This is a genomic window from Secundilactobacillus muriivasis, from assembly GCF_054785195.1.
In genome coordinates, this window is sequence record NZ_BAABMI010000009.1 from 1 (window position 1) to 85,740 (window position 85,740).

The following is an 85,740-nucleotide window of genomic DNA, read 5'->3' on the forward strand; positions in this document are numbered from 1 at the left end:
TTACCGGAATCGACAGTTTACGCAAGTCACCGCACTTCACAAACTAAACCACAATATGCTTACGTTGGACACAAACGTAACCTCGTAAATTCACGAAAACTTACGGAAGTTTTCAAAGGCATGCTAAGTTTGCGACGAACTATGCTAAAATGAACATACGATTAACCAGAGGGGAGCACCGCACATGTTAAAAGTTTTTAATACGCTGACGCGGCAAAAAGAAGTGTTTACGCCGATTACATCGGGGATGGTAAACATGTATGTCTGCGGACCGACAGTTTATAACTATATTCATATCGGCAATGCGCGGAGTGCGATTGCATTTGATACGATTCGTCGTTACTTCGAATATAAGGGTTACCACGTGAACTACGTGTCTAACTTTACCGATGTTGATGATAAGATGATTAAGGCTGCTAAGGAAGCGAACACGACCGTTCCAGAAATTGCCGATCGCTTTATTGCGGCATTTATGGAAGATACCACAGCTTTAAACATTGAACCCGCAACGAAACACCCACGGGCAACTGAAAACATTAAAGAGATCATTAGCTTTATTCAGGCATTAGTGGCTAAAGGTTACGCCTACGAAGCCGATGGTGACGTTTATTACCGGGCTCGGAAGTTTGAAGGTTATGGTAAACTATCTCACCAAAACATTGATGAACTTGAAGTTGGGGCCAGTCAACACGTTGACCCAACCGAAGTTGACCGGAAGGAAGATCCAATTGATTTTGCCTTATGGAAGGGTGCCAAGGGGGATGAGATCTCTTGGGAATCACCTTGGGGTAAAGGCCGGCCAGGGTGGCACATTGAATGCTCCGTTATGTCGACGAAGTATCTGGGTGACACGTTTGATATTCATGGTGGCGGCCAAGATTTAGCCTTTCCACACCATGAAAACGAAATTGCACAAAGCGAAGCCAAAACGGGCAAGACGTTTGCCAATTATTGGTTGCATAACGGCTTTGTGACGGTTGGCGATGAAAACGAAAAGATGAGTAAATCACTGGGGAACTTTGTGACGGTGCATGATATTTTGAAGACCGTGGATCCCCAAGTATTGCGCTTCTTTATGGCAACCACCCAGTATCGCAAGCCAATCCAATATACCGCTGGCAATTTGGAAGATGCCCAAAACAACTTGAAGCACCTGCAAACGGCCTACCACAACTTACAGTACCGTTTAAAGGATGCTGAAGCTGGGAGTGACCCTAAGATTGATCAAGAGATTCGCCAAATTGAAGCGGACTTTGTTGATATGATGGACGATGATTTTAACGTTCAAAATGGGATCGCTCAAGTGTATGAACTGGCTAAGTTGGGGAACGTTTACGCAGAGCAACCCGTTGTGTTGCAAGATAGCGTAAACTTTATCCTGAAGACCCTTAAAGAACTCGTCAATGTGTTTGGCATCGTCTTTAAGGATGAAGCGCTAAATGATGACGGCATTCAAGCCTTGATCGACGAACGCTTGGCGGCTCGTCAAGCACGCGACTTTGCTCGCAGCGATGAAATTCGTGAACAGCTTAAAGTCCAAGGCATTATTTTGGAAGACACCCCTCAAGGGACCCGTTGGCACCGCGAGGATTAGAAAGGAACACTATGAGCGAAGAGCAAGCAGATTATCAACAACTTAACGGTATTGCGTTAGCCTACATGGGCGATGCCGCGTACGAAGTGTTTATTCGACAACACTTGATCGAACAGGGACTCACGAAGCCGACTAAACTGCACCATAAGGCGACGATGTACGTTTCGGCTAAGGCGCAAGCGGCGTTGATCGACTTAATGACGCAAGATGGCCTGTTAAGCGAAACGGAACAAGATTACTTCCGTCGTGGCCGCAATGCCAAGAGTTACACCCACGCTAAAAACACCAGTGTGATGACTTACCGGATCTCAACTGGATTTGAAGCACTGTTTGGGTACTTACACTTGAGTCACCAAACGGAACGGCTGGCTGAACTTGCACACTGGTGCATTGAGCAAGTGGAAGCTGGGAGGCTAACGAATGAAAAATAAGACACATCAAAACGATGACCATAAAAAAGACGCCCGTAAGAACGACGCCCAAGAGGAAGAACAATCCGAATTTATTATTGGCCGTCATCCCGCTATTTCGGCACTTAAAAGTGACCAAGAAATCAACAAGGTGTTTATTCAAGATGGCTTGAAGAATGAATTGATCGGCGAAATTATTAAACTGGCTAAAAAGCGGTCACTGGTGATTCAAACAGTGCCGAAGTCTAAACTGGAACGACTGGTTCCCCGCGAGAACCACCAAGGGGTTGTTTTAGCCGTTGCAGCGTACGATTACGCAACGATTGATGATTTGTTTGATAAGGCTGCGGCTAAGGAAGAACCACCGTTTTTCCTGATTTTGGATAACATCAATGATCCCCATAACTTGGGGTCGATCATGCGGACGGCGGATGCTGTTGGCGCACATGGGATTATTATTCCAAAACGGCGCTCAGTGGGCTTGACCTCTGTGGTTGCGAAGACTTCGACTGGCGCAATTGAACACGTGCCAGTTGCCCGGGTCACCAACCTAGTCAACACGGTTAAAGAGTTGAAGGATCGCGGTCTCTGGGTATTTGGTACCGACATGAACGGAACGGACTACCGGCGCTTTGACGCCAAGGGACCGGTTGGCATCATCATTGGTAACGAAGGCAAGGGGATTTCACCACTGTTGAAGAAGACGGTGGACGAAATGCTGACCATCCCAATGATTGGCCACGTTCAAAGCTTGAATGCCAGTGTTGCGGCAAGCTTATTGATGTACCAAGCGTTCCAATCACGACACCCATTAAATTAATTCAGACAGCCTGATTGCGATCACCGGAAATTTGCAGTAGTATGCCGGCGTTGAATCGTTGATCAGGGCGATTAAAAATCCGAATGGTCATGCTGGCCAATCGGATTTTTAAGCTTTTAGAAGGGAGGTTCACCAATGAAACAGGATATCTTAATCGTAGATGCCTACAACATGATCGGCAATTGGCCGGACTTGAACCGGTTAAAGTTAACGGGCCGGATGGAAGAAGCCCGAGATCAACTATTAGCCATGTTGTCCGAGTACCGTAAGTACCTCAAGACAACAATCATCGTGGTGTTTGATGCGATGTTTGTGCCCGGCATGTCTAAAAAATACGATCATTACGGTCTGGAGGTTATCTGGACGGGTCAGGATCAAACGGCTGATTCATATATTGAGTCACTGGCCAAGGAAAAACAGACCCGGTTCACCCAAGTAACGGTAGCGACGAGTGATCAAGCGGAGCAGTGGATGGTATTTTCAGCGGGCGCACTTCGGATACCAGCAGGGGAGCTTTTGTCTGATATCAAACGAACGCGGCGCGAAGTTCACACCCAAGCCGTTAAGATTGCGGATCAAGGCAAGGTGCGCCGTTCGCCTTGGAGTCAGGGGCAATTGCTGAAGTTAGAAAAATTACGGGACAATTTAGGCGATGACCCAAAACAAAAAAAGCGCTGATAATTATTTAACAATCAAGTGAGAAAATAAAATTGGTATAGTTCAATTAACGTCGATTTTACCCGAACACATTCAAGTTGATATTGAATTGGTCGCTCGGGACGGTTGACGTTTTTTGTGCTACGTTTGCTTGGCCACTTAAAATTGGTCTGTTAAAGTGAAAGCATCAATTTTGGAGGAGAGAATGATGACTGTTTATAACGAACCAGATTGGGAATTGGCTCAACAGGCAAAAGCAGGTAACGAAGATGCATTATGTGAGTTGATGCGACGATACGAACCCTTAGTGGTCAGTATTCAGCTAAACTATTACCTGAAATGTTATGATATGCGAGACTGGATTCAAGAGGCTTACATTGTGCTTTGGCGAATTGTCCATCGCTTTGACGTTGAACGGACTCGGGCGTTTGGCATGTATTTTAAACAGGCACTTTTGAATCGGCGACGTGACATTCACCGTGGGATGTCGACACAAAAGCGGCGCTTAGTCGTAAGCGTGACATCGTTGAAAGTTCCGGACGGTTGGCTTGAGATGTTCGTCAATCAGGAGTGGCGGTCGCCTGATGATGTTGTGATCGTCAGACAACACGTGATGAAAGTACTGAAAAAAGAACTTTCTCAGCTAGAGCGAGGTGTTATATTAGCGTTAGTCGGGGGACAAACGCGAGAGGAAATTATGGCGACCTTTAAATTAGATAAACGACAACTGCATAATGCAACGGAACGCATTAAACGTAAGATTCGCCAAGAATTCTTTGGCCACGCTAATCGCCGGGATAACATCGCCGAGTGATCAAGCGACCTCCTGAATGGCCGGCGCGCTTGACGCCCCAACGGATCAATGCTAAAATCAAGTTTGCTGTAATGAAGAGGAGGTGTTCAGCGTGGCTCAAAGAAAAGTTGCGTTAGCATGTTCTGTTTGCGGCTCGCGGAATTATACGGTTCCAGCAAGCCCCAATCGAAAAATTCGACTTGAAGTTAATAAATATTGTAAGTATTGTGGTCGCCACACGTTGCATCGCGAAACTAAGTAAAGCACGTGCACGACCGGTTTTAGGAGGGGCATATGCGCTTTTTTAGATTTTTACGTCAAGTAAAAGATGAGATGAAACAGGTGTCTTGGCCAAACGCAAAGCAAACGCGTAAAGATACCACAAGCGTTGTAACGATGGCGCTTGCGATGGCAATTTTCTTAGGCGTTGTCGATTATTTGGTCCAAGCGGGCTTAAAATTATTCGTCTAGCTTCACGAAAGCAAATTTTATGCTATAATGTTTGTGGTTGAAAACTTCGCGCTGTCGGAGTTTTTTTATTTTGGCAACAATTGGTCAGGTTACCGTTTTTTAGAAAGGATGAATCAAAGATGGTTGAATCAGCAGAGAAGCAGTGGTACGTATTACATACCTACTCTGGTTACGAAAATAAAGTGAAGATGAACCTTGAATCCCGGGCACAGTCCATGGGCATGCAAGATTTTATTTTCCGAGTAGTTGTTCCCGAAGAAGAGGAACGCGAGGTTAAGAACGGTAAGGAAAAGATCAAGATGGACAAAACCTTCCCGGGCTATGTTTTGGTTGAAATGGTAATGACTGACCAAGCGTGGTATATCGTCCGTAACACCCCAGGCGTAACCGGGTTTATCGGGTCTCACGGCCAAGGTTCAAAGCCAACGCCATTGTTGCCAGACGAAGTTGAGTTGATCTTGAAACGACTTGGGATGAGTACCCGTCATGAAGATCTCGACGTTGACGTTGATGACACGGTTAAAATTGTTGACGGCGCCTTCTCTGGTTTGGAAGGTAAGATTACCGAAGTTGATCACGAAAAGGCGAAGTTAAAGGTTAACATTGACATGTTTGGTCGTGAAACTAGCGCCGAATTAAACTTTGACCAAGTTGATCCAGTCATTTAAACTGAGTGAACAATCCGGCTTTTAGCTGAAAGTCGTTAAAAAACTATTGGCATTTACGTGAAACTGTGGTAGCCTATATGAGTATGTTTTTGCATACAAATGTGGGAGGAGAAATCAGCTCTCCACTTACCACAACACGGACTCAAGGAGGTATGTCTCGTGGCTAAAAAAGTAGCTAACATTGTTAAATTGCAAATTCCTGCGGGTAAAGCAACACCAGCCCCTCCAGTTGGACCAGCATTGGGCCAAGCCGGAATTAATATCATGGGCTTTACGAAGGATTTCAACGCTCGTACTGCCGATCAAGCTGGGATGATTATTCCAGTTGTGATCACGGTTTATGAAGATCGTTCATTCGATTTCATCACCAAGACACCACCAGCAGCCGTTCTTTTGAAGAAGGCCGCCGGTGTTGAACATGGTTCAGGCGAACCTAACACGAACAAGGTTGCATCTGTAACCAAGGCTCAAGTTAAGGAAATTGCTGAAACCAAAATGCAAGACCTAAACGCCGCTGACGTTGAAGCAGCTATGCGTATGGTTGAAGGTACTGCTCGTAGCATGGGCTTCACTGTAGAAGGTTAATCCCAGCTACTAACACTACGGATACTTTGTGAAAGCGAATGTATCAAGTGGGAGGCCAAGCCGTTATAACCACATTTGCAAGGAGGAAAACACAAAATGGCTCATAAAAGAGGTAAAAAGTATCAAGACGCGTTCAAGCAAGTAGACCAAGATAAGTTCTACGCCCTTGAAGAAGCGGTTGATCTTGTTAAGAAAATTGATTTTGCTAAGTTTGATGCAACCATCGAAATTGCATTCAAGCTTAACGTAGATACGAAGCAAGCTGATCAACAACTCCGTGGCGCAGTTGTACTGCCAAACGGGACTGGTAAAGATCAAACTGTTGTTGTATTTGCTAAGGGTGACAAGGCTAAAGAAGCTCAAGAAGCCGGTGCTGACTTTGTTGGCGACGACGACTTAGTTGCTAAGATCCAAGACGGCTGGTTAGATTTCGACGTTGCCATCGCAACGCCTGATATGATGGCCCAAGTTGGTCGTTTAGGTCGGGTCCTTGGTCCTAAGGGCTTGATGCCTAACCCTAAGACGGGTACTGTTACCATGGACGTTGCAAAGGCTGTTAACGAATCAAAAGCTGGTAAGGTGACTTACCGGACTGACCGTGACGGTAACGTTGCTGTTCCTGTTGGTAAAGTATCATTTGATGCTGACAAGTTAGTTGAAAACTTGAAGACCATCTCAAACGTTGTTATTACTGCACGTCCTGCTGCTGTTAAGGGGACTTACGTACAACACGTTTCGATTGCTTCAACCTTTGGCCCAAGTGTCAACGTTGATGTAACGACGCTTTAATAATTTAAAAAATCCTGTATTGACTTTCATCTAAGAATCGAGTATTCTTAGAAGGTTGATATTGTTCTGCCCAAGACTCAGGTGGCTCCGGCCTTAATTTACCTGCCGAGGAAGATGTGAAGTTAAACTTACATTTCTCTCTATGTCATGGCGGACATAGGGATTTTTTATTCCTATTATTTTGCAGGAGGTGAAACTAATGAGTGAACAAGCTATTGCTGTTAAAGCACAACATGTTGAAGAAGTTGTTAAGCGTTTCGAAGCCGCTCAAGCAGCTATTGTAGTTGACTACCGTGGCTTGACGGTTGCTGAAGTAACTGACTTACGTAAGCAATTACGTGATGCCGGTGTTTCAATGAGCGTTATCAAGAACAAGGTTTTGACCCGTGCCGCAGAAAAAGCTGGCTACGCCGATTTAAACGACGTCTTTGCTGGCCCTACTGCCGTTGCATTCTCTAACGAAGATGCAATTGCACCCGCTAAGATCTTGAAGAAGTTTGCTGACAGTCACGCTGCCCTTGAATTAAAGGGTGGGATGGTTGAAGGTAAAGTTGCTACGCTTGATCAAATCAACGAATACGCTACGATGCCAAGTCGTGAAGACTTGTTGTCAATGCTTGCTAGTGCCTTGTCTGATCCTATGCGTAAAATTGCGCGTGCGGTTAAGGCTGTCGCTGACAAGGGTGAAGGCGAAGCTGCCTAACCCACCACTACTACTAATAATCCCACAATAAATGGAGGAAACAAAAATGGCTTTTGATAAAGATGCTATCATCGCTTCATTAAAAGAAGCGTCAATCTCAGATTTAAACGACCTTGTTAAGGCAATCGAAGAAGAATTCGATGTCTCAGCTGCTGCTCCAGTTGCAGTTGCTGCTGCTGGTGCCGATGGCGGTGCTGCTAAGGATTCATACGATGTTGAATTGACTGAATCAGGCGACCAAAAGGTTAAGGCTATCAAGGCTGTCCGCGAAATCACTGGTCTTGGTTTGAAGGACGCTAAGGGTCTTGTTGACAACGTACCTTCAGTTATCAAGGAAGGCGTTTCAGAAGACGAAGCCAACGAACTTAAAGCTAAGCTTGAAGAAGTTGGTGGCGTGGTTACCCTTAAGTAATTTAAGGATCCCGCTCAAAAAACGGTTTGCGATTTTATCGCAGACCGTTTTTTATTTTGTTCTCAATAACGTTGATTTGTTGATTTAATGAAGTAACTCAACGTTAGCTTTAGTTTGTGAAGTGCGGTGATATGCGTAAACTGGCGATTCCGGTAGCCGGCCAGGTTAGCTGCGCTGGCCGGCCTGAGCCAAAGGGCGGTCTCAGTCCTCGAATTTCAGCCTCGCCAAAACCCATGCGAGTCTGAAATTCGTCCCCGATAATTGGCGATTGTTGGAAAATCGCCAACAACCACCAATTATCGCGACACAGCATACACCTGGCCGGCTCTCACGTTGGCGCAATTCGGCACTATCGTAGAACATCTCAAAATACGGTTAACGGCAACGTGGCATATCTGATTAGCGCAAGCGCAACGCACAACTAAGCACAACTAATACGTTCCACATCGTACAATGGTTGACCCATTGCAGTTACTGAACATTGACCGCAAGTGCGTCTGCAGTTGTCGAGTGCTTTAGTCATACGCGGGTCCGGAGAGATCCGGCATGGGCGTTTTTTGCCCATTCCTAGCTCGTAGGCCCGCGACCCAGCGAAGCTTGGAAGCCTATCTGGCCACTGCGTTCCAGCCTCGCATAGCGCCGGAACCTCCCGCGGCATCTTCCCACTACAAAAAAACAGAATTACCGAATTTCACAATCTAAACATGCTTACACTGGACACAAGCGACAGCAAAAAACAGCTACCAACTCACGGTGAGTTAGTAGCTGTTTTTAAATATCATAATCACTATCAAGCATTGGTTCAAGGTTCCCCAACAGGTAGCCGTTGCCCGTTTGCGAGAAGAAGTCGTGGTTGGCCGTTGAGGTCGAGATACCGGCCATGACGTCGGTATTGACATCGTCAGCGGTATCTGGGAATAGCGGATCTTGACCGAGGTTCATGAGGGCTTTATTGGCGTTGTAGCGGATAAAGGTCAGGACGTCAGAGGTCCAGCCGACTTGATCGTACACCAGATGACTATACTGTTCTTCATTTTCGTATAGTTCATACAAAAACGTGTACATCCAATCCTTTAACGATTGACGTTCAATATCAGTCAGTTGGTTAAACGCAACTTGGAATTTGTAACCGATGTAAGTGCCGTGAACCGATTCGTCCCGGAGAATCAGCTTGACCATTTCGCCAACGTGGGTCAGTTTGTTGTGACCAAGGTAGTATAGTGGTGTGTAGAAGCCCGAATAGAAAAGGAAAGTTTCCAAAAAAACGTTGGCAATCTTTTTCTTGAGGGGCGCATCGTCATCGTGATAGAGGTCGCGAATTCTAATCGCTTTAGTTTGGAGTAGGTTTTCTGAATCACTCCAATCAAAGATGGCCTGAGTTTCTTCCGGGGAATTTAAAGTTGAAAAAATCGTGGAATAGCTTTTTGCGTGAATGGACTCCATAAACTGAATGTTGTTGAGTACCGCAATTTCGTGTGGCGTTTTGGCGTCTTGACGAATTGCGGCCATGCCATCTTGAGACTGTAGCGTATCAAGCAGATTGAGCCCACCAAAAATGTGGCTGATGACCCAACGGTGAGTATCGTCCAGTGTTCGCCAATCATCAAGGTCCTTGTCGACGGGAATCTGGGTGTCTAGCCAAAATTGCTCGGTTAACTTTTCCCAGGCAGCGCGATCGATGACATCGTCAACCTTTGTCCAATTAATTGCTTTATAAGTGTCTGTCATTGGTTCTTAAGCTCCTTTGAGACGAATCCAACGTCGATCCCGTTAATGCTCATCAGGGACCATAAGGCAACTGGTACATTGATTAGCGCCAAATTCACCATCGGTTTCGGTTAAAATTTGGACCCCGTAAAGGGACTTGAGGCCGGCTTTGTGGGCGTAGTGTCGTAAAATACTGAGGTCACGAGTTGAGAGCTGGTCGGAATGACCACGTTTCCAGTCGTAAAGCTCAGGCGAACAGGTTGCGCGAAGTCGAAGTGGCAGTGCCAGACCTTGATCAACGTGGGCCTGCGCGGCAGCATAGATTTGAATCACTTGACGCATGTCCGTGTCATAAGCGGCAACGTAGTAGGGCAACGTATCGTTAGATAGCCCTGGTGCCGGATAGTACAGCTTGCCAACGACGGGGAGCTGATAGGCCGTGACCCGGTTAGCAATTGGTGATAGCGCAATCGTCGTATCATTGATGATGGTCGTAGTTGTATCAGCCGTGACGGCTAATCGATTTTGATGGTAGAGGCCGTCTTGCATGACGCGTTGTTGAAGGGCTTGCCAATCTGCAATGGTCGGTAGCGAGATGTGCTTAAACAGCCGTTTAACGGTGTCAGATTGCGGCTGGCAGGGGGCTTTTGGATCGAGATAGCGTTCAAAGTAAACACCGGAAGCGTAGTCGCTGTTCTCAAACCCGGCGAAAGTTTGGTGACGGTCGTGAGCCAGCTGAGTAGAAGCCATGAGCGTCCAATAGTTCAGGAGCATAAAGTAAAGATTCGTAAATTCAAGGGTCTCAGGTGCGCCATATTGGAGGTGTTGACTAGCAAAGTAACTGTGAAGCCCCATTGCGCTAAGTCCAAGGGTGTGCGTCGCTTGATTACCCGCAGCCACAGTGGGAATGGCAGCTAATGCGGCTTGATCGCTAACGTTAGTCATTGCCCGAACCATGGTTTCAACAGAATGGCCAAAGTCGGGGCTCGCCATTAGGGCGCCAACGTTGGTGGCTGCCCGGCTTGTTGCGTTGTCCCGACCGAGATTGAGGTAATCTTGGGTAGCGGTTAATTCAGGAGTTGCCTGAATTTGAAAACTACTAGTTCCGAGATCGCTCAGTAGGATTTGACCGTCAATGGGATTGGCTTTATTTGCTGTATCGATATTAACGATGTAGGGCATTCCAGACTCTTGTTGGCACTGGCTGATTTTACTTTCCAAATCTCGCGATTGAAGTGGCCATTTTTGAATCCGTGGATTCTGAACCAGTGCATCATACTCGTCAGAAAGGTTAACCTCTGAGAATGGCATACCGTACTCGCGAGCGACGTCTGCCGGACTAAAGCAGTACATTGTCATGTCAGCGCGACACAGTTCATAGAACAGGTCGGGGACGATGATGCCAATTGCGAGTGATTTTAGCCGGGCCTGTGTATCGGTGGTATCCTGTTTAGTTGCCAGAAATGTTAAAATATCGGGATGAAAAACGTTTAAGTAGGCGACGCCGGCAGTGTCGCCCGTTGGTCTTGGGTAGTTCAGACTACCTTCAATCAATTGCATGATGCCAACGATGCCGCCAGAGGTACTGGTTGCTTCTTTTGAGGAACTGATATTGGTCAGGTTAAAGCTGACATCGCCCCCAAGTTCTGAGAGTTGTAAAGTGGTATTCAGTGCACGCCCGATACTGTTGAGGTCGTTGGCAATCTGAAGGGTAAAGCCGCTTAACAGGGTGCCCTTATCGTGACGACCGGCGTTTTTAAACGGCGTTGCCGCTGGCTGGAATCGACGGTGCAAGAGCTCATCCGCACAGTCCATGGCAAGGTGTTCATCACCATTTGCCCCGGCTAACGCAACTAAGGCCAGATGGTCAATGGGCGTTTCCAAATACTGCTGGCCATCACGCGTCTTTAACGCAAAGTTCGTGTAAAAGGTGTAGGCGGCCATAAAACTTTGAAAGTGATACGATTGAGAATTGAGGTAATCATAGAGTGAAGTGATAAACGTAAAATCGTATTGATTGATGCAGTCAGCATCGAGATAGTCGTTGTCAATTAAATAATCAAACCGGTTGCGCAACGATGCAAAAGTCATCGTATTAGGGGCAACGTTTTGCTCAAGAAACGCGTTTAGCGCGTCTCGATCGGTTGGTAAATTGATCTGATCGTCTAACGGAATGTTTAAATCGCGGTTGAGATCAAAATACGTGGTGTTTTTAAGATCCAGTAAGGTCATGTGAACGCACTCTTTTCTATTGATTGGGAGGGGCGTCGAAAAAAGTGGCGCATTCGCTAAACGAGTTGTCACCACTTCCTTGTTGTTATCAATTAACTGGGAGCATGGTTTAGTCGTTGCGCAACCAACCACGTGCCGTTCAATCAGCAGGAAGTCACCAAGTTAAATACTTGTATTAATACATAAATTTTACACCCATGGGGGTAAATTTCAACCGGTGGTGCCGGTTTTTTATGCTAAACTAAAGCCTTGAGATTAATTATAACGGATTTGACTAAATAGGGCACACTTTGGATGGTTAACGGGCAATTTAAGTGAGTGACATAAGGAGTGACACACAGTAATGGATGAACAAACGAAGTTTATGCGCGAAGCACTCGTAGAAGCGAAAAAAGCGGCGTTGATCGGTGAAGTGCCGATTGGGGCGGTGGTGGTTCACGATGGCAAAATCATTGGTCGTGGGCATAATTTGCGAGAACATAGTCAAGAAGCGGCATTGCACGCAGAATTGCTGGCAATCGAAGAAGCCAATCAGTATTTAAAAAGCTGGCGCTTGACCGGGTGTGACCTGTACGTGACCCTCGAGCCTTGCGTGATGTGCAGTGGGGCAATCATCAACGCACGGGTGGATCGGGTCATTTACGGTGCACGAGACCCGAAAGCCGGTGGCGTTGCGAGTTTATACGAACTTTTAAATGATCAGCGGTTGAACCACCAAGTCGATGTGACGGAGGGCGTTTGCGCTGATGAGGCCGGTACATTATTGAAGACGTTCTTTAAGGCTGCCCGGAAACGGAACAAGGAACGTAAACGGCAGCGCAAGGCGTTGGCCAATGGTAACCAAGCTTAGAATCGAAATCATGGCCTGCTAAGTATTGTGGAACGAATGTCTCGAGCGTCGTTAGTTGTTGGCAATCAGTAAGAATCTAGAATTTAGCCTAGCTATTCATTGATGGACGTGATAAACTAGTAGTTGCCGCAAGGCCTTGAAGCAAGGGTAGCCTTACGAATCGTGTCAGGTCCGGAAGGAAGCAGCACTAAGTTTGCGTTGCTTTGTGCTTCAAGTTGATATGATGATGAACGGGAATGTGATTCCCGATTAAAAGTGGAAACGAATGTTCAGTTATTGGACGTTCGTTTTTTGTTTTGTTGGGCGAAATGTGGTGCTGTGGGTCGCTAAAGCTTGCTGGGATCAGTGGGGCACGGAGACCAAGCGATATTCATCATTTGACTGTGCGTTCACAGTGGTATTTAAACTCAAAAGACTATATAATGATAGGTTGTATATAGATCGTAAAATTGGCATAAAGAATAGAGGAATGTGTGATGAGTTACCAAGCCCTGTACCGGGTATGGCGGCCTCAACGGTTTGATGAAATGATCGGTCAATCGCTGATTACGCAAACCCTGAAGAACGCCATTAAAACGAAGCAAATCAGCCATGCGTATTTGTTTGCGGGACCACGAGGCACCGGGAAAACGTCCGCTGCGAAGGTGTTTGCAAAAGCGGTCAACTGTCAGTTTCAAAAAGACGGGGAACCCTGCAACGAGTGTGAGACCTGTAAGGCAATCACGAAAGGCACGTTAAATGATGTGATCGAGATCGATGCCGCTTCGAACAACGGGGTCGAAGAGATTCGCGATATTCGTGATAAGGTCAAATACGCGCCAACCGAGGCGGAATATAAAGTCTACATTATTGACGAAGTCCACATGCTGTCGACCGGCGCCTTCAACGCACTGTTAAAAACGTTGGAGGAACCACCAGCAAACGTGATCTTCATTCTCGCGACAACGGAACCCCATAAGATTCCGGCAACGATCATTTCTCGGACCCAACGCTTTGATTTTAAGCAGATTCAGGCCAAGGATAGTTTGTCACGGATGACCTACATCCTCAATGAAAAGCAGGTTGATTACGATGAAGAAGCCCTTAAAGTCATTGCGAAGGCTTCTGAAGGTGGGATGCGGGATGCGTTGAGCATCTTGGATCAAGTCATTTCGTTTGGTGATGACTCGGTCACTTTGGAAAACGCGTTACTGGTTACCGGCGCCGTACGTAAGCAATTACTCGTGGATTATTTAACTGCAGTGATGCATAACGAGACGCAACAGGCGTTGGTGACGGTTCAAGAGATATTAGCGGATGGTAAGGATCCGGAACGGTTTACCGAGGATCTCGTGAATCTCACTCGTGATCTGCTACTGTATCAGCAGTCACCAGAGTTGGTGGCGCAAATTGAACTCGATCAAGTTGATGATCAGTTTAAAGCGTTAGCAGAAGCAATCACGCCCCAGCAACTGTACGCGATTATCGATGCGTTAAACGATATCCAACAGCAAATGCGGTTTACGACCCACGAAGACGTTTATCTAGAAGTGTTGACGGTTAAATTGGCGGGCTTGCAACAAACGGCTGCACCGGCAACAACGTTAGCGGCACCGGCTAATTCAGCGGAGCTTGATCAGCTGAAAGCGGAAGTTCAGACGCTGAAACAGACGGTGGATCAACTTCAAACGGCGGGGGTTCAGGCCGCACCAACAGCGGCGAAACCAGTAGCGCCTAAACCAGCAACTAAGATCAATCGGAAGGTTAATCTAGGACAGGTTTATCCAGTGCTTGAAACGGCAACGCGCCAAGATCTTTCGGCGTTACAAGAGGTTTGGCCAGAGTTAATGAGCTTCTTAACGGTGGCACAACGGGCCGTGATGCACGCGTCAAAACCGGTTGCAGCGAGTCAGGAAGGCGCCATTATCGCCTTTGACTTTGATTTTCTGTTGCAACATACCGACCGTGAGTTAACGGATGCGCTTGAAAATGGGTTGGATCGACTGACGCATAAATCACCTAAGTTGGTCTTTGTGCCGATCGATGAGTGGCCTCAGATTCGTAAGACCTTCATTCAGCAGCATAAGCTGACCGGGCAATCAACGGGTGAAACGCCTGAAACGGATCAACAGTTATCAGGGGATGCGCCAACTGATACGCAAGCACCAGCCAATGAGTCACAACCAGCACCGGTTGTCGAACAGGCGAAAGCGTTGTTTGGTGACGTTGTTGAAGTTAAACAAGATTAATCAAATAATTAAAGGTGGTTATTAATATGATGCGTGGTATGGGTAATATGGGTAACATGATGAAACAAATGAAGAAAATGGAAAAGCAAATGGCTGAAGAACAAAAGGTCATGGAAGCCAAGTCATTTGATGGTGTTTCGCCTGATGAACTGGTCAAGGTGACTTTTTCAGGCAAACGGCAGATGACGGACATGACTATTGATCCGCAAGCTATCGATCCTGATGATCCAGATATGTTAAGCGACTTAGTGTTAGCGGCTGTTAACGATGCCCTCACTAAGATCGATGAAGAAGGTCAACAAACGTTGGGTAAGTACACCAACAAGTTATCTGGGATGTAGACAAAGCGAGGTTACCTATGCAGTATCCGGAACCAATTGCACAATTAATTGATAGTTACATGAAATTGCCGGGAATCGGCCAGAAGACCGCAACCCGGTTGGCCTTTTACACCATTGATATGAACAACGATGATGTGACCCGGTTTGCTAAGTCACTGATTTCGGCAAAGCGGGACCTGCATTTTTGCTCGATCTGTGGTAATTTAACGGAGGGCGATCCCTGCGATATTTGTCGGGATAAGACCCGTGACCAAAGTCAGATTCTGGTGGTCGAACAAGCCAAAGACATCATGATCATGGAAAAAATGAAGGAGTACCACGGGTTATACCACGTGTTAAATGGCGTGCTCTCTCCAATCGAAGGCAAGGGGCCAGAAGACCTCAACATTGCCAGTTTGCTGAAGCGACTTCAAAGTAATGAGGCCGTGAAGGAAATTATCGTTGCCACGAACGCAACGCCAGAAGGTGAAGCAACCGCGATGTATTTATCACGATTGATCAAACCGGCTGGCATCAAAGTGACGCGGTTGGCGCACGGGTTATCCGTAGGTACCGATATTGAGTATGCAGATGAAATGACGTTGTTTAAAGCCGTTGAAGGCCGAACTGAAATGTAGTCAGGAAGTGATCGCGTGTTTGGCGCAAAGCAACAAAAATTACGACGAGAATATGATGACCGGCTGTTAGAAACCATCGAGCGGGTCAAAGAAGAGTGGGACCATGCGAAGCAAACCGAATTGGCGGTGGCTGATGTGGACGAAGAGATCACATCGCAAACCAAGTTGGCGCGGCAAAAATACCTGTTTTTATACCGAGAAGCCCGGTTACGACAGGTCCATGGCCACCACATCCAAGCGTCAGTGTTTGACTTCTAATTAAGACGGATTCGGTTCCTTGACCCAAAGTTTTAATGGTCAGGAACCGGCGACGGCTTCTAGACGATTTTGGGCCTGGTCAACTGGTTCAAAATCGTTTTTTTATGATAAACTAACAAAAATTAACTTATTAAGTAAGGGTGGGTCAGCATCGTGGCAGGTTTATTGATTACCTTTGAAGGACCAGATGGTGCCGGGAAAACAACCGTTTTATCGGCAATTGTAAAACAGTTAACGCAAGACTACGGTTCACGGCTGGTCGTGACTCGTGAACCGGGTGGTAATCAGATTTCTGAGGCCATCCGCCACATTATCTTGGATCCTAAGAATACTGAAATGGACGTCCGGACAGAGGCGTTGCTTTACGCAGCAGCAAGACGTCAGCACATTAACGAAACGATTGCACCAGCGTTGGCTGCTAATCAGGTGGTGTTGTGTGACCGGTTTGTTGATAGTTCAGTGGCCTATCAGGGCGCTGGTCGAGAAATCGGGGAAGATGCCGTTTATGAGATGAACCAGTTTGCAACGGATGGGCTGACGCCTGATTTAACCTTGTATTTTGACGTGCCTTCTGAAGTTGGTTTGGCGCGGACTCGGACTCGAGAAAAAGCGGTTGACCGGTTAGATGCAGAGGCGTTAAGTTTTCACCAGCGCGTTCGGGCATCGTACTTAAGATTAGCGCAGGCCAATCCAGAACGAATTATGACCATTGATGCAACACAGCCATTAGCGACGGTGATTGCGGAAGCTGATCAGCTTGTCCGCCGGGCAATCACTCAGGCATAGAGGGGGAATAACGGATGAAAATGATCATCGCAATTGTTCAAGATAAGGATGCTAACCGGTTACGGACCGCTTTCATCAAAGCCGAGATTCAGGTGACCCGGTTGTCAACAACCGGTGGTTTCTTAAAGTCCGGTAATACCACGTATATGATTGGAATCGAAGATGAACGGGTACAAGAAGTCCTGGATTTGATCCACGAAACATCGCGCACCCGTCAGCAATTTATGACGCCACCCGTGAATTTGGATGCTCAGATGGATAGCACCTCTGGTTACCCGGTTGAAGTTCAGGTTGGTGGAGCAACGGTGTTCGTACTCCCAATCGAACAGTTTCATCAATTTTAGTAGGAGGCCCTTGTGACGGTGGAAGTAGACAGCCAGTTAAATACGGTACAAGAAGCAACGCAAAAACAACCCGTGTTGGCAGCGCACTTTATGCGGCTTGTGGCCACTCAGCGGTTGAGTCATGCGTACCTGCTAGCGGGGCAAACGGGCTGCGGTAAACGGGCCGTTGCGCAGATGGTCGCCATGCGGCTTTTTTGTGAACACCCGACTGAAACGGGTGAACCATGTGGGACGTGTGCGGAGTGTCACCGAATTCTATCAGGTGACCATCCCGACGTCGTGATGGTGCAACCCGATGGGCAACGCATTAAGGTCGATCAGGTCCGCTATATCAAAGATGAGTTTGCCAAAAGCCCGGTTGAAGGCGCAATGAAGGTGTTCATTATCGAAGGCACCGAAACGTTGACGACGAGTGCAGCAAACGGCTTGCTAAAATTCATTGAGGAACCCGTTGATAACCGAGTCATCTTTTTACTGACCACTAACAAGAGTTTGATCTTACCAACGATTCAATCTCGTGCGCAGGTTGTGGAGTTTTCAGCGATTCCAACGCCGGTTTTTGCCCAAACGCTGCGGCAACAACAGGTTTCCGAAAACCAAATTGGGCTCGTGAGTGCGTTGACCAATAGTGAAACGGATGCGATGGCGTTGGTAGCGGATAACTGGGTGGGGGATTTACAGCATGAACTCGCTCGGTGGTATGGTCAACTGGCTAAACAGGATCCCATGGCATTTGTGACGGTTCAAACGGGCTTAGTTCCGTTGGCAACGGATCGCAACCGGCAGTCGGTGGTCTTGGATGCCCTGATCGTCCTTTGGCAAACCACGTTGCGGCTCAAGTACCAAACGGCAACTGAAACACCAGCGTTTCCAGAGTTGATCGCGACCATGACCACGGTGGCCCAATCGCTAACTCAAAAGAACTTACTCGCCATTTTGACGGCGGCGTTGGCAACCAAAAAGGCTTTAGCCGGGAACCTCAATTTCCAGACGATTTTGGAAACGTTGACGCTAAATAGCTTGAATTTGTTGGCGAAATCGTAGCGGTTTCTTGTCGGACCTCGCACTTAGGGGTATACGACTTTGGTAAACGTGGTTACAATGAAAGTAATTAGAAATAAAACAGTTATCCAGAGATGGACTGATCAGTGACAACGGCAAGCCGACGTCACGTACATAATCGGTTGCCATTTTCAAAAAGAGGGGTGCGCACGTGAAAAAACCAGACGTTTATGAAGATCTAAAGGCACTTCAACTGAACATGGCTCAGCTGATCACTCAGTTTGAGCAGGTTCAAGAAGAAGTGACGGCAACGTTGGAGCAAAATGCAGAGTTAACCATTGAAAATCAGCATTTGCGTGAACTAGTCAAGCGTGAACATGATCAGGCAATTACGCCGGGAAACCAAGAACCCCAGTTATCAAAGGGGTTGCAGAACTTGGTAATGCTGTATGATCAAGGGTTTCACATCTGTAATGATTTTTATGGCGAACGTCGTAAAGATGAAGAAGAATGTGCGTTTTGTCTCAGTGTCCTCTATGGCAAACGGTAGTAGATAAAGGAGTTTTAGTGTGCAATCACAATTAAGTTTTTCACCGCAACAAACAACCGGGACCTTGTATCTGGTGCCGACCCCAATTGGCAACTTGGGTGATATGACGTATCGAAGTGTCGAAACGTTAAAAGAGGTTGACGTTATTGCGGCCGAAGATACCCGTAACACGCAGAAGTTACTGAATCACTTTGAAATTGAGACCCCTCAAATTAGTTTCCATGAACATAATACGCAGGAACGAATTCCGCAACTGGTTGCCCGGTTGACAGCTGGTGAAAGCGTGGCTCAGGTGAGCGACGCTGGGATGCCATCGATCAGTGATCCAGGCCATGAATTAGTGGTGGCTTGTATCGCAGCTGACATTCCGGTGGTGCCATTACCTGGTGCTAACGCTGCGTTAACGGCGCTGATTGCTTCAGGTGTTTCGCCACAGCCATTCTACTTCTTTGGTTTCTTAGATCGAAAACCAAAGTTGCAACGTGAAACGTTAGCCAAACTGGTCAATCGGCCAGAGAGTTTGATTTTCTACGAAGCACCACACCGGTTGGCTAAAACGTTGACCGGGTTAGTTGATGGTCTCGGTGGATCACGGCAGGCGTCACTTTGTCGTGAATTAACAAAGCGTCACGAAGAGTTTATTCGTGGCAGTTTAGATGAACTCTTAGCGTGGGCCAAATCATCTGACCAGGTTCGCGGTGAATTTGTGATCATCGTGAGTGGCAATGCTAATCCGGGCGTGGATGAAGAAACGCCAGACTTTAGTCAACTTAGCATTGAAGAACACGTCGATCAATTAATTGATCAGGGTCAAAAAACAAACGAAGCCATTAAAAACGTTGCCCATTTGCGGCAACTGAAGAAACAAGAAGTTTATCAAATTTATCACCATATCGAAAAGAATTAGAGGAAGACGGATGGGCGCGAACACGTTTAACGAAACACACCAAATTACCTTTTACGAAACGGATGTTACCAACACGGTAACGCCATCAATGCTGATCAACATGATTATTTTAGCGTCAGAGGATCAAACCACCTCACTTGGCGTCGGCAGTGACGTCGTCAGCCAACTTGGCATCGGCTGGGTTGTGACGCAGTATAAAATCGACATTACAAGAATGCCGCAAGTTAATGAAACCATTACGTTGACAACGCGCGCAACTTGTTATAATCGCTACTTTGCTTTCCGTGAATTTTGGGTGCATGACGAGGCCGGTAACGAATGCGTGCACGTCGAAAGTATCTGGGTCACGATGAACTACGAAACCCGTAAAATTGTGACGATTCCGGAAGCCATCATTAAACCATTTGAATCAGAACAGGTTAAAATGATTCCCCGTTTGGGTCGACCAAAACGGTTAACGGATGCGGATCAAGTGATGACGAAGCAGTATGGTGTTCGGTATTTTGACATCGACGGTAACGGTCACGTGAACAACTCACGCTACTTTGACTGGTTACTCGATGCATTGCCAATGAGCTTTTTAACCCGGCACGACTTGGTGTCACTCAATATTCGGTTTGAAAACGAAGTTCAGTATCACCATACCGTAACGAGTGAGGCGGCTTTAGTAACCGATGTGACCTCGTCGATCACGACGAAGCACCGTATCACGATGGCTGATGGTGAAGTTGCGACTGAAGCAGAGTGTCGTTGGGTACCGAAACAAACGGCAACTGAACCTCAGACTGATTAAAAAGGACCACTCAGCTGACATTGAGTGGTCAAAACAGGCGAATGAACGAAGGGGACTATCGAGAAATGAATGTACTGGCATTAGACACGTCAAATCGGCCGTTAAGTGTGGCGGTCATGGCGGATGATCAGGTTTTGGCCACCACGACGGTAACGGTGAATCAAAAACACGCGGCGCAGTTACTACCGATCATTGAAGAATTGATGCACACGGCAAAACTGACACCACGGGATTTGACACGGGTCGTTGTCGCCGATGGTCCTGGGTCTTACACGGGGCTTCGGATTGGTGTCACAACCGCGAAAACGTTAGCTTCAACCTTAAATATCGAATTAGTTGGGGTCTCAAGTTTGGCCGCGATTGCCGCCAACGTCACAACGAATCAGCAATTAGTGACGGTTTTGTTTGATGGTCGTAACGACAACGTTTTTGCGGGTGTTTATCGCATCGTTGATCAACAGCCCGTTGCGGTCATCGCTGATCAACACATCGCGTTTGAAGACTTGCTGAAAAAATTAGTGGCGTTGGATGAAAAAGTGGTTGTTTTAGGCGATCTTGATAACTTCCAAGACCGATTGGGACAACAGTTGGGTGACCATTTCGTTGCGTTGCCTGCCGTTTGGAGCTTACCCAGCGCCGCTCAGGTTGGTCGACTTGGCCAAGCTTTACCGCCAGTAACGGACGTGGACGCCTTTGTACCACGCTATCTACGATTGACCAAAGCAGAAGCGGATTGGCAAAAGCAACACCCAGAAGAGGATCATAACGACTATGTTGAAAAAGTTTAAAAACTGGTACCGCCAAATTTTTCAGGTGCAAGAAGCGAAATACCAAGATGTTTTGGACATTAAAAACCACGAGGTTCAGATTCAAGACGTGGACTATTTTCTCGCCAAGGCTCAATTTACCGATATTCCGGAGATGCTCGGCATTGAACGGGCAGTTTATGGCGGCAAAACGCCGTGGGATTCGGCGGCATTTGCGAGTGAACTTCGTCGCGAAACGGACCGCTTATATTTAGTCATGAGACGACATGATCGGTTATTGGCCTTTATTGGGTGCACGTTTAACGAAGTGAAAAGTGATGCCCATATTACCAACATTGCGGTCGTTCCCGATTATCAAAGTCGTGGTCTGGGGCACTTTTTGATTCAAATCATGATCAAAAAAGCCCAACATTTGGGCTTAAACCAACTATCGCTGGAAGTTCGTCGGAGTAATGTTCGGGCGCAAGCCTTGTATCAGGATCTCGGATTTACGAAAGCGGGCATCAAAAAGGGGTACTACTTTGGTGACCATGAGGATGCCGTAGATATGGTGTTGACGTTGAGTGACGCTGATGATTGAACCGATCGTTGAACTGGTTGCGGCACCGATTGCGGTTGAGCGTGACCTCGCGCAAGCGTTTTGGACAACTGCCCAGGCTGCCTACCCAACTGGTGAGGCGTGGCCGTTAGCTAGCTTTGAACGCGATTTACAGGCGGCTCACCGGCGATACGTCGTGCTAACGGTTGATGGACAAGTCGTCGGCTATCTAGGCGTCATTCAGGTGCTTGATCAAGTGGATGTGACGGGGATTGCGGTTCATCCAACGCATCAGCGACAGGGATTGGCCACCCGGTTATTTGAAACCCTACTCGCCAATCTTGACGCTGGGACGATGGTATTTTTAGAAGTTCGGCAATCGAACCTGCCAGCGCAGCGGTTGTATCAGCGATTGGGCTTTCAGGTGATTGGGACGAGACCAGCTTATTATCAGCATCCAAATGAAGACGCAATTTTAATGAAATTAACGGTTTAACCGGTAAATGAGTGAAGGGAGTATCAGCTAAGTGGAACGGAACTTGATTTTGGCCTTTGAGTCAAGCTGTGATGAAACCAGTGTTGCAGTGATCGAAAACGGGGAGACAATTTTATCAAACATTGTTGCGACCCAAATTAAAAGTCATCAACGATTTGGTGGCGTTGTTCCGGAAGTGGCCAGCCGCCACCATATTGAACAGATTACGGAATGTATCTCAATGGCACTGGCTGAAGCCCAGGTAACGTACGATGAGTTATCAGCGATTGCAGTGACTTACGGTCCAGGATTGGTTGGCGCGTTGTTGATCGGGGTAACGGCGGCAAAGACCGTGGCGTTTGCCCACAACCTACCATTGATTCCGGTCAATCACATGGCAGGGCACATTTACGCGGCTCGGTATGTGAAGCCAATTGAATTCCCAGCATTGGCCCTCTTAGTATCAGGCGGGCACACCGAACTCGTTTATCTTGCGGAGCCCGGTAAGTTTGAAATTATCGGTGAAACGCGTGACGATGCAGCGGGTGAAGCCTATGATAAAATTGGCCGCGTGTTAGGTATCAACTATCCGGCCGGTAAAGAGGTCGATCGATTAGCGCATCTGGGAGAAGATACGTTTGATTTTCCACGGGCAATGGACCACGATGACAGCTTTGATTTCAGCTTTAGTGGCTTGAAGAGCGCGTTCATCAATACGGTTCACCACGCGGATCAAATTCACGAAACGTTGGATCGCAACAACTTAGCCGCCAGCTTTCAACAAGCGGTGGTTGAAGTGCTTGCTGACAAGACGGTTCGGGCATTACAAGCTTATCCAGATGTTCACCAGCTGATTCTAGCGGGTGGCGTAGCGGCAAACCAAGGGTTAAGAGATCGTTTGACAACGGAATTATCAGCGTTCAAGAACGTTGAACTCGTCAAAGCCCCAATTAAATTATGTGGCGATAACGCCGCAATGATCGGTGCCGCAGCCTATGTGTCATACCAGCAACAACAATTCGGTGACGCAACGTTGAATGCGGAGCCGGGGTTGTCGTTTGCGTATAGAGCGTGAGGAGCAGCGGTTAGACCGTGGCGTATAAAGCAGCCCCAGTAAGACTATCCGGGTTTTGGATAGTCTTACTGGGGCTGCTTTATACATAACGGTCTGCTGCTCCTCACGCATTTCGGCGCGGATGCCGGAACGAACCAACGGAAACAATTCAATTTTAGTAACCGATTTTTGCCACATAACCAATTCGCTCGCGTCGAAACCAACGTTGCCAGAAGCTCGACACATAAGGCAATAACGGTGTTAAATCGTATAGTTTTAGGTGGCATACTAAACAGTGATCCCTAAGTATGACAAACGACCAATCTCCAAACAAAAAAACCGATGACCGTCCATTCAGACAGTCACCGGTTTTTTAATTTTAAAACGTAACGCCATTACTTGTTACTTTCATTCAACTCTTCCAACGCCATCGAGTTCTCTTCCCAATCAGTTTCCACCTGTTCAATCTCGGCAGTTACCGCAGTTAATTGGTTTTGGAGCGTATTCATCTTTTGCGGATCGTTGAACGTTTCTGGCTTGGTCATTTGCGTTTCTAACTCGGTTTGTTCATCACTGAGTTCAGTGAGGCGCTGCTCTAGCGATTCAACGGCCCGGGATAGTTTACGTTGCTGCTTTTGTAATTCTTTTGATTGTTGATAATTTTGTTTACTTTGGCTAACGGTCTTCGTCGCGGTCACCGGGGTATCAGGTGATTCATCCGCTAACTTTTTCGCAGCGAGGGCTTCTTGTTCCTCTTTTTTCTCAAGGTAGTAATCGTAATCACCCAAGTAAAGCTCAGAACCACTGGCAGAGAGTTCCACAACGGAGGTGGCGACTTGGTTAATAAAATACCGGTCGTGAGAAACGAATAGGATCGTGCCGTCAAAGTCGTTTAGCGTGTTTTCCAACACCTGCCGGCTATCAATGTCCAAGTGGTTAGTTGGTTCATCAAGAATCAAGAAATTATCGTGATTCATGGCTAACTTGGTCAATAAAAGCCGGGCCTTTTCACCACCACTTAAACTGTGGACCATTTTATCAACGTCTTCACCAGTAAAGAGAAAACTGCCTAAAATGGTTCGAATATCACCTTCAGGAGTAGTGGGGTGATCATCCCAGAGTTCGTCTAACACGGTTTTTTTATCGTGAAGGGAACGTTGCTCTTGGTCGTAGTACCCGGTATCAACACCGGTCCCAAAGGTTACCTTACCCCGAATTGCCGGAATTTTACCCAGAATTGTTTTGAGCAGGGTTGATTTACCAACGCCATTGGGGCCGACGATGGCAATCGCTTGATGCTTGTTAATATCGAGGTTAACGGGATCAGCCAAGACGTTATCGGGCGAATAGCCAACTGCTAAATCATCAACGGTTAACACGATATTCCCGCTTTGTCGGTCCGGAACAAATTCAAAGTGGGCTACTTTATCGTCAGTTTCTGGTCGATCTAAGCGGTCCATTTTTGCCAATTGCTTTCGTCGAGCTTGAGCCCGCTTAGTGGTGGACGCCCGAACGATGTTTTTATTGACGAAATCTTCGAGTTTAGAGATTTTGTCCTGTTGCTTTTCGTACTCTTTCCATTCCCGTTGTAGACGGGCGGCCTTTTGGTCAACGTAGTTTGAATAGTTACCGTGGTAGTGGGTCAGAGTCCCAATCGACATATCGTAAACTTCCGTGACAATGCGGTCGAGGAAGTACCGGTCATGAGAGACGATGAGTAGGGCGCCTTTGTAGCTTTGAATGTAGCCTTCAAGCCAGGTGAGCGTTTCAACGTCCAAGTGGTTGGTCGGTTCGTCCAGTACCAGAAGGTCGCGTTTTTCAAGCAATAGCTTGGCGAGTGCTAACTGGGTCTTTTGACCACCAGATAGTTCAGTAATGGAGCGGTCGTAGTCGGGTTCGTCAAATTCGAAACCGTGCAGGACCCCCCGAATCTCAGCTCGGTAGCCGTAGCCGTTTTGGTTTTTAAAGTTCGTTTGTAGTTGATCGTAGGTTGCGGAAATTTGGGCAAATTGCTCAGCGTCATTGATGACGTCGGGATCACTCATCTGTTCTTCTAACTCGTGCAACTTAGCCTCTTGTTCCTGAAGGGCCTTGAAGACGCTGGCCATTTCTTCCCAAATCGTGCGGTTGGAATCAAGCCCGGTATCTTGGGCTAAGTAACCGATCGTGATGCCCCGTTTAGAAATAATTTGACCTTCGTCCGGGGTTTCGCCTTCGGTAATCATGCGAATGAGCGTCGATTTACCGGCACCGTTTCGACCAACAAGCGCAACGCGGCCGTGTTCGGGCACGTCCATGCTGACATTAGAAAAAAGGGTATCGGCACCGAATCGCCGTGTCACTTGTTGGACTTGTAATAACATGTTGAATCAGCCTGCCTTTCGAATGAATCACAATATAGGATATCCTCTAATTATAGCATGGTTTTTACTTAAGTTGGCCGAACGGATGGGAAATGGCCTAGTGGATCAAACAATTAGCGGGTGGTTAATTCAATAAGTGGGTAGCAATCATCATTAGGTAAAGTATGCGCTTTCACGAACATTTTATTCTGATAGTCAATTAAGAAAAATAACCGTCAATTACATGATATAAACGGCCAATTATTTTCACAACGTCCCCAATCAATTGTCAATGACTGGATGAAATTGGCTGAATTAAAGGCAATCTATGGGAACTTGATAAAAAATTAACCTTGTGAAATCATTGAAGTAACACGCTTTTGCCATGGTCGGTAAGGGGAGGTTGCCGGTTTTTTATTGAAAATCATTTCACAAACTTCATGATTATGCTACAATTGACTCGGATGATAATTTCACAAGCAGTAATCATTTAATGGGTTAGCTATTATTGAAGTTGAGATCATTTTTAGTTACCAAAATTCACAAGGAGGATATTTAACTTGACTGAAACAAAGATTCCAAAAGCGACGGCCAAACGGCTACCAATCTATTACCGGTACCTCAACATCTTACGGGATGCTGATAAGACCCGGGTTTCCTCGACCGAACTTTCCGAAGCCGTTAAGGTAGATTCGGCAACGATCCGGCGCGATTTTTCCTACTTCGGAGCCCTCGGTAAACGGGGTTATGGCTACGACGTTGATAGTTTACTTAAATTTTTCAAGAAGATTTTAAATCAGGATAAGCTGACTAACGCAGCTTTAATCGGGGTTGGTAATTTAGGGAATGCGTTGCTCAACTTTAATTTCCACCAAAACAGTAACGTGCGAATCAGCGCGGCATTTGATGTTCGCGATGATTTGGCAAACACCGTTAAGAGTGGTGTGCCAATTTATCCAATGAACGAATTGCGGCAACAATTGAACGATCAACAAATCAAAATCGTTATTTTAACGGTGCCCGCTGAGGTTGCACAGGATGCAACCGATGAAGCAATTGCGGGTGGTGTTCGCGGTATCTTGAACTTTACCCCAATTCGGGTTTCAGTACCAACCAATGTTCGGGTTCAAAACGTTGATTTAACCAACGAATTACAAACTTTAATTTACTTCTTAGACCACTATAACGAAGAAGCTTAATCTGAACTGACTGATAACGGATTTTCCGGAATTAGTCAGTTTTTTTGTTGCCATTTTTAGCGGCTCAAAAGGCCATGATAGCGTTGATTCTCAAGGGTGAGTTAAAAAACAACTGAATTTTTCGGGAATATCTTGGTTAAATAACTTGCAATTGAAAACGAATAATTTTATAGTAGTACTTGTGATTAGCACTTATGTTAGGTGAGTGCTAACAGTGCTAAACTTTACATTTATTGGAGGGATTCAAGTGTTAAAACCATTAGGAGACCGTGTGATTTTACAAGCACAAGAAGAAGAAGAAACGACTGTTGGCGGCATCGTACTTGCAAGCAATGCTCAAGAAAAGCCACAAACTGCTAAAGTAATTGCCGTTGGCGAAGGCCGCGTGCTTGATAATGGTGAAAAGGTTGCGCCAATCGTTAAAGAAGGCGACACCGTCTTGTTTGATAAATACGCCGGTACTGAAGTGAAGTACGCGGACGCAACTTACTTGGTCGTTCACGAAAAGGATCTTGTCGCAGTCGTCGACTAATCCAGTATTTAAAACGCTGAACTTAAATTAACAACTATTTTATGAGGTGAAGATAAATTATGGCTAAGGAACTCAAGTTTTCTGAAGACGCGCGTTCAGCAATGTTACGTGGCGTTGATAAATTAGCAGACACTGTTAAGACCACCATTGGTCCTAAGGGTCGTAACGTCGTTTTGGAACAATCATACGGCAACCCAACCATTACTAACGATGGGGTAACGATTGCTAAGGCAATTGAATTGTCTGATCACTTTGAAAACCTCGGTGCTAAGTTAGTTGCCGAAGTTGCTTCAAAGACCAACGATATCGCTGGTGATGGGACGACGACTGCCACTGTTTTGACCCAAGCAATCGTTAACGAAGGCATGAAGAACGTTACTGCCGGTGCTAACCCAGTTGGTATCCGTCGCGGGATCGAAAAAGCCACTGAAGCCGCTGTTAAGGCTTTACACGAGATGAGCCACAAGGTTGCTACTAAGGACGATATCGCCCAAATCGCTTCCATTTCATCAGCTAACCAAGAAGTTGGTTCATTGATCGCTGACGCCATGGAAAAGGTTGGTAATGATGGGGTCATCACCATTGAAGAATCACGTGGTGTTGATACGAGTCTTGACGTTGTTGAAGGGATGCAATTTGATCGCGGCTACATGTCACAATACATGGTTACCGATAACGATAAGATGGAAGCCAACCTCGACAACCCTTACATTTTGATCACTGACAAGAAGATTGCCAACATTCAAGACATCTTGCCATTGTTGCAAAGTGTTGTTGAACAAAGCCGTTCACTTTTGATCATCGCTGATGACATTACTGGTGAAGCTTTACCAACCCTTGTTTTGAACAAGATGCGTGGGACGTTCAACGTTGTTGCTGTTAAGGCCCCAGGCTTTGGTGACCGTCGTAAGGCGCAATTACAAGATATTGCCGTCTTAACTGGTGGGACTGTTATCACCGACGACCTTGGTTTGAACTTGAAGGACGCAACCCTTGAACAACTTGGTCAAGCTAACAAGGTTAACGTTACCAAGGACAACACGACCATCGTTGAAGGTGCCGGTTCTAAGGAACAAATCGAAGAACGGGTTGCTGAAATCAAGTCACAAATCGAAGGCACAACTTCTGAATTCGACCGTGACAAGCTAAAGGAACGTTTGGCTAAGATGGCCGGCGGGGTTGCTGTTATCCGTGTTGGTGCCGCAACTGAAACCGAATTGAAGGAACGTAAATACCGGATCGAAGATGCCTTGAACGCTACTCGTGCAGCCGTTGAAGAAGGCTTCGTTGCTGGTGGTGGGACTGCCTTGATCAACGTCATTGGTGACGTGGATAAGGTCGAAGCAGAGGGCGATGAAGCAACCGGTGTTGCCATCGTTCGTCGTGCTTTGGAAGAACCTGTTCGTCAAATCGCTGAAAACGCTGGTCTTGAAGGTTCAGTTATTGTGGAACACTTGAAGACGTTAGAAGCCGGCATGGGTTACAATGCCGCAACTAACGAATACGTTGACATGGTTGATGCCGGAATCGTTGACCCAACCAAGGTAACGCGTTCAGCACTTCAAAACGCTGCCTCTGTTTCAGCCTTGTTATTAACGACTGAAGCCGTTGTTGCTGACGAACCAAAAGATGACGCTGCGCCAGCTGCCCCAGCCGCACCAGGCATGGGCGGTATGATGTAAGCCGACTTAACTTATGATTATTTAAGGAACCACCTCATTAAGTTGGGGTGGTTTTTTGTTTACGCTTGTGTCCAGCGACAGTGTGCGGAGCGAGACGGGTTGAGAGCAGTGTGTAGGGGCACTTCGGTGAAAGCGCCTGGGCCTGGCGGTTTTATCGAAGTGCCCCTACATGCAGCTCTCAGTCTCGCGCAGCACCATTCGGCGTGGTGGCCAGAAAACGCGTGGTTGACAAGTTCATACAACTTCAGGAACCCTGAAAATAACAGTTTAAGTGGCGCCGAATTTTGTTGACTGAGAGCGCCGATTTTCATGCGACTTTGGCGAGCGAAGCGACGACAAACAGCCAACACCCAAATCACACCCAACACTTACGCTGGACACAAGCGTTAACATAGATGATGCCAACTTAATCGTACGGTAAAATCGAGATTATCCGACTAACGGACAAAGTTTTGAAAACCGATAGTAATTGTAGAGTGAAAGGTGTACAATACCTATTGATTTTGCATTCCAGTTTTCGGCATAAATTTATTTAGAATAGCCATTTTGAAGTAGGAGCTATCAGCTATGGTTTAGCGTAGTTGGTAGCTGTTATTCGTCGATAAAGGAGTTAAGAACATGTGGCGTTATTTGAAACGGTTGTTAATAGGGAAACCGTTGAAGACCACGGATGAAGGCGGACAGGCGCTAACGAAGTTTAAAGCGTTAGCCTTGTTGTCGTCTGATGCGCTATCATCCGTTGCGTATGGGACTGAACAAATTACAACGGTCCTGATTACGCTCTCCGCAGCAGCGTTAATGTATCAGCTTTGGGTTGTTGCGTTAGTGCTGGTACTGTTGTTTGCGATTACGTTGTCCTATCAACAAATTATTCACGCGTACCCCTCAGGTGGGGGTGCCTACGTTGTTGCAACGACCAACTGGGGCCAACCAGCGGGGTTAGTTGCTGGTGGGTCATTGTTGGTTGATTACATGTTGACGGTGGCCGTTTCGGTGACTTCTGGGACCGATGCGATTACGTCGGCGATTCCGGCGTTAGTCCATCACCAAGTCGGCATTTCGATCATCATTGTGTTGTTTATTATGGCACTGAATTTACGAGGGATGCGCGAGTCTGCGTCATTCCTGACCTTGCCAGTGTATTTCTTCATTGTCATGATGCTTGCGATGATTGGCTGGGGGATGTTTAAGATTGCCACCGGTCAAGTGATTTACCATGCGTCGGCACCGGTTGGCGCGCCCGTAACAGGGATGACCGTGTTGCTGTTCTTCAGAGCCTTTTCATCTGGGTCGTCTTCATTAACCGGGGTGGAAGCCATCAGTAACGCTGTGCCGAACTTCCATAAACCAAAGAGTCACAACGCATCAGCAACTTTGGCAATTATGGCTGGTATCTTAGCCGTCTTCCTGAGTGGCGTTACTTTTCTGAGTTACTACTTAGGCATTGTGCCAAAATTCGATAACACGGTTCTGTCTCAAATCGGGACTGCGGTCTTCGGACACGGCATGCTTTACTACTTGTTACAACTTTCAACGGCTTTGATTTTGGCCGTTGCTGCCAACACCGGGTTTTCGGCCTTCCCAATTTTGGCTTATAACCTGGCGAAGGATAAATTCCTGCCACACGCCTATCTGGACCGTGGTGATCGATTAGGTTATTCCAACGGGATCATTTCCTTAGCCGTTGGTGCGATCGTCTTGATCATTATCTTCCACGGGCAAACTAGCTTACTGATTCCACTGTATGCGGTTGGGGTGTTCGTACCGTTCACACTGTCGCAATCAGGGATGATTCGGCACTGGTTCCGCGTACGTGAAGGATTATGGCCACTCAAGGCCTTCATCAACTTCATTGGGGCCTTTATCTCGTTAGCGTTGGTCGTCTTCCTATTTATGCTTCACTTTGGGAACGTTTGGCCATACTTGATCGTCATGCCAGGTCTGTATTACCTGTTCTACCGGATCCACTTGCACTACAAGAACGTTGCTCATCAATTGCGGGTGAGCGAGGACAGTCAATCGGTCAACCATCACTATGATGGGGCAACGGTGATCGTTCTTGTCAGCAACGTGACGCAGGTGACGGCGCGCGCAATCGATTACGCCCGTTCCGTTGGGGACTACGTGATTGCAATGCACGTATCGTTTGACGAGAACCCACGTAAGGAACATAAAACAGCCCAGAAATTCAAGGCTGAGTTCCCAGACGTCCGGTTCGTTGATATTCACTCGTCATACCGATCAATCATTACACCAACGTTGCGCTTCTGTGATGTCATCGCCAAGCGAGCAGCAGAACGAAACTTTACCACTACCGTTTTGGTGCCACAATTCGTTCCACGACGGCCATGGCAAAACATTCTGCATAACCAAACGGCTTTGCGATTACGGACAGCGTTAAATACCCGTGAAAACATCATTGTCTCGACTTATAGCTACCACTTGAAACAATAGTGCACTTAAATATTAAACCGGCTAAGACGCTAAAAATATGCGTCTTAGCCGGTTTTTGTTTTTCACGTTTGTTTAACTGATGTTTGTGTCCAGCGATAGTGTGTTTAGTTTGTGAGGTGATTCTGGTTTCCTATAGTGGGAAGATGCCGCGGAAGGCTCCGGCGCTATGCGAGGCTGGAACGCAGTGGCGGGCCTACGAGCTAGGAATGGAAGGAAACCACTTCCATGCCGGATCTCTCCGGATCCGCGTATGACTAAAGCACTCGCAGCCCGAACCCCACGGACTACGACTGCTTAAGTCATACCGACACTGCTGAGCCTCGCGCGCCTCCGCCTCCCGCTACAGAGTGCGCTGTCGGAAACTTAATTGCTAACTGCAATAATCTGAAGTTGACAAAACTGCATAACCGCAATGCTCAATGCTGACTCAACAATCGTAAGAAACGATAGTGGTCAATGTTCAGTAACATCAACAAATCAACGATTGTGCAATGCTAAATCTGTCAGTCGTGCGTCACGTTGACATTAAGAAGATATCGATGCTTATTCATCTCGATTATGAAACGGTGACTGCTGATCAATTTTGCGTTTGTCGAATCAACGTTAGTGTTATTGCGATATCGCCTCAAGGTGTCTAGCTAAGCACTTGAGATGGTCTACAATAGTGCCGAATTACGCCAACGTAAGATTTCGGTAAGCGGCTAGGTGGATGCTGTGTCGCGATAATTGGTGGTTGTTGATGCTCTTCCAACAACCGCCAATTATCGGGGACGAAGTTAAGACTCGCATGGGTTTTGGCGAGGTTTAACTTCGAGGTTTGAGACCGCTCTTTGGCTCAGACCGGCCCCACAGCAGGAACCTAGCTGCTTACCGGAATCGACAGTAACTGAACGGAAGAATGCTTACGCTAGACACAAGTGACAGCAGGTAGGGGATTAGACCACAAAAAAAGACCCGAAGCACAATGCTTCGAGTCTTTTGATTAATGATCGATTTAAACCAAACCAACCAAACGTGCGAACGTTGGAACGACAAGGTCGACAACGATTGACACGATAACAACGGCGATGGAAGCCATAGAACCTTGGATAGAACCCAATTGAACGGCTTTGGCAGTACCAACGGCGTGTCCGGCAGTCCCTAAACCAAGACCAGCACCGATTGGATCAGCGTTCAAACGGAAGATCTTGATGAAGAAGGTTGCCAAGGCGTAAATGATAACGGCGTTCAAGATACATGCCATGGCAGTAACGGCAGTGTTACCACCGATAGCACCGGCAACTGGCATCGCAATGGCAGTCGTAGCAGCTTGCGTCATCATTGAAGAAATCATCACGTTGTTCAAGCCGAAGAGCTTTGAAACACCGTAGATGGCGAAGAGGGAAATAATCATCCCGACGATTAATGAAAGCACAATTTCAAGCCAGAAACGTTTAACGATATCGTTCCGACGGTATAGTGGAATAGCAAAAGCAATAGTGGCAGGGTTCAAGAACCAGAATAAGATGTCCCCACCTGGTTTGTAGGCTGCTTGGTAGAAGTACGTTGGTGTAACGTTGAACCATTTAGCCATCAACCAAAGAATAAAGATCCCTAAAACCATCCCGAAGAAGAGGGGTTGGAAAAGGAAGAAACCATTTGAAATCTTGAATAAATATTGACCAATTAAGAATACGGCTAATGAGAGGAAAATACCGAAGAAGGCAATCCCACCAACATTAGTGTCTAAGGCGTTCCCTAAAAACGTTGCCCATGTCATGAAAGCTCATCCTTTCTCTATAAATGACTGTTATTCGGTAACATCGGTTTGCTTGTGGAAGACGTGACGGCTGATGTACATGAAGCCGGCAGTCGTGTAAGCAATAACGACCAACATGATAAGCGTTGCACAGATGATAACGATGATCAATTGCACACCGGACTTAGCCATGATATCAAGTGAGGCAGTCATTTGAATCCCGGATGGAACGAACAAGAAGGCAATCAAGTTAACCAAGAAGTCCCCCATCTTTTCAACTTGCCAAAGTTTGACAATCTTGAAAGTTAATAATAAATATAAAATGACAATACCAAGAACGGGAGTTGGAACTGGGAATGATGCTGGGAATAATGGTGAAATCAATGAAGATACGAACAGCACAAGCCCAAAAATGAACATTTGTTGCAAAATTGGAGCTGGTTCGTGTTCAACCTCCGTCGTGTTGGCAGCTTTCTGATTACTTGCCATGGATAAACACTCCTTTCAAAATATATAAACATTTCACAAACTTGCAAAGCGTTTTCACTTCACAACTAGATTATAATAACTTTTGCTCTAAAACGCAAGGGGCTAATGTTTAACGAATTCACAAATGAAAGCGAATACATTGTGAAATCAACTCTTTAAGGGGGTAACTTGTTCAAAAATTAACTGATTTAATTTAGATTTTCAATTCAAAATTTGTGTTTCATGAAAACGATTTGTATAATAGAAATAATTGACTAATGAAGAGAGGACGAGCAATGAAATTTGAAATCATTGTCAGTTTAATGGCGACTATGATTTTTTCGGCAATTCTGACACCATTTATTCGAAAATTAGCGTTTCGGATCGGAGCAATTGATAATCCGAATGCCAGACGTGTCAATAAAGTACCGATGCCGACGATGGGTGGACTTGCGATTTTCCTTTCCTATACGTTTGCCACAGTCTTTTTGCTTCGGGCGCAGATTCCGACCCGGCAACTGTGGGGGGTCTTTGGTGGCGAGTGCGTGATTATCCTAACCGGGATGATCGATGACGTCTTTGAATTGAAACCACGGCAAAAGATTCTGGGGATCTCAATTGCGGCGTTGGTCGTTTACTTCGGCGCTGGGTTGAAGATGATTCACTTGACGATTCCGTTTGTCGGCATGATTTCGATCGGCTGGTGGAGCCTGCCAGTGACGTGGATCTGGATCCTCGCCATCACTAACGCGGTGAACCTGATCGATGGCCTCGATGGTCTCGCGACCGGAGTTGGCATCATCGCACTCTCAACAATGGGAATTACGGGCTTGTTTTTCCTAAATACTGCAAATACGTTCGTGGGTATCAGTATCTTTGCGTTGGTTGCAGCGATGGTTGGATTCCTGCCTTATAACTTCTTTCCGGCCCGAATCTACCTTGGGGATACTGGCTCGCTGTTCATCGGCTTCATGATTTCAGTATTTTCACTGTACGGTTTGAAAAACGTTACTTTTATTTCCATGATCATTCCGGTGATCATTTTAGGGGTGCCGATTACCGATACGGTTTACGCTATTTTGCGGCGGCTATTGAATCGGCAACCGATTTCGCACGCGGATAAGCACCATTTACATCACCGGTTGATGCAGATCGGGTTAACGCATCGGCAAACGGTGCTCGTGATTTACGGCATTGCCATGATCTTTGCGTTTATCTCACTGCTGTACCCAATCTCACCACGCTGGGGGACGATTTTCCTCACGATTGCCAGCTTGATTGGCTTGGAGCTTTTTGTGGAAGCCATCGGGTTGGTTGGGAAGAACCGCCAGCCGCTGTTAAATTGGATCAATAAAGTGGTTAAGAGTACCACGTCTAAGAATTCGCATTAATGATTAAACTAAAAAATCGGCGCTTCTCGTTTGAGGAAGCGCCGATTTTTTGATTGGTTCAGTCTGCATTCGGATGGTCGTTTCGATACAACGGCACCTCAACGTCGTGGTAGTGATCTTCGCCAACGACAAAGGTGACCTGTCCGGCTAATAGGTTAGTGACGGCTGTTTGCGTGGCCTCAACGTCAGGAACGTCCACTGCAATTTGGACGGTGACGTTTTCGGCGTAAGTCGTATCCAGCACACTCACGGTGTTTTGTTGTAAATAATAATTAAGCTTATCAAAGTTGGCATAACTAACGGTGAGTGCGAGGTCGGTTTGGAGGACCCGTTTCACCACGCCCACGGCTTCGATACCCCGGGAAGTCGCGTTGCTGTAAGCCCGAATCAATCCACCAGCGCCAAGTTTGATGCCGCCGAAGTACCGGGTGACAACTGCGCAGACGTTGTGAAGGTCAGTCATTTTCAACACTTCGAGAATTGGCACACCAGCGGTTCCGGAGGGTTCGCCATCGTCGCTTTCGCGTTGAACATCGTCATGTTCGCCCAGCATATAAGCGAAACAGTTGTGATTGGCCTTCGGATTAGCTTTTCGAGTGGCTTCAATAAACGCGTCAGCCTCTTCCTTAGTTGAAATTCGGGCGAGACTGCAAATGAACTGTGATTTTTTGATGTCAATGGTGTGTTGGCCATTGGCCTTTAGGGTTAAATAATTTTCAGACATAGGAATGAAACCTCGTTTCGTTTACGTATTTATAGAACAGGAGGTGAATCAAAATGGAAGTAACGCAATTATTTGGTCGCCAAGTGCTACAAGAAACGTTGGTCGTTTCTGAACCGTATCAAATGCAACTTGAATCACGGCCCGCTTTAAAGCTAGTAGGGCGCTGGGTCCATTGCCAACGATGCAATCAGCGGGCTAAAGCCCAAACCGTGAAGTTACCAGATGGTCGCTATTACTGCCCGCATTGCTTTCAACTTGGGCGAGTCACCGCTAAGCAGCAACTTTGGCACTTACCAGATCCCAATCGGTTTCCGGAGGTCGCCAAACCCGCGCTGACTTGGCAAGGTCAGTTGACCCGCCATCAAGACGCGTGTAGTCAACAAATTTTGCACCATTTTCAGGCGCACAGTGATCACCTATTGTGGGCGGTCACTGGCGCTGGTAAAACCGAAATGTTATTTAAGGGGATTCAGTGGGCCGTTGAAGCCGGATTGAGAGTGGCAATTGCGTCACCGCGAATCGACGTTTGTCTGGAACTAGTTCCCCGGATTCGCGAGGCGTTTCAGGAAGTTGAGCAAATCGTATTGTATGGCGATGCCCCGGAACCGTAACGTTATTGTCAATTGACCATCTGTACTACGCACCAACTCCTTCGATTTTACCATGCCTTTGACGTTTTGATCGTGGATGAAGTCGATGCGTTTCCGTTTGCGTCTGATCCGGGGCTGTTATTTGCGGCTCAGCAGGCTAAAAAGCCGACTGGCGCAATTTTGTATCTGACGGCGACACCGAGTCGGCAACTGTTGCGGCAGGTCAAGCGTGGCCAGTTGCAACTTAGCTATTTGCCACTCCGGTATCATGGCCATCCGTTACCAGTCATCAACGTGACTCGAAGTAAAAATTGGCGACAGCAATTGGGAAAACAACAACTGCCAAGCCAACTTCGCAGGTTGATGAAGCAGCGGTTGGACAGCCAGCGGCAATTTTTGCTATTTGTACCGCATATTCGGGACTTAGCATTGGTGGCAGCCGCAATCAACCATGCGTTTCCTAAAATACCGGTCACAACTGTTTACGCGGCTGACCCAGAACGACACGAAAAAGTGCAAGCGATGCGTTCACGGGAATGCCTGTTTTTGGTAACGACGACCATTTTGGAGCGCGGGGTAACGTTTCCAGATATCGATGTGTTCGTGTTGGGCGCGGATGATCCGGTATTTTCAACGGCAGCTCTGGTTCAAATTGCGGGTCGAGCTGGGCGGCGAGCGGATGCGCCGGATGGTCTCGTGCAGTTCTTTTGTCAAAACGAGACGGCTGCGGTTCGACTCGCACAACGACAGATTAAGTTGGTGAATCGAAAGGGACAGCTACTGAAGCGAGAGGATGGCTAATGGTGAGTTGTTTATTGTGTAGCCAAGTGGTGACGTCAGAAATCACGCTGGCTGATTTATTGAGTTTTCGGCGGTTGCCAGAACCCGTAATTTGCGGTAACTGTGAGGACCAGTTTGAACGAATTGACCAACAGCGAACGTGTGTCCAGTGTGGCCGCGAGCAGGAACAGCCCCAAATCTGCCAAGATTGCGTTCGTTGGCCGGAGGATGGGTTTAAAAACCGAGCCTTGTATCACTATAATGATCAGTTAAAACGGTTCATGTCCCAGTATAAGTTTAACGGCGACTACCGACTACGGGTAATATTTCAAACCGCGATGCGACGGGCAATTGTTGCGTGGCACCCGGAGATGGTTGTTCCGATTCCCATCACACCGGTAACGTTGTATCAACGCGGGTTTAATCAAGTTGCCGGATTATTGGAAGGCATCCCGGTCGTTGAGGCATTGCGAACTAAGCAGCGTGAAAAGGGCATCCCACAGGCAGATAAAAACCGGCAACAGCGAATGTTGACACCGCAACCCTTTTTGTTAAATATTGAAAATGATCAACTCGTCAATAAAAGAATTTTAATCGTCGATGATGTGTATACGACTGGCCGGACAATTCGGCACGCCGCAACGCTTTTGCGCGAGTCAGGGGCAGGTGAAGTACACGGGTTGACCCTTGCTCATGGGTAAACTTTTTTCAGTAATTCGTTGTGTATTGTAGCGCTTTTAACAACGCAAATTTGAGAATCGCTTAATACCGCTATCTGTGGCGGTTTGTGAGCCTTAGTTTGCGGAAGTGAATGCCCTTTTGAATGCCATTAGCTCAGATTGAGGTGTTTTTCGAGTGTTTGGACGGCTTCTTTTTTAGCGTTCGCATAGAGGTGAGTGTACTTATCCATGGTGACTTTAATATCAGTGTGACCCATTAACTTTGAAATGGCTTTGATATTCACATCAGAAGCAAACAGCAGGGACGCATACGAGTGGCGTAAGCCGTGCACCGTGATGTATTTGAGTTCGTACTTGTCGATGATGCGCACCAGCCATAACCGTAACGTGCCTTGTCTGAGATGCTTGTTTTCCCGATTGGAGAATACGAGTTGATCCTTGCCGTTAGCGTTGAACCCTTGCATGAGTAATAGCTGTCGTTGCTGTAGCTGCCACTTCTTAAGCAAGCGGGCAGTATCGCTAGTAATATCAATTGAACGGATGGAGCTAGCCGTTTTAGGTGATTGGAGGCCATAACCTTCAACCTTGTTAGCGGTGGTTGCTTTGATGTGGATCACGTCATCCGTTAAATCAACGTTAGCCCACGTTAGCGCCATCAGTTCACCTTCACGCATCCCCGTTAACGCCAGTACCTTAAACAGCACTCTTTGCTGATCACGGTGGTGGCGGCTAGCGTCATCATCTAAGCAATCGAAAAAGTGCTGCAGCTCAGTTTCGTTATAATAGTTTTCCCAGTCATCAGGCAATGGGTGGTTACGTGGAGATTTGTTCTTCTTGACCTTCGGGTGTGTTACCAGCTTGGTAGGGTCTTTGTCGATAAGCTCTAACCGCATAGCGTACTTGAACACTAAACCGGAGTACGTGAGCAACTGCTTATAGATCACTAATTGTTTCGCCCACTGATTAACGACTTGTTGGACGTAGGGAATGGTGATTTTATCAATGCGCCGATTCCCGAAAGCTGGTAAAATATGATTGTTGAACAATGACGTAGCCGTGACAAACGTACTGCTTTTAACAGTATTGCGGTAACTCACTAGCCATTGATCGTATAGTTCTTGAAACGTGAATATCTGAGGGCGTGCCAGCCCTTTATGGTTGAAGTCCGACTGTAGTCGATCCAGACACAGTTGGGCTTCTTTTTTGCGTTTAAAGCCCCGGCGGGTAGTCTTAACCTTCTTACCGGTAGCTGGATCAGTGCCCAAGTAGGCTTGAAACATCCAACGTTCTTCTTCGTTCTTATCGAGATACTTCTTGAAACTTGCCATAAATATCATTCCCTTTGTGTACCAGCGGCGGCAGGTATGTAGGGGGAAAATAATTTAAACGAAAGTATAACGTTCTACATCGAGGTTCTTTTTTAAACGCCCCCAAGGAAAATCAAAAGCGATTTTTAATATTTTGTTGTCGTTTGGTCTATGAATTAAAGCCCCAAAGGTTAATTTGTCTCTGGCGTTGGAGGTTAATACAGGAAAATCGGTATTTTTTAATATCAGATCAGATATGTGGTCAAATAACAGATTATTCAGTTGGTTCTGAAACGCAACGGGTAACTGCTTATATATGGGTTTTAGACCAGCGTCTTCGGAAACATAGCCGACAAGGGATACATATAAATCGTAGTTTCCTGTAAACGCACTATCAAAGGGGCCGAACGAATCAGGGGTTTTTAACACTATTTCATAAGATATAGATTCTTCTAACTGATTATGTTTCACCACTAAATTTACGTATTTAGTGGTTATTTTCATCGTATCTTCAAACTCAAATTGGTATGGTGCGTACACAAAAAAGTCAGCGGGAGTAATACCGAGGTAATTACAAAGCTTATCTATTGTGTCGGTTGCGATATTTGCCTGTGGGTTATTGACGATATTAGACACAGCGCTTCGGGAGATGCCTAACTCATCAACAACTTCTTTGATGGACAACTGGCGCTCTGCTAACAGCACATTTAAACGGTTTGCTAGCATGTTAATGCCTTCTTTCTACAATGATTTTACAGACAGTATATCACAAATACACACTTCAAATGTCGATATTAAAAATCATTTGTAGCTTGTAATATCGAAAAGCGAGTGGTACATTTAACATATCGAAGGTTATATAACTTTTGAAATAATTATAAAGGAGTTCTGAAAGATGAATAACCTGTCAGCAATTTTAGGGGAACGACTTTTAACTATTGGTGATGTTGTTTTAGGAACGGGCTTAAGTCGAAGTACGATTTCCGCCGTATATCATCGTAGGTCGGATGCCGTAAAACTCAGCACCCTAACCAAGATTTGTGATTACTTGCAGATTCCGCTATCTGATTTAATCGAGTACACGCCAAAAGAATCAGTTAAGCAGTAGCATTTGCCACCACGTCACAGCAGAAAGGGGTATCACTATGGATTTAGATTTAAACGTCATCATCAGCAACCGGGACGCCATCACCAGCAGTTTGACGGTGGCCAAGGCGTTTCATAAGCGACCTGATAACGTACTACAAAAAATTGACGATATTCGTAAGAATTGGAAAAAGTTGTTGGATGAGTTGCCCTTGAAAATAAGGGCAACTAACGATGTAATCAATCCGAAAACGGATGCAATTCAAGGTGAACTAAGTCCCGACATCGGGTTAAAAAGGTTCAAGGATTGCTTCTTTGAAACTGAATACATCACTGAAAACGGTCGAACGGTTCGTAGTTTCGATATGAACAGAGATGGATTTGTTTTACTAACAACCGGCTTCAATGGTAAAGATTCACTGAAATTCAAATTGATGTTTCTTGATCGCTTCAATGCTCAGGAGCAAGAGTTGGCTAAGCGGTCGATTCTATACGAGATTGAGGGTAAGCAACGCAAACGGCTCACTGATACGATTCAGAAGTATTACACCGGTGACAATCTAGGCGGCCAGATTCGTAAGTTCACCAACTTGCTTTATATCACGGCTGCCGGTAACAAAGCCGATAAGCTAAAACGTGACCGTGGACTAGATCAGAAGGTATCAGCGTTTGCGGATGCGCTAACGAGCGCTGAACGTGACAAGTACATTGATGCTGAAAACCAGCTCATTATCGCTTACAGCACCGGCACCACGGACTATTACGTGTTGAAGGATATGTTACTGGAAAAGAAGTCTGCATAGGAAATGCCGAACTGGCGGGCTTATAACGAAACGTTATTAGCCAACGAACTTTGAAAAGGAGACAGCGCAGTGAAATTGTTTCTAGTTACGATGAACACGGCTGTAACAGGGATTGATAACCCGGCGTATTCTGATTTGATTGGCGTATTCAACAGCATGGAGAAGGCGGAGCGTGCCCGGGATGCTTTTGCAATGAAGGCAGCGACCGCCATCACGTCAGCCGATGATTGCCAAGACGAGTACGAGGGATTCCAGGAGAGTATCACAATCGACGAGTTACGGATGAACGAAACCTATTTCGATAAGCAATTGGAGTTTGAAGTTTACTAAGAAAGGATTGATTTAAATGGACGTACCAGCACCAGAAATCAAGGTTGTACTTGATCCCGAATATACGGCAGCACTTCGGGAAAGCGTTATGGCAACGATTACCAGCGCCGTAGCGGATGCACGGCAGAAAGCCTACATTGATTCGGATTGGGTTTCTAAGAAGAAACACATAGCCAAGTACCTTGATATTTCAGAGCAGACATTGAATGTACTAATCAAACAAGGTCTCCCAGTTCACTATTTGGGTGATGCTGATGTTTATTCGGGAAACAAGCACGAAATGACACAGTGGATTTTAAACAATATGTAGCACCAACCAATAAAAATTAATCACACCGCGGCGGCAGGATTAATTAAGCATCATCAGACACATATTATTGCGATTTAACGAGGGTTGGGCAGTCATTCGGTTAGTTATCCGTTAACTTGAAAGGACGGTGAGAGGCGTATGAGCAATTTATTCGGTGTAATGGCTATCTCAGCACTAGCGGCGTTAATAGCTGGCGTAAATATCGGCATTTACTTAGCACAGTTCATGAAAGAGGATTAGGGCGATTATGTTAGAGAATACAAAAACGGCGTGTGCTGTAAGTTTGGCGACCCAGCACACACCTATGAAAAAGGCATTCCGTATAGCTCTTTTCGTGTATTCATTCTACCAGAATTACCCCCAGATTATAAGGAAATGGGGAGATTACATTGAACAATCAGCAAAATCAACCGGCACGGATGAAAGCAATTCATCTTAGCCAACGTAACTATCAGATCATTGAATTACTCACATCCGCTAAAGTGGCGCTTAATGCGGTACAAAACGACGCCAGCAACGTAACCACTGAAACGGTCACTCACGTACTTGGACAGCAGCAGGCGGCAATAATAAGCGCCCTAGCATTGGTCACAGAGTCAATCAAGCTAACAACGCTGAACACGCAACTAGCCGACTCAATACATGATGACTTAAACGACGATCAGGGGGCACGTAATGACTAACCAATCACAACTAAGCGATGCTAATTTTAAACTGAAACAGTTGGCCGATCGGGTGAACGAGTTAATTTCACTGAACGAAGTCATGAAATGGTATTTCGATGATGGTATTAAACTCGCAACGGCCATAAATGGTATTCAGAAGCCGACTAATGCCCAATGGGAACAACTATGCCAGCAGTTAAGTGACAAGCTCTATAACAGCTCACGGATAGCTGAAACAATGAGGCGGCTGGCGTGGGAGTCCGAAGACATTCAAGCGTGGTTGGGTACGTTCCTAGAAGATTTAGCGGAGGTTAAGTAATGGCACGAAGTAATATCATCACAGCAAAGGTTGAGCAACTCATTTCAGTATCAGAACTAAGTACGGCGGCATTTACACAAGCCCAAGCTAACTACAGTTACACGGAGACGCCGGAACAACTATGTAGCCGTATAGATCGGTTGAACGTGATTGTTGACCAAGCCCGGTGTTTCGCATCACTAGTAAGTGATTTAGCGATGGATATTAGCAGCGAGTATGCCACTGAAACGCAATCAAGGGAGGTAACGAACGATGACAACTAGCACGGAGTACATTTTACAGGCTGAGAAGCAGCTAAGGACACTCACCGACCAATTGCACCAACTAGATTCAGAACTCACCAGAACACGCTTAACAGCTCACTCACGGCAACGGCTTACTGAACTACACCAATCAATAGCGGATAGTGCCGTAGAGGTTCAGCGCCAGCTAATAGCGGCACAGCGGACTTCTCCACAAGTGGGGAAAATACCAGTGCTTGATTTAGTTTGTCGGTAAAGGTGGGATGGCAATATGGCAGATAATCAAGGTTGGGTTAAGCTGTACCGTCAGTTACTTGATAAGCCGATATGGTTAAACAGTCGAGCAGAGCACCAAGTTGTTTTAATCACACTGCTATTGATGGCTAACCATGTTCCGAATGAGTGGGAATGGCACGGCAGAAAGTACGTGGTTCAGGCCGGTCAAATGATTACCAGTTTAGCTCAAATAGCTCAAAAAAGTGGTAAAAATATCACTACCCAGAACGTGAGAACTGCACTACTTAGATTTGAAAAGTTAGGTTTTCTAACAAACGAATCAACAAAGCAAAGTAGGCTTATAACCATTGTTAACTGGGGGCTATTCCAAAGTTCGGATGGGCAAGCTAACAAAGCAACTAACAATCAACTAACAAACGACCAACAAAGGACTAACAAAGGACTAACAACTAACAAGAATGATAAGAATAAAGAGAATGATAAGAATGAAGAGAATTCTTCTTCTTCTCTCTCTAAGTATCAAAATAGTGAGGATCAGGATAACAGGAAGCAGGAAGAAAAAGAAAAACTCCCAGATCAGCCGAATAATGATTCAAGTGAAACGGATCAGGCACAACAGAGTTTAACTACTTTTTGGAATCAAAATGGATTTGGTACGTTGACGGATAAGCACCAGAGAAACATAGAAAGTTACGTTAACCAGTTTGAGAGTAAAGGCGCTAGCAAAGAGTCAGCTTATCGGTTGATTGAGTTTGCACTAGGTGAAGCCGTAGATGCTAACGCAACAAGATGGAACTACGTTGAATCAACGCTAAAGGATTATCTAAGTAAGAACATTACTACGGTTATTCAAGCTCAGACTAACAAAAATCAGTGGCAAGCACAGCAGACTGATAAACGTAAGGTAACTAACTCGGCTCAAATAAGCGCAGAGGAGCGTTTAAAGCAGGTAGGTAAGGAATCATCCGGGTTACCATTCTAGGAGGCTTAAACATGCAAAATATAGGCGTAAGCGATGAAATGCAACAAATCAAGGAATCAGCAATTGAAGCTCAGTCTGAAATTGATGTTGCTAGGTACAAGGATCAGTATACCGACAGCAAGGCCGTTAACTACTGGAAAAGTGTTGTTGATAGTCGACAGTGGGATCGAGAAGTAATTCGTTTGAAAAAAAACCTAGATAATTTAGTTGGCAACCTAGCCGATACTCTAAACACTAATGATGTGGAGAAGCGTGCAGACGATATGTTTTTGGTGGCGATGCAACGAGCGGTTAACTACAAAGTGATTAATTTCGACTATGTGAAACGGATCGTTGAGCATTTAAGGTATAACGTGCAGCCGACTGTAAATGTTTTTAACGTCGATCCTTTAACGTTACCTAAGCCCACGTTTGAAGAACTGCATCCGTTGTCAGAACAGGATAAGGCAATCAATGCGATGTATCAGAAACAGAAACAAGGGCGCTTGTCTAAGGTTGGTTCATTGATGAACTACGGTGGCCGGATTGATTATCAATTTAGCGACTTTAAAACGCCAGATGAGGCTACTAAGCGGGTATTGATGCAAGGGCAGGCTATTAGCAACGAGTTCAAGCATGGGCACTATGTTAACGCAATATTCACGGGTAAGACCGGGCGAGGTAAAACCATGCTGGCGGTTGCCATTATGAACGATGTGAACCAGAACTCAGTGCTGCAAACAGATTGCTTAATTGTCAGCATGGCGATGTTTGAAGATTTATTAATGGCTAACTTAAACGATCAGCGACTAGATGAACGCGCAACGTTGGAGAAACGAATGATTAAGGCCGATTTAGTCGTTTGGGACGACCTCGGCAGCGATACCAGCATGAGACGTGAAATAAAAGAGGCCAACGAAACCACTCAAAAGGCAATTTTTAGAATAGCGGATGCACGGCAGTGGAAGGCTAATATAATCACGACTAATCACAACGGCGATGAGTTAGATTATATGTACAACTCAAAAATCATCAGTCGGTTGATGACCAAGAAACCGGAACATGTTATTGATTTTAATCAGTTACCAGATAGACGAATGAACTAGGGGGGACGATCATGAGAAAACTAATCAAGCAGGATATTGAAGTGTTGCGGCTATTGCATAAAGGACAGGCTCACAAAACTAGTCGCAAGTATATTATGGCGGCTACCGGGTTAAGTCAGCGTAAAGTGTACGATTCAATCGAAGCACTACGTAACGTGGGCATTCCCGTGATGGCAAGCCGCAATAATCGGGATTCGGGTTATTTCATTGCGGAGACCGCCGAAGAGAAGCAAGCGGGCATTGCGCAGTACAAACGCCAGATTGCCACGGAACAGCACAGTTTGAGCCAACTAGAACGAGCTGATATTAACGGCTACTTGCCGGATGCTGCTGCCGATCCGGTGTTGTGGGCGGAACTAGGTTCAGAGTTGCTAGACGTGACCCCGACTAGTGACGGTGCAAGCATCCGTTTGAAGAAGACACTGTGAGGTGACCGTAGATGACAACTGAGGCTAAAATATTAACGCTGTGGAACGAACAGGCCGATTCACTCATAAGTAGACGGCAGGAACTTAAACGGCGCGACAGACAATTATATCGGCTGATTACACGGATGCATTTACGACAGGATGAGTTGGTGGCGTTAGAAGCTGATTACTACCAGTTCGGTGAAGATGACAGTAGACAGCCAACGATGATTAAACCACATTCAGAGTTTGCTACGTTGCTAGTTGCGGATCATAGCGACGTTGACCAGATTCGGGCTGATTTCAACCAGTTCAAGCAGCAGCTTCGCGAGTGGACGGCCGACATTACCGAACTAATGCAGAGCTTGCGAGATGTGATTAATGACAGCTCACGGCATGCGGATGAACGACGGTTTGCGATTGGGCTAGTTGATCGGGTATATGATGCGACGAAAGCGGCAGGCGATTACCTAGTATTGAGTGAATCGTGGTGATGAGATGCGCTATACCACAAAAGGGTTAACCAGCATTGAAGGCCAGCACGACGTTTATCATTGCAACCAGCCTGATTGTCCCACTTGCAAAGCTTTTTGGGAGTACGCTACTCGCTTACGTGAACAAGCAGAGCGCAAGGAACCCGGCCGCCTGAGTACGAAAGAATGGATCAGTGCCCGCTACCTAGATGGCATGACGGTGCGAGAAATTGCGTTCAACGTTGATTGGCCTGATGATAAGGTGATTAAGTATCTCACAGCTATAAAGTTATATAAACATTCTAAACGCCCCCACAGACGAGCAAGGCCAGCACCCGATCCAGTTCAGTTAGCGTTATCGTTGGGGACGACTAAACAGGCCGTTAAGATTAAACGTACTGAACAGCGGATGAGAACACTCATTGAGGCGGGGCTAAGTCGGCAGGCTATTGCTAAACAATTGCACCACACGCCAGAAGCGGTATATCAGTACATCGCTACCCATCCGTTACCACGGGTACACCAACAAGCCGTGACGTTGTATGACGTGACTTACAGCGGTGGCCACCGGTACTTTGATCGGGACGGCAACGAATACCAAGTTAAAAGAATGGAGAATGAATGATGAAGATGAATATTAACTACCCAGCCATGGTTGAGCGAGCATGGAAGATAATTCAAGAACAGGGTGCCACTGATGTGACGAAACAACAGCTCTATACGCAAATGGTTAAATCCGGGATGATGGATGAGAGCGGACAGCCTACGCAAGCAGCTATTGATCGAGGACTAGTTGAGGAAGCTAAGCCGGAAGAGTACACGCTGGCAGAGTTTAAACAGGCGTGGCCGGTATACGCTCAGTTTGAAGATAAACATTTCAGAAAGTCCCCTGAGGGATGGATGGCGGATGCCTATGTAATTCGAGAGCTTGCTAATCAACGGCTGAACGATCCAGACATTACCGAAGATCAGCGACAGGTAGCGTATGGAATGCTAGAACAATTGGACGAATTGGAGGGTAACAAATGAAGACGATGAACAGCAGCAGAAACAGGCACTCGGCCATGTTGTGGCGGTGCGTGAGCGCATTACGCCGGGTGTTTAGGCTATATCGAGATATTACAGAAGTACGGGTACAAGTGTTTTTCAGTGATGACAGCGAACCCGGTTACACCTATGAAGATAAATTAGAGTAAGTTAAGTAGCGTCCCTGTTGATCAGGGGCGCTATTTTGATGCTGGTCGCTTGCAATTTATTTGACGTGTATTACAATGTAATACAGAAAGAGGTGTTGAATATGGCAATGATTACAGTCCGAGTGAGTGACCAAGAAAAAGAGTGGTTGCAATATATGGCAGACTTCTACGGTTTAACGCTATCTGATTTAGTTAAGCAGTATTCAATGGAGCAGCTAGAAGATGAATACGACAAGCAGGTTGCTGAGGTTGCCTATAAACGTTATCAGGAGAGTGGCAAGAAGACCCATTCCATGAGTGAGATATTAGCGGAGTTTGGCGGGGTAGACGATGAGCTATAGGCTGGACTTTTCAAACGATGCGAAGAAACAACTCAAAAAGATGGATAAACACCAAGCCCGATTAATAGCGCAGTGGCTATATACCAACATTGATGGTATCGAAGATCCGTACAGCCGGGGCAAGGGCTTAGAGTCTAATTTAAGTGGTTTGTGGCGGTATCGAATTGGAAACTATCGGGTAATTTGCCAGATTGATGAGGGTAAATTGGTAGTGCTAGCGTTGTCGGTGGGTCACCGTCGAGATGTATATGATTTTTAGTGTAGCGTCCCTGTTGATCGGGGGCTTTTTTATGATGAATTACACGTATAAAGTATTTACTTAATTGTAAAAAGTATGTATAATGTATGTATACAGAAAGGGGGATAGCGGTATGCCAAGCACTCCAAGAAAAATGGAGAAGGAATTACTGAAAGCCGGTTTTAAGCTCGTATCGGATAAAGGCCGTGGCGGTCATAGGCGATATGAACACCCGGACGGACGAACTACTGAAATACCGTTTCACAGTGGCGAGCTTCGTAAGGGTACCGAACAGGCAATCAGAAAAGAAGCAGGGCTGAAATAGCCTTGCTTTGGTGTACCGAATGACCATGGAAAAGCGATTGATTTATCCCGTGATTGTGGAAGAGTTCAACGACGAGGACGGCCATTACTTTGTAGCTACGTCCCCCAACATTAAAGGTATGGTGACTCAGGGTGATACGCTGGCGGATGCTGCTTATTGGTCAGAAGATGCCATTGCTACCATGCTAGAAGACGTTGACGAATACCCCGAACCACAAGATCCCATTAACTGGGAAGTAAACGAGCATTCCCGAATCATTTACGTGTCGGTGGATATGCAGAAGTGGTTACGGAAGAACTCGCAGACTGTTAGACGGACGATCACCGTACCCAAGTATTTGAATGACCTTGCAAAAGAGAACAACGTTAACGTGTCCGGTGTGGCCACTGAGGCGTTGAAAGTTAAATTAGGTGTTTAGTGAAGTGCCCTCGTTGATCGGGGGCTTTTTTGTATTCGCTATATGAAGATTATAGAACTTCTCTAACGAATAGGCAGTTAACAAAAGTTAACAATTACGGTGTGAAGGTGCGCAACACTCAGTGAGACAAAGCGGGACAGTGTCGCAACAAACGTTGCAGTCAACGTATGGCGGTATAGGGACGGTTGAAGTCGCTGTGATACTGGTATTTACGGGTACAGATGCTAGTAAATGCTAGTATTAATTGGGTAACGTACACCCTAAGAAAGCCTAAGATTATTTAGTAACGCCACCCTTGCAAACCCTGACACGAGTGATGATGAATGATAGCGTTAATGCACGGACAGATACCCATTCACGTTACCATTCAAAGGGAACGTTACTAATCGAAAAGGAACACCGAGATATTGCAACGATGATGGTATTTTTAGCGTCGATGGTTGCAACTTTTTGCGTTCAAAACTGTATGCGAAGGTTGCACACAAAATGAAAAAGGTGTGCACACAAAAAGGGTGCAGTTAAATCGTAAACGGGTGCACCCATACTGCACCCTAAAGCTCAAAAAGGGTGCACCCTTAAATTGCAAGATTTCACAAGATTTGAGGCCGTTGTTGCGCACTTTTAGACTAAGAATAACTAAGATTTCAGCAGCCTTGTTGCAACCTTTTACGCTCAGAATTGCTCAGATTTCAGAGACTTACTGCACCCTTTTTGCATCAAGAATTGCTAAGATTTCGGGAACTTATTGTGTTCGTTGATCGGCAAGAAAACGCAGAATATTAGCATCCTTGTTGCAACAGCGTTGCGTTTTGTTGCGTGTTGCGTTGCAACAGTGTTGCACTTTTTGTTGCAGTCTGAAAAGGAGCGTTCAATAGGAGCGTTCCTAATCGAAAAGGAGCGCTGAAAAGGAACGTTTTAACGGATGCGGTGCACGGTTTAAGTACGAAGGGGTGCATTTTTTTGTTCCAAGATTCCCCAAGATGTGCACCCTTTTTGCTGAGAGAATTGTTGATATTTCAGATGCTGATTGCACTCACTCAGGAGAATTCAGGAGTGAAACTAACTATTAGCAGAAATTAAGTAGGTGTCCCGAAAGCTACTAAGGTTTAACTAAGGTGTGTCGTTATCAACTGGTAAGGTTTTGGCAAGGTATCAAATATAAATAGCCCCGTCATGTTGGCTTTTGTTGGCTGTTTCAATAGGCCAGCAGAAAGGCATTCTAAACCCGTCAATTTCGACCAGTTTAAAATGACAAGGTTCTAACAAGGTACCCGGGCGACGACTTATTACCGAAGCCGGGGAAAAGTACCGAGGTTTTAACGAGGTAGACAACCAAAAAATGGGTAGGTTTCGGGTAGGTGGTTGGGTAGTTTTGCTAAGGTTTGTGTAGTAGGACAAACGGAGCTATGAACTTATCGTTATAAGCGTTGGTGTATCAAGTGTAGTTGCGTGTTGGAACAATCGTAAAAGTTCCCCACTTGTCTACTTTTGTCCATGTTTAAAGTGCATCCGTATTGATGTGATTCATGACGCCCTAAGTTAAACTTAGACACTTAACCAGCTATTACCGTTGCTGTCGTTACGCCGTTCAGGAGAGCTTAGCATAGCTTTGGAGAGCTGAAACAAGTAGGATCAGAACTCAACATTGAGCTTTGAGTTATCAGAATCCAAGTATGGATTTTGAAGTCGTGAAAGATGACCATACTAGATGTATAATGCAAGTAACAAATACAATTAATTTAGATTGGCTTTGTTAGCGTACAATTAGATGATAGCGGGCTACCTTGCGGGGTGGCCTGTTGTTTTATGTAGGCGGTGAGCGAATGCAGTACGATGAGATTAAAACGGTGCTTGATGACTATCGGCAGGCTTACATACTCGTTCAAGCAGGCAATGGTTATCTAAACGATGGGATAATGCCTAACAGCGGTTATCTCCCAGCTAAACGCATTGTAGCGATGGTGAGCGGTGGTTTCGGCTTACTAGATGAACGGCAGCTAAAGGCTTTCACGTTGCATTATATTAAGCATTACAGCCGAGTGCGAGCTAGTCAGTGCATGGGTATTAGTGTGGATCAGTATTACCGGTTGAAGCGTAAGGCGTGCTTGATACTAGGCCAGTACCTAGAACAGAATGACGACTTCAACGGCTGGTATCAGCGAACGGATGCTCAGGGGGTGTTGTATGAATCTCAAACAGTTTGAGCGAGTAGTTCATGACTATCAACGGGTGCGATTGATGACCCATGCCGGTAGCCATGACTTAGACGATATGCACGGTGAACGGATTGACCGAATTAAAACGTTGGGTGCGAGCTATATGGCAATGTTTGAGGGCGTGTTTAACGTACTTGATACGGATGAACTATCAATTGTTAAAGGCCACTACCTAGACCGGATCAGTAACAAGCAGCTTATGGCTGAGCTTAATATCAGTCATGCTACATTCTATTGTCGTAAGCAGCGGGTAATGAGAAAGGTGTACGCCTACTTCGATGGTAGCGCTGAGTACCATCAGTGGTATAATTACTAGGACATGATTATCACATTTAGCCGATTGCGATCAGGCTAGGACGCTACTGAAATTAGGTGGCGTCTTTTTTTGCAGTCCCATGGTTGCCACTTGGTTGTCCCGGGGACGTCCCAAAAGTGAATGCCATTAGCTGAAAAATAGCATAAAAAAAGAGCTAGCCAAAACTAGCTCACATCCGTACCGCCACTGGTTTAATTGATGGTTCATTATGTGATGAAATTGAATGCCTTTTTGAATGCCCTTTTGAATGCCATTAGGTTATTTCGAGGGTGTAATGAGAAAACGTAAATTTTGAAGAATGCTGATACACCAGTGCTTAGAGTGGTGTGGATATTTAAACGTTTTCAGCTTGTTAATTGTAGCGCTTTCTATTATAATAAAGTTATAAACAAAACAACCATTAAGCTGAGGTAACATACTTGCTTAAACTAGCTTTTGTTTGTGTGGAAGGGAGAGAAGTTCTATGCTCACATTCAATATTCGTGGTGAAAATATCGAGGTTACTCAAGCTATCAGAGATTACGTTCAAAAACGGATCAGTAAGCTTGAAAAGTATTTTGAGCAAAGCGTTGATTCGACTGCTCACGTTAATTTAAAGGTATACCAAAACAAGGATTCTAAGGTGGAAGTTACGATTCCACTGCCTTACCTGACGTTGAGAGCCGAAGAAACTTCGCCAGATCTGTACGCAAGTATCGATTTGGTTACCGACAAACTAGAGCGTCAAATCCGCAAGTATAAGACAAAGATCAACCGTAAGTCCCGTGAAAAGGGCTTCAAGAACTTTGAATTTACGCCAGAAGCACCAGAAGCTGCTAAGGACGAAGATTCCAAGTTAGAAGTCGTTCGGACAAAGCGCGTATCTTTGAAACCAATGGATAACGAAGAGGCCATTTTACAAATGGACATGTTAGGTCACGACTTCTTCATCTATGAAGATGCCGAAACCGAAGGCGTTAACATTGTGTACCGTCGTAACGACGGCCGCTATGGCTTAATTGAAGCCGGCGAAGAATAAGTTTCAATTGAATAACCTGTAAATCAGAATCGGAGTTGGTCTGTTTGAGACCGGTTCCGATTTTTTGGTGTGGCGGAAACGATGTTCGGTTAAGGTTGTCAGAGTAAATAAAAAATCTCCGAGAGCGATGCTCCCAGAGATTGTGGTTTAATCCGTAAAGGTATGGTTTGAAGTCACAATTTTAAAGGTTGGTGTACTGGTATATTTCAGATACCCACCCTTGTAGAAGTGCAGTTGAGTCTTGCTGACGGCCATCACTTTGTAGGTCATCCGCTGGCCGTCGAATTGCACCTTCGTGCCCGTAGGCGAGTATTGAATGCCGGTCAGTTCGTAGACCCGTTTGCTAAGTTGCTTGTATTTGATATTTTTAAGGCCGTAGCCGATCTCTTTGTAGTAGGTATTGTCGGCATCTGATTTATCAAATACGTTGCCGATGCTCTTAGTAGCGGTGTAAGTCAGGTAGGCTTTGTTGTTGCCGTTGTGGTACCAGTTGCCACGAATGGCTTTTGGTGTGCCGTTATGCCACTTGGTGGCGGCGTTGGCGGATGCTGGGGTGAGTAGTAGGGCGCAACCGGTAATGATGGTGGTGGTTGCGAGTAGGTGGGTGAGTTTCATGGGAGCTCCTTTTGTTGGTGATGTGATCGTGATTAGTTTAGTATACAGCAGTATTTGGCAGCGGTTGGAAAAGTTTTTGATAATTTTGAACCTGTGGGTAGAAGTGTGTGCGCCGCAGTTATTACTTTCATGCCAGCGACGCTCATTCCGCCGACGTTTGTTTCGACTTGGTTCGTGCTTTTATTGTCCGCAAGTCATCCACGTACTGAAGCTGGGCTCCGTTCGCTCTCTCTGGCCACCGCGTCGAAACGTGTGAAATGGGGCAGAAGGTTGCAGGTATCGGCGGGGAAGCTAAAACTCCAGGCCCGGGAGTTTCAGCTTCCCCGCCGATACCCACCACCTTCTGAGCGCCCCCATTTTACACTCTGTAACCGTTCTCACCAAAATTTATCAATTATAATAGTTAACATGAGTTTTCAATCTACCCTAGAAATGTTAAACTAGCAGTTGGTATGCAATCAATTTAGACTTAAAGGATTAATCATCCGAATGAAAACTCGCACTATAGAAGGGAATTTAGTATGGCCAATATTTTAAAACGATGGGTCGAAAGCGATAAGCGCGAACTTCGACGCATCAGTAAACTGGCTGATAAAGTCAATAACTATTCATCCGAATACGCCGATCTATCAGACGACGAATTAAAAGCCAAAACACCCGAATTCCAGCAACGTTACCAAGATGGTGAAACGCTGGACGACTTATTACCGGAAGCCTTTGCGGTTGCCCGGGAAGGTGCCAAGCGGGTCCTTGGGTTATACCCATTCCACGTTCAAATCATGGGTGGGATCGTGCTTCATGAAGGTAACATTGCCGAAATGAAGACTGGTGAAGGGAAGACCTTGACCGCCACGATGCCCGTTTACTTAAACGCCTTGTCTGGCAAAGGGGTTCACGTGGTTACGGTTAACGAATACCTGTCATCTCGTGATGCTACTGAAATGGGTGAATTATATAACTGGTTGGGCTTGACCGTTGGGTTGAACTTGACCGAAATGTCACCAGAAGATAAGCGTGACGCTTACAACGCCGATATCACGTACTCAACCAACGCCGAAATCGGGTTTGATTACCTCCGTGATAACATGGTCGTTTACAAAGAAGATATGGTGCAACGCCCACTGAACTTCGCCATCGTCGACGAAGTGGACTCCATCTTAATTGATGAAGCCCGGACGCCATTGATCATTTCAGGTCAAGCGGAAGGCACGTCACAGTTGTATCAACGGACGGACCGGTTTGCCAAGACCTTAACTGAAGACACTGATTTCAAGATCGACTTGGAATCAAAGAGTGTTTCCTTAACCGAAGAAGGGATTGCCAAAGCTGAAAAATACTTCAACTTAAACAACCTCTACGACACGGACAACACAGCCTTGACCCACCATATGGATCAAGCTTTGCGGGCCAACTTCATTATGCTGCTGGACAAGGATTACGTGGTCGATGACGGTGAAGTCAAGATCGTTGATTCCTTTACTGGACGGGTAATGGAAGGTCGTCGTTACTCTGACGGTTTGCACCAAGCCATTGAAGCCAAAGAAGGCGTGGACATTCAAGAAGAGTCCAAGACCATGGCGAACATCACTTACCAAAACTTGTTCCGGATGTACAGCAAACTTGCCGGGATGACTGGGACGGCGCGGACTGAAATTGAAGAATTCCGTGAGATCTACAACATGGAAGTTATTTCAGTGCCAACCAACAAACCCGTTATTCGGATCGATGAACCAGATGTCTTGTACCCAACCTTGGAAGCTAAATTTAAGGCGGTTACTAACCGAATTAAAGAACTCCATGAAAAGGGTCAACCATTGTTGATCGGGACTGTGGCGGTTGAAACGTCTGAATATCTGTCTGAGATGTTGGACCAAGCCGGCATTCCTCACGTGGTCTTGAACGCTAAGAACCATGCTAAGGAAGCCGACATCATCATGAACGCCGGTCAACGTGGTGCCGTTACCATCGCCACCAACATGGCCGGTCGTGGGACCGATATCAAGCTTGGACCGGGCGTCCGTGAAATTGGCGGGTTAGTCGTTTTAGGGACTGAACGTCACGAATCACGACGGATCGATAACCAATTGCGTGGCCGTTCTGGCCGGCAAGGGGATCCTGGTTTGACTCAGTTCTACTTGTCACTTGAAGACGACTTGATGCGTCGATTCGGGACTGACCGGGTCAAGGGCTTCTTGGAACGGATGAACGTTGAAGGCGAAGATGCCGTCATCAAGAGTCGGATGATCAGTAAGCAAGTTGAATCTGCGCAAAAGCGGGTTGAAGGGAACAACTATGATTCCCGGAAGAACGTGCTGCAATATGATGATGTGATGCGGGCTCAACGTGAAGTTATTTACGGCCAACGGAACCAAATCATCAACGAAGAAACCTCATTGCGTTGGGTCATCATGCCAATGATCGAACGGACCATTGACCGCGTGGTTAACCTGCATACGCAGGGTGAACAAAAGGATTGGGACTTAAGCACGATTCTCGACTTTGCCATTTCAGCACTGGTTAGCCCAGATAAGGTCAAGTTAGACGACTTTAAGGACAAGACCGCTGATGAAATCAAGAAGGTCTTGATGGACCTTGGCGAAGGGGTTTACCAAGAAAAGAAGGAACAACTTTACGATCCAGCTCAAATGTTGGAATTCGAAAAAGTGGTTATCTTACGAGTGGTTGACTCCCACTGGACGGATCACATCGATATCATGGACCAATTGAGAACATCAATCGGCTTGCGTGGTTACGGGCAATTGAACCCGCTCGTTGAATACCAACAAGACGGTTACCGGATGTTTGAAGAAATGATTGCCGACATCGATTACGATGCTACCCGATTATTCATGAAGTCTGAGATTCGTCAAAACATCACGCGTTAATGCGTGACGTTAATTAAAGATCGTTAGGAGGTGGGGTAGCGTAAACGTCAGTTTTCGGTACCCCACTTTTTTATCAAAAAAATACAACCTATGGAGTGATGATTAATGGAACTAAGCGACATTAAACGTCAATTAAAAGCCATTGCGGATGAAATCGCCGGCTTTGGGAGGTCTCTTTGACTTAGATGCCCTCAACGAGAGTATCTCGATCAACGAGTCCAAGATGGCAGAACCCGGCTTTTGGGACCATCAGGAAACGGCCCAGAAGCTCATTGATGAAAACAACCAGTTGAAGACCAAGGTTGATTCGTATGAGTCCTTAACCAGTCAATTGGATGACATCCAAGTGGCCATTGAACTGCTTGAAGAAGCGCCGGATGCCGAGATGCAGGCGGAAGTCGAACAAGACTATGCAAAGCTTCAACAAGAGTTACAACAGTATCGGCTGAATCTACTGTTAAGCGGCCCATACGACCACAACAACGCCATTCTCGAAATTCACCCAGGGGCTGGTGGCACTGAATCCCAGGACTGGGGGTCAATGTTGCTGCGGATGTACACCCGTTGGGCAGAACAGCACAACTTTAAGGTGGAAACGTTGGACTATCAACCGGGGGATGTTGCCGGAATCAGCAGCGTAACGTTGCTGATTTCGGGGCATAATGCCTACGGGTATTTGCGCTCTGAAAAAGGGGTTCACCGCTTGGTTCGAATCTCACCATTTGATTCGGCTGGTCGGCGACACACCTCGTTTGCGTCTGTCGATGTGTTACCTGAACTGGATGATTCCGTTGAAGTGGACATTAACCCGGCCGACTTGAAAGTAGACGTTTACCGGGCGAGTGGGGCCGGTGGCCAACACGTCAACAAGACCTCCAGTGCCGTTCGGATCACCCACGAACCAACGGGGATCGTTGTAGCCAGTCAAGCGCAACGGTCACAACTTCAAAACCGGCAAACGGCGATGAACATGTTGAAGGCCAAGTTGTACGAACTGGAAGAAGAAAAGAAGGCCAAGGAAAAGGCGGCACTTGAAGGCGACCAATTAGAAATTGGCTGGGGCTCACAAATTCGCTCCTACGTCTTCCATCCCTATACCATGGTCAAGGATCACCGGACCAACTACGAAACTGGGAACGGGCAAGCGGTGATGGACGGCGATTTAGATCCGTTTATTAATGCTTACCTGCAGTATCAGTTGGAACAGGCTAATCCAGATTAATAGGAAATTTATAGTGTTAGACGATCACGTTGTCGATTTCGATTCTGAAGTTGGCAACGTGATTTTTACTGTGTCAAGCAGAGTCTGGGACCTGAACGAACACCGGGTGTTCAGCGAACCGAACCAATTCGGCTTTGAGAGGTGCTGGATTGGCAGAAATAAATGAGAATTGCTCCTCCGCATTTTTCAGGTAAAGAAAGCGGTCCATTTTATGCTATACTGCAATTAAAGACTTGATGGGAAATAGGTGTCTGCGGATGAAAATTGGATTGTTGATTCTCACCCTGGTTGCACAACCAGTTTGGTGGGGCGGATTATTACGAGAATGGTTCACGGCTGATAAGCGCATTCGGACGGAGCGCAAATCATTTGGGAGTGCAGTGTACGGGGACAAGTTTGAAGTTCGGCATTACCTGCTACTTAGCCTGTTGTATGGGCTGATTACCTCCATCGTTTCGATCGTGTTAGGACTGACATTACCAGTGGCTTGGGTCATCGGGTACAGTTGTGTGGCGTTGATCGGCGTATTGATTGGACCAGCAGCGGGATTGTCGATGACGATTTTGGTTGTGACGGCGCTGTTGTACGACCAGTTCGGGCAGTCAGACTTTGGGACGCAACTGGCGGCGCTTGGTCAACCATTCGGGCTCGACGGTGGCCGGACACCACTGATCGATCTCTTGTTGTTGTTTGTGATCGCACTCATTATCATGGGCGTTTGGGTTGCCCGAACCGGGGGTAAGTTTGCCGCCCCAAAGATCTTTGCCCAAAAACGGGGGAAGTTGATCGCTGGCTACCGCTTTAACGAATTATTAGTGGTGCCAACCCTTATTTTTGTGCCTGGTGATTGGATTACTAGTCACCTGAGTTTTTGGCCAGTCTTTGCGTACGGCACGCACACAGTGACGCCGCTGTTCTTGCCACTGTTGCTGGGATTGCGACTGACCTTCTTCAAGCAAACGGCCCGTTCTGGACTAAGCCGAATGGCGAAGTGGTTGATCAGCATCGGTGTTTTAGGGATCTTTTTGAGTAGCCTGACGTTCTTGGTTAAGGGTAGCTTCTTACCGGTTGTGCTGGGGATGTACCTGTTGTATCTGCTGGTGCTACTGTGGACGCGTTGGCAAGACCGCCGGCAATCGTTTTGGTTCTCGAAAGTTGACCGAGGCGTTCGGGTGTTAGGCGTTAAACCGGAAACCCCCGCGGCGAAGATGACGATTTCGGTGGGCGATATCATTGTCACGTGTAATCAACAACCCGTTAATTCTGAAAGTGAATTCTACAAGGCGTTGCTGATTAACCCGACTTATTGTCATTTGAAGATTCAAACACCACAAGGGGATTTAAAAGTAACCGAAACGGCGATTTTCGCTGGTGCACCGCATGAAATTGGCATTGTTGTCTTTAGAGATTAGCATAAGAGATGTTGGCGTAAGAGAGGATTGGGGCTGATGTGTATCGGACCCCGGGGAGGATTTAGTTATGCAAAGAGTTTTAGTTGTCGATGACGAACCGGCAATTGTAACGTTACTGACTTATAATCTGAAAGCGGCGAACTACGAGGTCGTCACTGCAACCAACGGCGTTGAAGCAGTTCAATTAGCGATGAACGACGACTTTGACGCAATTTTACTCGACTTGATGTTGCCCGGACTTGATGGCGTGGAAGTGACTAAGAAACTGCGTCAAGAACGGGTCAGCACACCAATTATTATGATTACGGCTAAAACGGATGAATTTGATAAAATTTTTGGGTTGGAACTTGGGGCGGATGATTACATCACGAAACCCTTTAGTCCCCGGGAAGTGATTGCGCGGTTGAAGGCGGTGCTACGGCGCGCGCAACCGGTTAGTGTTGCAACGACTGGTGCCGGAATGCCGGCCAATGATGATGTGATTCGAATTGGTGGAATCGAAGTGGATCCCAATACCGTCAGTGTGATGATCGATCAACGGCCAATCAAGCTAACACCTAAGGAGTTTGAGTTGTTACTCTACCTTGTGCAGCGACCAAATCAAGTGTTAAAACGCGATCAGTTGCTTGAAGGCGTATGGGGCTTTGACTATGCCGGCCAATCCCGGATGGTTGATATTCATATTTCTCATTTACGGGATAAGATTGAAACGGACCCTAAGAATCCAGCTTATTTGAAGACGGTTCGGGGGTTTGGTTACCGCTTTGAGGCACCGCAAAATGATTAAACGGTTTGGTTTGGGCTTCATTGAATTATTTGTGATCAACGTGATCGTTGGTTTTATCGTGACCGAAGTGTTGATTGGCCATCAGTTGACTGGGAGTCAGCTTCGGGGGTTATTGTTGCTGAATCTGTTGGTTGCTGCTGGTGAATTAGCGGTTGTCAGCTGGTTATTTCGTCATCGACAGCAACCCGTGATCTCCATGACCAACAAGGTTGAGGGGATGCTTCATGATAAGGAACCCGCCCATATTTTGTTGCGGACGGATGATGACTATTACGAACTCGCAATGGCGATCAATCGATTGCAGACTCACCAGCAAAAGTTACTTCGGGAAATGAATCAGCAGACTGAAGAATTACGGCTCTTGCTGGCTTATTTGCCAATCGGCGTGATGGTGATCGACCGGTATCGAAAGGTTGAGATGGCAAATGCCGCGATGGCGGAATTTTTGCAGACCGAAATTAGCCCCCGACGCCACCCGTACTCGCAGGATATTCATCAGTTTGAATTAATTTCACTGATTGGCGAAGTCATCAATGACAAGCAGTCTCGGCGGCGGGTGATGACGCTGACCAACGTACCAACTGATAAAAAAGTGGAAGCTTCGGTGGTGTATACGTCAACCACTGAGGATTTCTTCCAAATCTTAGTGTTGTTGTACGATGTGACGGAAATTTACGCCGTTGAAAAGATGCAGATGGACTTTATTTCCAATGCGTCCCATGAGTTAAAGACACCAGTGACGGCCATTTCGGGCTTTGCAGAAACGTTGTTGGCTGGGGCGAAGGACGATCCAGAAACGTTGACCGAGTTTTTAGGTATCATTCAACGGGAAAGTCGTCGGTTGACGGAGTTGATTCAAGACGTGTTGGCGATTTCGCGAATTGAGTCGCAGTCAGTGTCAACGCAGAATCGGACGCAAGTTGATGTGGCCGCGCTGGTCACTGAACAGGAAAACGTCATGCAGCAGTTGGCGGCGATGAAACAGTTGCGGGTTATTGACCAAGTACCCGCTACGGCGCAACAGTACACGGATGAAAAGAAACTGACCCAGATCGTTAAAAACCTGTTGTCAAACGCCATCAAATATAACCGGGAAGGCGGCTCAGTAACGGTCGCTTACCAAGCGGACGATACCAACTGGTCGCTGAGTGTGACGGATACCGGTATCGGGATTGCGCAGGCAGAACAGGCGCGGATCTTCGAGCGGTTCTACCGCGTTGATCCTTCCCGTAATAAACAAGTGGTTAGCGGAACGGGGCTTGGTCTGGCAATCGTGTCGGAGTTGGTAAAGTCACTGAATGGTCAAATCAGCGTGACGAGTCAACGTGGGGTCGGGAGTACCTTTACGGTGCAGTTTCCGGTGACGGTTGCTGGAGATGCTGAGTCGATGGCGGCGAATTAGATTGAGATTGGCTAGTAAGATGTTGAAGAGTTGGACGGTGAGTTGCCGTTTGGCTCTTTTTTTATTGGGCGACTATTGGATTTAACAGTTTAGGCAACGGCCAGTTTGAGGCAACAGATTTTCGGCTTGAGTTGACTGACCGTTCTTGGGGTTCCTAAGATGAGTAATTATTGGTGACTATGACGCTTTAAGACCACTACGCCGAAACGTGTGAAAACCGGCAGAAGGTTAACATGTAACGGGGCATAGTAAGGTATTAGTTGGGTGATTGGATTTAACAGTATGAGGCAACGAATTTTCGGCTTGAACTGGCTTGGAATTCTTGGGGTTCCTGAAGTGAATGCTAGTTGTCATCTATGAGGACTTAAGGCAGCCACGCCGAAACGTGTGAAAACCGGCAGAAGGCTAATATGTAACGGGCCATCAGTAAAGCTACCCAAGCCCGGTAGCTTCACTGATGGCCCGTTACATACCACCTTCTAAACGCCGGTTTTCACACGCTACCTTTACATAACCTTTACAAAGAACTGTACCTAACCTTTACATTGACTTGATATAGTAGTTCTTGAAAGCGGATATGGGAGGAACGGACATGCCAAAAAAGCGGTGGTTACAACTACTGTTACTTGTTGCCCTGATTGGGTTCGGAAGCTGGGGTTACCAGACCCGACATGTTAATAAAACAAATATGACGATTACCGCCGTAGGTTCTACGGCGCTACAACCATTGGTCGAAGCAGCTGGTGAAGACTACACTAGTCAACATCTTGGCACCTTTATCAATGTGCAGGGTGGTGGCTCTGGGACCGGCTTAAGTCAGGTTCAAGAAGGGGCCGTTGACGTTGGGAACGCTGACGTTTTTGCTCAAGAACAAAAGGGCATCACTGCGACTCGGTTAAAGGATCATCGCGTGGCGGTGATTGGCATTACGCCGATCGTTAATAAAAAAACGGGTGTGACGCATTTAACGACGTCACAACTGATTCAAATCTTTACGGGAAAGGTGACCAACTGGCAACAAGTTGGTGGCCATAACCAAAAAATCGTGATTTTAAACCGGGCACAGGGGAGTGGAACGCGCTCAACCTTTGAACGCTGGGCATTAAAGGAACACCAAAGCTTGCCAGCTCAGGAACAGGATTCATCTGGGATGGTTCGTCAAATTGTTGCGACCACGCCAGGCGCAATCAGTTACGTCGGCTTTTCGTACGTGGATCACACGGTCCAATCCATTACGCTGAACAACGTGGCGCCAACGGATGCGAACGTCGTAACGAATCGCTGGCCAATTTGGTCGTACGAACACATGTATACGGGCAAACAACCGAATGCCTTAACGAAAAAATTTATTAAGTATATTCAATCACCACACATTCAAACAACGTTAGTTCATCAACTGGGCTACATTGGGATGTCAGAGATGCACATTACGCGGGATGTTGATGGGACAGTCAAGCAAGTGGGGGACGCACATGAATAAAAAGTTAAAAGCACAGCTATTAAAGCGTTCAAAGGCGGCTCGCTTGGAACAATTTGGGAAGGGAATCAGTTTTTTAGCCCTGATGATTATCACGCTGGCGGTATTTGCCATCATCATCTTCGTTGCGTCTAAGGGCCTGTCAACCTTCTTTAGTAACCACGTCAACATCGTTGATTTCTTGACCGGGAAGGTTTGGAACCCGAGTGTAACGGATGCCAATGGCAAGCCTGAAGCTGGCGCGTTACCAATGATTGCTGGGTCGTTTATTGTGACGATTTTGTCAGCCTTGTTGGCAACGCCGTTCGCGATTGGCACAGCCATTTTCATGACTGAAATTTCGCCTAAGAAGGGTGCTAAAATTCTCCAACCAGTGACCGAATTACTGGTGGGGATTCCCTCCGTTGTGTATGGGTTTATCGGGTTGACCGTTGTCGTTCCCGCTGTCCGTCATTTGTTTGGCGGTAGCGGGTTCGGGATTCTGTCAGGGACGTTTGTGCTGTTCGTGATGATCCTACCAACGGTGACATCAATGACAGTCGATGCGCTCCGCTCGGTACCACGATTTTACCGTGAAGCGGCCTTAGCGCTGGGGGCAACGCAGTGGCAAACCATCTATAAAGTGGTGCTGCGAGCCGCAACACCGGGGATGTTAACTGCAATCGTGTTTGGGATGGCGCGGGCCTTCGGTGAAGCACTGGCCGTTCAAATGGTCATCGGGAACGCAGCGTTACTGCCAAGTGGCCTAGTATCACCAGCCTCAACGTTAACTTCGGTACTGACGACTGGTATCGGAAACACGGTGATGGGCTCGATGCAAAATAACGCCCTGTGGTCACTTGCCTTAGTCCTATTAACGATGTCGCTGATCTTTAACCTGGTTATCCGGTTGATCGGTCGGAAGGGAGCCATGACGAAATGAATCCAAAAACAGCTAACAAACTCGCAATCGGCACCCTTTATGGCATTGCCGGGACCATCGTTTTAATTCTGGCACTTCTATTGGGGTACATTATTATCAGTGGTTTGCCATCACTCAGCTGGCACTTTTTAACGACACCAGCGAAGGCCTTTACCAGCGGTGGTGGGGTCGGTATTCAACTCTTTAACTCGTTTTACCTGTTATTGTTAACCATGCTGATTTCATTTCCAATCGCGCTTGGTGCCGGAATTTACCTAAATGAGTATGCCAAGAAAAACTGGGTCACGAACCTAGTTCGCACGGCGATTGAAATTTTGAGCTCGTTACCATCCGTTGTTGTCGGATTATTCGGTTTCTTGATCTTCGTGGTCCGGTTTGACTTCGGGTTCTCAATTTTATCCGGTGCCTTTGCACTGACGCTGTTTAACTTACCACTATTAACCAGAAGCATCGAAGAATCACTTGCCGCGGTACCAAATGCCCAGCGGGAAGGCGGCCTCGCCTTAGGCCTTTCCAAGTGGGAAACGGTCACCCGAATCATCGTGCCAGCTGCCCTACCAAGTATCCTGACTGGGGTCATCTTGAGTGCCGGCCGAATCTTCGGGGAAGCTGCCGCCCTCATCTTTACGGCGGGGCAAAGTGCGCCCGCGCTTGATTTTACCGACTGGAATCCGTTTAACCTCACCAGTCCGTTAAATCCAATGCGTCCAGCTGAAACCTTAGCCGTTCACATTTGGAAGATTAACTCTGAAGGCATTATGCCGGACGCAAAGGATGTGTCTTCCGGTGCCTCAGCCGTGTTGGTGATTGCAGTCCTCATCTTCAACTTGCTAGCACGTTTCGTCGGTAAACGACTTTTTAAGAAATTAACTGCAGCCCAATAATTAACCGATTGAGAAAGGGAGACCCGCCATGCTCATTAATCCAACTAGCCCACATCCTGGCGATCAATGGCTGGAACGCAACATTGTTGATCCAAGCCTAAAAAACGATACTAATATCATTCTGGAAACCAAGGACCTACACGTTTACTACGGTGACCACGAGGCCTTGCACGAAGGTGATTTAAAGTTTGCTGAACACCAGATCACGGCGCTGATTGGACCATCCGGTTCTGGTAAGTCGACTTATTTACGGTCGCTGAACCGGATGAATGACGGTGTCGCCCGAGTGACCGGCCAGATCCTTTACCGGGGCGTTGACGTGAACCAACCCCAAATCGACGTGTACGAGATGCGGCGTCGAATTGGGATGGTGTTTCAACGACCCAATCCATTTTCTAAATCCATTTACGAAAACATTGCGTTTGCCCTTCGGCGTCGGGGGATGAACGACAAACAACAACTCGACGAAATCATCGAAACCAGTTTGAAGCAAGCGGCACTCTGGGACGAAGTGAAAGATGACCTGAATAAGAGTGCCTTAGCACTATCAGGTGGTCAGCAACAACGCCTTTGTATCGCACGAGCAGTCGCCGTTAAACCGGACATTTTACTGCTGGACGAGCCCGCCAGTGCCCTGGATCCAGTTTCAACTGGTAAACTAGAAGAAACGTTGACGCAGTTAAAGGATCAGTACACGATCATTATTGTGACCCATAACATGCAACAGGCGGCGCGTATCAGCGACTACACGGCATTTTTCAACTTGGGTCGTGCGTTAGAGTATAACGTCACATCAAAGATCTTTACCCGGCCGAAGGTCCAATTGACCAACAACTATGTCGCCGGCGATTTCGGTTAGGAGGACGCGATGACAACCATTTTAGAGACTCATGACGTGCACGTATACTATGGTAAAAAAGAAGCCTTAAAAGGTATCGACCTCTCGTTTGAAGAGAAGGGCATCACGGCCTTGATTGGGCCATCTGGATCTAGTAAATCGACGTATTTGCGAACCCTTAACCGAATGAATGATCTGATTCCGGGCGTTACAGTGACGGGAGATATTAAATTGAAGGGGCAAAACATTTATGCCCCGCAGACCGATTTGGTAACCCTTCGAAAGCAAGTCGGTATGGTGTTTCAACAACCTAACCCGTTTCCGTTTTCCGTTTACGATAACGTGGCCTTTGGGTTGAATATTGCGGGCAAGATGAAGCGTGACGAACTGGATCACATCGTTGAAACGAGCTTGAAGCAGGCCGCGGTCTGGGATGAAGTAAAGGATAAGCTCCACGATAGCGCGTTATCGCTATCAGGTGGGCAGCAACAGCGGGTCTGCATTGCGCGCGTGTTGGCCGTTTCGCCAGAGATTATCTTGATGGATGAACCCACCAGTGCCCTGGATCCGATTTCTAGTAGTCAGATCGAATCAACTTTGTTAAAATTAAGAACCGATTACACCATCATCACGGTGACCCATAATCTGCAGCAAGCTTCTCGGATTGCGGATCGCACTGCCTTCTTTATGGATGGCGAAATTGTCGAAGTTGATGATACGAAAAAGATTTTTATGAACCCAGCTAAAAAAGCCACTGAAGATTACATTAGTGGCCGATTCGGCTAACCCCACGAAGGAGGAGACCCAGTGAGACGTTTATTTGAAGAAGAACTAGATAAGTTAGACAACGGCTTTACCGAAATGGGGATGCTGGTCAGCAACGTCATTCAGCAGTCGGTAGCCGCTTTTATTGACCACGATCGCCAGGCGGCACAGTCGATTATTGATAACGACCATGCTATCAACGAGCGTGAAATTAAGCTTGAAGCCAAATCCTTTGAGATCATTGCGCTTTACCAGCCCGTTACGACTGATCTACGAGAAGTGGTGACGATTCTTAAAGCTGTATCCGACTTGGAACGCGCAGGGGACCATGCACGTAACATTGCCCATTCCACGATTGAAGTGAAGGGCAAGACCCGGGCAGCTAAGATTGAAAGTCAGTTGGCCGAAATGGGTCAGCTAACGATGAAGATGGTTCAAAATGCCATTCAGGCTTACGTTGATAAGGACGAACAAGCTGCGCGTGACTTATTAACGCTGAACAGTCAGTTGGCGGACTACAGCAACGAGATCATTCGTGAAAGCTATGGTCAGATTCAGCAAGATCCAGAAGTCGTCGTTGCGGCAATCACGTATAACCGAGTTGCAGCCGATTTAATTCGCATCGCGGACTATATGATCAACGTCGGCGAATGGATTATTTACTTGAAGACGGGTAAGATCGTTGAATTGAAATTAATGCAATAAATCGTTTTTAATGACGGATGAAACCCGACTGGCCAATTTTGGTTGGTCGGGTTTTGTTGATTATGTCCAGTGTAAGGGTTGGGTGCGATTTTGGTGTTGGCTGTTTGTCGTCGCTTCGCTCGCCAAAGCCGCATTGAAAAGCGCTCGTTCAGACTACAAAATTCGGCGCCACTTAAACTGTTATTTCTAGGACTCCTGAAGTTGTAGAAGCTTGTCAACCACGCGCTTTCTGGCCACCACGCCGAATGGTGCTGCGCGAGGCAAAAGGCTATGTGTAACGGGCTCTAAGCCAAACTACCAAAACCCGGTAGTTTACCTTAGAGCCCGTTACACGCCGCCTTCTGACCGCCTCGCTCCGCACACTTACACTAAAACACTTGCGTTAAGCCCCAACTTTATCTATTCTTTAAGTGGGAGAATTAAGCAGAAATGAGGTGATACTAGTGAAAGGAAAACGACGTTTAAAGCGGTCGTCCAACCGGATTTTGACCGGGGTATTGGGCGGAATTGCTGAATACTTTGGAATCGATGCAACGTTGGTTCGGATCATCTTTGTGATATTGACGATTTTTCCGGGACACGTTGTCTTTGGCCTGTTGATTTACCTCTTGTTGACGGTGTTGATTCACGATGACGTTGATACGCAACGGTCTTCGTTTTTCGGCGGGTTTGGCGGTCCGAAGACGGATCAGTCGACGCGTAAGGAACTCCACGATGTCACCGAAGAGGATTCCGATAAAAAGTGAGGTCATTTGAGTGAAATTTTGGCTAAGAATCATCATTAACGCAGTTTTATTTATGGCACTCGCTGGTTTCTTTAAAGCGGATTTTTATGTGTCGAGTGTCTGGGTCGCACTTTTGGCAAGCCTAGTGTTGGCACTTTTAAATGCCGCGGTGAAGCCGATTTTAATGATATTATCGTTACCAATTACGGTAATTACCCTTGGCTTATTTAGTATTGTAATCAATGGTTTGATGTTGCAACTAACGTCGTTTTTTGTTGGGGCGAACTTCCGATTCTCATCGTTTGGCATGTCCATGCTGATTGCCGTTTTGATGTCACTTTGTAACGCCATTTTATCGAGTTACGTTGGGCATCAAGATCGATCGGATTAAAAGCTATTTAACGTGAAAACGTGTTAAACTGGTATCAGCGATTGACGATTTGAAGGAGGGACAGCTTTGGCAGAAAGTGTAACCGTTGCCGATTTAGTCGATAATATTCGTCTAGACGTCTATTACGGCGAGGATTTGTTGGACGACCGGGACATTACCACGAGTGATATCTCACGACCGGGACTTGAATTAACGGGGTATTTTAACTACTACCCAGCTAAGCGGGTTCAACTACTTGGTATCACCGAAACATCCTTTGCAAAGGGCATGTCGCATGATGAGTTGTTAGATGTCATGCGACAAATGTGTCAACCAGAAACACCGGCCTTTGTGATTTCAACGCAATTGGAACCACCTGAGGAACTTTTACAGGCGGCTAAGGAATCTGGGATTCCCATTTTAGGAACTAAGATGACGACGTCGCGGGTGTTGAGTAACATGACCAACTACCTTGAAGGCAAGTTGGCTGAACGCCAGTCACTGCATGGTGTGCTGGTTGATATCTACGGGGTCGGGGTTTTGATTACCGGTGACTCTGGTGTTGGGAAGAGTGAAACGGCGTTGGAACTGGTTAAACGTGGGCACCGGCTGATTGCCGATGACCGTGTTGAAGTCTTCCAACAAGACGAACAGACCCTGGTTGGAGAAGCCCCCGCAATTTTGGCTCATTTGTTGGAGATTCGCGGAATCGGGATCATCGATGTCATGAACCTCTTTGGTGCCGGCGCCGTTCGGAGTGAAACCGATATTGATCTGATCGTTCACCTAGAAGCTTGGTCACCGGATAAGCGGTTTGATCGACTGGGTAACGGCGATGAGACACAAAAGATTTTCGACGTTGTCGTGCCAAAGATTTCGATTCCAGTTAAAACTGGACGGAACTTGGCCATCATCATTGAAGCGGCTGCAATGAACTTCCGGGCGCGCTCAATGGGTTACGATGCAACCAAAGTCTTCGATGAAAACTTGAACCGACTGATTCAACAGAATTCAAAGAAAAATAAGTCAGGTAAAAAAGCTTGATTTTAAATTTAATTCATGGAAAAGTTAAGAGGTGGCACCCTTGCAGGGAATCATGGCAGCGTTAAACCCGATCGCGTTTCATTTGGGCCCCATCGAGGTCCATTGGTACGGGTTGTTTATTGCGAGTGCCGTTATTATTGCGGTGACACTGGCAGTCCGAGAAGGCAAGCGACGCGGCGTTGATCCGGACGATATTTACGATATGATTTTGTGGGCGTTACCCGTTGCAATTATTGCGGCGCGAACGTACTACGTGGCGTTTGAATGGCCTTACTACAGCCAACATCTTGGTGAAATTATTCGAATCTGGGATGGTGGAATCGCGATTTACGGGTCGTTGATCGGGGCAGGACTAGTGGTTTACTTCTTCTGCCGGTCGCGGTTTATCCCAGTTTGGCTGATGCTAGACATTGCAGCGCCAACCGTCATCATGGCCCAAGGAATTGGCCGTTGGGGCAACTTTATGAATCAGGAAGCCTTTGGTCAGATCACCAGTCTGAGCTTTCTACAAGGCCTTCACTTACCCCACTGGCTCATTTCGCAAATGTTAATTGATGGCGCTTACCGGCAACCGACGTTCCTGTACGAATCAACCTGGGACATTCTCGGGTTTATCGTCTTGATGACGTTACGGCACCGCAAGGACCTGTTTAAACAGGGAGAAGTCTTTTTAAGCTATGTCATCTGGTACTCATTCGGTCGCTTCTTCATTGAAGGCATGCGAACGGATAGTTTGATGTTATTTAACACGATTCGTGTATCACAGCTACTTTCAGTTGTTTTATTTGTTGGGGCGATCGCCATTATTGTTTATCGGCGCCGGCTGGGAAGCCAAGTACCGATGTATCTTGATGGCAATCCATTCACTAAAAAAGCCAAATTGGCAAAAAACAAGGAGCGTTAACTATGTCTGAAAAAATTGCAGTTTTAGGCGCAGGTTCATGGGGCAGTATCTTGGCAAACTTGTTAGACGAAAATGGGCACGATGTGGCACTTTGGTCGTACAAACCAGAGCAGGTCGCTGAACTCAACGAAAAGCATACCAACAGCCACTACATTCAGAATTTTACTTTCTCGGATACGCTTAAGGCTTATGCAGATTTGAAGACGGCGTTAACCGGTGCTGAAACGGTGCTATTCGTGGTACCAACGAAGGCGGTTCGATCAGTTGCAGGTGAAGTCAAAGCGGCGTTGGAAGCTCTAAATAGCCGACCAGCTTTGGTTCATGCTAGCAAGGGGATCGAACAAAACACCTACAAGCGCGTTTCCGAAATTTTAGCGGAAGAAATTCCAAGTGCCTACCGGAGTTCGATCACGGTGTTATCAGGCCCAAGTCACGCTGAAGATGTTGCCAAGAAGGATTTGACCTTAGTGACGGCTGCTAGTGCGGACTTAAATGCTGCTAAGCACGTTCAAGACTTATTCATGAACAACTACTTCCGGGTTTACACCAACAGTGATGTGATTGGCGTCGAAATTGCGGCGGCTTTGAAGAACATCATTGCGCTTGGTACTGGGGCGTTGAACGGACTAGGTTACGGCGACAATGCTAAGGCCGCTTTGATGACCCGTGGGTTAGCTGAAATTTCTCGGTTGGGTGCCTCGTTTGGTGCCAACCCACAAACCTTCATTGGCTTAGCCGGTGTCGGTGACATTATCGTAACTGGGACGAGTCAAAACTCACGGAACTACCGGGCGGGTGATGAACTCGGTCGCGGTGAATCGTTGGATGACGTTATCAACCACATGGGCATGGTGATCGAAGGGGTGGCAACCACGAAGTCCGCCTACGAACTTGCCCAACAACGTGGCGTTGATATGCCAATTACGGAAGCCATTTACCAAGTGCTTTACGAAGGCAAGGATATTCGCAAAGCCATCTCCGACCTCATGCAACGTGAAGGCCGGTCCGAATTTTAGGATTCAGGAGACGAAACGCATGAAGAAAGTACGTAAAGCGGTGATTCCAGCTGCTGGTTTGGGCACCCGTTTCTTGCCGGCAACTAAAGCACTGGCGAAGGAAATGCTCCCAATCGTGGACAAACCAACGATTCAGTTTATCGTTGAAGAAGCCCGCCAATCTGGCATCGAAGATATTGTGATCGTTAGCGGGAAGAGCAAGCGCTCGATTGAGGACCACTTTGATTCCAATCCAGAATTGGAAGACAATTTGATTGCCAAGCATAAGACTGAGATGCTGAAGCTGGTTCAAGAGACGACGGACATCAACCTGTATTTTATCCGTCAATCTCACCCACGTGGGTTAGGGGACGCCGTGTTGACGGCGAAGGCCTTTATTGGCAATGAACCGTTTGTCGTGATGTTGGGCGATGACATGATGCATGATCAAGTGCCACTGACCCAACAATTGATCAATAGTTATCAGGAAACGGGTGCATCGACCTTAGCCGTCATGCGAGTACCGCACGAAGATACTGCCAAATACGGCGTGATCGACCCAACCGCAGAAGTTAAGCCGGGACTCTTCAACGTGAAGAACTTTGTCGAAAAGCCAACCCCGGAACAGGCCCCTTCTGATTTAGCAATTATCGGTCGGTACTTGTTCAATCCGGAAATTTTCGACGCGCTGGAACACACGGCCCCTGGTAAGGGCGGCGAGGTGCAGTTAACGGATGCAATTGATCTGTTAAACCGGACACAGCGGGTGTTTGCCCACGAATTCAAGGGCGAACGGCACGATGTTGGCAACAAGTTTGGCTGGTTGAAGACGAATATCGAATACGGCCTGCAACATCCTGAAGTGAAGGATGAATTGCGACAATACCTTGAACAGATCGGCCAGCAGTTACTGGCAGAGGACCAACGCAAGTAGCTGATAGTCAAATTGAATCAGTTGGCTAGTCAAAGTAATAGACAAACTTACAAAAAGATAGTAAAGTAAACATCATTAAATTAAGCACTCAATCAACGGATTGGGTTGTGAAAGGGGAACAAAGATGGCAAAACAGTACGACGTTATTGTGATTGGTGCGGGTCCCGGTGGGATGACCGCAGCCTTATACGCTTCTCGGGCGAACTTGTCCGTTTTGATGCTTGACCGCGGCATTTACGGTGGTCAAATGAACAACACGGCGGCAATCGAGAACTATCCCGGTTTCTCCTCAGTGTTAGGGCCAGATTTGGCACAAAACATGTACCAAGGGGCAACCCAATTTGGGGCTGAATATGCTTACGGCAACGTTGAAGGCGTTACTGATCAAGGTGACGTTAAGATCGTGAAAACCGATTCCGACACGTTTGAAGCCAAAGCCGTTGTGATTGCCACTGGTTCTGAATACCGTAAACTCGGAGTTCCTGGTGAAGAAGCCTATGGTGGCCGGGGTGTGTCGTACTGTGCCGTTTGTGATGGTAACTTCTTTAAGGGTCGTGAAGTCATCGTCGTTGGTGGCGGTGACTCAGCCATTGAAGAAGGCCTCTACCTCACTCAACTTGCCTCCAAGGTAACGGTTATTCACCGTCGCGATCAATTACGCGCGCAAAAGATTTTACAAGACCGCGCATTTGCTAACGACAAGATGAACTTTGTTTGGAACACCAACGTTACCGAAGTTTTAGGTGACGATGACAAGGTGACCGGTGTTAAGATCAAGAACAACCAAACTGGCGAAGAATCAACCATTGATGCTAGTGGGGTCTTCATTTACGTCGGCATTTTACCTAAGACTGACGAATTCGGTGGTCTCGGCATCACTGACGAAATCGGCTGGATCCCAACCGATGGCGAAATGGCAACTAAGGTTCCTGGTATCTACGCGATTGGTGACGTTCGCGCGAAGGACCTTCGCCAAATCACCACTGCAGTCGGCGATGGTGGCATTGCCGGACAACAAGTGTTTAAGTACATCGAAGCTTTGGCTGATAAGCAAAGCGTTAACTAAACAAGAGATGATGAAGCCGTCGTTGCTGTATGTAACGGCGGCTTTTTTGCTGTCGTTTGTGTCCAGCGTAAGTGTGCGGAGCGAGACGGGTTGAGAGCGTAGTGTAAGGGCACTTCGGTGAAAGCGCCCGGGTCTGGCGGTTTTATCGAAGTGCCCTTACATGCAGCTCTCAGTCTCGCGCAGCACCATTCGGCGTGGTGGCCAGAAAACGCGTGGTTGACAAGCTTCTATAACTTCAGGAACCCTGGAAATAACAGCTTAAATGACGCCGAATTTTGTAGCCTGAATGAGCATTTTTCAGTGCGGCTTTGGCGAGCGAAGCGACGACAAACAGCCAGCACTCACCATACACCCAACACTTACGCTGGACACAAGCGATAGCAACTCCTAGGAATGGAAACAAAAATATACAACAGCGACTATCAGTGTTAGAGTTAGACAGACAGTAAAATTAACGGATAAAAGGAGCGGTTAACATGGAAGCTTTAGCGACGCAGTTAAGTCAGCAATTACCCTATGAGGTGCGAGCACTGAGCCATGAAGATGATGCGCAGATTTATGCGCTTCAAAAACAGTATCAGCGGTATTTTGATTTATTTATGGATCATAAGCTAACTCAGCGTGAGGCGACTTCTGATTTAGACGAATTGGCTGCTGAAGCGGCGGTTGCGCAGAAACAGTACTTGGGTTTCTTTGACAAGGGACAGTTAATGGGGACGGTTGATTTGACGATTGATTATCCGCTACCACAATTAGTTTGGTTGGGACAGTATTTTGGAAAACATTTTACAGACGCTCAAGCAGTTGACGGCCGTTCAGGTTCAATTATTCGTTCTAAAAGCGGATAAGGACGGCCAACAATTTTACCAACAATTGGCGTTTGAACCCATTAGCGAAACCCGGACAACCATTGCGGGGGACTGGGTTGACGTGACGATTTATCAACGGAATTTATAACCAAAACGAGGAAAAAACGCATCTCTAGCGAAAGTACGTTCGGTGTGGTAGAATAGACAGACATGTGTGGGGAAGCAACTTAGCTTGCCTACTTTTTGAGTGCGACAATAGTATTGGAGGTTGCGATTAATGATTGAACGTCAGGAAAATCGACCGTTTGAATTGGTCTCGAAGTATCAGCCCACGGGGGACCAACCGGGTGCGATTCAGGAGTTAACGGATGGCATCATTGCGGGTAAAAAAGCCCAGGTTCTACTGGGGGCGACTGGGACCGGTAAGACGTTTACGATTTCAAACGTCATTAAAAACGTCAATAAACCGACGCTGATCTTATCGCATAACAAAACGCTGGTTGGGCAATTGTATGGTGAATTCAAGGAGTTCTTCCCAAATAACGCGGTGGAGTACTTTGTGAGTTACTATGACTATTACCAACCAGAAGCCTATGTCCCATCGAGCGATACGTATATCGAAAAAGATTCATCGGTGAACGATGAAATTGATAAATTACGGCACTCAGCGACCAGTTCACTGCTAGAACGAAACGATGTGATCGTTGTGGCTTCGGTGTCCTCAATCTTTGGTTTGGGGGATCCAACCGAGTATAAGAACCATACCGTTTCATTGCGGGTGGGTGACGAAATCGAGCGCAATGATTTAATGCGTAAATTAGTCGATATTCAATTCGAACGCAACGACATCGATTTTCAACGGGGGCGTTTCCGAGTTCACGGTGACGTGATTGAGATTTTCCCCGCTTCTCGTGACGAACGGGCCTTGCGCGTGGAATTCTTCGGTGATGAAATTGATCGGATTCGGGAAGTGGATGCTTTAACCGGTGAAATTATTGGTGATCGACAACACGTCGCCATCTTCCCGGCGACCCACTTTATGACCAACGATGACATTATGGATAACGCCATTGACGGGATTCAGGCTGAGTTAGACGATCGGTTAAAGGTATTGGAAGGCGAAGGCAAGTTGCTGGAAGCGCAACGGCTCAAGCAACGGACCACGTACGATATCGAAATGTTACGGGAAATGGGCTACACTAACGGGATTGAAAACTATTCTCGTTTCATGGATGGCCGTAAACCTGGTGAACCACCGTACACGTTACTGGATTTCTTCCCTGATGACTTCTTATTAGTTGTCGACGAATCTCACGTAACGATGCCACAGGTTCGTGGGATGTACAATGGTGACCGTTCCCGGAAACAACAATTAGTTGATTACGGGTTCCGGTTGCCAAGCGCGCTGGATAACCGGCCACTCAAACTGAATGAATTTGAACAACACGTGAACCAAGTCGTGTACATGTCCGCCACGCCTGGGGATTACGAAATGGCGCAAACCGATGACGTCATCGAACAGATCATTCGGCCGACGGGCTTGCTGGATCCGACCGTTGAAGTGCGGCCAATTATGGGCCAAATGGATGACTTGGTTGGTGAGATCAACAAGCGAATTGATGCGGACGAACGGGTATTTGTCACCACGTTAACAAAGAAGATGTCCGAAGATTTGACCGACTACTTGAAGGATCTGGGAATCAAGGTGGCTTACCTGCACAGTGATATCAAGACCTTGGAGCGAACGGAAATTATCCGGGATCTGCGGTTAGGCAAATACGACGTATTAGTCGGTATCAACTTGTTGCGTGAAGGCATCGACGTCCCAGAAGTGTCCTTGGTCGCTATTCTGGATGCGGATAAGGAAGGCTTCTTGCGTAACGAACGGTCGCTGATCCAAACAATGGGTCGGGCTGCTCGGAACGAACACGGGGCGGTTATTATGTATGCCGACCACGTGACTGATTCGATGCAACGTGCGATGGATGAAACGGCCCGTCGTCGTGAGATTCAAACCAAGTACAACACTGAACACGGCATTACACCGAAGACCATTAAGAAGGAAATTCGTGACCTGATCAGTGTCACGAAGCCAGCTGGTGACAGTGGCGAAAAGGATGATTTCGTGGAGAGCGATTTCGAATCCATGACCCACGAAGAACAGTTGGATATGATTGGCAAACTTGAAAACGAAATGCGGGCGGCGGCTAAGAAGCTGGACTTCGAACACGCAGCCACACTTCGCGATACCGTACTAGAACTGAAAGCACAGTTGGATTAGGACAGGGGGATCATTTTTGGCTAACGACTATATTGATATTCACGGGGCGCGTGCCCATAACTTGAAAAACATTAACGTTAAGATACCGAAGAATAAGTTGGTTGTTGTGACGGGTCTATCAGGGTCAGGAAAGAGTTCCCTGGCGTTTGATACGCTATACGCTGAAGGCCAACGGCGCTACGTCCAAAGTCTTTCGGCGTATGCACGTCAATTCTTGGGTCAGATGGATAAACCAGACGTCGATTCGATCGATGGCCTATCACCGGCAATTTCAATTGACCAAAAGACCACGTCAAAGAACCCCCGGTCAACGGTCGGAACGGTGACGGAAATCAACGATTACTTACGGTTGTTGTGGGCTCGAGTTGGGACACCAATTTGCCCTAACGATGGCACCGAAATTACCAGTCAAACCGTTGAACAAATGGTTGATAAGGTGTTGGCGTTACCCGAACGCACGAAGTTGCAGATTTTATCACCAATCGTGCGGGAGAAGAAGGGCCAACACAAGAAAGTCTTCGATAAGATCAAGCGTGAAGGCTTCGTACGGGTTCGCATCGATGGTGAAGTTCACGATGTTGATGAGGACATTGAACTCACTAAGAATCAGATGCACTCGATCGACATTGTGGTGGACCGAATCGTGGTTAAAGATGGCATCCGCTCACGGCTATTCGATTCCTTCGAAGCTGCGTTACGGTTGAGTGGTGGCTACGCGGTCGCTGATTTGATTGGTGGTGAACCGATTCTTTTCTCTGAACACTACGCCTGCCCAATTTGTGGCTTTACGGTCGGCGAATTGGAACCCCGCTTGTTCTCATTCAACGCGCCATTTGGGGCCTGTCCAGATTGTGACGGGTTAGGGATGAAGCTGGAAGTCGATCCAGACTTGATCGTGCCCGATGACAGTCTTACCTTGGCCGAAGGGGCCTTGGCACCATGGAATTCGAGTTCCAAATACTACCCTGAAATGTTACGGCAAGCCTGTGAGCAAGCCGGTATTTCGATGGATACGCCTTGGAAGGAACTATCTAAGGAGGACCGCAACTTTGTGCTGTTTGGCTCGAAGGGCAAGTCACTACATTTCCGCTTAGATAGTGACTTTGGTGGTGTTCGGGAAACGGATGCGCCCTTTGAAGGGGTGATCAATAACGTTGATCGTCGTTATCACAGTGGTTCCGATTTTACGCAAGGCCAAATGCAACAGTACTTCCGGGAACTGACCTGTCAAACTTGTCATGGTTACCGGTTGAACCGGAAGGCCTTAGCAGTTAAAGTTGGCGGTCACCACATTGGGGAAGTTTCTGATTTGGCCATTGGTAAGGAACTGCCATTCTTTGATGACCTTCAATTTAGCGAACAAAACGAAACCATTGCGCGGCCAATCCTGAAAGAAATTCGGGATCGGTTGACGTTCTTGGAAAACGTTGGTTTGGACTACTTGACGTTAAGTCGGGCCGCCCGAACGCTGTCTGGTGGGGAAGCCCAACGGATTCGGTTGGCAACGCAAATCGGGTCAAACTTATCCGGGGTGCTGTACATCTTGGATGAACCCTCAATTGGGTTGCATCAACGGGATAATGACCGCTTGATTGCCTCATTGAAGAAGATGCGTGATCTGGGCAACACCTTGATCGTGGTCGAACACGATGAGGACACCATGTTGGCGGCGGACTACTTGATCGATATTGGACCAGGGGCCGGTGAGCATGGTGGCGAGGTCATGGCGGCTGGGACGCCTAAGCAGGTTGTGAAGACCAAGAAGTCGTTGACCGGGCAGTATTTGGCCGGTAAGAAGTTCGTACCGATTCCAGAAACCCGTCGTCAAGGCAACGGCAAGAAGATTCGGATCACCGGGGCGGCAGAAAATAACCTGAAGGATATCACCGTTGATTTTCCACTGGGTGAATTTGTAGTCGTCACGGGGGTTTCCGGTTCCGGAAAGTCCACGCTGGTCAACACCATTTTGAAACGGGTGCTGGCGCAAAAAATCAACCGCAATTCTGAGAAACCGGGTAAATACAAATCAGTCAGCGGTATCAAAAATATTGAAAAGATCGTCGACATCGACCAAAGTCCAATTGGTCGGACGCCACGGAGTAACCCGGCAACGTATACCGGCGTCTTTGATGATATTCGCGGGTTGTTTGCCCAAACCAGTGAAGCCAAGCTACGCGGTTACCAAAAGGGTCGCTTTAGCTTCAACGTGAAGGGTGGCCGTTGTGAGGCCTGTCACGGTGACGGGATTTTGAAGATCGAAATGAACTTTTTGCCCGACGTTTACGTGCCATGTGAAGTTTGTCATGGTAACCGGTATAACTCAGAAACGCTGGAAGTTGAGTACAAAGGCAAGAACATCGCCGAAGTGCTGAACATGACGGTGGATCAAGCACTGGACTTCTTTAGTGCAATTCCTAAGATCACCCGGAAGCTGCAAACAATTCACGATGTTGGCTTGGGCTACGTGTCACTTGGCCAATCCGCTACGACCTTGTCTGGTGGGGAAGCCCAACGGATGAAGTTAGCGTCAGAATTGCAGAAGCGTTCCGACGGGAAGAACTTCTACATTTTAGACGAACCAACGACTGGGTTACACGTTGATGATATTAAGCGCCTGTTAGACGTGCTTCACCGACTGGTGGATAACGGCAACACCGTGTTGATCATCGAACATAACTTAGATGTCATTAAGACCGCCGACCACCTGATCGACTTAGGGCCTGAAGGTGGCGATGGTGGTGGCCAAGTGGTCGCTACTGGAACCCCTGAAGAACTAGCTCAGGTGAAGGAAAGTTACACCGGTCATTATCTGGCACCGATTCTTGAACGGGATCGGCAGCGGATGGCGGCACAACAAAAGTAATGATTTGAACAGTAAGCATCATGATGGTCTGTGAGGGCGGTCATGGTGCTTTTTTTGTGGTCTAAATTGATTTATCAAGCCTAGTTTCACATGACAGCACTATGAATCCAGAACTATACGGCAAGTGAAATTGGGCTACGTTTAATGAATAGTGTTTTAAAATTGGCCAACAAAGATGTAAATGTGTGATAAATGTAACAGAAACGTAATTTTAAACGCTGGTATTTTTACAATTTAGCACTATAATTTACCTTGGAGCATACTTAAATTTACCACTTTTATATATCGTGAATTGTATGAAAAATGCTAACTTGAATCGAGCGACGGGAAACTGGATTTAATGGGGGACTAACTTACGTTTAGGAAGCGCTTAAATGGGATTGAGCGCGAGTAACTTAGTAAAGTTAAACAATTGAATAACCACTCATTAACACTAGGGGACCATTGTTCGCAATACGGAGGGGTAACAATGGGGAAGTTAAGTCATTGTAATCATCATTTGGAGAAGGATCTTGCAACTAAAACGGAGCGTTTTAAGCTTTATAAGGCAGGCAAACTCTGGCTTGTTGCCGGTGTCGCAACGTTTTCGTTTGGTTTGGCCCAGTTGGGTGTGACGGTGGATGCCCATGCTGATGTGGCGCCAACCGATACAACGGATGTGTCAGGACAAGCAACGAGGAGTCAAACGATTCAACAAAAAGAAGTGGCGTTGTCGGCTAATTCGGCAACGTCTAATACTGCTACTTCGGGTACAGTAGCGACAACGTCGAGTTCAGCGGCTGAGACTGTCGGTGATGGTTCGAATGCGACTAATAGTAACGTAACGACGGGTGAAACCGGAGCGACCGAAACGACTACGACAGAACCGACCGCAGCTGATAAAACTGCAACCGATGTACCATCGGTCGAGGTACCGGCAACGCTTGATGATTCAGATGTAACGACTAAAACAGTTTCAAGTGAAGAGACACAGGCGACGAACGCCAGTGCCTCTAATTCGAGTACCAACAATGTTGTGAGGTATAAGAATCAGATAGGGGCAGTCTCAACGGATGGCACATCAACGGCCACTGATACGACCGGTACGACTGATGGTACAACGGCAGATGGTACGACCACGGCAACCACAGCTACTGATAAGCTGCCGGCTGGGTTCTCGGTTTCGGATCCAGATTATGCGGCAGGGACTTATGCGGCTTCGGTAAAGGATACTGGCGATCAGTATACCTATTTTGAAGTATCAAAAGGGAGCTATGATCTTGCCCTTTCAACAGACCGGGATACGGCTTCGAAAACTTATGTGACTGTGGCTCAGAAGACTGCTGATGCTTGGAAAGTACTTTCTACCCAAGATATTACAGAAAAAAGTAAGTATACCGATTCAACTACGGGGCTGACCGTCCACAATGACGAGAGTAGTGTCTATGTGCTATCAACCGTGGGAACGTATCAAATTGTAACGAACGTTTTTGGTTACCTCGATGGTGAATATAAAGCAGGCACCACAACCTTGACAAGCTGGAGTGGCGATGCGGTTTTAAAACCAATCCAGCAAACACAAACGACTAATTATGTTGACCAAAACGGCAATCAAATTGCGGATTCAGTTCAAATGACGGGCTTATCAGGTCAAAAATACACGACGGAACCGTCGACAGAAATTACGGGTTACGATCCCACAGCAAGTGCTAACGCTGATGGTTACATGTCACCATTTGTGGAAAACGACCAAACGATGACTGAAGTACTTTATAAATCAGGTGATGGTGCCAAGTGGGGGACATTGACGTATACGGTTAGTGACGTAAACGCTGGGACAATCGATTGGAAATTTATAGATGCTACCAATGGTGCAAATTATAAGGGTACCTTGACATATGATATCGCAACTGGAAAGCCAGGAGCTGCTGGCGCCTTTCCATCCTATCAGGTTGTCAACCCTTATATTCCACAAACGACAACCATCACCTACACTTATGATGCTACTAAAGTCGGAGTGAACGTCAAATACTTTGATGATACAGCCGGCAAAGAAATTAGTAAAACACAGATAAGTGAAACACAGATATATGGTAAATTTAACGAAGCAATTTCGATTACGCCCATTGCGATTACCGGCTACACATACAACCAAGACTACGCTGCAACCGCAACGGACAACGCTACTAGCTACACGGTCACATCACTTGCAAATGATAACACGGTGACATTGCACTACACTGCTAATCCGGAAACATTGGTGATCAAGCACGTTGATGAAGATGGTAACGAGATTGCGACTGCTGATGACCAGACAGTGACGTCAACATATAACACAGAAGTTCAACTGACTGAGGTTGATCAAAATTACAACATTACCGGCTATGAATTAGCTACTGATATGCCAAGAACCTACAAAATGGTTGATGGCGAAAACGTTGTTACCTTGAGCTACATCCAGCAGCAACCAATCACAGTCAACTATGTCGACCAAGCAGGACAAGCCATTGATCAAACGCTAATCACCAATCCAGAAACGTCATTAGCCGGAATCGTTGGTGAAACGGTATCCGTGCCAAGTCCAACTATCACGGGTTACACGGCTTATGCCACGAACCCAACCAATTACACGGTCATCGATGGCGATAACGCAATTACGTTAAAATACGTCAAAACGAAAGTTACCGTTTCGGTAGACGGCGATGGTAATGTTGTCGATGGTAATGGTAACAAAATTACGGCCGGCACTGCGGTAGATGGTAGTCAAGGGACTGATGCCCCGGTTTGGCCAACTAGTTTAACGGATGATGGTTTGACGGGTAATGATCAAAACACGAATCCGGATGTGAATAAAGATGATTTGGATCGGGCGATTCGGGAAACGGTTTATACGTTGGATCAGACGGGGAAAGTGATTCTACCGTCCAATGTTTGGGTCTACTTTACGCGAACGGCAACCGTTGATTTTTCTAACCCGGATAAGCCAACTGTCAGTTTTGGTGATTGGACGGCAACGGCTGGTCCCCAAACTGTAGCGGATGCAACAGGAACTGATTTCCAGCCAGCACTTGATTATGAACTTGCGCAAGATGTTACGGATAAGGCGGGTCAATCTTGGTACCTTTTTGACGCAACTGGGAAGGCATTGACCCCAGTTGCCTTAACGCGTGATGGCCAAACACTTTCAGGATTAGCTGCCCAACAAGTCACCTCCGACAGCAAGGATTCAACCTTCTATATTGTCTTTACCAACGATAAAACGTTCACCCGAACGATCAATTACGTCAACCAAGCGGATCAAAGTGTTGTTGCCGATAAGGTCACCCAAACGGTTACCTATCATCAAATTCCAACGTTAACCGTCACTGCAGGCACCCCAACAGTAACGTTAGGCAACTGGACGACGACGGCTGCCGACTTTGCGGCGGTTGATTCGCCGACAGTAACTGGTTTATACGCATTGACGCAAACAACGCCAGCTGAAACGACAGATCCAGCCACGAGCGCTGCAACTGAATCCGTAACGGTGACTTACGTTGCGGGCCAGCAAACGGTCACGATTAACTACGTCGGGTTGCCGGATGCTTTGAAACCAACTCAAACGAGTATCAGTGGTGATACTGGAACGACCACGACATTGACGCCAACTGAGGTCACTGGTTATCAGGCGGATGCTAAGCAATATGATGTTAGTTTTGCGGTTGGTGAAAATGGCACACTTGTGACACCAAGTATCACAGTGACTTACGTGGTAGCAACTCACGGCTATACCATCACACCCGTAACAGAAGACAACGTTGAGATTGGAGCGCCGCTTGACGAACAGGGGACGACCGCCACGACCATTAGTGATGGTGATTACCCAGATGTTGAAGGTTATACGGTTGAGCCGGGCCAGAATTTGACGGTACCAGCCGGGGATACCCCAATCTCAGTCATTTATACGCCAAATACAGTCACGCAGAAGATAACCATTCCAAGTACAACGCAAAAGGGTGACGGAACAGTCATCGATGAGACGCCGGTTGAAGTTGAGGTAACTGGTAAAACAGGCGAAGCAGTGTCTATTACGGTACCACCAAAAACGGGTTATACAACCAAACCAACAACGATAACGGGAACGGTCAATCCGAATGGGACGATTACGATTCCGGACACAACGACGATCACGTATGAACCAAAGACAGCAACGCAAACAATTTCAATTCCAAGTACAACGGAAGATAGCGATGGCAATCCGACTGATAGGACGCCCGTTACTGTTGGTGTCACAGGTAAAACTGGTGATCAAGTTCCGATTACGGTACCAACTAAAACGGGCTATACCCCAAGTCAATCGACGGTGATGGGAACGGTCAATCCGGATGGCACGATTACGATTCCGGATGAGACGACAATCGTCTACACACCAAATCCAGTCAAACAGACCATTCCGGTGCCAAGCACGACGGAAAATAGTAGTGGAAAAGTTATCGATGACACACCAGTTAATGTCGAGGTTGTCGGAAAAACGGGTGATGCAGTTTCCGTTACGGTACCGCCAAAGGCCGGTTATACACCAGAACAAGCAACGATTCCGGCGACAATTAATGATGATGGTACCGTCACGATTCCAGCCGATACGACAATAACGTATCAGCCAAATACGGTCACCCAAACCGTGACGATTCCAACTGAGACGGCGGATAGTGACGGGACAATCACCGAAGACACCACACCATTCACAATTAAAAAAACCGGTAAAACGGGCGATTCGGTTGAAATTACGTTGCCAATGAGGGATGGCTATACGACGACCACGCCGGTAATCACAGCAACAGTTGAGCCAGATGGGACGATTAAGGTTCCGGATGGGACTAAGGTCACGTATACGCCAGTTGAGGTCACCCAAACCGTGACGATTCCAACTGCAACGGAGGGTGTTGACGGGACAATCACCGATGATGCCAAACCATTTACCGTTGAAGAAACTGGTAAAACGGGTGATGCTATTGAAATTACGTTGCCACCGAAGGCCGGCTATACACCAGATCACGCAACTGTCACAGCAACTGTTAATGATGATGGCACCATCACGATTCCTGAAGATGAAACGGTAACCTATGCACGAAATACGGTCACTCAACTGGTGACGATTCCAACCGCTACAAAAGGTAGTGACGGAACAATTACCGATGATGCTAAACCATTTACCATTGAAGAAACCGGTAAAACGGGTGATGCGATTGAAATCACGGTACCATCAAGAGATGGTTATACAACAGCTCCCGCAACTGTTGTGGCAACGGTTACGCCAGATGGGACCATCGCAATTCCAACTGATACTAAGGTGACCTATACACCAAAAGAGACCACAACGACAGTTTCAATTCCAAGTACGACGCAAGATGGTGACGGCGCAACAACTGATAAAACGCCGATTAGCGTTAAGGTAACTGGTAAGACTGGTGAAGAAGTGCCAATCGCAGTACCAGAAAAGCCTGGTTATATTGCAAGTCAAACATCAGTGACTGGAACAGTCAAACCAGATGGAACGATTTCAATTCCAGAGGAGACCACGATTACCTATACACCAAAGGAAGTTACCAATACAGTCACTGTTCCAACTGCTACGGAGGGGAACGATGGAATCGTCACCGAAGATACCACACCATTTACCGTTGAAAAGACTGGTAAAACGGGTGATTCTATTGAAGTTACGTTGCCACCAAAAGCGGGGTATACGCCAGATCAAGCAACCGTTACGGCAACCGTTAATGATGACGGCACCATCACAATTCCTAAAGATGAAACGGTAACGTATGAACGAAATACGGTCACCAAAACCGTGACGATTCCAACTGAGACGGTAGGTAGTGACGGGACAATTACTGATGATGACAAACCATTTACCATTGAAGAAACCGGTAAAACGGGTGACGCTATCGAAATTACGCTACCACCAAGAGATGGTTATACAACAGCTCCCGCAACTGTTACGGCAACGGTTACGCCAGATGGGACCATCACGATTCCAACTGATACTAAGGTGACCTATACACCAAAAGAATTTACCGATACGGTTACGATTCCAAGTACGACACAAGATGGTGGCGGCGCAACAACTGATGAAACGCCAATCAGCGTTGAGGTAACGGGGAAGACCGGTGAAGAAGTGCCAATCGCAGTACCAGAAAAGCCCGGTTATACCGCAAGCCAAACGTCAGTGATAGGAACGGTCAACCCAGATGGGACGATTTCAATTTCTGAGAAGACGACTATCACGTACACGCCAAATTCAGTAACAAACACAGTTTCAATTCCAAGTACGACTCCAGGCAGCGATGGTGGTCCAGCTGATACAACACCAGTAGTTAGTGATCCAATTACCGGCCATACGGGTGATGTTGTCACTGTAGATGTGCCAACTAAAACGGGTTACACCCCAAGTCAAACGACAGTGACCGGTACGATCAACCCAGATGGCACAATTACGACAACTGAAACAGTGACGTACACGCCAAATACAGTCACCGGTAGTATCGTCATTCCAACGACTACGAAGGGTGGTAACACCCTCCCGACAACGAATGGAAGTTTTACAAGTACGCCAGTCACTGGTGTTACTGGAGATACAGTGACGGTAGCTGTCGAGGACAAACCAGGCTACACTCAAGATAAAACGACAGTGACCGGTACGATCAACCCAGATGGCACGATTACCACGACCGAAAAAGTAACGTACACACCAAATTCAGTTACGAAGACAGTTGCCATTCCAAGCACAACGTTCAAGGATAATAAGACAACGGTCGATAATAATGATCCGGTAACGAGTGCGGAAGTTACTGGTGTGACGGGTGATAACGTGACGATTGCTGTTCCGGACAAACCAGGCTATACCGCAAATAAAACAATGGTAACTGGTGTTGTGAACCCTAATGGCACGATCACAACGACCGAAAAAGTGACGTACACACCAAATTCAGTTACTAGCACAATTACAATTCCAAGTACCACGCCTGGTAACGATGGCGGCCCAGATGATACAACGCCAGTGGTGAGTGATCCAGTTACTGGTTTCACGGGCGAAACTGTAACGGTTGATGTTCCAGCTAAAGCAGGTTACACACCAAGTCAAACGACAGTGACCGGTACGGTGAACCCAGATGGCACCATCACGACAACGGACAAGGTAACCTACACGCCAAACACAGTTAACAAGACAGTTTCAATCCCAAGTAATACGTTGAATGGTGATGATACAGTTCGAAATGATGATCCAGTAACGAGTGCTGAGGTAACTGGGAAGACCGGCGATCATGTTACGGTACCGGTGCCAACCAAGGAAGGTTACACGCCAAATAAAACAACTGTTACAGGTGTAGTTAATCCAGATGGGACGATTACAACCACAGAGATAGTTGAATATACGCCAACTGCAACTAGGGGCACGGTTACAATTCCAAGCACAACGCTCGATGGCGAGGGTGACACGATTGATACGAACCCAGTCAAAAGTACACCAGTTAACGGTGTGACCGGCGATAAAGTCACGGTACCAGTGCCAACCAAGGAAGGTTACACGTCAGACAAAACAACTGTTACTGGTGTAGTTAATCCAGATGGAAC

The 85,740-nt window shown here is 46.8% G+C and carries 84 protein-coding genes, 1 other RNA gene, 1 pseudogene and 1 other annotated feature; of the genes and pseudogenes, 77 read left to right on the plus strand and 9 right to left on the minus strand.

Annotated features, from left to right (window positions below):
• Positions 1-184: 184 nt before the first annotated feature.
• The 12 genes from cysS (at position 185) to rplL (ending at position 7,902) form a co-directional block, all read left to right on the plus strand.
• Complete coding sequence (gene cysS / locus ACYVR3_RS02060) at positions 185-1,594, plus strand: cysteine--tRNA ligase (protein ID WP_057152386.1); 1,410 nt, start codon at positions 185-187, stop codon at positions 1,592-1,594.
• Positions 1,595-1,605: 11 nt separating this feature from the next.
• Positions 1,606-2,025 carry a Mini-ribonuclease 3 gene (locus ACYVR3_RS02065; protein WP_054737435.1) on the plus strand — a complete coding sequence of 140 codons (420 nt, stop codon included), beginning with the start codon at positions 1,606-1,608 and terminating at the stop codon, positions 2,023-2,025.
• Positions 2,015-2,824 (plus strand): 23S rRNA (guanosine(2251)-2'-O)-methyltransferase RlmB, encoded by an 810-nt coding sequence (gene rlmB / locus ACYVR3_RS02070; RefSeq protein WP_082624513.1) that lies wholly within the window; start codon positions 2,015-2,017, stop codon positions 2,822-2,824. The genes ACYVR3_RS02065 and rlmB overlap by 11 nt, the downstream gene beginning before the upstream one ends.
• 135 nt (positions 2,825-2,959) lie before the next feature.
• The gene (locus ACYVR3_RS02075) at positions 2,960-3,502 is read left to right on the plus strand and encodes an NYN domain-containing protein (RefSeq protein ID WP_054737434.1); all 543 of its coding nucleotides are present in this window, start codon (positions 2,960-2,962) and stop codon (positions 3,500-3,502) included.
• Between the two features lie 184 nt (positions 3,503-3,686).
• A complete protein-coding gene (locus ACYVR3_RS02080) occupies positions 3,687-4,295 on the plus strand; it encodes a sigma factor (RefSeq protein ID WP_461242938.1) in 609 nt (202 codons plus the stop codon).
• Between the two features lie 91 nt (positions 4,296-4,386).
• Positions 4,387-4,536: a 50S ribosomal protein L33 gene (gene rpmG, locus ACYVR3_RS02085; RefSeq protein WP_082405173.1), complete on the plus strand. Its 150-nt coding sequence runs from the start codon at positions 4,387-4,389 to the stop codon at positions 4,534-4,536.
• A 32-nt stretch (positions 4,537-4,568) separates the two neighbouring features.
• The gene (secE, locus tag ACYVR3_RS02090) at positions 4,569-4,745 is read left to right on the plus strand and encodes a preprotein translocase subunit SecE (protein ID WP_054737432.1); all 177 of its coding nucleotides are present in this window, start codon (positions 4,569-4,571) and stop codon (positions 4,743-4,745) included.
• Positions 4,746-4,864: 119 nt separating this feature from the next.
• A complete protein-coding gene (gene nusG, locus ACYVR3_RS02095; protein ID WP_057152387.1) occupies positions 4,865-5,413 on the plus strand; it encodes a transcription termination/antitermination protein NusG in 549 nt (182 codons plus the stop codon).
• A 159-nt stretch (positions 5,414-5,572) separates the two neighbouring features.
• A complete protein-coding gene (gene rplK / locus ACYVR3_RS02100; protein ID WP_054737431.1) occupies positions 5,573-5,998 on the plus strand; it encodes a 50S ribosomal protein L11 in 426 nt (141 codons plus the stop codon).
• A gap of 96 nt (positions 5,999-6,094) precedes the next feature.
• Positions 6,095-6,787, plus strand: coding sequence for a 50S ribosomal protein L1 (rplA, locus tag ACYVR3_RS02105; protein ID WP_057152388.1), 693 nt, complete (start codon positions 6,095-6,097; stop codon positions 6,785-6,787).
• Positions 6,788-6,838: 51 nt separating this feature from the next.
• Positions 6,839-6,965: a sequence feature (ribosomal protein L10 leader region), on the plus strand.
• A 21-nt stretch (positions 6,966-6,986) separates the two neighbouring features.
• A complete protein-coding gene (gene rplJ / locus ACYVR3_RS02110) occupies positions 6,987-7,490 on the plus strand; it encodes a 50S ribosomal protein L10 (RefSeq protein WP_054737429.1) in 504 nt (167 codons plus the stop codon).
• A 46-nt stretch (positions 7,491-7,536) separates the two neighbouring features.
• The gene (gene rplL / locus ACYVR3_RS02115) at positions 7,537-7,902 is read left to right on the plus strand and encodes a 50S ribosomal protein L7/L12 (protein ID WP_054737428.1); all 366 of its coding nucleotides are present in this window, start codon (positions 7,537-7,539) and stop codon (positions 7,900-7,902) included.
• 771 nt (positions 7,903-8,673) lie between these two features.
• On the opposite strand, the gene nrdF is transcribed toward rplL, so the two are convergent.
• Positions 8,674-9,630: a class 1b ribonucleoside-diphosphate reductase subunit beta gene (gene nrdF, locus ACYVR3_RS02120; RefSeq protein ID WP_461242939.1), complete on the minus strand. Its 957-nt coding sequence runs from the start codon at positions 9,628-9,630 to the stop codon at positions 8,674-8,676.
• Between the two features lie 42 nt (positions 9,631-9,672).
• Positions 9,673-11,841, minus strand: a complete 2,169-nt coding sequence (gene nrdE, locus ACYVR3_RS02125) for a class 1b ribonucleoside-diphosphate reductase subunit alpha (RefSeq protein ID WP_461242940.1) — start codon at positions 11,839-11,841, stop codon at positions 9,673-9,675.
• A gap of 343 nt (positions 11,842-12,184) precedes the next feature.
• Here nrdE and tadA point away from each other — a divergent pair, with 343 nt between their 5' ends.
• From tadA to tsaD, 16 genes are all read left to right on the plus strand, one after another.
• Positions 12,185-12,691, plus strand: coding sequence for a tRNA adenosine(34) deaminase TadA (tadA, locus tag ACYVR3_RS02130; RefSeq protein WP_461242941.1), 507 nt, complete (start codon positions 12,185-12,187; stop codon positions 12,689-12,691).
• 133 nt (positions 12,692-12,824) lie between these two features.
• An RNA gene (gene ffs, locus ACYVR3_RS02135) (signal recognition particle sRNA small type) lies at positions 12,825-12,911 on the plus strand.
• Between the two features lie 256 nt (positions 12,912-13,167).
• The gene (gene dnaX, locus ACYVR3_RS02140) at positions 13,168-14,919 is read left to right on the plus strand and encodes a DNA polymerase III subunit gamma/tau (RefSeq protein ID WP_461242942.1); all 1,752 of its coding nucleotides are present in this window, start codon (positions 13,168-13,170) and stop codon (positions 14,917-14,919) included.
• A gap of 26 nt (positions 14,920-14,945) precedes the next feature.
• Positions 14,946-15,260 carry a YbaB/EbfC family nucleoid-associated protein gene (locus tag ACYVR3_RS02145; protein WP_054736970.1) on the plus strand — a complete coding sequence of 105 codons (315 nt, stop codon included), beginning with the start codon at positions 14,946-14,948 and terminating at the stop codon, positions 15,258-15,260.
• A gap of 17 nt (positions 15,261-15,277) precedes the next feature.
• Positions 15,278-15,877, plus strand: a complete 600-nt coding sequence (recR, locus tag ACYVR3_RS02150; protein WP_461242943.1) for a recombination mediator RecR — start codon at positions 15,278-15,280, stop codon at positions 15,875-15,877.
• A gap of 15 nt (positions 15,878-15,892) precedes the next feature.
• A complete protein-coding gene (locus ACYVR3_RS02155; RefSeq protein WP_461242944.1) occupies positions 15,893-16,135 on the plus strand; it encodes a YaaL family protein in 243 nt (80 codons plus the stop codon).
• Between the two features lie 150 nt (positions 16,136-16,285).
• A complete protein-coding gene (gene tmk, locus ACYVR3_RS02160; RefSeq protein ID WP_461242990.1) occupies positions 16,286-16,921 on the plus strand; it encodes a dTMP kinase in 636 nt (211 codons plus the stop codon).
• 14 nt (positions 16,922-16,935) lie between these two features.
• On the plus strand, positions 16,936-17,265 hold the full coding sequence (locus tag ACYVR3_RS02165) for a cyclic-di-AMP receptor (RefSeq protein WP_054736967.1): 330 nt from the start codon (positions 16,936-16,938) through the stop codon (positions 17,263-17,265).
• A 12-nt stretch (positions 17,266-17,277) separates the two neighbouring features.
• Positions 17,278-18,309 carry a DNA polymerase III subunit delta' gene (holB, locus tag ACYVR3_RS02170; RefSeq protein ID WP_461242945.1) on the plus strand — a complete coding sequence of 344 codons (1,032 nt, stop codon included), beginning with the start codon at positions 17,278-17,280 and terminating at the stop codon, positions 18,307-18,309.
• A 169-nt stretch (positions 18,310-18,478) separates the two neighbouring features.
• A complete protein-coding gene (locus ACYVR3_RS02175) occupies positions 18,479-18,817 on the plus strand; it encodes a DNA replication initiation control protein YabA (protein ID WP_461242946.1) in 339 nt (112 codons plus the stop codon).
• A 19-nt stretch (positions 18,818-18,836) separates the two neighbouring features.
• On the plus strand, positions 18,837-19,724 hold the full coding sequence (gene rsmI / locus ACYVR3_RS02180) for a 16S rRNA (cytidine(1402)-2'-O)-methyltransferase (protein ID WP_461242947.1): 888 nt from the start codon (positions 18,837-18,839) through the stop codon (positions 19,722-19,724).
• A gap of 10 nt (positions 19,725-19,734) precedes the next feature.
• On the plus strand, positions 19,735-20,517 hold the full coding sequence (locus ACYVR3_RS02185; protein WP_461242948.1) for an acyl-[acyl-carrier-protein] thioesterase: 783 nt from the start codon (positions 19,735-19,737) through the stop codon (positions 20,515-20,517).
• A gap of 65 nt (positions 20,518-20,582) precedes the next feature.
• Positions 20,583-21,305 (plus strand): tRNA (adenosine(37)-N6)-threonylcarbamoyltransferase complex dimerization subunit type 1 TsaB, encoded by a 723-nt coding sequence (tsaB, locus tag ACYVR3_RS02190; RefSeq protein WP_461242949.1) that lies wholly within the window; start codon positions 20,583-20,585, stop codon positions 21,303-21,305.
• On the plus strand, positions 21,289-21,864 hold the full coding sequence (gene rimI, locus ACYVR3_RS02195; protein ID WP_057152395.1) for a ribosomal protein S18-alanine N-acetyltransferase: 576 nt from the start codon (positions 21,289-21,291) through the stop codon (positions 21,862-21,864). The genes tsaB and rimI (ACYVR3_RS02195) overlap by 17 nt, the downstream gene beginning before the upstream one ends.
• Entirely contained in the window at positions 21,857-22,318 is a 462-nt protein-coding gene (gene rimI / locus ACYVR3_RS02200; protein WP_461242950.1) for a ribosomal protein S18-alanine N-acetyltransferase, read from the plus strand. The genes rimI (ACYVR3_RS02195) and rimI (ACYVR3_RS02200) overlap by 8 nt, the downstream gene beginning before the upstream one ends.
• Positions 22,319-22,349: 31 nt before the next feature.
• Positions 22,350-23,372, plus strand: coding sequence for a tRNA (adenosine(37)-N6)-threonylcarbamoyltransferase complex transferase subunit TsaD (gene tsaD / locus ACYVR3_RS02205; protein ID WP_461242951.1), 1,023 nt, complete (start codon positions 22,350-22,352; stop codon positions 23,370-23,372).
• 374 nt (positions 23,373-23,746) lie between these two features.
• On the opposite strand, the gene ACYVR3_RS02210 is transcribed toward tsaD, so the two are convergent.
• Complete coding sequence (locus ACYVR3_RS02210; RefSeq protein ID WP_461242952.1) at positions 23,747-25,714, minus strand: ABC-F family ATP-binding cassette domain-containing protein; 1,968 nt, start codon at positions 25,712-25,714, stop codon at positions 23,747-23,749.
• 539 nt (positions 25,715-26,253) lie between these two features.
• Between ACYVR3_RS02210 and ACYVR3_RS02215 the strand changes: the two genes are divergently transcribed.
• From ACYVR3_RS02215 to ACYVR3_RS02230, 4 genes are all read left to right on the plus strand, one after another.
• Positions 26,254-26,892, plus strand: a complete 639-nt coding sequence (locus ACYVR3_RS02215; protein WP_461242953.1) for a redox-sensing transcriptional repressor Rex — start codon at positions 26,254-26,256, stop codon at positions 26,890-26,892.
• Positions 26,893-27,139: 247 nt separating this feature from the next.
• Positions 27,140-27,424 (plus strand): co-chaperone GroES, encoded by a 285-nt coding sequence (gene groES / locus ACYVR3_RS02220; protein ID WP_057152398.1) that lies wholly within the window; start codon positions 27,140-27,142, stop codon positions 27,422-27,424.
• 59 nt (positions 27,425-27,483) lie between these two features.
• Positions 27,484-29,106, plus strand: a complete 1,623-nt coding sequence (gene groL / locus ACYVR3_RS02225) for a chaperonin GroEL (RefSeq protein WP_461242954.1) — start codon at positions 27,484-27,486, stop codon at positions 29,104-29,106.
• A 618-nt stretch (positions 29,107-29,724) separates the two neighbouring features.
• Positions 29,725-31,560 carry an APC family permease gene (locus ACYVR3_RS02230; protein ID WP_057152399.1) on the plus strand — a complete coding sequence of 612 codons (1,836 nt, stop codon included), beginning with the start codon at positions 29,725-29,727 and terminating at the stop codon, positions 31,558-31,560.
• Positions 31,561-32,554: 994 nt separating this feature from the next.
• Here ACYVR3_RS02230 and ACYVR3_RS02235 read toward each other — a convergent pair.
• Positions 32,555-33,319 carry an LrgB family protein gene (locus tag ACYVR3_RS02235; protein ID WP_461242955.1) on the minus strand — a complete coding sequence of 255 codons (765 nt, stop codon included), beginning with the start codon at positions 33,317-33,319 and terminating at the stop codon, positions 32,555-32,557.
• Positions 33,320-33,349: 30 nt separating this feature from the next.
• A complete protein-coding gene (locus ACYVR3_RS02240; RefSeq protein ID WP_054736356.1) occupies positions 33,350-33,787 on the minus strand; it encodes a CidA/LrgA family protein in 438 nt (145 codons plus the stop codon).
• Between the two features lie 275 nt (positions 33,788-34,062).
• Between ACYVR3_RS02240 and ACYVR3_RS02245 the strand changes: the two genes are divergently transcribed.
• Positions 34,063-35,157 (plus strand): glycosyltransferase family 4 protein, encoded by a 1,095-nt coding sequence (locus ACYVR3_RS02245; protein ID WP_054736354.1) that lies wholly within the window; start codon positions 34,063-34,065, stop codon positions 35,155-35,157.
• Positions 35,158-35,215: 58 nt separating this feature from the next.
• On the opposite strand, the gene ACYVR3_RS02250 is transcribed toward ACYVR3_RS02245, so the two are convergent.
• Positions 35,216-35,881, minus strand: coding sequence for a YigZ family protein (locus tag ACYVR3_RS02250; RefSeq protein WP_461242956.1), 666 nt, complete (start codon positions 35,879-35,881; stop codon positions 35,216-35,218).
• Positions 35,882-35,934: 53 nt separating this feature from the next.
• Here ACYVR3_RS02250 and ACYVR3_RS02255 point away from each other — a divergent pair.
• Together ACYVR3_RS02255 and ACYVR3_RS02260 are read left to right on the plus strand one after the other, a co-directional pair.
• A pseudogene (locus ACYVR3_RS02255) lies at positions 35,935-37,272 on the plus strand (DEAD/DEAH box helicase).
• Positions 37,272-37,952, plus strand: a complete 681-nt coding sequence (locus ACYVR3_RS02260; RefSeq protein ID WP_461242957.1) for a phosphoribosyltransferase family protein — start codon at positions 37,272-37,274, stop codon at positions 37,950-37,952. The pseudogene ACYVR3_RS02255 and the gene ACYVR3_RS02260 overlap by 1 nt, the downstream one beginning before the upstream one ends.
• Positions 37,953-38,080: 128 nt before the next feature.
• Here the strand turns inward: ACYVR3_RS02260 and ACYVR3_RS02265 are convergent, their stop codons facing one another.
• Together ACYVR3_RS02265 and ACYVR3_RS02270 are read right to left on the minus strand one after the other, a co-directional pair.
• Positions 38,081-39,259 carry a site-specific integrase gene (locus ACYVR3_RS02265; protein ID WP_461242958.1) on the minus strand — a complete coding sequence of 393 codons (1,179 nt, stop codon included), beginning with the start codon at positions 39,257-39,259 and terminating at the stop codon, positions 38,081-38,083.
• Positions 39,260-39,313: 54 nt separating this feature from the next.
• Positions 39,314-39,964: a helix-turn-helix domain-containing protein gene (locus ACYVR3_RS02270; RefSeq protein ID WP_461242959.1), complete on the minus strand. Its 651-nt coding sequence runs from the start codon at positions 39,962-39,964 to the stop codon at positions 39,314-39,316.
• 169 nt (positions 39,965-40,133) lie between these two features.
• Here ACYVR3_RS02270 and ACYVR3_RS02275 point away from each other — a divergent pair, with 169 nt between their 5' ends.
• From ACYVR3_RS02275 to hpf, 20 genes are all read left to right on the plus strand, one after another.
• Positions 40,134-40,346, plus strand: a complete 213-nt coding sequence (locus tag ACYVR3_RS02275; RefSeq protein WP_461242960.1) for a helix-turn-helix domain-containing protein — start codon at positions 40,134-40,136, stop codon at positions 40,344-40,346.
• Positions 40,347-40,383: 37 nt separating this feature from the next.
• Positions 40,384-41,127: a Rha family transcriptional regulator gene (locus tag ACYVR3_RS02280; protein WP_461242961.1), complete on the plus strand. Its 744-nt coding sequence runs from the start codon at positions 40,384-40,386 to the stop codon at positions 41,125-41,127.
• A gap of 69 nt (positions 41,128-41,196) precedes the next feature.
• On the plus strand, positions 41,197-41,457 hold the full coding sequence (locus tag ACYVR3_RS02285) for a hypothetical protein (RefSeq protein ID WP_461242962.1): 261 nt from the start codon (positions 41,197-41,199) through the stop codon (positions 41,455-41,457).
• Between the two features lie 16 nt (positions 41,458-41,473).
• Positions 41,474-41,767, plus strand: a complete 294-nt coding sequence (locus ACYVR3_RS02290) for a hypothetical protein (RefSeq protein ID WP_461242963.1) — start codon at positions 41,474-41,476, stop codon at positions 41,765-41,767.
• Positions 41,768-42,156: 389 nt separating this feature from the next.
• Positions 42,157-42,450 carry a hypothetical protein gene (locus ACYVR3_RS02295; RefSeq protein WP_461242964.1) on the plus strand — a complete coding sequence of 98 codons (294 nt, stop codon included), beginning with the start codon at positions 42,157-42,159 and terminating at the stop codon, positions 42,448-42,450.
• Positions 42,443-42,751: a hypothetical protein gene (locus ACYVR3_RS02300; RefSeq protein ID WP_461242965.1), complete on the plus strand. Its 309-nt coding sequence runs from the start codon at positions 42,443-42,445 to the stop codon at positions 42,749-42,751. Before ACYVR3_RS02295 ends, ACYVR3_RS02300 begins: the two co-directional genes overlap by 8 nt.
• Positions 42,751-43,014, plus strand: a complete 264-nt coding sequence (locus tag ACYVR3_RS02305) for a hypothetical protein (protein ID WP_461242966.1) — start codon at positions 42,751-42,753, stop codon at positions 43,012-43,014. Before ACYVR3_RS02300 ends, ACYVR3_RS02305 begins: the two co-directional genes overlap by 1 nt.
• Before the next feature lie 250 nt (positions 43,015-43,264).
• On the plus strand, positions 43,265-44,212 hold the full coding sequence (locus ACYVR3_RS02310) for a DnaD domain protein (RefSeq protein ID WP_461242967.1): 948 nt from the start codon (positions 43,265-43,267) through the stop codon (positions 44,210-44,212).
• An 11-nt stretch (positions 44,213-44,223) separates the two neighbouring features.
• Positions 44,224-45,297, plus strand: a complete 1,074-nt coding sequence (locus tag ACYVR3_RS02315) for a hypothetical protein (protein ID WP_461242968.1) — start codon at positions 44,224-44,226, stop codon at positions 45,295-45,297.
• Between the two features lie 11 nt (positions 45,298-45,308).
• A complete protein-coding gene (locus ACYVR3_RS02320; RefSeq protein ID WP_461242969.1) occupies positions 45,309-45,725 on the plus strand; it encodes an HTH domain-containing protein in 417 nt (138 codons plus the stop codon).
• A gap of 11 nt (positions 45,726-45,736) precedes the next feature.
• The gene (locus ACYVR3_RS02325) at positions 45,737-46,198 is read left to right on the plus strand and encodes a hypothetical protein (RefSeq protein ID WP_461242970.1); all 462 of its coding nucleotides are present in this window, start codon (positions 45,737-45,739) and stop codon (positions 46,196-46,198) included.
• A gap of 4 nt (positions 46,199-46,202) precedes the next feature.
• Positions 46,203-46,802, plus strand: coding sequence for a hypothetical protein (locus ACYVR3_RS02330; protein WP_461242971.1), 600 nt, complete (start codon positions 46,203-46,205; stop codon positions 46,800-46,802).
• Positions 46,802-47,206 (plus strand): hypothetical protein, encoded by a 405-nt coding sequence (locus ACYVR3_RS02335; protein ID WP_461242972.1) that lies wholly within the window; start codon positions 46,802-46,804, stop codon positions 47,204-47,206. The genes ACYVR3_RS02330 and ACYVR3_RS02335 overlap by 1 nt, the downstream gene beginning before the upstream one ends.
• A 268-nt stretch (positions 47,207-47,474) precedes the next feature.
• Complete coding sequence (gene relB / locus ACYVR3_RS02340; protein ID WP_461242973.1) at positions 47,475-47,714, plus strand: type II toxin-antitoxin system RelB family antitoxin; 240 nt, start codon at positions 47,475-47,477, stop codon at positions 47,712-47,714.
• Positions 47,704-47,973: a type II toxin-antitoxin system RelE family toxin gene (locus ACYVR3_RS02345; RefSeq protein ID WP_461242974.1), complete on the plus strand. Its 270-nt coding sequence runs from the start codon at positions 47,704-47,706 to the stop codon at positions 47,971-47,973. The genes relB and ACYVR3_RS02345 overlap by 11 nt, the downstream gene beginning before the upstream one ends.
• 112 nt (positions 47,974-48,085) lie before the next feature.
• On the plus strand, positions 48,086-48,277 hold the full coding sequence (locus ACYVR3_RS02350; RefSeq protein ID WP_461242975.1) for a type II toxin-antitoxin system HicA family toxin: 192 nt from the start codon (positions 48,086-48,088) through the stop codon (positions 48,275-48,277).
• A gap of 19 nt (positions 48,278-48,296) precedes the next feature.
• The gene (locus ACYVR3_RS02355; protein WP_461242976.1) at positions 48,297-48,695 is read left to right on the plus strand and encodes a type II toxin-antitoxin system HicB family antitoxin; all 399 of its coding nucleotides are present in this window, start codon (positions 48,297-48,299) and stop codon (positions 48,693-48,695) included.
• A 1,823-nt stretch (positions 48,696-50,518) separates the two neighbouring features.
• On the plus strand, positions 50,519-50,899 hold the full coding sequence (locus tag ACYVR3_RS02360; protein WP_461242977.1) for a hypothetical protein: 381 nt from the start codon (positions 50,519-50,521) through the stop codon (positions 50,897-50,899).
• Positions 50,880-51,227, plus strand: coding sequence for a DUF1492 domain-containing protein (locus ACYVR3_RS02365; RefSeq protein ID WP_461242978.1), 348 nt, complete (start codon positions 50,880-50,882; stop codon positions 51,225-51,227). The genes ACYVR3_RS02360 and ACYVR3_RS02365 overlap by 20 nt, the downstream gene beginning before the upstream one ends.
• Before the next feature lie 463 nt (positions 51,228-51,690).
• The gene (hpf, locus tag ACYVR3_RS02370) at positions 51,691-52,245 is read left to right on the plus strand and encodes a ribosome hibernation-promoting factor, HPF/YfiA family (RefSeq protein ID WP_054736346.1); all 555 of its coding nucleotides are present in this window, start codon (positions 51,691-51,693) and stop codon (positions 52,243-52,245) included.
• Between the two features lie 147 nt (positions 52,246-52,392).
• Here the strand turns inward: hpf and ACYVR3_RS02375 are convergent, their stop codons facing one another.
• On the minus strand, positions 52,393-52,860 hold the full coding sequence (locus ACYVR3_RS02375; protein ID WP_461242979.1) for a hypothetical protein: 468 nt from the start codon (positions 52,858-52,860) through the stop codon (positions 52,393-52,395).
• Between the two features lie 521 nt (positions 52,861-53,381).
• Between ACYVR3_RS02375 and secA the strand changes: the two genes are divergently transcribed.
• From secA to ACYVR3_RS02485, 22 genes are all read left to right on the plus strand, one after another.
• Positions 53,382-55,745 carry a preprotein translocase subunit SecA gene (gene secA / locus ACYVR3_RS02380; protein ID WP_054736340.1) on the plus strand — a complete coding sequence of 788 codons (2,364 nt, stop codon included), beginning with the start codon at positions 53,382-53,384 and terminating at the stop codon, positions 55,743-55,745.
• A gap of 105 nt (positions 55,746-55,850) precedes the next feature.
• A protein-coding gene (prfB, locus tag ACYVR3_RS02385) for a peptide chain release factor 2 (protein ID WP_156301754.1) occupies positions 55,851-56,967 on the plus strand; the annotation gives its coding sequence in 2 pieces (ribosomal slippage) (positions 55,851-55,910 and positions 55,912-56,967; 1,116 coding nt in all).
• 257 nt (positions 56,968-57,224) lie between these two features.
• Positions 57,225-58,379, plus strand: a complete 1,155-nt coding sequence (locus tag ACYVR3_RS02390) for a PDZ domain-containing protein (protein ID WP_054736336.1) — start codon at positions 57,225-57,227, stop codon at positions 58,377-58,379.
• A 67-nt stretch (positions 58,380-58,446) separates the two neighbouring features.
• The gene (locus ACYVR3_RS02395) at positions 58,447-59,166 is read left to right on the plus strand and encodes a response regulator transcription factor (protein ID WP_054736334.1); all 720 of its coding nucleotides are present in this window, start codon (positions 58,447-58,449) and stop codon (positions 59,164-59,166) included.
• Positions 59,159-60,568 (plus strand): two-component system histidine kinase PnpS, encoded by a 1,410-nt coding sequence (gene pnpS / locus ACYVR3_RS02400; RefSeq protein ID WP_461242980.1) that lies wholly within the window; start codon positions 59,159-59,161, stop codon positions 60,566-60,568. The genes ACYVR3_RS02395 and pnpS overlap by 8 nt, the downstream gene beginning before the upstream one ends.
• A 592-nt stretch (positions 60,569-61,160) precedes the next feature.
• Positions 61,161-62,048, plus strand: coding sequence for a phosphate ABC transporter substrate-binding protein PstS family protein (locus ACYVR3_RS02405; protein WP_461242981.1), 888 nt, complete (start codon positions 61,161-61,163; stop codon positions 62,046-62,048).
• Positions 62,041-62,967 (plus strand): phosphate ABC transporter permease subunit PstC, encoded by a 927-nt coding sequence (pstC, locus tag ACYVR3_RS02410; protein WP_461242982.1) that lies wholly within the window; start codon positions 62,041-62,043, stop codon positions 62,965-62,967. Before ACYVR3_RS02405 ends, pstC begins: the two co-directional genes overlap by 8 nt.
• Entirely contained in the window at positions 62,964-63,851 is an 888-nt protein-coding gene (gene pstA, locus ACYVR3_RS02415; RefSeq protein WP_461242983.1) for a phosphate ABC transporter permease PstA, read from the plus strand. Before pstC ends, pstA begins: the two co-directional genes overlap by 4 nt.
• Positions 63,852-63,879: 28 nt before the next feature.
• Positions 63,880-64,710, plus strand: a complete 831-nt coding sequence (pstB, locus tag ACYVR3_RS02420) for a phosphate ABC transporter ATP-binding protein PstB (protein WP_054736329.1) — start codon at positions 63,880-63,882, stop codon at positions 64,708-64,710.
• A 9-nt stretch (positions 64,711-64,719) separates the two neighbouring features.
• Positions 64,720-65,475: a phosphate ABC transporter ATP-binding protein PstB gene (gene pstB, locus ACYVR3_RS02425; RefSeq protein WP_054736328.1), complete on the plus strand. Its 756-nt coding sequence runs from the start codon at positions 64,720-64,722 to the stop codon at positions 65,473-65,475.
• Positions 65,476-65,496: 21 nt separating this feature from the next.
• Positions 65,497-66,159, plus strand: a complete 663-nt coding sequence (gene phoU / locus ACYVR3_RS02430) for a phosphate signaling complex protein PhoU (RefSeq protein WP_054736324.1) — start codon at positions 65,497-65,499, stop codon at positions 66,157-66,159.
• A gap of 443 nt (positions 66,160-66,602) precedes the next feature.
• The gene (locus ACYVR3_RS02435; RefSeq protein WP_461242984.1) at positions 66,603-66,905 is read left to right on the plus strand and encodes a PspC domain-containing protein; all 303 of its coding nucleotides are present in this window, start codon (positions 66,603-66,605) and stop codon (positions 66,903-66,905) included.
• Between the two features lie 10 nt (positions 66,906-66,915).
• Entirely contained in the window at positions 66,916-67,275 is a 360-nt protein-coding gene (locus tag ACYVR3_RS02440) for a phage holin family protein (protein WP_054736319.1), read from the plus strand.
• Between the two features lie 66 nt (positions 67,276-67,341).
• The gene (hprK, locus tag ACYVR3_RS02445; protein ID WP_057152402.1) at positions 67,342-68,298 is read left to right on the plus strand and encodes an HPr(Ser) kinase/phosphatase; all 957 of its coding nucleotides are present in this window, start codon (positions 67,342-67,344) and stop codon (positions 68,296-68,298) included.
• Between the two features lie 52 nt (positions 68,299-68,350).
• Positions 68,351-69,202 (plus strand): prolipoprotein diacylglyceryl transferase, encoded by an 852-nt coding sequence (gene lgt / locus ACYVR3_RS02450; protein WP_054736359.1) that lies wholly within the window; start codon positions 68,351-68,353, stop codon positions 69,200-69,202.
• Positions 69,203-69,204: 2 nt separating this feature from the next.
• Positions 69,205-70,218, plus strand: a complete 1,014-nt coding sequence (locus tag ACYVR3_RS02455; RefSeq protein WP_054736314.1) for an NAD(P)H-dependent glycerol-3-phosphate dehydrogenase — start codon at positions 69,205-69,207, stop codon at positions 70,216-70,218.
• Positions 70,219-70,237: 19 nt separating this feature from the next.
• On the plus strand, positions 70,238-71,131 hold the full coding sequence (gene galU, locus ACYVR3_RS02460; RefSeq protein WP_461242985.1) for a UTP--glucose-1-phosphate uridylyltransferase GalU: 894 nt from the start codon (positions 70,238-70,240) through the stop codon (positions 71,129-71,131).
• A 124-nt stretch (positions 71,132-71,255) separates the two neighbouring features.
• Positions 71,256-72,197 (plus strand): thioredoxin-disulfide reductase, encoded by a 942-nt coding sequence (gene trxB, locus ACYVR3_RS02465; protein ID WP_461242986.1) that lies wholly within the window; start codon positions 71,256-71,258, stop codon positions 72,195-72,197.
• 476 nt (positions 72,198-72,673) lie between these two features.
• Positions 72,674-73,045 (plus strand): hypothetical protein, encoded by a 372-nt coding sequence (locus ACYVR3_RS02470; protein WP_461242987.1) that lies wholly within the window; start codon positions 72,674-72,676, stop codon positions 73,043-73,045.
• 238 nt (positions 73,046-73,283) lie between these two features.
• Positions 73,284-75,287 carry an excinuclease ABC subunit UvrB gene (uvrB, locus tag ACYVR3_RS02475; RefSeq protein WP_057152096.1) on the plus strand — a complete coding sequence of 668 codons (2,004 nt, stop codon included), beginning with the start codon at positions 73,284-73,286 and terminating at the stop codon, positions 75,285-75,287.
• 16 nt (positions 75,288-75,303) lie between these two features.
• Positions 75,304-78,150 (plus strand): excinuclease ABC subunit UvrA, encoded by a 2,847-nt coding sequence (gene uvrA / locus ACYVR3_RS02480; protein ID WP_461242988.1) that lies wholly within the window; start codon positions 75,304-75,306, stop codon positions 78,148-78,150.
• Positions 78,151-78,619: 469 nt separating this feature from the next.
• Positions 78,620-85,740: MucBP domain-containing protein (locus ACYVR3_RS02485; protein WP_461242989.1), on the plus strand; the 7,121-nt coding region annotated here is incomplete at its 3' end.

Excerpts from the sequence above, each read along its gene's own strand:
- ACYVR3_RS02260 (WP_461242957.1), top strand. The coding sequence starts at position 37,272 with ATGGTGAGTTGTTTATTGTGTAGCCAAGTGGTGACGTCAGAAATCACG.
- rplL (WP_054737428.1), top strand. The coding sequence starts at position 7,537 with ATGGCTTTTGATAAAGATGCTATCATCGCTTCATTAAAAGAAGCGTCA.
- pstC (WP_461242982.1), top strand. The coding sequence starts at position 62,041 with ATGAATAAAAAGTTAAAAGCACAGCTATTAAAGCGTTCAAAGGCGGCT.
- secA (WP_054736340.1), top strand. The coding sequence starts at position 53,382 with ATGGCCAATATTTTAAAACGATGGGTCGAAAGCGATAAGCGCGAACTT.
- ACYVR3_RS02375 (WP_461242979.1), bottom strand. The coding sequence starts at position 52,860 with ATGAAACTCACCCACCTACTCGCAACCACCACCATCATTACCGGTTGC.
- ACYVR3_RS02290 (WP_461242963.1), top strand. The coding sequence starts at position 41,474 with ATGGACGTACCAGCACCAGAAATCAAGGTTGTACTTGATCCCGAATAT.
- ACYVR3_RS02350 (WP_461242975.1), top strand. The coding sequence starts at position 48,086 with ATGCCAAGCACTCCAAGAAAAATGGAGAAGGAATTACTGAAAGCCGGT.
- ACYVR3_RS02300 (WP_461242965.1), top strand. The coding sequence starts at position 42,443 with ATGACTAACCAATCACAACTAAGCGATGCTAATTTTAAACTGAAACAG.
- lgt (WP_054736359.1), top strand. The coding sequence starts at position 68,351 with ATGGCAGCGTTAAACCCGATCGCGTTTCATTTGGGCCCCATCGAGGTC.
- ACYVR3_RS02315 (WP_461242968.1), top strand. The coding sequence starts at position 44,224 with ATGCAAAATATAGGCGTAAGCGATGAAATGCAACAAATCAAGGAATCA.
- ACYVR3_RS02310 (WP_461242967.1), top strand. The coding sequence starts at position 43,265 with ATGGCAGATAATCAAGGTTGGGTTAAGCTGTACCGTCAGTTACTTGAT.
- pstB (WP_054736328.1), top strand. The coding sequence starts at position 64,720 with ATGACAACCATTTTAGAGACTCATGACGTGCACGTATACTATGGTAAA.
- ACYVR3_RS02455 (WP_054736314.1), top strand. The coding sequence starts at position 69,205 with ATGTCTGAAAAAATTGCAGTTTTAGGCGCAGGTTCATGGGGCAGTATC.
- rimI (WP_461242950.1), top strand. The coding sequence starts at position 21,857 with ATGATTGAACCGATCGTTGAACTGGTTGCGGCACCGATTGCGGTTGAG.
- ACYVR3_RS02390 (WP_054736336.1), top strand. The coding sequence starts at position 57,225 with ATGAAAATTGGATTGTTGATTCTCACCCTGGTTGCACAACCAGTTTGG.
- ACYVR3_RS02240 (WP_054736356.1), bottom strand. The coding sequence starts at position 33,787 with ATGGCAAGTAATCAGAAAGCTGCCAACACGACGGAGGTTGAACACGAA.
- cysS (WP_057152386.1), top strand. The coding sequence starts at position 185 with ATGTTAAAAGTTTTTAATACGCTGACGCGGCAAAAAGAAGTGTTTACG.
- ACYVR3_RS02330 (WP_461242971.1), top strand. The coding sequence starts at position 46,203 with ATGCGCTATACCACAAAAGGGTTAACCAGCATTGAAGGCCAGCACGAC.
- secE (WP_054737432.1), top strand. The coding sequence starts at position 4,569 with ATGCGCTTTTTTAGATTTTTACGTCAAGTAAAAGATGAGATGAAACAG.
- ACYVR3_RS02075 (WP_054737434.1), top strand. The coding sequence starts at position 2,960 with ATGAAACAGGATATCTTAATCGTAGATGCCTACAACATGATCGGCAAT.
- ACYVR3_RS02265 (WP_461242958.1), bottom strand. The coding sequence starts at position 39,259 with ATGGCAAGTTTCAAGAAGTATCTCGATAAGAACGAAGAAGAACGTTGG.
- galU (WP_461242985.1), top strand. The coding sequence starts at position 70,238 with ATGAAGAAAGTACGTAAAGCGGTGATTCCAGCTGCTGGTTTGGGCACC.
- ACYVR3_RS02345 (WP_461242974.1), top strand. The coding sequence starts at position 47,704 with ATGAGCTATAGGCTGGACTTTTCAAACGATGCGAAGAAACAACTCAAA.
- ACYVR3_RS02235 (WP_461242955.1), bottom strand. The coding sequence starts at position 33,319 with ATGACATGGGCAACGTTTTTAGGGAACGCCTTAGACACTAATGTTGGT.
- pstB (WP_054736329.1), top strand. The coding sequence starts at position 63,880 with ATGCTCATTAATCCAACTAGCCCACATCCTGGCGATCAATGGCTGGAA.
- ACYVR3_RS02395 (WP_054736334.1), top strand. The coding sequence starts at position 58,447 with ATGCAAAGAGTTTTAGTTGTCGATGACGAACCGGCAATTGTAACGTTA.
- rimI (WP_057152395.1), top strand. The coding sequence starts at position 21,289 with ATGTTGAAAAAGTTTAAAAACTGGTACCGCCAAATTTTTCAGGTGCAA.
- ACYVR3_RS02405 (WP_461242981.1), top strand. The coding sequence starts at position 61,161 with ATGCCAAAAAAGCGGTGGTTACAACTACTGTTACTTGTTGCCCTGATT.
- dnaX (WP_461242942.1), top strand. The coding sequence starts at position 13,168 with ATGAGTTACCAAGCCCTGTACCGGGTATGGCGGCCTCAACGGTTTGAT.
- ACYVR3_RS02355 (WP_461242976.1), top strand. The coding sequence starts at position 48,297 with ATGACCATGGAAAAGCGATTGATTTATCCCGTGATTGTGGAAGAGTTC.
- uvrB (WP_057152096.1), top strand. The coding sequence starts at position 73,284 with ATGATTGAACGTCAGGAAAATCGACCGTTTGAATTGGTCTCGAAGTAT.
- trxB (WP_461242986.1), top strand. The coding sequence starts at position 71,256 with ATGGCAAAACAGTACGACGTTATTGTGATTGGTGCGGGTCCCGGTGGG.
- ACYVR3_RS02325 (WP_461242970.1), top strand. The coding sequence starts at position 45,737 with ATGACAACTGAGGCTAAAATATTAACGCTGTGGAACGAACAGGCCGAT.
- ACYVR3_RS02080 (WP_461242938.1), top strand. The coding sequence starts at position 3,687 with ATGATGACTGTTTATAACGAACCAGATTGGGAATTGGCTCAACAGGCA.
- pstA (WP_461242983.1), top strand. The coding sequence starts at position 62,964 with ATGAATCCAAAAACAGCTAACAAACTCGCAATCGGCACCCTTTATGGC.
- pnpS (WP_461242980.1), top strand. The coding sequence starts at position 59,159 with ATGATTAAACGGTTTGGTTTGGGCTTCATTGAATTATTTGTGATCAAC.
- ACYVR3_RS02320 (WP_461242969.1), top strand. The coding sequence starts at position 45,309 with ATGAGAAAACTAATCAAGCAGGATATTGAAGTGTTGCGGCTATTGCAT.
- tadA (WP_461242941.1), top strand. The coding sequence starts at position 12,185 with ATGGATGAACAAACGAAGTTTATGCGCGAAGCACTCGTAGAAGCGAAA.
- ACYVR3_RS02210 (WP_461242952.1), bottom strand. The coding sequence starts at position 25,714 with ATGTTATTACAAGTCCAACAAGTGACACGGCGATTCGGTGCCGATACC.
- ACYVR3_RS02270 (WP_461242959.1), bottom strand. The coding sequence starts at position 39,964 with ATGCTAGCAAACCGTTTAAATGTGCTGTTAGCAGAGCGCCAGTTGTCC.
- ACYVR3_RS02250 (WP_461242956.1), bottom strand. The coding sequence starts at position 35,881 with ATGTCTGAAAATTATTTAACCCTAAAGGCCAATGGCCAACACACCATT.
- rplJ (WP_054737429.1), top strand. The coding sequence starts at position 6,987 with ATGAGTGAACAAGCTATTGCTGTTAAAGCACAACATGTTGAAGAAGTT.
- nrdF (WP_461242939.1), bottom strand. The coding sequence starts at position 9,630 with ATGACAGACACTTATAAAGCAATTAATTGGACAAAGGTTGACGATGTC.
- ACYVR3_RS02280 (WP_461242961.1), top strand. The coding sequence starts at position 40,384 with ATGGATTTAGATTTAAACGTCATCATCAGCAACCGGGACGCCATCACC.
- ACYVR3_RS02245 (WP_054736354.1), top strand. The coding sequence starts at position 34,063 with ATGAAATTTGAAATCATTGTCAGTTTAATGGCGACTATGATTTTTTCG.
- ACYVR3_RS02145 (WP_054736970.1), top strand. The coding sequence starts at position 14,946 with ATGATGCGTGGTATGGGTAATATGGGTAACATGATGAAACAAATGAAG.
- rplA (WP_057152388.1), top strand. The coding sequence starts at position 6,095 with ATGGCTCATAAAAGAGGTAAAAAGTATCAAGACGCGTTCAAGCAAGTA.
- rlmB (WP_082624513.1), top strand. The coding sequence starts at position 2,015 with ATGAAAAATAAGACACATCAAAACGATGACCATAAAAAAGACGCCCGT.
- nusG (WP_057152387.1), top strand. The coding sequence starts at position 4,865 with ATGGTTGAATCAGCAGAGAAGCAGTGGTACGTATTACATACCTACTCT.
- nrdE (WP_461242940.1), bottom strand. The coding sequence starts at position 11,841 with ATGACCTTACTGGATCTTAAAAACACCACGTATTTTGATCTCAACCGC.
- ACYVR3_RS02230 (WP_057152399.1), top strand. The coding sequence starts at position 29,725 with ATGTGGCGTTATTTGAAACGGTTGTTAATAGGGAAACCGTTGAAGACC.
- ACYVR3_RS02305 (WP_461242966.1), top strand. The coding sequence starts at position 42,751 with ATGGCACGAAGTAATATCATCACAGCAAAGGTTGAGCAACTCATTTCA.
- recR (WP_461242943.1), top strand. The coding sequence starts at position 15,278 with ATGCAGTATCCGGAACCAATTGCACAATTAATTGATAGTTACATGAAA.
- hpf (WP_054736346.1), top strand. The coding sequence starts at position 51,691 with ATGCTCACATTCAATATTCGTGGTGAAAATATCGAGGTTACTCAAGCT.
- ACYVR3_RS02470 (WP_461242987.1), top strand. The coding sequence starts at position 72,674 with ATGGAAGCTTTAGCGACGCAGTTAAGTCAGCAATTACCCTATGAGGTG.
- ACYVR3_RS02165 (WP_054736967.1), top strand. The coding sequence starts at position 16,936 with ATGAAAATGATCATCGCAATTGTTCAAGATAAGGATGCTAACCGGTTA.
- ACYVR3_RS02335 (WP_461242972.1), top strand. The coding sequence starts at position 46,802 with ATGAAGATGAATATTAACTACCCAGCCATGGTTGAGCGAGCATGGAAG.
- ACYVR3_RS02360 (WP_461242977.1), top strand. The coding sequence starts at position 50,519 with ATGCAGTACGATGAGATTAAAACGGTGCTTGATGACTATCGGCAGGCT.
- ACYVR3_RS02185 (WP_461242948.1), top strand. The coding sequence starts at position 19,735 with ATGGGCGCGAACACGTTTAACGAAACACACCAAATTACCTTTTACGAA.
- tsaB (WP_461242949.1), top strand. The coding sequence starts at position 20,583 with ATGAATGTACTGGCATTAGACACGTCAAATCGGCCGTTAAGTGTGGCG.
- ACYVR3_RS02365 (WP_461242978.1), top strand. The coding sequence starts at position 50,880 with ATGAATCTCAAACAGTTTGAGCGAGTAGTTCATGACTATCAACGGGTG.
- ACYVR3_RS02275 (WP_461242960.1), top strand. The coding sequence starts at position 40,134 with ATGAATAACCTGTCAGCAATTTTAGGGGAACGACTTTTAACTATTGGT.
- relB (WP_461242973.1), top strand. The coding sequence starts at position 47,475 with ATGGCAATGATTACAGTCCGAGTGAGTGACCAAGAAAAAGAGTGGTTG.
- ACYVR3_RS02065 (WP_054737435.1), top strand. The coding sequence starts at position 1,606 with ATGAGCGAAGAGCAAGCAGATTATCAACAACTTAACGGTATTGCGTTA.
- groL (WP_461242954.1), top strand. The coding sequence starts at position 27,484 with ATGGCTAAGGAACTCAAGTTTTCTGAAGACGCGCGTTCAGCAATGTTA.